Source organism: Bacillus sp. SH7-1 (assembly GCF_008042405.1).
In the GTDB taxonomy this organism is placed as follows: domain Bacteria; phylum Bacillota; class Bacilli; order Bacillales; family Bacillaceae_G; genus Bacillus_A; species Bacillus_A thuringiensis_N.
Genome location: NZ_QNUD01000035.1, coordinates 1 through 115343, shown reverse-complemented (window position 1 = coordinate 115343; position 115343 = coordinate 1). Strand labels below are relative to the sequence as shown.

The following is a 115343-nucleotide window of genomic DNA, read 5'->3' as shown; positions in this document are numbered from 1 at the left end:
AAACTGCAATATGGGTTCTTATGATTTTACTATATTAATATTATACATAGGAAAAAGTATGTTAATGGGAGGGGAATTTATATTGCTTTTAGAAGTTTACAGTAGGTATATTTATAAAAATTTGAAGGTGATATTTCATGAATCGGACAGATCGTTTATTAGCCATATTAATTGAATTACAAAGAAAACAAACTGTTACAGCAAAAAGCTTAGCCGAAAAATTTGAAACAAGTATAAGGACTATTTATCGAGATATGGATGCACTTAACGAATCGGGTGTTCCTATTTATTCAATGCCTGGTCACGGTTATTCACTAATGGATGGTTATTTCTTGCCCCCCATTCAGCTTACGCCTGAAGAGGCTGTTACTCTTTTACTAGGCGGTGATTATATCGAGAAAACTTTCACTTCTTCTTTTTCTGTACATGCACGATCAGCAAAAGAGAAACTTGAAATTATTCTCCCTGCTGATCAACAAAAGAAAGCCCAGGAATTACGAGAAACTTTTCGTTTCCTTTCTCCTATATTTTCACATCAGCAATCTGAACAAGAAAAACTAGAAAATCAACTTCTTCTATTGCAAGAATCTATTCAAAAAGAACAAGCTATCTCTTTTTCTTATCGGAAACCGAGAGAAACTACAAAAATAAAGCGGACCGTTCATCCTTATGGCTTAGTCAATATTTCAGGAATTTGGTACATCGTTGCCCACTGTTTACTTCGAAAACAAATACGCAATTTCCGCTTAGATCGTATGGATACGTTACAGCAAGAACAAGAATTCTTTACGAAACCGAAAGACTTTTCTTTACAAAACTACAAACCTGAAAGCAATCGCACTGTTATGATTCATTTATTGTTTCCATCTCATATTGCACATAAGATTATTGAATCCCGCTACTTTTTTATAGATTCATACGAACATAACGACAATGGCTTTCATGTCTTGTTGAAATCAAGAAACATAGACGAAGTGTTTCAATGGGTATTGAGCTGGGGAAGCCAAGTGCAAGTACTTGAGCCAAAAATTCTTTCTGAGAAAATCCGTGATGAAGCAAAAAAAATGTTAAAATTTTAATTTCACTACTGACATAATGCTGTCAGTAGCCCTCCTTTATAGTAGGTATTAACAAATACATTTTCATAAAAAGGAGTTAGCAATATGAAGAAATTTGAGGAATTAGCTACGTATTACATAGAGGAATTAGAAAGGTACTCTATAGAACAATTTAGGACGAAGCCGTCTAGTGAAGAATGGTCTCTTGGTCAAATGTATAATCATTTAATTGCCTCTACATATATGCAGTTAGATGCAATCGCGAAATGTAAAACTGAAACACCATCAGCAACTAACAAGAAAACGGATATGGGTGAAAAAGTATATAAACTTGGTGCTTTCCCGGATATACAAATCAAAGTACCAAATCATCCTGGATATACACCTGAAAATCCCTCTAATAAAGAAGAAATACAAAAGCGTATTCTGGAATTAATTACAGTTGTTAACGAAATCGAGCCAATACTTTCTTCTATTCCAAGTGATTGTAAAGTCGAACATCCTGGGCTCGGTTACTTACATGCAGCAGAATGGTTCCAACTTATTTCTATGCATTTTGCACATCATCTTCGTCAGAAAGAAAGATTGGAGCTTAAGGTTTGCTAAGTGTTAACAATTCCACTAAAAAGAGACTGCCAATATTGGCAGCCTCTTCACTAAAATGTTGACTGACTATCCCGTTATTTATAAAGTTCCGTATCTAGGCATGTTACTTGCTAGTAATGGAAGACTCTTTTTTAGTCAATATAAAACCCCATCAATACATCATCCCCATATGATCCATCTTCATATTTAATTTGCTTTCTTTGTCTTCCTTCTTCTACAAATCCCATACGTTTGTATACCTTAATCGCCCTATCATTAATAGAAACTACGCCTAAGCAAATTTTCTCTAAACCTTTCTGCTCTTTAGCCCAACGAATAAGAAATTCAATTAACTTCGTACCAATGCCTTGATTACAGTACGCCTCCTTAATTCCCATTCCCATTGTGCCTGCATGTCGTAAGCGTTCTAGTTCATATCGATTGAAAATTAAAAAGCCGACCACCTTATTATCTACTTCATAAACTATGTAAAGATTGCCTTTCTCATTACTTCTCCGTATCTTTTCTCTTTCTGCATTACTATCATTTGGTAATTTCTTTGGAGATACTATGAAAAACTTTGTAGTAGTTTCCGATAATATAATTTCTTTTCTAATATTCATAATTGCTTCCGCATCAATCTCTTTTGCTAGTCGTATCACTAAATCACCTCGTACCTTTTTCTAAAAACTACAAAGAAGAATAGATAAAGTGAAATTCATTACTATAACTCCTCCCACTTTGCCCACACTTCTCTCCCATTTATACGATACATATTATCCTCGCGATCCATAAACCCGTGTACAATAAATTCGCGTCTAATCGTACAAAAATCATCATGGTATTGTTTTATAAATGTATTCATTTCTTTTTCCGTATATTGATTTTCAACGTTTAATTTGCTAATTAAATGCTCTAACAATACTAGTTTTTTCTTCTTTTGACCTGGAATCGATTTTAAGCGGTCCTCTTTATCGAAAAAGTTACGAATGGTTGTATCCCTGAATTTCATTTCACTTTCGGTCAATTTGTTATCCTCCATCGGTTTTTATGTACTAAAACTTTTTATTTGTCTTTACCGTTTTTCTTCATTCTTTTGCTTATAACATCCATAAAGTAATACCCACCAATTAGCACATAGTAAACTACAAGTATTCCTAGTGCATCTTTCATATTTGTATATTTCTCTTTATGAAACAAGATAGATGAAAGGGCGTAAACAAGAAAGATGATTAGCGGATTTACGATAAAATAATAAGTAAGATTTCCTTTCATCATATCAGCTCCTCTATTCTAGTTTTCTCTGTAAATTGTTGTAATTCCTTTTCTTTCGTTTTTATAGTTTCTAGAAAGATTCATATCGGAACTACAGAAAAGATGCTCTACATTAAAATAAAAAAGCACCGAAAAGGTGCTTTTTTCTATGCTTCAATCGATTGATTTTCAGCAATATTTCTAAATTGTCGTTTGTGCATCCAAGTTAATGAAGCAATTGTTCCAAGTGATAACACAACGATAAAGATCATGAGTATTCCAATGTTTTGCCACATGAAATTAAAGTCTCCGCTTGATACAACTGCTTTCAATCCTGATACAGAATATGTCATCGGTAACCATGCATTAAATGGTTGTAAAAACTTCGGAATCAATTCTAATGGGAATGTTCCAGCACTTGTTGTAAGCTGAATAATTAATGTGATGATGGCAATGAAACGCCCTGCATCACCAAATGCTGTTACTAAACATTGAATTAATGCGATAAACGATAAGCTTGTAACGATGCTAAAGAGTATGAAATATGGAATACTTTGTACTTCTACACCTAATCCTAACAGTAATATAATATCGGCTACTATCGCTTGAATAATACCGACTGATAGTAAAACGCCGAACTTACTAATAAACCAACTAAATCCTGATTTTGGAACGCCGACTGTATCGCGTAATGGGTATACGATAGATAGTAGTAATGCCCCAACAAATAAACCAAGTGATAAGAAATACGGTGTAAATCCAGTTCCGTAGTTTGGAACTTCCGCCATTTTCTCTGTCTTCACTTTTACAGGGCTTGCAAACATATCATACGTTTTATCCGTTCCTTTTACTTCACCAGTTTTCTCTGCCCCTTCGCCAAGTTTCTCAGCAAGTTCACCTGAACCATCGTTTACTTTTACAAGACCATCTGTTACTTTTCCAGATCCGTCTGCTAGTTTATTTACGCCATCGATTAGCTGTGTTGAGCCAGTTGATAATGCACCTAAGCCTGTTGTTACTTGACCGGAGCCATTTGCTAATTGCGTTATTCCGCCTGACATTTGGCCCGCTCCTACAGATAATGTATCTAAACCACCTGTTACTTGGCTTGAGCCATCCGCTAATTGATTTACTCCACCTGCCATTTGGTTTGCTCCTGCAGATAATTGACCTAGGCCGCCTGTTACTTGGCTTGAGCCATCTGCTAATTGAGTTACACCACCTGCCATTTGATTTGCTCCTACAGATAATGTGCCTAAACCACCTGTTACCTGGCTTGAGCCATCTGCTAATTGAGTTACTACTACAGATAATGTGCCTAAACCACCTGTTACTTGATTTGAGCCATCTGCTAATTGGGTTACTACTACAGATAATGTGCCTAAACCACCTGTTACTTGACTTGAGCCATCTGCTAGTTGATTTACACCACCTGCCATTTGGTTTACTCCTACAGATAATGCACCTAAGCCTTCTGTTACCTTTTCAGATCCATCTACTAATTGTTTTTCTCCATCAATTAATTGACCTGATCCGTCTTTCACTCTATCAGCACCTGCTTTTGCATTACCTAAACCTTCACCAAATCCATGAAACTTACTAACAAATTCATTTTGTGCGTTCGTTAGTTTATCAATACCGATCGTTAAAGTTTTCAATCCTTCTGGATTCGGTTGTTTATTTTGCATTCCACTTGTCGTTTCATTGATTTCACCTTTTAATTGTTTTACTTCTTCATTTAATTTGTTTGTTCCACCTGCTACTCCGGCAGCCTTCTGCTGAACTATCGCCGTACTTTTTGCCGCATTTGTTATATATGGTTGTAACTGTTCTTGATATTCTTTTGGTAAACTCTCAATTTGCTTTTGCAAATTAGCTACATCTTGTGCTGCATTTTTTGCATCCCCTGCTGTTGATTGGGTAATTTCATTTAACTGATTTACGTTTTCTTCAGCTCCATTTATTTTTTGATTTACTTTATTTAATATAGAAGGACCTTTAGACTGTACTCCCTCTAAACCTACAATAGAATTTTTTACTTTATTATTTAAATCTTGCAAACCCTTTTGAATCTCTTGAGAACCTTTCTCTAATTGACTTTGCCCTCCCACAAGTTGTTCCATACCATTTGATAGTTCAGTTGTTCCTGTTTTTAATTCACCTGTTTTACTTACCAACGTGTTCAATCCGTTCGTTACTTTCTCAGATCCACTTCGCAATTCGCCAATTCCTTTTTGTATTTCACCCGTTTTGTCATTTAACGTATTTAAACCATCTGTTACTTTTTCGGAGCCACCTACTAATTTCCCTATACCTGTGCTATTTAATGCATGTAAACCATCTGTTACTTTTCCAGAGCCATCCGCTAATTTCCCTATACCTGTTTTGCTATTCAACGTATTTAAACCTACTGTCACTTTTCCTGACCCATCTACTAATTTCCCTATACCTGTCTGCATCTCACCTGTTTTGCTATTTAACGTATTTAAACCTACTGTCACTTTTCCTGACCCATCTACTAATTTCCCTATACCTGTTTGCATCTCACTTGTTTTACTATTTAACGTATTTAAACCGTTCGTTACTTTTCCTGACCCATCTACTAATTTTCCGATACCTATTTGCATCTCACCTGTTTTGCTATTTAACGTATTTAAACCATCCGTTACTTTCCCAGATCCATCAAATAATTTCCCAACTCCATCCTTCATCTCCCCAGATTTCCCTTGAAGTGTATGAAGGCCATCCGTCACTTTACTTGAACCATCATGCAGCTCACTTGATCCGTCGTGCAGTTTACTTGCACCTTCCGCCCCATCTGCTAATCCTTTTGAGACGTCTTGAATAGAATCAAACATTTTCTCTGCATATGTCTTCGTTAACGTACTTGATACTTCACCTTTAATTTTTTCAATCGCGGTTCCGCCAATTTGTGAAGATAAGAAGTTTAAGCTTTCGTTTGGAATATATTCTAAGTTTAATGGCTTTGGATCATCTTTTAATAACGTTGTAGCGTTACTTGAGAAGTCATCTGGAATGCGTACTAACATGTAATACTTTCTACCTTCCATTCCTTTTTTCGCTTCTTTCTCACTTACAAATTCCCATTTAAAACTTGTATTATCTTTTAAATTATCAACGAGCCCTTTTCCAACCTCAATTGGTTTCCCATCAAATACTGCACCTTTATCTAAATTAACTACCGCCACTGGTAAATCATCTAACTGTTTATACGGATCCCAAAAGGCCCATAAAAACATACCCGCATATAAAATCGGTACGAATAGAACCGCGATAATTGGAATTAATATTTTTTTACTTTTTATAATTTGTGTGAACTCTTTACGAAGTAACTGATTTCCTTTCATCATTTCTCCCCCTTTATTAAATGACCGAAATGTTCATTTGGTCATTTTTCCCCAAACAAAAAGGCTATACTTATTCATACATATGCCTTATCCCCGAATTTATACTATGCAGCTGTTCCTTACTATGAAGTGAATATTTCTATTATCCCTCCTTAAATTAAATGTATGACCGTTTCGTTCAATTGGTCACTTTTCATAATAATAAAAGGATTATCTTAGTTTGACAATCCTTTTAATAAATAAAGTTCAAATAATTCTGCGATTTTTTCTTTTTCTAGCGGTTCATGATTTTTTTCCCAATCAAAAATAAGCGATACGTATAAGCGAAGCATAATAAATGCTGTAATTTCTGGATCACATTTGCTAATTTCACCTTTATCAATCGCAATCTTTAAATACGATTGAATGACAGAAACAATTTCCACATCTACTTGTTGCATCACTTCTTGTACTTCTTTCGTTCCCATATCGCGCTCTTCTTGAATTAACTTAATCATGAGCTGATGTTCTTTTCTGAATTCTAATATGCTATATAATGCTCTATGTACATTTTCAAAAAATGAAACATCTGAACGAATTGCATTTTCTGCAACTTGCTTCATTTCTGTAATTAAATTAGAAATAATTTCACCAAATAGCTCTTCTTTATTTTTGAAAAAAGTATAAATCGTTCCTTTTCCTACATTCGCTAACTTCGCTACTTGATCCATCGTTGTTGCTTTATAACCGAATGCTGAAAAAGACTTTGTTGCAGCCTCAATAATAGAACGTTTTCGATCTATCGCCACATCGTCACCTCCAAAAATGACCAATTGGATAATATAGTCAATTAGTACATCTTTGATATTACCACACGCTTACATTGTATACAAGTTCTCTTTTTTATTATTTCCAGTATAAAAAATTCCAGTCAAGTTATATCATACTGTCCATAGTTTATCAGAAGAAAAGAGAAAAGGAAAAGGTGTTCTTAAGATATATATCTCTAGAACACCTTTTTATTATTTCAACATAGAAATCATAATCTTCTCTAACTCTTCCTTATTTACATTTTTATCAAATACTGCTTCTCCTTGATCCTCTAAACTATGATTAATAATGACAATTTGATACGCACTATCTTTCCCTTTTGCAGGAACAATCATCTTCATACCTTGTAAATTACTATCCGAGTTATGAGTCGCGTAGAATATTTGATTACCTTCTAATTCGTACTGTTCAATGTTTTCTTCTACACCAAATAAAGCATGAAACGGATCTTTACTTTCTCCAAATACTTGCGATTGATAAGTTGTATAGTTTCCTTTTCCGTTTGTATACTCTGATTCAATAATTAATTCAGGTCTTCTCTTAATAAAATAACCTACATTTTCATCCTTCAGATTGTATCCTTCAATTGTGTACGTTGGCTTCTTAATTTGAAAATCAACATGTTGTTGCGCTTCCTTTACCGTGTAATTTAAAGATTCGTATACTTTGTCATCAAATGGTTTTGCTTGATCATAAAGTGCATATAATTTGTCACGATCAGCTTTTGATAAACGCTCTTCTCTAAAAACTGTTGACTCGTAGTCAGAATCTCTCGGAGCACCTTTTTTCTGTATATTAATAATTTTTTTAGATAATTTTATGTACTGCTGGAATTCATCTTTTGTTAAAGCTTTTTCAGCTAAATATAAGTAATCTGTCTTTTCTTCATACACTCTTGCTGAATAATGATATTCTTTTTTCGCATTTTCTTCTGTACCATACAGCATATCTACAGCATTTTGGAAAGCATCCTTTGACTGCTCTACTTTATCCTCTTGCTTTTCTTTTCCTTCCGTTGCACGTGCGTTGAATAAAGAGAGGGATGCTATAGCAACTATGACAATAACTCCGAGTAAAGAAAGACGATACGATTTCTTCTGGAACTTTTTAATCATAACGATTCTCCTTTTTAGTGTTCGTTTATTTCTACTTAAATTTGCTAGGCTTGGTGCTTGATAGGAATAGTGTTCTAGAAGGGTAATAATTGTATGACCGTATGCAATTTGCTCCTCTTTATCTATAAAAGTAAGTGCATATGCGTCACAGGCTAATTCTTGATCTTCTCGCATACAAAAATAGGCGTACCAAAGAATCGGATTGAACCAATTAAATAGGAGCAAGCTGTACATAATCCAATTTACAGCTACATCGTTTCTCTTAATATGAGCTAACTCATGGTAAAAAACATATTGTAATTGTTGCTCATTTAATACTTTCATATGTTTTTTTGATAGTAATACTTTCGGGCGGAAGAAACTAAACACAGTTGGACTTACAATTTTTCCTGCTAAACGTAATGAAACTACCTTCTTTATTTTCATAGACTGCTTACAGCGATTAAATACTGTAACGATCTGTTCATCCGTAATATCCGGTTGTTTCTTTATGTACGAATATAACCGTCTATTTGTAATAAATGTGATGGCTGCTAATACAATTACCCCAGTTAGCCAAACATATAGAGCAATTTTATATAAAGATAATGTAGTCTGTTGTTCCGCACCCGCTTTTACTTCAGGTTCCCTATTTTTTGTCACAGTTTCAGAATTTGATTCCAATTCCACTTTACGGTCGCTTTCTATATTCACTATACTCTCCGTAGACGGCATATTTTTTGGAATAACTTCCGATACACTAGAGCGATAGGAAAGTAATGAATAAATGCTATACGAGCTATCTGGTGACCATGGTAAAAGAAGTCTTATCATTAATACGATCCACAGCATATATTGCCACCGGGGTGTTAACTTATTTCTAAGCAGAATTTTTATACATAAAATAAATCCAACTAATATGCTAGCCATCAGTGACGTTTCTATAAGCCAATCAAAAAAATGAGGAAGGTATACATTTATAAGCATGTCTATCATTTTTATCGATCCTTCCTCTTATTCTCCTCTGTCTTCTTATCTAAAATGCGTTTCAGTTCATTAATATCTTCTGAAGATAATTTCTCCTCTTTCAAGAAATTGACCAGTAACGGCTTAAACGCCGCACCGCAAAAACGCTTTAGTAACGATTTCGTTTCAACTTGTAAATAATTATCTTGTGATACTAACGGATAATAAGCGTACATACGCCCTTTATCTTGATGATAAGAAACGGCTTCCTTTTGTACTAATCGATTAATTAATGTACGGATTGTTTTCGGTTTCCAGTCCATTGCATCTTCCAGTTCTTCTATAATTTCATTCGCTGTTTGTGGAGAATTCGACCAAAGTACTTTCATAATTTCTAATTCTGCTTCAGATATTTTAGGTAATTGATTTGTCATAATATATTTCACTCCTCCGTATTACATTTGTAATCTACAACTAAGATTACAAATGTAATACTTAAATGTCAACCTTATTTTAGAAAAAATTAATTCTAGCTAAACCTTACTTCACAACAACAAATTTCCCTTTTTTCAAATAATCAAATAAAAAAACAAGAAAAACTTTACAATTAATAGTAATATATAAAATAGACAAGTTTATCAAAATAGTGGAGGCTTTTTCAGTCATGATGCGTGCGCTTCGTTTAAATATAAAGCAAGCTTTTTGTAATCGTGTTTCTTTAATTATTATGTTTAGTGGATTTGTTCTTATTTGTATTTATCACTATTATTATGTCATTCGTTATTTAGGAGACGCTGCGAGCGGACCTATATCAACAGATATAAAATGGATTGGATTTCGTGACAATGAAATGGATGTTTATTTATTATTAATGCCAGTTATTGCGAGTTTCCCCTTTAGTACAAGTTACAATTCCGATAAGTCAGATGGTTTTAAACCGTTCGTGAGTAAAGGAATTTCTTTATTTCCTTATTCAGTAACGAAATATATCGTTACGTTTTTTTGCGGAGGATTTCTTTATACATTTCCATTCATCTTATCGTTATTATTTTGCAAATTAACCATTCCAGACGGAGAACCTATAGCTGGTTCAGGCATCATAAATGATGATGGAATGTTCGCAAACCTATATTTAGATGCGCCCCTCACTTACATTACGGTATATATCGGAATTAATTTTTTATTTGCAGGTTTAATGGCCCTCTTAGGACTTGCTGCATCTGCATGGTCACAAAAGGACTATATGGCAATTCTATTTCCATTTGCAGTTAACTCCATTCCGTACGTCCTGCTAAATACAATATTCCCTACAATAGGCGGAGCACCTATTCATTTATATGACCCAAAGCAACCATTGAATGGAATGTCACCGTACATTTTAACGATGCAATGTACTTTCTTCCTTCTCATTAGCTTATTCATGTATATACAAGGCGTAAAGCGCGATAGAAAAAAATATAAAAGAAGGTTGCAAAGAAGAGATCGGTGTAGAAAAGCGTTTCAAGTAATTTCAGACTAAATCATTGAACGAATAAGAGCGTAATTCCCTAAGTTAGACGGGAATTACACTCTTATTATCATTTACATGTATCACTCGTATATTTTCGATACTCATATAATCATCCTCCCCTTTACGGCGTACCAGCCAATCCCCATAAAATAACGACCGCTACAAAATAAATCGCTTTAACACCTACCACTAAACATAATGTAATAATTGCATATTTACTCAACTCTCTACTTGCGCCGATTAAAGTAAAAATAACTGCCAAACTAAACGTTATATAAGATGCTGCTGTATGTATTAAGTTATATGTAATATCTAAATTTTGTGTAAGCCCTGTTATATCAGCTACAAATTGAAGCATGACGATTGTACTAAAAAAAATTGCAAGCTGATTCATTAATTTCCCATTTAACCATGCTTGCATCTTTAACCCCCTCATTAAAAACACTGAATTTTAAAATAATTCTAACATGATTTTTACAGAAAAAGAACGCTCAGTATATCTCTAAGCGTTCTTTTACAACTATTTAAGAAGCTTTCTTCAAATCAATTTGAGCAAGTACTGGGTCGTGGTCACTTACACGTCCATGTTCTTTCATAATGTTTGAGTTTAAGTGTACTGGGTCTACAATTGTGTGCGGTGCAATGTTGTTTGTTACTAAAATATGATCTAACACTTGCGCATTTCCTTCATGAATGTACGTGTAGCGATTTTCTTTCGGCACTGTGTTTAACATATTTTTTAAGTTTGTTCCTTCTAGTGTTTTTAATGGTTTAGCGAACTCGAAATCGTTCATATCCCCTAACACAACAACTGGTGCATTCGTATTCTTTTTCTGAATACCTTGTACAAAATTGTTTACTTCTTGTGCTAACTGAACTCGTTTTTCTTCACTCTTTAATACGAGTGGCTGTACTTTTCCAAATGGCGTTGCATCTCCTAGTTTTGAGTTTAAGTGATTGGCAACGACGATAACGTTTTGTCCTTGGAATGTAAATTCTGCCGCAAGTGGTTTACGTGTACTTTCAAATAATGGGTTTTCGTCTCCAATGCGAACGACATTTTTATCAAGTAACTTCGGTACTGCTGCTAATTTCACGCGTGATGGGTTGTAGAAGAAACCGACGCGAATATTCGCTCCTGGCGCTCCTCCGTCTAGATTATTATGTGGAGCAATTTCTACATACTCATACTTTGGCCCGCGAATTTCTAGAACTGCATCAATGATACGTTTTGCACTTAAAGAAGCATCTGTTGTACCGTCATTAATTGATCCATTGTTATCTTGCATTTCCTCTACACCGATAATATCTGGCATTTTTAAATTGTATTTAATAGAATACGCTAACGCTTTTACTTTTTCATCTGTTGTTTCTTTTTTATTCGCCGAGAAGTTTTCAATGTTATATGTAGCAACTGTTAACTTATCAAGACGCGGCTGAATATTTGCTCCTATTTGCTTAAATCCGCCGTCTACTACAGATGGTAATTCCGTTATTGGCGCAATGCGGAACGAACCGTAATCATATCCGACTACTCCTGTTATATCTCCTGTGAAAGTATCTCCTACTTTTGCTACATAATCACGAGGTACTTTTACAGAAAGACGCTCTGGGTTTAATTGATTTTCATCTAATACAGGTGTGCCATATTTCGTTACGACTTTATCTCCGCCATTTTTTACTGTTACATATAAATTCCCATTTTTCTGAGGGGCAATAATTTTTGGTGTTGGCATCGTAATGCGCATACCTTCTATACTTTCATAAAAGTCGATTGCATCTTCATTTGGATCAAATAAACCAAATGCATCATTATCGATAATTTGATCAGGAATTTTCACACCATTTTCTCCAAGTACAATCGGTGCTGGTAAAGCTTGATCTTTTGCGATTACAGCAACGCGGCTCGCTTTAATTTCCGTCGTCGTTAAGTCTGTTTCAAATCGCTCTGCATATCCAGGTCCAACATATTCTTCTACTACTCCATCAACTTGAATAAGATCTCCTACTGCTACATTCGCATCTTTTTTGTATACGTACATACCTTCTGAGGTAGCTGGATCATTATCTGGCTGATTGTCTTCTATATAAAAACCATTTTTATCAAGCGCTGTTACAACGCCTTCCACATTGTACACTTTCTTCCCGTTGTAAGGAGAAATATGTGATTTACCTTGAATATCATGAATACGAACCTGTTCATTGTTTACGATAACAAATGAAAAAGTTGAAATTGCTGAAGAAGTAAGGCCTTCTTTCTCTGCAATTGCTTTCATTACACTATTTTCATTCACTACGATTTGTCCGTTATAACGAACACTTTTATTTGTAGGGTTAGAGCCATCTAACGTATAGTAGATTGTTGCTCCTTCTGTGCTCGTTGTTAATGTTACTGCTGTTCCTTTCGCAATTTCCCCGCCACCAGGCGAAGCTACTACATCGCTAACACGGTTTTGTCCTTCTCCTTGAAACTTATGAGCTGTTACTGATTTTAAACCTGGGCTACTAAAATATAATTCAAGCGTCCCTGTTAAACTAACTTTCTTCCCAATATTTTCAGGATGATCTTTCACGTTTACTGCCGCTCTCACATCGCCTTTTGGCAACTGAACAGGCATGATTTTGTCTGGATTCGTTTCATTTGGCGAATCGGCAATTGCCACATTTGTGTCGTCAAACTTAGCCGGATCTTTCGTGTATTTAGAAGGACTTTGCGTATATCCAACGATATATCCTTCCACTGTCCCCTTCGTTTTCCCTTGCTGCTTAAATACTTGAATTGCTTTTTCTACTGACATAGAAGTAGTTTCTTCTGCTTGTGCTAAAGTTCCAGTAAATGAAAGCAATAGCAAGAATGATAAAAAGATACTTAACAATTTCTTCACAGCCATTTCCCTCTCCCTATTTCATATTTTCTCAGCATTTCTATCATATCAAATGATTCGTTATATAGAATGATATTTCGACAAGTTTTACAAAAAAATTATTTAATTTACAAGCTTTCAAACTATAATACAAAATAATAATTTTACACCTTCTACGAATGCGTTTTATAATATGAAAGAGAAAAAACAGAAATATCGAAATTTAATTGGCATGTAAAATGGATTCATTTGAATAGGAGTGATTGGATGGAAGTACAGACAGAAACATACCGCGCAGCTATGAATGGAACATTAGAACGTCATTTTTCAGATATGATTGCTGTTATACCAACTAGAATTACAATTGAGCAGTTAAAACAGCGGCTAGAAAATATCGCTACTAAAGTTGATGAGTTAAAAATTGTTTATAGTGATGAGACAAGCCTTATTGCTGAGTTACATATGGATGAAACAATCATACCGTATGAACTGCATATTGATGAGGCGAATGATCCAGAAGAATATAAAATGTACAATAGACAAGATTCTACAATCGTAGATCGTAATTTTGAAGATGCGGCTTTCGGTACTGAAATTTTCACTCGTACGCTATTTGTAGGCGATGTACTGGACTGCTTTTTCCAGCAAATACAATTTTTATGGAACCTCGCCCCAGATTTGTTATTTGTAATCGATTCAAGCGCAGCAATGAAGGTGATATCTAGAAGCTATATTGAATATCACGTTGAAAATGAATTATTACCTGACATTCCTGACTTATACGTTATTCATTCCGTTTATGAAGACGATAAAGAAGGCGAGCCTACGCAATATTGGTTTCATACACACGGCCTTTTAAGAGCAGGTGTAACAGAAATAGAATTAATTATTCCAAATCGCATTTCTTCCTACTACGGCATTGGTGACCTCTTTCAAACATTTGCGAATAATGCCGTTGAGAATGGACAAGTCCCTATGAATGAGCCTATCGTTATCGCACATAGTCAGCAAGGTTCTATACATACAGTAGCTGTTCCATGGGAGAAAGGATTATCTTATATTGGGCATAAAACGAGTATGGATCAATTATCTTCAATTGAGGATGAAGAAGTGAAGCTACAACCAATAGATGCACAAAACACATTCTTAGGCGGGATGGATGACCGAGATGAATACCATCAATCGCCATCTGTTCTCTTGTTCAAATTTGATACTTCAGAAGAATGTATCGAAAGCTTTTTTAAAGAACACGAGGAAGCTACAGGGCTCATGTTTTATAAAACAAATAGTGAAACGGCTCGTATGGCTTACAATGCGAAGAATACTTTCGGGTATTTCAGCAACATTTTTCAAATTGAACAATCAAATGAAGATTTTCGTTTCCTCGCTAAATTTGGTGTTTCCTATGAAGAGGGTAAAAGCGAACATATGTGGTTTGAAATGCAACATATTACAGAAGACCTTATTCAAGGGGTACTCATCAATGAACCATATTTTATAGAAGATATGAGTGAAGGAAATTCTTATCATTTAGATTTTGATGACTTAACAGAATGGGTTATTTATGCGGGAGATGCCGTGATAAAGCCAAATAACTTATATATGTTTATTGGTGAATAAGTGTTTTATATAACAAACAAAACGCCTTCAATGTGATTGAAGGCGTTTCACTTTATTGTGCGATTAATTCCGCATCCATTACTTTCTCCAAATGAGATAGCACACGCTTTGCAGCTCTCTCACCTTGATCAATACAGTCCGGAAGACCAGAACCAGCGTAAGAACTACCTGCCAAGTATATACCTGGCAACTCTTTCTCCATGAATGTTGTGAGTTTCTTCATTCGCTCGTTATGACCTACTGTATATTGGGGCATTGCTTCTTTCCAGCGGCTTACGACTGTAAACTCTGGATCCTCTGTAATATCCATCGTCTTTCGTAAGTCTTCTAGTACAAGCTGAATGAGTTCCTCTTCTGTTTGTTCTACAACTGCTTCATCACCAGGTCGTCCAACGTAACATCGAAGAAGCATTTTTCCTTCCGGCGTTGTATGTGGCCATTTTTTATGTGTCCACGTACATGCTGTAATTGTGTAATCACTATTTCGAGATACGACAAATCCTGTACCATCAATATCTCGCTGAATGGCTGATTTCGGGAAAGCCATTGCCACATTCGCAACTGATGTGGCTGGAATGTTACGGAAGAAACGAAACTGCTTATACTGCGCAAACATTGATGGCAATACTTTATGCGATGTTGCCACTACGACCGCGTCCGCTTCTATCTCTTTTCCATTACTTAGCGTAATCGTATAGCCATCACCCTGTTTTGCAACTTTTTCAATGCGGGTTCCCTTTATTATCGTACCTTCATGCATCTTCATTTCGAGAGATTCTACGATAGATTCTAAACCTGTTTTCACTGTTTGGAAGATTCCCTTTTTCGGTTCCGTTTTCTCTTCTTTCGGAGCGAGCGTACGCATACCGAGTGAAATACTGCGATGTTTCTGCTCAATTTGATACATTTGCGGGAATGTTGACATTAAGCTCATTTCATCAATATCCCCTGCATAAATACCCGATAGTAATGGTTCTATTAGATTTTCAACCACTTCGTTTCCGAGGCGATGTCTGAAAAACTGCCCGAGTGATTGGTCAGATACCGGCTTTGATCTCGGCATTAATAGATCAAAACCAGCTCTTAGTTTACCAATTGGGGAGAACAGCCCGGAAAATAGAAACGGTGTAATTTGCGTTGGAATTCCCATCATTGATCCGCTCGGCATTTTATGTAACCGATTGTTTACGAGGATAAATGATTGACCGGCCTTATTATTTACAAGTTCATCGCCAAGACCTAATTCTCGCGCTAATCTAGCTGCACTTTCTTTTCGTACTAAGAAAGAATCTGGTCCGCGTTCAATTGTAAATCCATCTTTTCGAACGGTTTGAATTTTCCCACCAATTTTACCCGATGCTTCTATCAGTAATGTATCGATCGGCAAGTTCTTGTCATGAACATCTTTTTGTAAGTTATACATTGTTGTTAATCCTGTGATGCCACCGCCGATGATTACAACTTTTTTCCTCAAGCAGGCTCCCCCTTTCTTCTTACATTACAGATTCTTTTTTCTTTACTACAACATCTGTTAAAGAGTCGATAAATGCGTCCGATGCATTTGGCATTTCTGGACGATAATATTTTGCGCCAATTTCATCTGTTACAACTTTACACTCAAAGTCGTTGTCATATAAAACTTCTAAATGTTCCGCAACAAACCCAACTGGTGCGTATACGAATGAAGTATAACCGTACTTTTCATTTAATTCTCTCGTTAAATCTTGTACATCTGGACCAATCCAAGGATCTGGTGTGTTTCCTGCACTTTGCCAACCTACTGCATAGTTTGCTACTTCAGCACCTCTTGCAATATAGTCAGCTGTTTCATTTAATTGATCTGGGTATGGATCGCCCATTGCAATAATTTTCTCTGGTAAGCTATGTGCAGATACGATTAATACTGCTTTTTCACGTTCTGCTTCTGACATACCGTTATATATACCTTTCACTGCATCAACCCAGTACTGGATGAATTTCGGTTCTTTATACCAGCTATCAATGCCGTGAATTGTTAAGTTTCCAAGTTTCTCAGCTTCTTCTTGTGCTCGTCCAACGTATGATTTCACGCTAAACGTAGAATAGTGCGGCGCAAGAACAAGTGCGATTGCATCTTGTATACCATCGTTATGCATATCTTTCACTGCATCTTCAATAAACGGTTCGATATGTTTTAAACCAAGATACATATGGTACTCTACTTCATCTTGCACTTCATTTAAACGCTTCTCTAACTTTTTAGCTTGCTCTAATGTAATAGTAGCTAAAGGAGAAATACCACCAATTGCACGGTAACGCTCTGTTAAATCTTCTAGCATTTCAGGACTTGGCTTTCTTCCTCTGCGAATATGTGTATAGTAACGTTCAATATCTTCTTCTTTATATGGCGTTCCGTATGCCATTACAAGCAAACCAATTTTCTTTTTCATACAGCAATTCTCCTTTACTTCGCTAACTGCCCTTTAGAGTATTCATGGATAAATGTAGTTAAACGTTTTAATGTATCTGGATTTACTTCTGGGAATACACCGTGACCTAAGTTAAAGATATAACCTGGCTGCTTCATCCCTTGATCTAAAATACCTTTTACATGTTCTTCAATAACAGACCATGGCGCAAGTAAGAATGAAGGGTCCATATTACCTTGTACCGCCTTATGTACGCCGCGAGCACGTGCCTCTTCAATTGGTAAACGCCAGTCTAAACCGACAACATCAAGCGGTAAGTCGTGCCACTCATTCACTAAGTGTGCAGCTCCTACGCCGTGCATAATCATCGGTACACCCATCGTGCGAACTTCTGCAAAAATACGCTCCATTGCTGGTTTAATAAATACGCGGTAATCTGCTACATTTACTGTTCCAACCCAAGAATCGAAAATTTGAACTGCTTTTGCTCCTGCATTAATTTGCGCTTTTAAATATGTAATAACCATATCTGCTAGTTTATCCATTAAAGCGAACCAAGCTTTCGGCTCTGCATACATGAACGCTTTCGTATTATGGTAGTTACGAGATGGACCGCCTTCAATCATATAGCTCGCTAGTGTAAATGGAGCTCCTGAAAAACCAATTAACGGTACGTCTAGCATTTCTGTCGTTAATAAACGAATTGTATCTAATATGTACGGTACGTCATCTTCTGGATTGATTTCCCCTAGTTTTTCTACGTCTTGTAAAGAACGGATTGGATTATCAATAACTGGGCCAATACCTGATTTAATTTCTACATCCACACCAATTGCAGGTAGTGGTGACATAATATCTTTATAAAGAATTGCTGCGTCTACGTTATATTGATCAACTGGTAATTTTGTAACGTAAGCACATAACTCTGGATTGTGTGTAATTTCAAATAAAGAATACTTTTCTTTTATCTTTCTATATTCCGGCTGCGAACGACCTGCTTGACGCATATACCATGCTGGTACATAATCAGTACGTTCCCCCCTACATGCTTTTAAAAATGTCTCATTTATAGTTCTTACCAAGACCCTTGCTCCCTTCCTTGCCAATGCTTTTGCTCTAAATACGTTCTATTCCGCTATTTATCTTTTTTTACTATACAGCTTGTAAAAACAAAATGCATAATATTATGTACGTTGTTCATTAAATTGACACAAACATTCGTAAAAACGCTTACCGTTTTCACAACATTCTTATTATAACACAGAGAAAAACTATGGTTTAGCTACTTTTGACTTTTCTCCTTCGCGATTCGTTTGTGTGTTATATGGCACAACGTAAAAGCTCGGTTTTGAAAAGATATTAACGAACTTTTCTTCATATTCTCCAGCACCGTTTACAGTGCCTACATGCGTATGAATTCCGTTTTCCACTCTATAAATACGATACATAATTCTTTCATCTGGAAGTGGTGTCCAGCTTAATTTCGCTTTAAATAAACCGAAAGGGCTAAACGCTAATTTCATTTTCACATCTTCAATCTTATGCAACCGAATCGGAGCACCGATTGTTTCCACACCTTCTGGTTTCATAAACTGCTCTTTCTGTTCTACATTTGCCTTCGTTAAAATTTTCTTAAATAATTTCGTTGCTGACGCACTTTCTCCTTGCAGCTGATGCTCTTTATCTGTACGATCATAACCAATCCAAACAGCGCCTACTAAATTTGGCGTATAGCCAACGAACCACATATCTCTAGCTCCATTATCTTCATTTGGTAAGGAAGTGGTACCTGTTTTCCCAGCTAACGCCCCGTTATATACACCGGCTTTCGCTGTCCCTTCCTTTACAACTCCTTCAAGCATTTTCGTCATATACCATGCCGTTTGTTTCGAGAAAATTTTCGTTTCTACTTTTGGCGATTCTCCAATGACTGCACCATGTCTATTTAACACTTTATCAATAACGTGCGGCTCAATAATATCACCATTTGCTAAAAACGCACGATACATTTTCACAAGATCAAATGGTGAAACACCATTTTTCAATCCGCCAAGCGCCGTACTTAGACCAGCATCTGCAATATGGACATTACCCTTTTCTAAATATTGCTTTCCTTCCTCTACCCCTAACTCATTTAATAAAGAAACTGCCGGTACGTTTGCCGATTCTAAAATCGCATCGTACATCGTCATTTCTTTTGAATACTCATGATTGTAATTTCGAGGTTCATAGCCCTCAAAAGAATTTCTTTCATTCGTTAATAAAGAATATGGATTATATTTTTTCGTTTCGAGTGCTGGTGCATAGACGATAAGCGGTTTTAACACAGACCCCGGCTGCCTTTTTGCAAAAACACGATTAAATCCTCTTGGCACATACTTCCTTCCGCCAATCGCCGCTTTAATCCCGCCCGTACGATTATCCATTAATAAAAATGCACCTTGCGCCACCTCTTCTTTCCCAGGGAAATTTCTTGCATCTTGAAATTGGTTATACGCTACCTTTTGAATCTTTTCATCCATCGGTACGACAAACGTATATCCTCCGCGAAGCACTTCTTGATGAGATAATCCGTATAAACGTGCTGCTTCATCTATAACCATATCAATATACGGCATATATGCGAGTTCATTCTCATCTAAGTTTTTATATAGAGCAATTGTCTTCCCTTGATAACGTACGCTTTCTTCTGCAGTCAAATAGCCTTGTTTATGCATAAGTGACAATACGAGATCACGGCGTTCTTTACTCTTCTCTGGAGAAAAATAAGGTGAATATCCGTTTGGCGACTTCGGAAGACCTGCAAGCATTGCCCCTTCTTCTACTGTTAAATCTTCTACATTTTTATTAAAATACAGCTTTGCTGCCGCTTGAATACCGTAAGCTCCATGACCAAAATAAATACGATTCATATACATTTCAAGAATTTGTTGCTTCGTATATTTTTGCTCGAGTTGAAGGGAAATTGCGACTTCTTTCAACTTGCGCGTAAATGTTTTTTCACGAGTTAAAAAGACGCTTTTAGCAAGTTGCTGCGTAATCGTACTACCGCCCTCTACTTTTTCTCCAGCTAACGTATCTTTATAAAGAGCACGGAATATAGAAGGATAATCAATCCCTTGATGCTCATAAAAACGAGAATCTTCCACTGCAATAAACGACTGCTGCACGTATTTTGGAATTTGCTCGATTGGTACGAGGTCTCTATTTTCTACATATAATTTCGTAATTTCTTTCCCTTTCTGGTCAACGATACGTGATGAAGAGTGGAAAACGAGTTGCTTTTCATCCATCATATAGCCACCAGCTAACACAATAAGTTTATAAAATACAATCGCTAATACTAGCGTTGCTACCCCACCTAATAAAGTCCATTTTACTTTCTTCATACATCGGCCTTCTTTCCAAATGATGGTACATTTATTATTTGAAAAAGAAGTATCTTTATGTATATAATCTTCGAAGTTTTTTAAGGGAGTTGATATAATAGAAACAAATAAGTAAGGGGGCATTAAAATGAAGGCTATTATTTCATACGAAACACCTCTAGAACAAGCACATTTCACTGCAAAAAATAATGAAAAAGATATGTTTTATAAAGAAAATACAGAAGAATCTGTAGAAGGATCTCTTAGGTATGATGTACTAGACGCTGTTGGGGAATTTAAAGGTCAACCTGGCTATATTGTTTGTAACAACATTTCTGTAACAGAAGAAGGTCGCCCAGTATTTGAAAACCGTTTTAAAAACCGCGCAGGCCTTATTGAAAACGAACCAGGATTTCAAGCGATCCGCGTTCTACGCCCATTAAGTAACGATACATACGTCATCTTAACGATGTGGGAAACAGAGCAAAACTTTAAAGACTGGACAGAATCACGTTCATTCGAAAATGCTCATAAAAAACGCCCCGCACAAGCAGAAGGACAAGCTCCGGCGCATCCACATCCACATGCAGAGCAACAGAAAAGTATTTTCTCTCGTCCATCATTTGTGACTACTTTTGATGTAGTAGTTTAAGTTTTTTGGTTCGGGGTGTGGAGACCACGGTATATGAAATTATATCGGCGATTCTTCGAATATATCGGCGCAACTTGAAATATATCAGCGATTCCCTGGATATATCAGCGCAACTCAAATTATATCAACGATTTTCCAAATATATCGACTTATCGACAATTCACGACACAAAAAGGAAACACCATTACACACTGGTGTTTCCTTTTTCTTTGTACCAATTATATATACGAAGCGCATCTTCTTTTTGCATATGCTTCACTTTGTAAGGATGCCCCGCTACCGATACGACAGCTGTACATAGCTCGTCTTTCTTTTGAAAATACGACTGACTATATCCTACTGCTTGAACATGCCTTCTTCGCATGATTCCTGTATATTTCGCGAGTCCTCGGTACACCATTACTAACTGATTGTCTCGTATCATATAACCACTACTTGTATACCGAGCGTATGCAAGTAACGTAAATATAATAAATAGTGGTATCAGAGTGAATAACGCGATATTTTGTTTAAAATATATACTCACACCGACGATTGGCAGTGCGAGCACGGCACTTGTAATCCATCCCATTATTACGTAACGGCGCAATGCTACTTTGGATAAATGGACGATTTCCTCTTCCATTTCATACGGCAACTGCAAATACGTAAGTAACTGCTGCACATCTTTTTTCTTCATAAAAGGATGTAACATCACTTCATTCCCAGCGGATTCTATACTTTGAATGACTTCTACTTCGACAGAGCAATAACCGAAAGGCTGACGGAGAATGCCTTCTTTCACTGTAATCGCTTGAATGCGGTATAATTTTAACACAAACTCTTTCTTATCAAATAATCCTTGCACGATGCGAACTTCATTTCTATTTCGCTCTATTTTAAAGTTCGCATATTTTAATGCATAGCCAGCTGTAGAAATGACCCACGAAACTATCATTAAAATCGCGGCCATAACGATTAATTCATATACACCGTTATCCATCACATACGCTTCCACTTTATTGATGAGCCATTCTGGTAAAAATTGATTAAATTCTGTGTAAAGGATGACTAACATAGAAAATACTAATCCAAATCTACCAGATGTAATAGATGCTACTAAAATTTCTTTCGTCGTTAACTGATATACCGTCTTACTTTCTTCTGCCGCTGGCGTCTCTTCAGTCACAACGCTTCTTTCTTTATGTAATAAGGCTATCAGTTCCTTCGCTTCCTCTTCTCTAATACCAGCTAACATCACTTCTGGCTCATTACCGCCGCCCGCTACTTCAATATTTAATTTCGTTAGTCCAAGTATTTGATAGATGATGTTAGAAGATGTACTAATATTTTGCACACGTTCTTTATTTAAATAACTTTCTTTCTTAACGAACACACCATGCTTTATATGTAAAATATTACTTTCAACCCAGTACACTTTAAAATACCATTTTATAGCTGAGAAAATAGCCATAATGAATAATACAAACAAAAGAACAAGATGTAAGAAATACCACGGTTCTACTTGACCATCTGATCGAAATAAAACAAGAAAAATAAAAGGCAACAAAGTCGCAATTCGAATACCTAATAAAATTGTGATCGGATGTTGCCTCTTATACATCCTCATCACTCACTTTCGCAAGTTCTCCAATTTGTCTTTTTAGCTGCTCTGCTTCTTCTTTCGTTAAACCTGGAATACTATGAGAAGTTGCTGCTGTTGAAATATGTAATTCTGCTAAATTATACTTTCTCATAATCGGGCCCTGTTCAATCGTTACGTGCTGCACGCGAATCATCGGAATGAGTACGCGTTTTACAACGAACATTCCCTTTTGAATCTCAATCTCTTCTTCATTTAATCTATAACTATAATAGCGCTGACGTAAATTTGGAAATACAAAATAATCAAGCGGGATAAACGTAATAGCGCCTGTTACTAACAACCCGAACAGCCAACCCCACCAATTAAAATTGATCATAAAAAAGAAATACGCAATTACGACTGCTAGTATAACTGCTGCCCCAATTAAAGCGTGAATTCGCCACACTTTCAGCATATTAGAATGAATCTCCCTTTCTAACGGCTGCATCTCACCACTCCAATTATATGAATTTATTACTTATATATTAGTTGGTATATACATATTTGTAAAATTATAGTTTTTTACATCGTATCAAGAACTTCTTTAAAATTCCCTTCATTAATGGAATACACTTGAAACTGAATATAATCTATCTCATTCGTATCTGGCTTAGCAAATGGCAAAATGTTAAATCTCGCCGCTGATCTTCCTAACATATCTACAATCATTAAAGAAACGTCAATATATTCGAAGTCTATACGAAATACTACTGCTTCTCCCGTACATTCATAATCTGTAATCGCATCATAGGACTTATTCGCACTAATGAGCATCACTTTTAATAGTTGGTTCAAATTTTCTGGTTTAAAATTAATCATATATACAGCTCCTTTTTCAACAAAACACTACCAAAACAGTGTAATCTTATACTTTCATAGCTTCACACATCAATTATATTAAAAATAAAGCTAGTTTTTTATAAATTTTTTGATATAATTACTTACGGGAAAAGGGAAGAATTTTATCTTCCCTTGTGTTTTTATTTGCATCTAGTACTTTTGCTAGATGCCTTTTTTTCTGCTAAAAAGGTATCCTCACATACTTTGAGGATACCTTTTCAACAATTGTACTTACATAACCGAGCCTCATCTCCTAGTTTATATTATTTCTGAGTATACTCTAAAGTGCGTTTTCACTCATTCTCGATAAGCAATTGCATTTGGCAACTGTAAGAATCCGTACTAAAAAACTCATCTAATAATTCCACTTCAATGCAATTTTTGATTGTTACATTATTTTTCTCTATATAATCTTTTAATTTCTCCATACTTTCTGCTTTATTATTCTTTTTATAGGCCAGCATCAAATAGTTACCTTCTGGTAATATATCTATATTTTGCTCTTTCTGTGTGTAATCATATTTACATAATACAGAAAAAGCATACTTTGGTTTAAATCTGTATTTTGAATGAATGGTATATGCTATACCAATTTCCATCGTTATTTCTAAATTTCTCTCCTGAATCATTTTATCTACATCTGAATAATATAGGAATCCTTTAAAATTACCCACTTCTTTGCATGGAGCAGTGACGATATAACGTTGCTCAAAATACTGTATTGTTATTTGATTATGTACTAATACCTTTTTAGCGACTTGTACACTATTATCTAGTTTATCAATCGTATGAATGACTGCTTGCATCTCTTTTATTTTTCGCATAGTTTCTTCTCTTTTTCATGCTAAACATTTTAATAATTCATCCATATTCTTTTCCGTAAAATTTTTTTGCAGTTCTTTCGTACTCGTTCTTAAAGCTTTTATTGTAATGCCTTTCATATTAGCAACTTCACCAATAGAAAATAAATTTCCAAATTTATTTTGCCCCCTTATTCTTGACTCTCCTCTAAAGGGAGACATTATTATTTTATCGTTAAAGTTAATGAAAGGATAATAGAAAATAGGTCATACAACAGTAGATGGCTATCATGTATCGTTGTTTTTTGAAATACTGCAACGTGAAATGAACCGTTAACTTTTTAGAGCATACATGACTATGTTTTATTGCTAAAGTTAATAAAAGCGTAGTATAAAAAGAGAGAGAATCTCTATACAGCTCTTTCTATAAGACATACCATTTTTTCTAGCTAACTAATTCAATGAAAGAAGGATATAATATGAAAATTGATAGACCAAAAATTTCGCCCGAGTTATCGTTAAAGAGTTTTCACGATATTTTTTATGATGAAGATTCAACATTAGAAATGTGTGAAATCGTCGATTCCACTTTTGAAAATGAATCTGTAGATAGAGTGCGTTTATATAGTGCAGTGATAAAGAATTCTAAGTTTACGAATACAGACTTTAGCAATATCGATATTACAGATGTTTGTTTTGAGAACTGTGATTTATCAAATGTTAATTTAAGCAATTCTTCTGTTCACAGAGTCGAATTTAAAAACAGTAAATTAATTGGAGTTAATTTTACAGAATCTAGCTTAGGGAATGTTGAATTTGAAAATTCAATTTTGAATTTAGCTTCATTTGGAAATTCTAAACTAGAAAAGATTATATTTAATGAAACTTCATTAAATAATGCAGACTTTTTTGACTGTAAGCTAAAGAAAGTTGAATTTGATTCATGCAGCCTTGACGAAGCAAATTTTGATCAAACATCACTGAAAGGAATAGATATTAGTTCTTCTACTTTTGATACACTTACGGTTTCAGTGAACAACCTAAGAGGATGTAAAGTATCACCACACCAAGCTATTCAGTTTGCATCTTTATTGGGATTGATTATTAAAGATTAGTCAAAAAGAACGATTTAAAACGTAAAGAGGTATCCTCGTACGGAGGATACCTCTTTATTATCTCTATTTTAGTGCATTTCAATAATTGTACCATCTTCGAATACTTTGAATACACCAGTAAACCCTGATCCAGCTGCACCTTCTATTTTATATGTCGTACGCACTCTAATTTGATAATATTTCTTTCCATTCTCTACTTGCGTATTCTCTAGCGTGTAATCATAATCTTCTTTATATTCATTTTTGATATATGCTGTAGCTTTCTCAAAAGTAAAATCATCTTGAGCTTTTCCTGTCTCTACCTTTTTATTGTTTTCTGTCGTTACTTTTTGAGTCTTGTCTGCTTCTACTTTTTTATTATTTTCCGTTGTTACTTTTTGAGTCTTGTCTGCTTCTACCTTTTTATTATTCTCTGTTGCTACCTTTTGACTCGTTACTGCATTTGTTTTTTGTGCCTTCGCTGCTGTTTCACTCTTTGCACTTTTTACTTCTTCACCAATTTTAGTGATTAATCCTACAGCCTTTTTATTATATTCTTCAAGATTCTTGTTATCTTTTGTTTCTGAAACTAGCTTATTTAATGTCTCTTTCGCTTCTGCATAATCTTTCTTATTTATTAACTCTTCACTTTTCGTCAGTTGCTCGCTATACTTCTTTTTTTGTTCTAAAATGGCTAATAATGCTGTTCGTTCTTCCTTGGCTTGCTTTATAAGCGTAGTATTTCCATTCTTCGTGTTCTCTACTTTTTCAAATGATTGAATTGATTCTTCTATCTTTATTTCTTCTTTTAACTTCACAGCTTCCATCATGATTTTCGTTTGTTCTACAAGCACTATTGCATCTGAATCGTCTTTTTTCTCATCTAGCGCTCGTTCAAATGATGATAAGGCATTTTTATATTCTTTATTCGTTAACGCGGTCTTCCCTGCATCCATTTCTTTTTCAAAATCTCCATTACTACATCCTGCTAACATTAAAAATGTAATTCCAATTACCGTTAATAACTTCCTCATTTTTTCTCCCCCTATGTATACCTAAAACAATAACGTCATATGTATAAAAGTCTGTGTAGTAATTAGACTGAAAGTAAATATGTACTACATTGTGTGTGGGAAAGGAAGTACATTTCATTTACTATCATTAGTTAAAACTCCTCAATAGTTGGTAGTTGGTTTTCTTCTTCTTTTAAGACAGAAAGGAATTTTAATAATGTGCGTAAAGCTCTCACCAGGCTCTTTACTACACACACTCTTATACACATAGAAAAACTATTTTTAGTTTGGTATTCTTTTAACTTTATATATTCTCGGTTGATTGGATACGCAGCTTAATTCGTAACATACCGAAAAACAACAGAAAACAAACCGTAACAAAAGTCACGTTTTGTAACCTCTTTGTAACACAAATGTAACACAATGTTTTTAAACATACAATAGTTTTTTTACATTATTTTCCCCACTTTCTATATTTTAAAGCGTTAATCCAGTTCCAATCCTTAATGTAATACGTATTTTCATAACAATCTCGCCATAAAAAGAGGGAATTTACATTTCTAAGTGAAAAGATACAAAGTTATTATTTTCGGATGTTATAAACTTCTTAAATTGAAAGATATCGGATCACAACTCTCCCCTTAAAATGAAAAAATACGCTATTCTTTCCTATGAGCTTACAGAAAGAATAGCGTATTTTTCAAAAATGAGTTCTTTTATTCAAACACTTTGGTTCTATATCACAATTAAAAGGGCAATCAACGCTAATATAGCTGGAAGTCCTTGTTTCACAATAATTGATTTATTAGATGTGAAACCGCCGAAAAGAGCTGCTACCACCACACACATTACAAAAAATAATTGAATCATATAGCCAATTGAATTGAAACCAAGTATAAGTCCCCAAATGAGACCAACGGCTAAAAATCCATTATATAAACCTTGGTTTGCAAACATAATGGCTACGTTTCGATCTCCTTCTAAATGCTCCGGTAGTTGAAAAGCACGTTTTGCCACTTTTGAATTCATAAAAAACATTTCGAGGATCATGATAAATAAATGTTCTAATGCTACGATCCCGACTAAAATAGCTGCGATTATTTCCACAGTATTGTGCCCCCTCTACGTCCTAATATCAAATTTATACTATCTTCGCTTTAACTTTATAAAATTCCGCCTTCTTTCTTATCAAAATATTAATTGACATATCAATATTTGATATGTCAATTAATATACAACTCCCTTTTTAGTTTTGCAAGTTTTTTTGCTAAATTCGTTTTATTTTGCTCCATCAACTTAAAATCAATTCAAAACCTCTGTTCACATCTCTAGAAACTATAATATTTTTTATAATTGGTCTCCTATTCCCTTATTCACTACATAAAAAAATGTTATTACTCCTGTTACATCGAGTAATAACATTTTTATTTTAATCTATTTAACAAATTTGCTTCCAACTAGCATCCTTCACATCTTCACTAGTCGGCTTTCTAACTGATTTCACAAAACATTCCTCACAAGCACCGAACGTAATGAAATTTTTCTGTGCTTGTCTTAACGAAACTTCATTTGCTCCGCCTTCAAAGTCAGGATCATTAAACTGAACCTCATCATCTTCCCAATAACATATATTACAAATTTCATATGTACCTGGTGGTTCTTCTTCCATTGTTTGATATCCGCAGCATGGACAGGTGTATTTCATATAATCACCTTATTTCCCTTCATATGTAGTCCTACTTACTAAAAATGTAATAGAGCAAATTATAGTTAATCCCATAAAGTACATCATTTTAATAATACGAGTATTTTCATATGTTGTAGGAACCCCGTCAGATATAACTTCATAGCAAAAAACAATACTTATAGCTAAAAGAATATATAAAATTAAGGATGGGATAAAATGTAGCTTTATAGGTAAAATAACGCACCTAAACAATAGCTCCCCAAGAAGACATCCAACTAAAACAACAGGGACTCCAACTATCAAAGTAGCAGCCAACATTTGGGCCATAGCAATAAAAAGATTCGTAAAAATAGAAAATAGCTCTCCTTCAAAAATCCCCTTCTCATCGTATATTTGAATTATCGTTATTGAAATAAATAAGCTTAATAAAGAATGGGAATACGGAATTAAAAATTTTCCCAATCCTGCTCACCTCACTTTTTTGCGTTACATATATTATTAATTATTTCCTATCATTTTTACATAGAAAAATAACTCGCCTTCCGCAAAAGACGAGCCCTTCCACTTAATTCTCACTTATTCTCTTCTTATACCAATCCTGCATTCTCTCCGCATCTTCTACTCTCGTATGCTCTAATTTATAACTCGATGATGCGCTCGAAAATTTATACGTACATAAATCCGCGCGGCGCTGGAAATAGGATTGCGTCTTTTCCAGCGATTGGACGTGTCTTCTTCTAATAAGTCCTGTATATTTTCCGATGCTGCGATATACAAGTGTAATTTGCTCTTCATCTACACTGTAACCATTTGTTTTAAATGTTGCGTAACCAAGTGTAAAGATGAGAATCACGAGCGGAATTAATGCCCACATGATGAAGTGCTTTTCAAAGTATATACTTATACCAATAAGCGGGATAGCTAGCATAGCGAAGAAGATGAAACTATCAATGAGATAGCGGCGTAATGCTGCTTTTGGTAATGAAATAATGTTTGTATTCAGTTCGTACGGTAGTTGTAAATGCGCGAGTAACTGTTGTACTCGATCTTTTCGAATGATTGGATGCAGTGTAACTTTTTCTTTTTCATCATCCGTTCCCTTACTTTGAATCACTTCTACTTGCACAGCACAATAACCGAATGGCTGACGTAAAATACTTTCTTTTATCGTAATCCCTTGAATACGATGTAACTTTAGGACGAGTTCTTTTTTCTCAAGTAATCCTTGTGAAATGCGTACTTCGTCATTTCTTCGATTTACTGTGAAATCTCCATGTTTTAGCGCATAACCGATTGTAGATATAATCCACGAAAGGACGAGCAAAATAGCTACCATGAAAATCCAGCCGTATATATCATATTCCATTACATACGACTTTACGTCATTCTCTATCCATTTCGGAATGTACTCATCTACTTGGTGATACACGAAAAAGATTAACCAGAATAATAGCCCAAACTGACCCGATGTAACAGAGGCTAGTAAAATTTCTTTCCAAGTCAATTTATATTCTGTCGTTTGTTTTTCTACTGCATGTTCTGTTGCTTCATCTAACGTTTCTTCTGCTTTCACTTCTGGAGTTGGCTCATTTAGTAAGGAAATAAGCTCCTTCGCCTCATCTTCCTTAATTCCAGCTAAGCTTACTTCTGCATCATTGCCCCCGCCAGCTGTTTCGATTTGGATTTTCTTTAAGCCAAGCATTTGATATAACACGTTAGAGCTTGTATTAATTGTTTGAACACGTTCTTTATTTAAGTAGCTCTCCTTCTTCACAAAGAGACCTTGTTTCACATGTAATACGTTATTTTCAACCCAGTATACTTTGTAATACCAGCCTACGATAGCTGAAACAATCGTGATTATTGCAAAACCGATAGGAACTAAATACCAAAATGGGAACTTTCCTTTTAAACTAAAGAGAAAAATAATAAATGGTATAAAGTCTGTTATTTTTAATTCTAATAACATCGTGATTGGATGCTGCCTCTTATACATCCTCATCACTCACTTTCGCTAATTCTGCGATTTTCGTTTTCAACATTTCTGCCTCATACATCGTTAAACCTGGGATGCTGTGAGAAGTTGCTGCTGTTGAAATGTGTAATTCTGCTAAGCCATATTTTCTCATAATCGGCCCTTGTTCAATCGTAACGTGCTGCACACGAATCATCGGTACTAATACGCGCTTTACGACGAAAAGACCGTGCTGAATTTCAAGTTCTTCTTCATTTAGTTGGTAGCTGTAATAACGTTGACGTAGTTTTGGGAATAAGAAGTACGAAAATGGCGCGAACACAACTGTTAGCCCAATCATCACATACAAAATCCACGCCCACCAATCAAACTTTATCATGAGGAAAAGGTACGCTAAAATGACAAGAATACCGATCCCTTCTTCTATTACAGCCCGAACTTTCCACACCTTGACCATGTCAGGATGAATTTCATTTTTCAATGGATCCATGTAACCACTCCAAATCTAGTAATCTAATATATGAATAGTCTCAATCTATATTTTACATAACTTTACATAAAATTGAAATTTAATCTTCTTTCTTCTCTGGAATAAAATATCCGAACCAAAGTAGCCAAATGAAACCGATTAACTTCATCCAATTTCCATCCGCTTGAAAAGCTTCTATCATGCCTGGAATTTTATAAATCCCAATAAACCCAAGAAAACCGAGCCACCAGTTTTTTTGCATTTTCATCTTTACTCCTCCTTCATAACGTTTTTCACATTTCGAATCCAAATTTCTTTATACTTTAACTGAAATCCCATGAGCATGTAATTGCTCATATTATCAATTACAAGTGCTAGCGTATGAGCATTTTCTTCCGTTGCACCTTGTGACACAACGCCCAGTCCCACACCTTTCTTCAATAGATCGTGGAAACCATTTAAAAACTCTTCTTGTATTTCAAATAAGCGTTTCTGATACTTTTCATTTCGCGCCGCAGTTACGATAAATTCATTTATAACGCGCAGTATTCCTTCTTGTCCTTCATACTCAGAGAGCATATGTAAACCATCTGCGATTAACTTTTCTGCAAAATTTTCTCTCGTATATTGCTCTTTATCAAAATAACTCACGAAATGATATCCAGAAAAAATTTCTTCAAATAAAAAATCAACTAACGCTTCTTTAGAAGAAAAATGATAATAAATAGCTGGTTTTGAAATACCTACCTCTTTCGCAATCATGGAAAGACTCATCTTCTCAATACCGTGCTCTGCCATGAGTTTAAATGAAGCCTCTACAATATTTTGCGATGTTTGTAAATTCTTTGTCATACTGTACCTCACTTATTTTTACTTACCGGTCGGTAAGTGAATTGTAAAATAAAAGATTATTGTTTGCAAGTTTGATTCAAAACTACATATTACTTTCTCCATTTACTTTATGAATCGGAATCATATTCCTCCATAATTACTACAGTAATCTTTCATCCAGTTAAACTACAAAAAGCACCTTTGTGAGTGCTTCTTGTAATCTAATATTTAGGCCCCATGTAATCATAACTTTGATCTAACGCTTTTAATAAATCAATCGCACCCTTTAACTCTCTTTTATCAGACTCTAATTCTTCCATTCTTCTTTCGATATCTTTTTTAAAAGATTCTAAATCGCTAATGGCCTTCTTCCCCACTCCAAGTTGCGACCAGCTTGATAAGAGTAAATTATGTACATTACTTACAACTCTTTTATTATGATTTAAGTCTTGAATCATATGGTCAAATTGCTGTAAGGCTTGGTTCAATGCTTCTTCATTTAAGTAAATTCTCGGCATCCTAATCTTCTCCCTTAATATTGTTGATCTGTCTTCTTATAATCATCGGCTTTCTTCTCAATAAAATCTGAAATTTCCGTGGCTGTTCGTATGTACCAAAAACTTAAATGCTCTACATGTGCGCGTATATTATTTACTTTAGCTTCTACCCGTCTACTTTCAGCCGTTTCTAATAATGTCATCATATTAGAAATTAACCTCGGTACTCTATCTTGAAATTCTTGCGCGTTTCGCTTCATATCTCTTACAGCTTGTTCTAGATTCTCTACAACTACACGAATTTCTCCCCCGCCTAATAACTTACCAGGTGAATCATATACTCTTTCCCCTGTATCTAAATTCAAAAGATATGAACTTGACAAATTTCCATCTTTACCCATCTTAAAATACTTATTATTTTGATAATGAAATCCAGGTTTATCTTTTACGGAGTCCAAAAAGCGATTAGCTTCAAACAATAGTCTTTGTTCCAATGGTAATTTAGAAAGGGCTTCTTTCGTAACAGGTGGTGTAACAGCATAAGTTGAACCTATATGACCATCATATGGACCAAAAGGACCATAACCGATTGAATCTGATCCGTGAACAATCGAAACAATTCTACCTTTAAATTCTCCATTATTAGCTCTTTCTTGTAAATCAGGCGGTAACAAATGTTTTGCACTCGGTGCATTCCATGACATACATCTTACATTGTCATTAGATGCCGCTGCATATTCAGCTAAGGCGCCGCCTAATGAATGACCCGTCGTATATATCTCCACATCATCCCTGCCCTTATATGTATCCGTTACTTGTTTCATGACCCTTTCAGCTTGTTCGAATTGATTATGTGTTTCCCAGCGCTCATTCTCTTCATTCCAATATTTCTTTGAATCTGCATTCTCAGTTCCTGCTACAGGAGGTGCTGCTGGTTCATGAACACCTTCTCGTAATACAAAATGATTAGTATCCGTTTTTAAATCCTTCATGCCTTCCCCTGGCTTCATCGGAATGCCTAAAGAGTTTTTCTCTATAATTTTGTCCCCTTCTGTACCTCGGAAAGCTACCATAACTTGCTTTTTCCCATCGACATCTCGTTCAAAGACTACTGCGTCCATTCCGGTTTGTTTGTCGTGGAATGTTTCACTTGTTCCCCACTTTTGTATAGTATTCCCATCCCTGTCTAAGACAGCAAATCCTTTTGCTAAATCCTTATCAGATTGATAAGCGCCCCTTGACAGCTGATAATAGCTTGAATCTAAAACTTTATTATTTTCACTCAAAACATTTCCCCTCCTAGAAAATTTAATATATTCTAAATATAGGATAACATTAATGGAGGAATGATAATTGAAAAAATATTATTTAGGACTAATCATAATTTTTACAATCATATTTTCAGGGGGATGTAGTATGAATACTGATAAAAAAAATGAAGAACAAAAAATAGTAGAAAAAGCAAATGAAACAGCCATTAAATATTTTAAGGAAAAAGAAAATCTAGATGTAGTAATTACTGGATATGAATTTGCTCCGAGTGATTTTCAAACTGTTTTTATAAAAGGACATGTTAAAGACGATAAAACTCAAGCATTTACAGTGCATGTCGAATATGGAGATAGTGATTATAGAGTCACTTCTAGAACATATTCTGAAAGTCTAGAATGAAAAAACTAGGTCATTAAATACTCACTAGAGTTTCTTTTTTATGGACTAGTTAAAAAAGAGCCTCCTTAGAGGCTCTTTTTAGTTACTATCATACAGCAATGTCATTTCATTATTTAACTTCAGTCCATTTAAAATTAAATTCTCCCCCAAAATCATTCGTCACAAGCCCTTTAATAGCCGATCGTTATAAGTATGAGCGTCCCGTTTGATAGAAAGAAGCTACTGCACCATCTTCTAACAAGATTTTTTCCGCTTGTATCATCGCTTCCCAACATGCTTTTTCATCACTAGATAAATCAGTTTTTCCCTTATGAATTAGTTTATCAATTACCTTTCTTTTCAGTGACCTCAATACTGTTTCTTAACTTCTCATCACCACGATAAGCAAACCTTGACAGCTAATAATAACAAGAATCTAAAACTTTATCATTTTCCTTCAAAATATCCCCACTACCAGATATTTTAATATATTCTAAATATAGAATAACATTAATGGAGGGATTTTGATTGAAAAAAAATGGTATAAGATTATTCATTATCCTTACACTTATCCTTTTAGGAGGATGCAGTATGAATAATAAAACAAATGAGGAAAAAGAAATAGTAGCAAAGGCAGAAGAGGTAACCATTAAATATTTTAAAGAAACAGAGGGCTTAGATGTAACAATCACTGATCATAAATTTGGACAAAAAGATTTTCAAACTATCCTTATCTCAGGTTATGTAACAAATGACAAAAGTAAAAAGTTTACCGCTTCAGTCCAATACGCTAATGATTATCATATTGGTTCTATTTCAGCGTCTAATAATTTGAATTTTAAACACTAAATCTAATAGTTTCACGTCAACATAATTATTTAAGTTTTTTCTTTAATTCAAGAATGTTCTTTATAAGAAATAAAAAGCACCCGCTATCAGAAAAAGTGAGTGCTTTTTTCACTAAAAACATTCCTTCTATCACGATATTTTATATAATCAAGATGCCATTATTGGAGGGTAAATATGGATATTACAATCAAAAAAATTAGTTTTTTTCTATTCTTTATATTTATTTCAAGTATTTTAGGGGGATGTACGATAAATCAAAAAAATGATGAACAACAAATAATTAATAAAGCAACAGAAACTACAATTCAATATTTTAAAGAAAAAGAAAATCTAGACGTAGTGATTACTAAACATCAATTTGCCCCGAAGGACTTTCAAAGTGTTTGGATTTCAGGGCATGTGAAAGATGATAAAAATAAAACATTCTCGGCAGATGTTGAATACGCTAATGATTATCACATCGGTTCCATTTCCACATCTGAAGGTTTTGATTTAAACTACTAAATCTAATAGTTTCACTTCAACATAACTATTTAAGTTTGCTTCTTTCATTCAGGAGTGTCCCTTATAAGAAAGAAAAACTAAAAAACACCCGCTACCAGAAAAAGTGAGTGCTTTTTTCACTAAAAACCTTCCTTCTATCACGATATTTTATATAATCAAGATGTCATTATTGGAGGATAAATATGAATATTACAATCAAAAAAACTAGTTTTTTTCTATTCTTTATATTTTTTTTAAGTATTTTAGGGGGATGTACGATGGATAAAAAGAATGAGGAACAACAAATAGTTAATAAAGCAACAGAAACTACAGTTCAATATTTTAAAGAAAAAGAGAATTTAGAAGTGACTATTACGAATCATAGATTTCCTTCTAATGATATCGAAACTATTTTTATAACTGGTCATATCAAAGATGATACAAATAAGAAATTTACTACTTCAATTGATTATAAAGATGATTATAATATCGGTTCTATCTCTACCACTAATTTCAGCCTAAAACACTGAATAGACAATCTGAAATTTTCCTTTTAAACATTAATCATTAGAACAAAAAGACATCCTAAATGTGTGATTAGGATGTCTTTTTTATAAAACAAATCAATTCCTATTTGGATAAACGAAAAAAGGTTTCATCTGTATTTTTATTATTTTCTTTCAAAACAATCCCTCCTTGTAAAAAATGATATATCCTAATAACTGGGACAATATCATTGGAGGGAGAAAATGGTTATCAAATTCAAAAAAATTAGTTTTTATTTCCTTTTAATCTTAGTATTTGCTACTTTAGGAGGGTGTACAATAAATCCAAAGAATGATGAACAACAAATCATTAATAAAGCTAAAGAAGAAACCATTAAATACTTCAAGGAGGAGGAAAACGTAGATGTAACTATTACTAAACATAAATTCACTCCAAATGATCTGCAAACAATTTTTATATCTGGTTATGTAACGGATGACAAAAACAAAGAATTTAGTGTTGCAGTTGAATACGCTAATAACTATCATATCAGTACCATTTCAACCACGAAAAATTTTGAACTAGAACACGATTAGTTCACGATTCGTTTTATATTATTTCTTTATAAAAAATAATATAAAGAAATTTCAGGAGATACATATGGATCAATCAAAAAAGAAAAGAGTTATAATTTCAATCATTTTAGCAATTATATTTTTAGCCATAGGCTGTACTACATCCTTTATTCACAATAGAAATACAACAAAAGAAAAAGCTGCTGAAGCTGCAATACAACATATAAAAACAAGAGAAAATATAGATGTTATAGTAACTAAAATCGATACAAAACCAGCTTTTCAAGGAGGCTTTATTGAGGTTAGAGGATATGCGGAAAATGATAAAAAAAGAAAGTTTTATGTCACAGTAAGTAAAAAACAAAATTACTCTATCATGGGGTGGAATTTAGATGATCCTCAATAAGAAACAAAATATTTTCATATTATTATCCGTAATAATTATGATTTTAATTATAGGTTATGTAGCAAAGTTTATTCATGACCAAAATGCTGCAAAAGAAAAGGCTGCTGAAGTTGCAATAGAAACTATGAAGAAAGAAAAAAATGTAGACTTTGTGGTAACCGATGTAAAAATTCAACAATTAGAACTTGCGGGCTTTATTAGAGTTAGAGGATATGACAAAAACAATAAAAAAAAAAAACATTACGTTGTAATAAATAAATCCCAAAACTATAAAGTCGAATATTGGGGCGACGAATAAAGTGAAACTTTATTCGGTGGAGGTTTTGTTCATCCCCATTGATTATTAGCAAAAGAAGTAATTTTATAAGCGCTTCTTTTAATTTAATATTTAGGACCCATCATCATAAATTGATTTGAGAAGGGGAAATATGGGTAATTTAAAAAAGAAAAATATTATCATTTTAATCATTGTAACAATTATCGCTTTAACTATAGGATGTACAGCAAAAAGTATTCATGACAGAAATATAACAAAAGAAAAAGCTGCTGAAGTTGCTATACAACACATGAAAAAAAGGGAAAATATAGATTTCGTAGTAACTGAAGTTGAAATTTACCAATTAGAACTCGCAGGTTCTATTAGAGTTAGCGGCTATGATAAAAATAATAAACAAAAGAAACATTACGTTGTAATAAATAAAATCCAAAATTATAAAGTCTCATATTGGGGATAAATTTAATGAGAAAAATAAGCTAATTGTAACTTATAATAAAATCCTAACAATTAAATACATAAAATAACATAATTATAGCAAGGGAATGCTTGTATGCTGATCTGCACTGCATTCCCTTATTCTATGAGGGGAAATATGGATAAATTAAAAAAGAATAACATTATATTTTCAATCATTTTAGCAATTATAGTTTTAACAATAAGCTATATCATATCATCTATTCATGATAAAAATATTACAAAAGAAAAAGCTGCTACAGCTGCCATAGAACATATTAAGAAAAAAGAAAATATTGATGTTATAGTGACTAAAGTTGATATCAGGCCTGCCGTTAGTGGTGGTATGATTCGAGTTTCTGGTCATGTAAAAGACCAGAAAAACAGAAAATTCTTTGTTTCAATTAGTAAACGGCAAAATTATTCAGTTGTTGGATGGGGATTAGATCATCTAGAGTCATAATTACCTTATTACATGTCAACTACCTCCACCACTAATTTCAGCCTAAAACGCTAAAAAGACAATCCGAATTATACCTTCTTCTTTTGAAGCATTAATCATTTAAACAAAAAAGCATCCTAAATCACAATTTTAGGATGCTTTCTTTTTAATCCTTATTCAACAATCGCATACGATAACAATTCATCGTCACTTCCCCAAGTCTTTGCAGTAATTGATAGTTCGCATACGCGCCGACCGGGGCACCGATTATTGGTACGAGCTGAAGCATTTTTGCTAAATCGATATAGTCTCGGTACTCTGTTTGGAACTTTTCCCAGTCCATATGGTTTTCTTCTTCTGTATCCCACGTTTCGATGGCTTTCCATATTTCTTTTCGGTGGTCGTCACTTGAAAAGGCAAGTTGGAAAACGTGAAGGATAAAAAGGCGCTCTTCTTTGTTACTCGTATCAAATCCGTACAATGTTGCTGCATCGAATAAAAATTTAATTTTAATGCCGAGTAAAAGCGGAAAGTCAGCAAGGCCAAGGAGAATACCACCTGCTCCCGTCCCTGCTCCTTCTGCCGCTGCTATTTTTTTGTACTCATCCATTTTTTTACGTACTTCATCATCTCGTCTTTGCAATGACCAGTTCGTCTCTTTTAATTTCGGCTTTATAAAGTTTGATCCGGCACTAATCGTTTGTACCATCATCCGAATCGTTTCTGTTAATACTTTTTGCACTTTCGCCGGAATAAGCTGTTGTACTTTCGTCTGCACTTTCTTTGAGAACCGTGTCATCATAGAAGAATCTTTCATGAATGTAGCTTTCCACTGCTCCAGTTCTTTTATAACCTTTTCTTCATATGTAATCATAGGTTCATTCCCTTCAATTTAAACGCTCAATACGTTTTGCCCCGTATTGATAAACGAAACCGATACTAAATACTATGCTTACGACTAGTAAAATTCCCGTCATCATGAAATCTTTCGTAGCAAGTGCAAATATAATTGTAAATATAACGCTACCTGTAATAAGAATTGCATTTAATAAAGTAAGAAAATCTTTCTTCTTCTCTTCTCCGCCTACTGGGTACAAATCAAGCCAAATCTTCATGCGGTGATGCTTCCATAAAGTTAATAGCTGATAACCAATTAAATATAGGAAGATAAGACTTACGATAAATCGTCCATATAAAAACGGAATGAAGTAAAGAATAACTCCGCCAAGAGCGAGCAGGCGCACATATAAGCCGAAATAGTTACCAGATCTTAAAAACGTTCTCGTATATAAGTATAAATATGTACGCTTTTCGCCTATCATCGACAGAATGAAATCAAGCCATTTTCTACGTGCTACTCTCTCTTTTAATGCTGGTACATCAACGAACATATTCGCGATGCGGTACAGCAGCATCATCTTCTTACCTTCTTCAGAAATTAAATACTCCCAGTTTAGTGGTTTCCCCTTCACCATCTGATGCAGAATAGCGAGGTATAACACCATGAGAAGGACGATTCCGGCAATAAACATAACGGAAGTACGCTCTACAAGGAAATACACAAATAAGGCGTTTAAAATAAAACGAATGAACCAATCGGCTCTTTGTATATTTTGATCTGTTAAAAATGATTTTTCCCATGCCACGAATAAATTCCACGCTTTTACAATGACAAACACAAGTACGAGCCATATGTAGCCAGCACCTGTTTGTTTCATTTGCTGGAAATATAACGGAGCAAGCGCTGCTGCTACGATAGCGATTATGTATAACTGAATCATAAACGTAAAGAAAAATGCCTTTGTGAAGTAAGGCTTTAACTTTTCTTCAACTGGCAATAAATACACGAGGTCTGCTTCTTTCAATAACGTTTGAATCGATCCAGCCGTTAAAACGAGTCCAATTAATATAGCCATCACGAGCGCTGTCGGGAACGAAGGTGTTAACGTTTGTAACCATTGCTGGTAATAATACGCTCCTGCGCCGATGATGAAAACAAAAATAAATTTCAAATGATCATTAAATACGTATTTACTATATGTACGAACTTCTTGTAGAAAGTGACGAAATCGTTCTTTCCATAACGCTGTGCTATTCATAGTCTTCTTCCTTCGTTAATGCAATATAAATATCATCTAACGTTGCACCTGGCATATTAAACTGTGATTGTAGTTCAGCTAATGTTCCCTTCGCTCTTACTTCACCTTGATGCAGAATAATGAACGAATCACAATAACGCTCTGCTGTCGCTAAAATGTGTGTACTCATTAAGATTCCTGCACCGCTTTTTTTCATTTGATCCATCATTTGAAGAAGTGATTGAATCGCTAACGGATCAAGCCCTACGAAAGGTTCGTCCACAATGTAAAGTGATGGTTCCACTAAAAATGCACTCATAATCATTACTTTTTGTTTCATCCCTTTTGAGAAATGAGACGGAAACCATTTCAAACGATTTTTCATGCGAAATTCTTGTAATAGTTGTCCTACACGTTCTTCATATTGTTTTTCATCGACACCGTACGCCATCGCTGTTAGCTTCAAATGTTCTTCTAGCGTTAGCTCATCATATAATACAGGTGTTTCTGGGATGAACGAAAAACTAGAACGGTACGCTGTCATATCATCACGAATTGTTTTCCCATTAATTGTGACAGTTCCTTTTTTCGGTTCCATTAAACCGATAATATGTTTAATCGTCGTACTTTTACCAGCTCCATTTAAACCGATTAAGCCGACAAGTTCGCCTTTATTAACAGAGAACGAAACATCTTTTAGTACAGGTCGCTTCGTATATCCTCCTGTAACATTTTCTACACGCAATAACTCGCTCATACGACACCACTTTCTTCATTAGTATTCATTCTATATTCATCTTACCAAAAATGGCGCTGTACTACATAGTATCGATGTCTTAAAAAAAATTTAAATTTGTTCGCATATATTTTTACGAAAGCGGACATCATAATTAATGAAGAAGGAACACATTGAAAAAGCGACCACCAATTGATGAGTACAACAACATAGTTAAGTCATCATGAAATGGGGTGTCCATGTTGGACAAAGAAATTTACACATAACCAGATCATTTGTTTCATTTTAGAAACGGGGTGTCTCCGAAAGAGCATATACTGTTTTAAAAAATAAACAAATTCCTTTTATGAAAGATTGCAATTCATTTCACTTGAAAATGGGGTGTCTACGGCAGAAACTTTAGCCGATTTACCGTGCATTTCTTAAATAAATGAGGTGTCTGCGAAACGTAAATTACGATAATGCTTTTTCAATCCCTCTTCAGAAAACAGGAAGCTGAGTCAGCTTCCTGTTTTTCGTGTTTGTTCTCTTATGTAATTATGGTAAAATACGGCTAAGGATATTTGAAAGGATGAGATCGATGAATCATACAGCAGATAATTGTATTTTTTGCAAAATCATTGACGGGCAAATCCCTTGCTCAAAAGTATATGAAGATGAACATGTGCTTGCATTTTTAGATATTAGTCAAGTAACAAAAGGACATACTCTTGTTATTCCGAAAGTTCACAAACAAGACATATTTGCATTAACGCCAGAAATCGCATCACACATTTTTGCTGTCGTTCCCAAAATCGCAAATGCAATTAAAGCAGAGTTTAATCCAGTTGGCTTTAACCTACTTAACAATAACGGTGAAAAAGCTGGACAAACTGTGTTCCACTTCCACCTTCATTTAATTCCACGCTACGGTGAAAACGATGGTTTCGGTGCTGTTTGGAAATCACATCAAAATGAATACACAATGGAAAATTTACAAAACATCGCAAGTACAATTGCAAATAGTGTGAAATAGTGACACTATAATAAGAAGTAATACATAACAAGCCACTTTCCTAAAGTGATTAAATATTGCAAGGCTTGTTTCTCCATTCAAGATGCCGGGGAATGTGTACAGTACACTTTTCTTTCCCTTGTCTTAAAGATATGCATATTTTTTCACATCATGAATACGAACAAAAAATAAGGAGGTCTCCTTTTATGTCAAAAGCTAAATCCTTTATTACAGGTGTCATTTGCGGCGGAGCAGTTGCTGGATTAGCTGTTCTTTTCTCTACTCCTTCTTCTGGCAAAGACATGCGCGGCAAGTTAAAAGAAAAAGGAAATGATATTAAAAAGACATTAGCTGATATTACAGCTGATACAAAATTATTAAAACGTCAAATCGTTGAAACTGCTTCAGAAGGTAAAGAAGTGTTTCAAGAATTAAAAGACGATATGCACGATACGCTTTCTAACTGGAAGCAAGATATTTCTCAAAACAAACGACATATTGAGCAAGAGATTTTGGACATTCAAAAATCAATTGAGAAACTACAAGAAGCTGTTCCGGAAAAAGCGTAAACAAATTCCTGCTTAGTTTTTTGCATATAACAAATAATTTTTATATAAATTGACCTTAACACGGCATATCACATAGATATGCCGTGTTTTTATGCATTTACAATATATGTTATCACTTAACATGTATGGACAACACATGTATTCACGACTCATAAACCGCTTCCATAGTTATGCATGATTTGTATAGAATGTCATTTTTCCAAAAAATTTTCACAATTCTCACAAAAAGACTTTATTAATTTTTATTTTACTGGCATAATAGATAGTAATGAAAAAGAATGTTAAAGTGGGTGAGTATATGAAAAGTGGAGAAAAAGATTACTCGGTAAAAGAAGCGATGATTTTCAGCCAACGCATTGCTCAATTATCGAAAGCGTTATGGAAATGTGTAGAGAAAGATTGGCAAATGTGGATTAAGCCTTACGATTTAAACATCAATGAGCATCATATTTTAACAATCGCTTATCATTTAAAAGGGGCTTCTATTTCTGAGATTGCTAAGTTTGGAGTTATGCACGTATCAACAGCGTTCAACTTCTCGAAAAAGCTTGAGGAACGCGGCTATCTTGTATTCTCGAAAAAAGAAGATGATAAACGAAATACGTACATTGAAATTACAGACAAAGGGGAAGAATTACTACTTCGCTTAATGGAGGAGTATGATCCTGAAAATAATTCAGTGTTTAATGGGGCTCTTGCACTTCGTAATTTTTATGGGAAGTTCCCAGAAAATATCGAACTGATTGCTATCTTGCGTAATATTTACGGACAAGACTTCATCGATATTTTTGAGAAATCATTAGAAGATATTGAAGAGAACTTTACAGAATCCGATCAGAAGTTAGTTAAGAAGTAATCTATTTATTTTTTCGCAATCATGCTTAAGAATTCATTCATAAGCGGCTTAAATAAACCTTGTTTTGCTAGCGCTTCCGCAGTTTCGTGTACTTCGAGCTGATGTGGAAGCGCTTTTTCAAATTGATCTAACAGCGCATCGAACAAAAGAAGCCCCTCTGCTTTCTCCACTACATATTGCTCGTTCAGTATTTCACAAAGATTTAGTATACGTTCAATATCTTTTTTACGAGCTTTTTTCTTTATGATTAAAGAATAAAATGGACACTTTTCTTCATCAATCATTTTAAATAGTAGGTCTACGTAGTATTCAGCTTGTTCTAATCTTCTAACAACGTCCATTTTCTCCCCACTTTCTAACACAAAGTCTTCTATTTCTGAATTTTATAACACGAACAAAATATCGTATGATACAATATATAAAGTATATGTATTTTAGCCAAAAGGAGGTCTCGCCTCATGACACTTATAACAGTTGTTTTTGTCGCATTCGCACTTCTTGTTATATTTTACACGAATTTCATGACACATACACTGTGTGAACGAAAACAAATAGCTGCGAGCCGCCAACCCGGTGTCTTTCGGGTTATTAATGTATGTATAACAATTTTATTAATTTCTAGTTATATAGAAATTATATTTCATGGAAAGTGAGGAAGGAAAGCCCCTTCCTCACTTTTTTCCTCTATAAGCAAATTATACCTACTATAACCAATAAAATAAACAGTACAAGTAATAAAATAAGTTGAGAATTCATCCCCATCCCCTCCTCTATTCTGTATATGCGGCATACGCCCAATATGGCACACCTTCAAAATCTGACACGATATGGTTAATTTTTCTTTATCAATATGAAATCGAGTCGAAATATGATATATTAAATTCTGTACATATTGCTTATACTATGAAACAAATGACACGCATCTTAACTTTATCCTAAAGCCTCGGTAAGCCCTGTTAAGCGCGCTTTACCAATATAAAAAGCAAAAGTATCAGTGAGACTTAATCGGGCTCTGATGAACTAAAATTCATTGGTATAGGATAAATTAAAAATACATAATAGTAGGAGTGTTTATCGAATGAAGAAAGCTATGCTTGCCTTAGCCGCAACAAGTGTAATCGCACTATCAGCTTGTGGAACATCATCATCAGACAAAATCGTTACATCTAAAGCTGGTGACATTACAAAAGACGAGTTCTACAATCAAATGAAAACACAAGCTGGTAAACAAGTACTAAACAACATGGTTATGGAAAAAGTACTTATTAAAAACTACAAAGTTGAAGACAAAGAAGTAGACAAAAAGTACGATGAAATGAAAAAACAATACGGTGATCAATTCGATACACTATTAAAACAACAAGGTATTAAAGAAGAAACGTTAAAAACTGGTGTGCGTGCTCAATTAGCTCAAGAAAAAGCTATCGAGAAAACAATCACTGATAAAGAATTAAAAGAAAACTACAAGCCTGAAATTAAAGCAAGCCACATTCTTGTAAAAGATGAAGCAACTGCGAAAAAGGTGAAAGAAGAACTTGGACAAGGTAAATCTTTCGAAGAGTTAGCGAAACAATACTCTGAAGATACTGGTTCAAAAGAAAAAGGCGGAGACCTTGGCTACTTTACTTCTGGTAAAATGGTTAAAGAATTCGAGGATGCTGCTTATAAACTGAAAAAAGATGAAGTAAGCGAGCCTGTAAAATCACAATTCGGTTACCACATCATTAAAGTAACAGACATTAAAGAACAAAAACCATTTGATGAAGTTAAAGGCGACATCAAAAAAGATCTAGTTCAAAAGAAAGCACAAGATGCACAATTTATGAACGATCTTATGATGAAAGAAATCAAAGCTGCTGACGTAAAAGTTGACGATAAAGATTTAAAAGATCTTTTCGAAGAGAAAAAAACTGACGCTAAAAAAGAAGAAAAGAAATAATGAAATAAAAAGCTCGGGCTTAGGCCCGAGCTTTTTTATGTATCCTCTTCGTTAACGAAAGTTTATTTTTTCATTCGTTTAACTAAAACCATCTTTTATGCATTTTACTTAAAAACATTTCTGTAATTTTAAATCCAGAACTTTCTCCTATAATAGAGTCAATCCCGCAATACGGACAAACTGCTGTGTTATCATCATCCCACCACTCTGTAATTTTTTCTGGATGGAAAATTTCTAAACAATAGAAACAACCACATATAACATCCTTTTCTAAGTGCTTTCTATTACGAGAACAAAAACGATGTGCTTCCTCAAAATATTTTTGCATCAGTGTCCCCTTCTTTGCTTTACTTACATTTTCCTCAATAAAATTGCAATTCTTCCTTAAAGAAAAACACAAAAAAACCTTGGTCCACGCCACACGGAACCAAGGTTTATCTTATTATCATTGATTAAATTCAAAAACTATGTTAAATTAGTACAGAAACACGTTTTATAAATTACAAGGAACGTATTTATCCGTATCTTAATTGTACACCAAAACACATCTTCAGTCAACCTCTATTTTTCACTTTTAAAGGAGTGCTTACCGTATGAACAAAAAACTTGATCTAGAGCAAAAAAGATTGGATACCGTAATCGAAACGATTACGCAGCAAATTGATAAACTGGAAAACGAAACTGGCAGACGCCGAGCAGAAGTAATCAATATTCGTAAACATTTCTGGGATGACGTGAAAGTGAATACTGATACTTTTGATGATTATCTTGAAACAGTTATCAACTTAAGACAACAAGCTCAGTCACTAGCTGTCACACAAATTACTCATAAGCACACCTTTAATCGACTTGCCGCATTAAGACGCATGCATAAAGCACCTTATTTTGGACGAATTGATTTCAAAGAAGAAGGAGAATCTGCTGCAGAGCAAATTTATATCGGCGTTGCTACACTTACTGATGCAAGCGGAGAAAACTTTCTTATATATGACTGGCGCGCACCCATTTCGAGTGTCTACTACGATTATCCACCAGGACCAGCTGAATACAGTACACCAGGAGGCGTAATTCACGGTAATGTGGAGAAAAAATTACAATACATTATTCAAAATGGCGAGATTGATTCTATGTTCGATACGAGTCTTACAATTGGCGATGAAATTCTGCAACAAGCGCTCGGAAAAGGCACAAACAAACATATGCAAAGTATCGTTGCTACGATTCAGCGCGAGCAAAATGAAATTATTCGTCACGATGAAGGCCGACTCCTTATCGTGCAAGGAGCTGCTGGTAGTGGTAAAACGTCAGCTGCCTTGCAACGAATCGCCTACTTACTATATAAATATCGCGAATGGTTAAAAGCGGATCAAATCATTCTCTTCTCCCCTAACTCTATGTTCAATAGCTACGTTTCTAACGTACTACCTGAACTCGGTGAAGAAAATATGCAGCAAGTGACATTCCAAGAATATTTAAATCATAGACTAAGTAAGTCATTTGACGTTGAAGATCCTTATGAGCAATTAGAATACATGCTAACTGAAACGAATAATCCTATCTATAAAACGAGAAATGCGAGCATCCGATTTAAAGCATCCACTCAATTTTTCGAGATGATTAGAGCGTACAGACAATCTCTTGAATCATCAGGCATGCTATTTAGGGGAATGAAATTTAGAGGAAAGCTAATTGTCTCCGCGAAAGAAATTACAGAGCAATTTTATAATACTGACTCCTCCCTCCGCTTCCATAGCCGAATTGAGAAGTTAACGGATTGGCTAAATAAGCAAATAGATGCACTTGAAAAAGCAGAACTGAAAAAGCCTTGGGTAGAAGAAGAAATTGAACTACTTAGTAAAGATGAATATCAAAAGGCTTATAAATACTTGCAGAAAAAGGGCGAGTTTGACGACAACTCCTTTCATGATTTTGAGAAAGAAACGAAAGTACTTGGACGTATGATTGTCCGTAAAAAATTGAAGCCACTTCGTAAAGGTGTTCAAACATTGCGCTTTATCAATTTCACAGGCATATATAAACAACTCTTCACAGATGCATCATGGGTTACTGGAGAAAAACCGAAGGAATGGGATGACATTTGCTCATTAACAATAAACATGTTAGATGAAGGAAAACTATATTACGAAGATGCGACTCCATTTTTACTTTTAAAAGAATTAATTGAAGGTTTCCAAACGAATAGATCGATTAAACACGTACTCGTAGACGAAGCGCAAGATTATTCTCCGTTTCAATTCGAGTTTTTAAAACGTCTCTTCCCTGCCGCAAAAATGACGGTACTCGGAGACTTTAACCAAGCGATATTTGCACATGCGAGTGAAACAGTGAATTTCAATACACTTACTAGCTTATACGGACCAGATGAAACAAGCGGCATCAATTTAACTCGTAGTTATCGCTCAACAAAACCAATTATTGAATTTACACGTGCTCTCGTACCGGAAGGAAAGAACATTCACGCCTTCGAACGTGACGGCGAGAAACCTACAGTGACGAAAGTATCAAATGACAGCGAACTGCACGAACATATTACTGCCAAAGTTGCTGAACTACAAACAGAGCAGCACAATACGATCGCAATAATATGTAAATCTGCAGCTGAAAGTGCCGCCGCTTACGAAGCACTTAATCATATCGAGAATATTAAACTCGTGAAGAGTAACTCAGCCGAGTATGAGCAAGGCATCGTCGTGATTCCTGCTTACTTAGCAAAAGGTATCGAATTTGATGCCGTTATTATTTACGATGCTTCTAAAGATGTGTACAGTGATGAGAGCGTTCGTAGATTGTTCTATACTGCTTGTACACGCGCAATGCATGAATTACAACTTTATAGCGTTGGCGAAGTTAGTCCTTTTGTACTTGGGGCTGATTCGGAGAGTTTTGAGCTTATTACACCTTGATAACAATCAAGGTGTTTCTTTTTTTTGCAGGATTTATACCTTTAAAGTAGAATATATCATTTTAGAAAAAAACAAGGAGTGGAAACATGAATCATTATTTCATTGCTATTTATGACGGTGAATTTCCTGCCGAAAAATTACATACCATTTTACAATCTAATCAAACTTTTACTAACCTAAACGTCCGCGCTATTTCAATCTCCTCACCAAGACCTTTCACATTATTAGCTGGCGAAGAACACGATACACTCACAACTGGAATTACAGACAAATACTACTTATTAACGAAGGAGTTGCAAACACTTGAGCAGCAAGAAAAGTACTATTACGTATACGATTATAGAATTAGAAAGACCATCGATAACCCGACTGAAGAATGTTTTCCATTAGCTAAAATTAACATAAGCGTTACGAAATTCCATAAGATGATTCAAAAAGTAAAAGACTTAAAACGCCCAGTATTTGCAGGTTATAACATCGTCTCTCATGATGCAGACATACTTACGATTGATGTACTTCTTTCTTCACTTTTATTGGATCCTAACACTTCTGAAAAAGATGTGGAAGAATATGCTTATTTACAGCAGCTAGCTGAATCCATTTCTCGTTCTGAATTATGTACTTCTATTAAAGCGAGTTCACTTATTTAAACATTAAAAGAGGGCTATTTATCATAACCCTCTTCCTACTATCTATTTACGTTTTTGAAACAACACAATTAAGACTGGTAATATGGTTAAAGCGCAGAATAAAGAAAGTGTCGTATCAATAACAGTTGTAATACCAAATTCACGTAAGACTGGGAAGTTAACAAAAATTAACGTTGAAAACCCAACAATTACAGTTAATCCGGAAGCGGTAATGGCTTGCCCCACTTTTGAAAGAGAGACGCGAATTGCTTCTTTGGGAGACAGTCCCTTCGCCTCTTCTTCACGATATCTTTCCATAATGAGAATCGTAAACTCTGTTCCAATTCCAAGGACAAGGCAGCTTAGCGCTGTTGTTAGCGGATTATATGAAATATCGAGTAGTTTTAAAGCACCTGGCGAGAATCCTAATACTAAAACAATTGGTATTAATGGATATAATGCATGTTTTACACGGCGATACACAAGGAATAAAGATAGGAAAATAATAAGTAGCCCCGCACCAATCATGAGTTCACTATTTGCACCGATGTTATCAATACCATAAAGCATCATAACTTGCGCACCCGCTGGCTTTATTTTCACACCATCGATCGGCTTCATGCCCTTTGATATGTTATGCATCAATTTCAATTGCTCAGCAGAAGAAAGATCTGGATTCACTTGGAACTGAACTGTTGCGTATTTTTTGTTTTTACTTATAACGGTTTCTTTCAGAGAATTTGGCACGTTTTCAAGCTCATTTGCTACTTGTGCAGTAGATTCTGGCAACGCGCTTTTCCCGTTGATTTGCAAAATAGCTTTAGGCAGTGATATAACATCACCCACATCTTTATATTTGTTTTCAATCTTTTCACTTTCATTATGCATCCAAGACATTACTTTCGGTTCCGTGACGTCCTCTGCTTCTACTAAATACGTAATATATGTTGTAGAGCCAACTATCTTTTGTAATTGTTTCGTATTTTTTAATGTCTCCATATTTTGCGGAATCATTTTTGTTAAGTCCGTTTCAGTTGGTATAGACTTTTCTGCTATAAATCCAAGACCAGATAAAATAACTGAAACGATTAAAATAGGAATTGCGAGTTTCATAGCTAGATTCGCATATTGATTTAAGAAACGTGATAACATTGTGTTTTTATCTGCATCACTTTTTAATGTAGGTACTTCTTTTTTGCGATCTAATAAGTAGAATGTTGAGAACATCAATAATAGTTCAACAACGTAACAGAATATAACACCTATCGCTAAAGTTAATCCAAATTGTTGCATCATCGGCGCTTTCGATACATACATCGTCAGAAAGCTTAAACTCATAATGACAACTGCAATCCCTACGCCAGGTCCAATATGACGAACGGCATGTAATGTTGCAAGTTTCGCATTACATCCACTCGTTTTATATTCCTCTTCATATCTATTATGGAATTGAACACCAAAATCGGTGCCGATCCCTATAATGATTGGTAATGTTGCCATAGTTGCGAGTGTAATCGGAATTCCGGCCCACCCCATGAAACCAAATGTCCATATTAACCCGATTAACACAAAGGCTAATGAAATAACGCGACGCCTTACAGGGAACACGAAGAATAGTACAACAATCATTAATAGAACCGCTAAACCTAGCATGATCCCTAAAGTTGTTATAACCTCTTCTTGAATATCTCCTAAAATAGCAGGCATTCCAGCTACCTTTACTGTTACACCTTGACTGAAGTTCGTATTTTTAATAAGCTCGTTTAACTCTTTATTAATACGTACATAAGTCGTCATTTCTGTATTATTCGATGTATGAAGCTGAATCACGACATGTTTTCCATTCCCAGGAATGAGTTGTTTCAATTGGTCTGGTACTTTCCCTTTATTAGAAAATACGATTTCATGAAGTAAATCATTGTTCATATGTTGAACATTCGGCAGAGCTTTCAAAATAGCTCGTTGCATATTATCTTTTTGTTGCTCTGTTAAAATGCTTTGCATATACTTTGCAACTTCATCATTTTGCTTTTCCGTTAAAACAGATTGTGTTATTTTCTCTTGTTCATCAACTGTAGGAGTATGGCCAAGTGCAATCAATTGCTTTTGTATTTCTTGCATTTGTTCAGGTGCAAGTTGTTGCTGCATAAATACTCCCATTTTTTCACGTTGCTCATTCGTTAAGCTACTTTTTACGTTATTATTAATTCCGTTCATTTTTTCACTCGGAATGGAGTTTTTCAAAGCTGTTTCTAATTTCGGATTTGTTTCCCCTGTATCAAATGCTGAAAAAGAAGGAGCAGGAGCGGATAACATTTCATTTAACAAGCCAACATAATGTGTTGATCCGGTAATATCTTTAATACCTTCTGCTTTTTTAGTGAATTCTACAATTGCTTTATTTGTTTCTTGTGAAAGCAATGTATCACTCTCTCCACTAAGCAATACGTATATACCATCCCCACCAAAATGTTTTTGATACGTTTCTGTATCCTTATAAACATCAGATGTATTACTTAGAAATACATCATTCCCCATCCTCATCTCAATTTTCGTTATACCAAATACGAAAAATATTGTTAAACATAATATAAGTGCAATATTCATCTTTGCGTACTTGATGATAAAATGTCCAATTGTATCAAAAACCTTATTCATATTTTTCTTTCCTCCTTTGCTATGCTCAATAATTTATCATAGGCTTTAGAGGAAAACGATGAATAAAAATGAATAGACGTCTCAAAATGAGACATATGTCTTATTTTGGTTCATTTATGAGAAAATTATTAACGATATGGATGAGTTCTTCTTTTGAATACGGATATTCATTATTAATCCATTTCTTTATAATCTCAAAAAATCCACTACAGTAAAAATCACATAACACATTTGGATAATCTGAATTTTGGATTTGTCTTGAAAGAGGGTCGTTATATTGCGTTGCATTTTCATATAAGGCCTCCCCGCCAAGTTGAATCAACTTATCATATAATTCACGGCTATTATTTTTACTCGTAACGTTAAAAAACAAAGCACGATTCGCATCTATGTAGTCAATTACTTCTTCAAAAAATGTACGTTCCAAATTCAACCCTTGCTTCGTTTGTTCAAATAGTTCTATGGCGACAGCATTTATCGTGGCACTAAAGAGCTCATATTTATCAACGTAATAACGATAAAATGTACTTCTATGTATCATTGCTTTTTCGCAAATATGATTAATTGTAATGGCTGAGAATGGTTTTTCTTTTAATAGTTCCATGAACGTGTTCGTTATTAAAATTTGTGTACGTAAACGAGTGAGGTTACTCAATTTATTTGTCCTCCCTGTAACTTTTGTTGTTCTTTTAGTATGCCGTAGTTGGTTATAATAGTGAATTCTTTTTGTATATTACAAAAAACACCTTGATAATTATCAAGGTGTTTCTTCCCTTCTAGACGACATATCTTTACGTCGATATACGCTCAGCACAATTCCCATTATAAATGCATGAAACAGAGTTGGTATCAATCCATAGCTAATAAAAGGTAATGATATAGAAACACGTGGTAATATCCCGAGGATCATACCAACGTTACAAATGAAATGGATTGTAAAAAGAGTCACTCCACCAACGAGAAGCAATTTACCATAACCATCATTTATTTTATAAGCTATGTTCATTATTCTTACTGCAAAAAGAGAAAGAATCAAGACAAGAACTAGCGCAAGCACATATCCATAATAGTAAGTCAAACTAGCGAATACAAAATCAGTATGGGCAGCAGGAATAGACTTTATATTTCCATATGTACCAAACCAACCTGCTGATGACATCGCCTCTTTTAAACGTAAATACCATTGATCATGCTCTGGGTTTAACATTCCTAAAATTCTGGCCATACGGTATTCTTTTACAGCAGACCAAGAAAATAAATCCCTAATAATAAAGGGGAGAATCGGTAATATTGTAATGAGCCATGCCGTTTTCTTTCCTAACTTACTCCACCAAAGCATAACGAATACCATCGTAATATAAATAAAAATTGGCACCAGGCTTGATGTATTTGAAAATAGATATAAAGAAAATACGTATAACATGAGAAGATGCATAAACTTTAACCTACTATTATTGAAAAAAGAAGCCCAAGCTAGAAAGAAGAATGGTATCGTCATTAGACAGTCAATTGTGATGAAACCAATTTTTATTAATGGCTCTCCAATCAAAAAAGCAGTAGGAACATACTTTATCATTAACAAGATAAGTATACCAATTGTATAAAACAGCCACCCTAATCTCTCTAATTTCCGGTAATCAAGTAGCATCATCCCAATAGCTGTTACAACACCGAGAATAACAAATATCACCTTGTTCATTAATAAGTCAGCATGTCCAAAAGTTATAACCGGCAAAAATCCTAATCCCATCGCAGCCACTAATAAACCAATTAAAAACCAATCAACCTTTGGCTTATGTAGTTTGTTAAGTTCTTGTCCCAATTTAATCGGACTTCCCATTTGCTCAACAGCCTTATCTTCAGCAACTTCCTCACTTAACCCTTTTTCTATCCACATATTCTTCGCCTGTTTTAAGTGAAAATTCAGTTCAGTTGCTACTAAGTCCTTCGCTTCTTTTGATTTAATATGGTTCGTAACTTCCTTTAAAAAACGCTCCCCTTTTTTGTTCAATTTTTTCACTCCTGTACTAATCCTTTTAATATAAATCGTGCCTTCGTAGCATTCTTCTCGGCCTTTCGCAGCATCTTGTTTCCTTTATCATTTAATTGATAATATTTCGCTCCAGAATGATCCCAACTTGATTGGATAAAACGATTCTGCTCTAGACGATGTAATAAAGTGTATAAAGAACCTTCATCACCTTCGAATTTTTGAATCCCTCTCCCACGCAGTAACTGCATCAATTCATAACCTGTTTTTTCATTCATAAGAAGTTGCAACACTGCTAAAAGGATATCTTCTTCCTTTTCGGACGATTGATTGATTTTTTCCCGTACCCGCTTCCGGTGCTGATCAGAAAAACTCAAATGTTTAAACGTTGTGTTCTCCATTGATTTTCGCAAGCCTTTTAATCGATCTTCCATTTGATTATTCCTCCAATCCTTCCTTCAAAAGTTCCTTCGCTTTTTTCAGTCTCGTTTTTATCGTATTTTCCTTTACGTCTATTACCATAGCAATCTCTTTAATTGATAATTCTTCATAATAAAATAGATAAATGACTTCTCGATATTTTATCGGTAAATTCATTACTGCAGAAGCCAACCTACTATCCTCAGCATTTTGAATAACTGTTTGTTCCACACTTTCTTTTTGACTCTCCATATACGTAAAGTCATCCTCTGTAACGATAACTTTTTTGTTATACCAACTTTTTATATAGTCCTTACATTGATTGATCGCAATTCTCCATAATCACGTTTTCACATTCGATTTCCCATTATATGTATGAAGAGATTTATAACATTTCACAAATATATCTTGCGTTACATCCTCCGCAACCTCTTTATTATTCACATATGAATACACAAGCTGCAGGACTTCTTGTCCATACTTGTTCATTATTTCGTCGATAAGGTCCTCCTTATCTTCTATTTCAAACGCTTCTATCGTTAATTCATCCACATCATTTCCTCCTTCCCATATATTAGACGACGCACTGTATGGAAAAGTTTTATAAATACATAAAAAAATACGGATGGTGATGTCCATACCGTTTTTTACGAATATTTATTTGCTTCTTGACCTCTGACACTAATGCTCTGCTTAAAGATAGGAATTTTCATCCATATGCCTTGTTCCCTATTTTAAAACATAATACAATTAATACGTGACTTAATAAGCTATAACTAGTAGGTGTGGTAATCATCTCTTCCATTTTGAAAAAAGGGGGGAGGTGATAATATGATCGCGATGTTTGTAATTATATTAGTGTATGGTATCCTAACCGGAGCTGGCGTTGTCATCGGTAGAAGATACGTCGGTCCATGGCTAATTTCTGTATACAAAAAAGCGAGAACCACCCTGCTTCGTGGAAAAGGCAAGGGCGGTTCTCGGCTAAAACGTTAATGTAATTGTCTTATAACCGCACCTACTACCACCACAATAGCAAGTTAGGTTACAGAGGCAGAAGTTTCTCAGGCTTCTGTCTTCTTTATTTTATGCAAAATTCATACTACATACTCTATCATTATTGTAACACATTCTAATTATTTTTAGTCAAGATAAAAAACCACCTAAAGGCTCCCCTTCAGGTGGTTTTCTATTTTACGCTAACGCAGCTGCCTGTTCTTGTTGATCTATAGGAATGACAGCATCTGTTAATGCTTTTTCTAATTCAGCTGTGTATTTCATTTGCTCTTCTTTACTCCAGCCTAGTTTCGCAGCCATGTAGTTGATTACTGCTTCTTTCCACTCGTATACCCAGTGGATATTGAAGAATACAGCGCCTCTACGGCGTACGAAGAAGTCAACTGGTTTTGCTGTCATTTCGTAATCCATTGCGTATACAAGTGGGATTAGAACGTCAAGCGGCATGTTGTATTCTTTCGCTTCGTCTTTGTGTTTTTTCGCTAAGTCGAACAGTACGTCAACGTTAGAGCCGTAGAATTTCGCGAACTCTTCTGCTTGTGCTTTCGTTAAACCAGATTTCGTACCTTCGTCTGCTTTTTTCGCAACGAATGCTGGGAATCCGTGTGAACCACTTACATGTCCACCAGAGATTGGCATATGTTTCGTGTCACTCTTCGGATATGCACTATGGCCTTCTTTTTGTAATAAGTTCGTTACGTAGTCTACTACCATTTCAGCCATTTTGCGGTATCCTGTTAATTTACCACCAGCGATTGTAATTAAACCAGATTCAGAAGTCCAAATTTCATCTTTACGAGAAATTTCAGATGCGTTTTTACCTTCTTCGTAAATTAACGGACGCACACCAGCCCAGCTTGATTCAATATCTTTTTCTGTAATTTTCACACTTGGGAACATGTAGTTAATCGCATTAATGATGTATGTGCGATCTTCTGTTGTCATGTGTGGTACAGCTGCATCTTTATCATAGAACGTATCTGTTGTACCTACGTAAGTTTTTCCGCCGCGAGGAATCGCAAACACCATACGTTTATCTGGTGTATCGAAGTAAATTGCTTGACCTAATGGGAAACGTTTTTGGTCAATTACTAAGTGAACACCTTTTGATAACTGAAGTACTTTTCCTTTTTTCGAGTTATCTTTCTCACGAAGTGTATCTACCCAAGGACCAGCTGCGTTTACAATTTTCTTACCGTAAACTTCGTACACTTCTCCGTCTAGTAAATCGATTACACGTACACCGCATACTTTTCCATCTTTATATAAGAAACTGTCTACTTTTGCGTAGTTAACAGCTTTCGCACCATGCTCAATTGCTTCTTTCATTACTTCAATTGTAAGACGCGCATCGTCTGTACGATATTCTACGTAGTAACCGCCGCCTTTTAATCCTTCTTTTTTCACAAGAGGCTCTTTGTTTAATGTTTCTTCACGGTTAAACATCTTTCTGCGCTCGCTTCGTTTTACACCTGCTAAGAAGTCGTATACACGAAGACCAATTGATGTACTAAATGATCCGAACGTACCGCCTGTATGGAACGGAAGTAACATCCACTCTGGTGTTGTTACATGGGGACCGTTCTCATATACAATCGCACGCTCTTTCCCCACCTCTGCTACCATTTTCACTTCAAGTTGTTTTAAATAACGTAGACCACCGTGTACAAGCTTCGTTGAACGACTTGATGTACCTGCTGCAAAGTCCTGCATTTCAAACACAATTGTTGATAACCCGCGTGTTGCTCCATCTAATGCAATACCAGAACCAGTAATACCTCCACCAATTACGATCACATCTAACTCTTGTTTATTTACTCCGTTTAATACGTCTTTACGTTGTTTACTTGAAAATTTCATGGTAATTCCTCCCTTTGATAACGAAAAAAGAGACCACAAACTCCGCTATAGATTTCGCCTCTATAGCGCGTTGTGGTCTCTCCAAATCTCCTACCGAATTATTAACTTGTCACCATTATAACACTGTTTATGATTATTTGAAAGCTTTTGTTGCTTCAATTGCTTTTTTCCATCCAGCATATAGCTCTTCGCTTGTTTCCGCTTCCATCGTTGGTTCAAAGCGTTTGTCCATATGCCACTGTGATTTAATTTCATCTTGGTTTTTCCAATATCCAACCGCAAGACCAGCTAAGTATGCTGCACCTAAAGCTGTCGTTTCGTTGATCACTGGACGCTCTACAGGAACATCTAAAATATCACTTTGGAACTTCATCAAGAAGTTGTTTTTAACCGCTCCGCCATCAACGCGTAATGTTTTTAGTTCAATACCTGAATCTGCTTCCATTGCGCATAATACATCTTTCGTTTGATAAGCTAAAGATTCTAGCGTTGCACGAATGAAATGCTCTTTCGTCGTACCGCGCGTTACACCAAACATAGCGCCGCGTACTTCACTATCCCAGTAAGGTGTTCCTAGTCCAACGAATGCTGGTACAACGTATACACCTTCAGTTGATTCAACGCGAGAAGCATATACTTCACTCTCACTTGCATCTTTAAACATGCGCATTCCGTCACGTAACCACTGAATTGCAGAACCTGCTACGAAAATACTTCCTTCTAATGCGTAGTTTACTTTACCATCTATTCCCCATGCAATTGTTGTTAATAGGCCATGTTCAGAAGCTACTGCTTTTTCACCAGTGTTCATTAACATGAAGCAGCCAGTTCCGTAAGTATTTTTCGCCATACCTTCACCGAAACAAGCTTGTCCAAATAATGCTGCTTGTTGATCACCAGCTACACCTGCAATCGGTACATTTTGACCGAAGAAGTGATAGTCAATTGTTTCTCCATAAACTTCAGATGATGGACGTACTTCTGGAAGCATGCTCTTTGGTACTGTTAACATATCTAGAAGCTCATCATCCCACTGTAAGTCGTGGATGTTAAACATTAACGTACGTGCTGCATTTGAGTAATCTGTTACGTGTGCTTTACCACCAGATAGTTTCCATACAAGCCACGAATCAATTGTTCCGAATAATAGATCGCCATTTTCTGCTTTCTCTCTTGCACCTTCAACGTTATCTAAAATCCATTTTACTTTCGTACCAGAGAAGTATGCGTCAATTAAAAGACCTGTTTTTTCGCGAACCATTTCGCCATAACCTTTTTCTTTTAACTCATCACAAATTTCAGCTGTTTGGCGAGATTGCCATACGATTGCGTTATAAATTGGTTTACTAGTTGTTTTATCCCATACAACCGTTGTTTCACGTTGGTTCGTAATACCGATACCAGCGATTTGTTCTGGTTTTACATCTGCTTCGCTTAAGCAAGTTGCGATAACTGCTAAAATAGATCCCCAAATTTCTTGCGCGTTATGCTCTACCCAGCCCGGCTTTGGAAAATGTTGCGTAAACTCTTTTTGAGCTGAATGAACAATTTCACCTTTTTTATTGAACAGAATTGCGCGTGAGCTAGTTGTTCCTTGGTCTAATGAAAGAATATATTTTTTCATATCGGTTTCCCCCTTATGCTACTTTTCTACTATTTGTATTGCTTCCACTTTTTTTGCTTGTCATATAAGAGATTGCTAGTACAATCACAGTTGCAATAATCACATAAATAAGTGCTGCGTTTTGTTTTCCTTCAAATACAACTTGATGGAATAAACCTGCAAGTGATCCACCTAAAATCGGACCTACTACTGGAATCCATGCATACTTCCAGTTTGAACCGCCTTTTCCTGCAATCGGAAGGAAGAAGTGTGCAATACGCGGACCTAAATCACGTGCTGGGTTGATTGCGTATCCTGTCGTTCCACCTAATGATAAACCAATACTTACAATTAAGAAACCTACGATAAATGGATTTAATCCATCTGCAAATTTATTTGCACCAATTGCTAATATACCAAATACTAAAACGAATGTTCCAATCATTTCACTTAAAAGGTTTGCAAATGTGTTCGGAATTGCTGGACCTGTTGCAAATACACCTAATTTTGTTCCTGGATCTTCTGTTTCTTTCCAGTGTGGTAAGTAATGTAAATATACTAAAACTGCCCCGATAATTGCCCCAATCATTTGTGCTGCGATATAACCAGGTACGTCACTCCATGGGAACGCTCCCTTAAATGCTAATCCTATCGTTAAAGCCGGATTCAAATGCGCCCCACTAATTGATCCAACTGCATACGCTGCAACCGCTACCGCTAAGCCCCAGCCCATCGTAATAACAATCCAACCAGAATCTTTCGCAAACGACTTCTTTAAACTTACACCAGCACAAACACCGCCACCAAGTAAGATTAACAATGCAGTCCCTACTAACTCTCCTAAAAATGCTGACATAGTATCCCTCCACAATCAATTTAAACGCTTCCAAATGTGATAGAGGTAAAATGAATGGCCATTCGTTTTTGTCAAAAGAAAAAGACCCACAGCTTTGCACGCTTCTATATAAGTTTATATAGAAACAATGAAATGTGGATCTCTACTTTTCTCCGTCACGTTTATTAACTTGTCTATAATGTTAACCTCTCATGAAAGCGGTGTCAACAGAATTTTTTCACATTTTCGTCACTTTTTTTGGTAATGTTTCCATAGTTCGCGTTTTGATGTTGTAATTGCTGTCGCACCAGCATTTAACGCTTTCTCCACATCATCAACTGTACGAATAAAACCACCCGCCAAAATTGGTACACCAGTACGCTCTTTCACTTCAGCGATAATGTCCGTCATTGCCCCTGGAAGCACCTCTATATAATCTGGCTTCGTCTTTTCTAAAAGATTGCAACTCTTCTCCATTGCGCTAGAATCGATTAAAAAGATACGCTGAATTGCCACAACACCTTTTTGCTTCGCCTTCATAATCACGCTCGCCTTTGTCGAAAGTAATCCGTACGGTCTAAACTCTTGGCATAAATACTCCGTCGCATGCCCATCACTCTGTAAGCCATGAATTAAATCCACATGTAAAAATACCTTTTTACAATATTGCTTCGCAAGTGATATAACACTTTTCAATTGACCAACATGAATATCTAAAATAACGATATATTCATACGAACTATGTAGTAACTTCTCCAAATCTTTAATTTGCCTCACTGCCGGCAAAATCTTTTGCTCATGAAATTCCATTCTATATGTCCCCTTCTCTATGTCATCCTATCCTTTATAGTACACAATTTAAGTGAAAAGAACAGCTAGTGTCGGGGATTTCTTTCAAAACTTTCTCTTACCTATATATTTTCTTCAACTTATCAGATCCCATACCACCTATAACCATTAATAAGAGCGGTAAAAAATTCATTACATACGGTGCATCCGCTATAATTGTAATGCTCGCTCCGGCAAACTTATTTAACATCCATACAACGATTTTTGTAACAAACACAAATACTCCCATCATAAAGAGACTATCAAAAAACACCTTCCATTTTGGATGCGCCAATTGCTTACTATCTTCAATAACTTTCTGCGTCAACTCTTCATCACTCCTTAGTAATTCATCAATCGTAATACCGAACAGATCACTTAAATGAATAATAATTTCAATGCTCGGATAGTTCTTTCCCGTCTCCCATTTCGAAACAGATTGCCTACTTACATGAATTTTTTCAGCCAAATCACTTTGCGACCAATTTCGTTTCTCTCGTTCTTGTTTTAAGCGTTCACTAAAAATCATACTGTGTTTATCACCTCTCTACGCCTAGTATGGACAAATACATGATGAAGAGTAAAGCGAGTTGTCATTGCATAGCCTGTGCAACTTGTGCGTTACAGGTTGTAATTGCGCTATGTATTGTGTCAATTCCATATATTTTTCTTCTATAATAATTTCCCGAACAATAATCGTGCTTCTTAACATTGTCGTTTCTTGTCGGTAAGTCGATATCTCATGTCGAATCGTCGATAAATTGAAAAAATCGTTGATATATTTCAAGTTGTGTTCGATATATTTGAAAAATCGTTGATATATTTCAGAAAATAAAAAAGTGGATAACGACATGTTATCCACGCTCCCATAATTATAATAAAACCGAATCCTTATCACTATCCTGATTTCCCTTCTTATCATTCTCCAGAAAGAAAATCATTTTATTCATTTCTCAACTTATACTAGTATGGATAGCGCCAAGGAAGATGATGAAGAAATGAAATTAGAACGAACAAAAAAACCTGTAAAATTTATTACAGAGTTTTTTGCCGATTATTTATTGTTTTGCATACCGAATACGAACGTTATCGTCCATATGATAAATTTGTAATGTGTTTCCATCATCCTAATCACAGCGTCTTAATATATCCTGTTCAATATCTAATAAATATTTATTTTGTATAATCTTCATCCAAAACTCGAACCTTTTGAACATCTTTACTTGCCGAATCTTTTACTATAACACAACCACTTAATAATAAAGCAACTGGAACTGCCGCAGCTATCAGTTTCTTCACTTTCATACCTCATATCCCTTTAAATCATTTATCCTTAGTTGGTTTTACTACCGATACTCTTCGCTGCTTCTTCAAACAGTTTTGAACCTTCTTGTGCTTTACTTAATGATTGATGCATTTTACTCTCATCTTCTTGGTCTAATGCATCAAAGAGAAGTTGGAAACAATCCGCATACAGTTCCATCGATTGCTTTATCTTCGCTTGTTCTCCCTGTAATTCAGGAGGCGCTTGTAGATTCTTCAGTTTCGTTGCAGTTGCCTTTGCTCCACCTAAACTCAGTTGTACTTCACTTTTCTTTTGTTTGTATGATTTTACGTCTGAATCTGCTATTCCTTCAATTAATTTCATTGTATCTTCAATTTGAGTAGCACTGTTTATGATATCTGCCTTGTACCTTTCAACATCTGAACCAGTTACCTTACCAGTTGAAGAACTAGAAGAAGTTGAATTATTTGAAGCAGAACTTTGTTGACTACTTGATGAACTACTGTTTGTACCTTCACCTTTCGCTACAGATAAGCTATCCTCTTTCTTGCTATCAGTTGACTTACTCTCTTTTTCAGAAGCCTTATTCTCTTTCTCTACTTTTTGCGTTTCTTCTTTCTTTGGTTCATCAGCTTTCTTACCATCAGTTTCAATTGTAATACAACCGCTCAATAACATAACTGGTAATGCTAAACTTACTAATTTCTTTGCCTTCATGATTACTACTACCCCTTTATTTGTAAAATTTAGTGCAAACAAATTAACATACTTAACTAAGAAATTTCCCAAGAATAATTTATTAGAATCTACTCCCCTAGATATTTCCTGTATATTCATAATCTTTCCATATATCATTTTACAAAGAATTATATATTTGGTCAAAGGGATTTATTTTTAAAGGAAAATTTACTAAACGGAAAGAAAATTTTAATCACAAAGAAAAGAAGCTAACAATAAATTGTTAACTTCTCAACTTAAGCAAAATAGTATCTTTCCTTATCTTCTAATATCTAGGTTGTGATTGAATATTTGTAAGATGAACATCATACATATCAATGATTTCAAGAAATCTATCAGCTTCACGGAAAACGTGGTCTGCCAATAATGGGTGAATGATGCTCTTTATTTTGCATTGCTCAATTAAATCACGTGCTGTTTTCTTAAAATCCCGAAGAGATGCAACCGACACACGATTTTGATCTAAAAATTGATCTAAAAGAGGGACTGTTTGGGATTGTGGTTTCATTGATTCTAAATCAATTGCTTGATACATTAATGCATCAAAATCATTGCTAAAATTCCGAGCTGTATCTACAAGCTTTCTTTCCGATGGATCAAGAAGATGACCAATAAATTTAGCATGGTCTGCCATAATCCTTAGAAAGAAAACATTTTCTTTAATAATAGCATCAGGAAGAGCATCTAATTTCCCTTCATTTAATTCCATTAAACGTTTTCTAAAATAATCAGCTTCCCTACTTGTATGGTCAACTAACAGTGGAAAGTTATTTTGTCCTGGCAATTTACATGTGAGAATCAATCCTAAAATTTTTCGTTTAAATCCCCAAATATTAGTTGCGGCTTGTTGTACTTCTGCATTAAATCTTTTGATTTGCTCAGGATCTGTTTCATTTGTATAGGAATGCGCTATTTGTTCGATATGTTCAAACAATCGATAAAATTGATTCGCCTCTTCGATTAGTTGCGTATCCTCGCATCTAAATCCCAAGCGAAGAAAAAGAGAATGCTCCTTCATGATTCTAGACCAAAAACGAATTTCATTTAATGAACGCTCAACAAACATTACAGATGTAACACCTGTATCCGGATGTAATGAAGTTTCATCCCTATGCATTGTTAATCCCCCCAGTAATTACTACGCTAGTTTCATTCTTATGAGGAAACATATATATAAATACCATCAATAAAAGTTCATGATGAATTCCGTATACATGCTTCCAAAAAAGAAAAAATGCTACCACCTATATGTAAAGTTCTACTAGGTGGTAGCATTTCAAAATTTCTATTAAAGCAATACAGAATCTTTATCACTATCCTGATTACGTTTCTCTCGCTCTTCTTCTAAGCGCTTCATATAAACTTCGCCTTCTTTTTCAATAAACTCATTATCCATCTCTTGCTCTTTTTTTGAAGTATATAAAACCATGTAGCCACTTAATACGATCCCAACGATTACAAGATACACCCACCATGGTAAAGTTTCCACTCTACTTCATTCCTTTCCTTAGACAAGCCTTATTAGTTTCACTGTATGAGGAAAGAAGTAGATTTATGCTTAAAATTTTATCATTGTGGATTTTTCGCAAAGAACGCTTGTACATATTCCATAAACTCAATTGGTTCCTGGCGAAATGGTGCGTGGTATCCTTTTTCAATGATATGGAACGTGCTATTCGCAAATAGCCCATGATACAGTTCACCATTTTTCCAAGAAACACTCTTATCGTGTCGTCCCCATATAATTAAAGTCGGTACCTTAATTTTATCGGCTTCCATCGCAATGCGGCGCTCTCTCATTTTCGTCAGCTGATCATAATGCTCTTTATCGTCGCGACTATTTTTCACTGCATTTTTATTATAATCCGTAATCTCAGTTACTGTTTGAAGATCAGTTGATAGCGGCGGCACTTCATAACTTTCTTTTTGCTGGAAAGACTCAATTCCTGTAGAATCCGCTAAAACGAGATGCGTTACTGCATCCGGATATAAATACGCTAAATTTAGAGACATCTCTCCGCCCATCGAATGACCGAGCACCGCAAACTGATCGTATCCGAGCTTCTTCATTAACTTATAATATAAATTCACTTGCGCAGGAAACGAATACTCAAAATCAACTGGCTTAGAAGAACGCCCAAACCCTAAAATATCAACCGCAATAATCGTATGGTCCCGCGCTAGTTCCGGATAAATATCACTAAATCCATCTGAAGAACCACCAAACCCGTGCAGCATAAGTAAAGGTGGTTTCCCCTCACCAATTTGCTTAAAATAAATTGTCTGTCCGTCAATCTGTGCCATACTCTCTTTCGTATTCAGCTTCATCATAACAGTATCTTTCACTTCTCCAACCTTCGCAATCGGCTTATCAACGAAGTTACAAACAATTAACAAAACGAGCACAATACCGCTAATCATATAAAACTTAAACCGTTTCAAAATTCCCGTCTCCTTTCTCAAGTTGTTATTTAAAGTTTTTACATTTTTTGGTTGTTTTATGTTCTCTTTTTAATTGTAACTAATACGGTTACAATTATACCAAAAAAATATAACTCATTTCTATTACTAATGGTTATTTTGTAACTATTATAGTTACATATTTAAAGTAAGTCAATTCTTTTCTCTACATGGCCTAATAACAAAGAAAGAGACCTCGTTGTGAGGTCCCTTTCTTTGTTATTATAGTTGGCTTACTCCGCCGCCGTCTCCTCTATTATCTGCTGGTGCTCCGCCATCTCCTTTATTGAAGTTGGCTGGCGCTCCTCCTGTTTCACCAATGTTAAAGTAGTCTGGGTTTGCTGATGCTCCACCAGTATCCCCCTTATTAAAGCTAACATAATCTGGTCTTGCTGGTGCTCCTCCTGTGTCTCCTCTATTTAAATATTGATTTTGGGATCCAGCAAAGGAATTCAATCCAATTGAAAATGTCAATACTACACCCGTAATAAACAAACTAGTCTTTTTCATTTATTTTAACGCTCCCTTTTTTAAAATTCTCTTTTGGGCTTGACTACTAATAAAAAAGTACTTACTAGCTTTTTCATAATTTTCTTCCTGATAAAACTTATAAGCTAATATTTCCATATATTCTTTAACACATTCTAAAAGAGAATGTTCTTCAAAATATAAAATCCCTTCTAAAGTTACTTTCTCTAATTGACTTGCACTGGATTTAATATTCAACTCTTTTAAAATTATAAATCGATATTGGAATTCTTTATTTTGTAATTCGTTGCAAATTCTTAAGCCTAATTCTATTAACTCATTAGCAGTTTCTACCCTACCTAATTTATAATTTTCTTCCGCTTCAGTAAAAATTGCTTTAAAATTTTTAGGCATTTTTTGAGTAACTTCACTTAAATGTCTAATCGCTAAATCAGATAAATCTTGACTGCCATATAGCCATCCTAAATTATTTCTAACCATTAAAATATACTTCTCATGCTTAGCTTGTTGGAAAACATTTAATGCATCATTAAAATTTTCCTCCGCTAATTCAAATTGTCTTAAGTCTATACAACATAACCCCAATATATTCTCACATAAAGCCAAATTAATCTCATATCCTGGTTGCTTCGTAAAATCTTCTTTTGCCTTTTTCAAATAATCAATCGCATTGATTTGTTGATAAGAATGATAATAGAAATTCCCCATCCGATAATTAAACTCCGCATGTTCTATCGGATCGGCAATATATTTCAATAACTTCTCAGCTTGCTCATACTGTTCTTTCGCTTCGTTATAATTTGAAATTAATGTGCAATGAAACCCTTTAAAAAAGTGATAGTAATAAGCTAGAAAACCTTCTGTCGGGATTTCAAAAGATTCCACTTTATCAAAACTATCTTCTCTCACCCCAATCCAATCAACTAATGCATCATACCTAAAATTCAACAACGCATGATAAAGCAATACATCCTGATCCACATCCAGCCCACTAATCTTACTATCAAGCTCTTCTTTCATTTCTGTGGCCTTCTCTATATTTTGCTGCAACATTACACGATACCAATCATCTAAAGAATGTTTCATTTGCTCCCGCGTTACTACATCTGCTCCCATACACCCGCATCTCCTTTTTTCCAAAATTACAAAATTAGGATTTTTATACAATTATCAAAATTTTATATTAACACTCCTTTTCTATGTATTGAAAAATAATTATCAGAAAATTAAATATTTTAATTGATTATACCAAAGTTTTCCTTTTCAATAACTTGAGAAACATTTTTCAGAAAATTTATAGGCGAAATAAAAAAGCAAGCAGTTTCAGCATTCCGCTAAAACTACTTGCTCTCCTACTTATTATCTCTACTTTTACTCTTTAATAAATTCCTTCGTACTTCTCACTGTATCAATTGGACGAACTAATTTTTCGATTTCTTCACGTTTTGGCTCTAGGAATGGAGGTAAAGATAATTTTTCGCCAAGTGTTTCGTATGGCTCATCTCCCATAAATCCTGGGCCGTCTGTTGCAAATTCAAATAAGATTTGTGGTGCAACTCTTGCGTATAATGATTCGAAGAAGTGACGGTCTACATAGCCAGATGAAGGAAGCCCTACGCTACTTATTCTCTCGATCCATTCTTCTAATACAGCGCGATCTTCTACGCGGAATGCAGCATGGTGCACTGTACCAAAACCTTGTCGTGCTTCTGGAAGAACCGTATTATGTTCTACAATGACAGAGGCACCGTTTCCGCCTTTGTTCACTTCAAATAAATAGAATTCTCCTTCTTGCGCAACCTCTTTAAATAATAAAACTTTTTCTAACACTTCTTTGAAGAAACTAAAGTTTGCAATACGGATGAATACAGGTCCTAAACCAGTAATTGCATATTCTAATGGAACTGGACCGTTTTGCCACGGTGTACCTGATTCGATCCCTTTATCTAATTCATCAGAAATTAATTGATAGTGTTGATCATCGAAATCAACGAAAGAAAGAGTTTTCTTACCAAATTGCTCTTTAATTCCTGTATGTTCGACTTCAAGACGGTCAAAACGTTTTACCCAATATGCTAACGCTGCATCAGTTGGCACTCGGAATGACGTTTTTGAAATTTCATTTGTACCGTGTACTCCTTTTTGAATACCTGGGAAGTCAAAGAATGTCATATCTGTTCCTGCACTACCTTTATCATCTGCAAAGAATAAATGATACGTTTGAATATCATCTTGGTTTACTGTTTTTTTAACTAAACGCATTCCTAAAACGTGAGTGAAAAATTCATAGTTCTTTTCTGCACTACTTGTAATCGCTGTAACGTGGTGAATTCCTTTTAATTGGTTCATTTTCTATTCCTCCAGTGGTTTTAAATTTTATATTTTCTCTTCTATTACTTCTCTTCAATAGGTGCTAAATTCGCTTCAATCTCTGCACGCTGATCTTCTAAGAACGGTGGTAAATCAAGTTTTTCTCCTAAATGTTCCACATCGCCATCAACTGTAAATCCTGGTCCATCTGTCGCAATTTCAAATAAGATTCCGTTTGATTCGCGGAAATATAAGCTTTTAAAATAGAAACGGTCGATGATCCCTGAAGACTGGAAGCCTCTTTTTATCACCTGTTCTTCCCAATAAGCAAGCTCTGCATCGTTTTTCACACGAATTGCTAAATGGTGAATGCTACCGCGGCCTGGCTTTTCAGTAGGACCATCTAAATATTTCACAACGATTTCTCCAAAAGCTTCTCCTTTAATGGACTGAAAAATCGCTTCTTCGTCATTTCGGCTAACCTCTGTATAACCAAACATCTCTGTAAGTGTACTCGCCATTTTATCAAGTCTACGAACTGTCATTTCCACAGAACCCATTCCTTGAATTTGATGCTTTGCAGGAACTTCTGATTTCTCCCAAGTTTCCCAGTGCTCTACTTTTTCTCCGTTTGAAACGAGTAGTACTAAGCGAAGACCTTCAGCATCCTCAAATTGCAAAGCAGGACGATTTGCATATGTTGTCATTTCACTATGTTTTACATCAAATTCTTCAAATCGTTCTTTCCAGTAATGCAAGCTATCCTCTGAAGGAACAAGTAATCCAATTCGAGTAATGGCATTCGTACCGCGGTACGTTTTTCCTACTAAAGGAATTTCAAAAAATGATAATTCTGTACCTGGACTTCCTATTTTATCTCCGTAAAATAAGTGATACATTGATGGATCATCTTGGTTTACTGTCATTTTCACGCGACGTAAACCAAGTACATTTTTATAAAAGTGATTATTTTCATTTGCATTTTTCGTAACCATTGAAATGTGATGATGCCCTTTAATTTCATACATTGTTTATTCCTCCGTTTCGTTTTACTAGTCAAGTGATAACTAAAAAAATAACATTTCCCACAACTAATATGGTTTTTAGCGTTTTAATTTATTCTCATTATGTTTTTGTAAATTCATCTTAGTTTTTACTGCATAAGTTACTTTGTTTTGTAAGTCGAAAGCAAGTGAGTGTATGTTTTTCATATGACTCAATCGCTTTCGTTACTATCACTTTACACCTCAAGTGATTAAAAAGCAAGTGGTTTATCTCAAATTCGAGATATTTTTTTGTATCGTATTATTTACTTCCTATAAAAATAGCCTCACTAAGCTTTTAAAACTTAATGAGGCCACTTGATTCACACTATTAATTATGGAACGTCGGTTTATAGAACGAACGATTATCAAGTGCAAAGACACGCTCAGTGTATTCACCTGGTTTTGTGCGTCCTAATGCACGGTCCATCATGTTCATTTTTGCATCTAAGTTATCGATGTAATGCAGAATTTCTGCTTCTTTTACTAATGGTGGTTTTGGGCTACCCCATTCTGCTTTTCCGTGGTGAGAAAGGACAATGTGTTGAAGAATTAATACTTCTTCTGCATCGATTTGCAATTCGTCTGCTGCTTTACCAATTTCGTTCACCATGATAGAGATGTGGCCTAGTAAATTTCCTTCTAACGTATACGTTGTAGAAATTGGGCCAGATAATTCGATTACTTTACCAAGGTCATGTAAAATCACGCCTGCATATAGTAAGTCTTTATCTAATGATGGGTATAGATTTGAAATAGCTTTCGCTAAATCCAGCATCGATACGACATGATAAGCTAGTCCAGATACGAACTCGTGATGGTTCTTTGTCGCTGCTGGATACTCTAAAAATTCGTTTTGATGCTTATTTAATAAATGTCTTGTTAGACGCTGAATGTTCGGGTTTCTCATTTCAAATATGTATTGCGTAATCTTTTCAACCATATCTTCTTTTTTCACTGGTGCTTTTTCTACGAAGTCCGAGATGTCTGTTACTTCATTTTCATTTGCAACACGGATTTGTTTCACACGTAATTGAATACGTCCTTTGTAGTTTAGAATATCTCCAGCTACTTTAACGATTGTTTCTGCTACATATTGTTTCTCAACTTCTGGTGATACATCCCATAGCTTCGCTTCAATATCTCCACTTGGATCTTGTAAGATTACTGTTAAAAACGGCTTTCCATTGCTTGCTAGACCTTTTGTCGCTGTTTTAATTAACAAGAAAACATCGACTTGTTCACCAACTTCATATTCTGCAATTTTCTTTTTCATTCGAATTCCTCCACCAAATCAGTTACTTTTAGTATAGCACACTACAACTCATTTTCTTTACGCTTATGCGTTAATTTTATAATCTGCTTTTCTGTAAAGAACGATAATAAATGAGCGTGACATGTAAAGAAGATGACTTGTCTATCTTTTGCGATTTCCTTTATTAGTTCAATTGTGCGATTCGTCCTTACCGCATCGAAATGTACGAAACTATCATCAATAATAAATGGATAATCATGCTCGAATGTTTTCGCTAATGCAAATCTCAGCGATAAATATAACTGTTCCGCTGTCGCTTGGCTTAGTTCATGACTGTAAAAACGCATACCGTCGTTACGTTCCACAATAAACGGCTCCGCCTCTGACGGTGAAAAGATTTTACTATATCGCCCGCCTGTTAAATAGACGAAATACTCTTCTGATTTTTGTAAAATACGAGGAAGATGTACTTCATGATAATATTGTTTCGTTTTCGTTAACACTGTCTTTGCGGCCGCATAAGCAGCCCATTTCTTCACTTGTTCACGCACTTGCGCTTTTTTCATTTCCCATTCATGCATTAAATCACCGTACGTACTACCTTCTTCTAAATTCGCAATTTCCATACGATGTTTCGCAATGCGCTCTGTCAGTTCTTTCTCTCTCGTAAGATAGTTTTGTGCGGCTGTTATTTCTTGCTTTAATTTTTCATCATAACCGTCAGCCTCATAATGTTCAGCTAATGATAAACTCGTTAAGCGTTGTTCTAACAGATCAATTTGCGGTAATAAACGCCCTACTTGTTTCTCAGCATCTTCACGTTTTTCTGCCAGTTTACCTGCTTCTAAAAACATCTCTTCATCTGTAGAATCTGCGATATGCCATAATCCATCTCGTTCTACTAACAGTTGTTTCAATTGCTCTTGCATGAACTCATATTCTTCTTGCCATTCAGCTAGCTTCTCTTTTAACTGCTTACAAGTTTGGCGTTTCTCTTTCTCATGTTGCATACGACTTTGCGCCTCGTGCAGCTTCCTATACTCCGCGCTACCGATAACAGTTTTTAGTTTATGTTCAAATTGCGAAATCATTTCATATAATGAAGATTTCCGCGCGCCTTGCTTCTCTAATTCTCGATATAATTGTTGTATTTTTTCCATACGCTCAAACGCCGGCAATATGTGTGCATACGTATAAAATTCAGGGAACATATAGCGTACTTTATATGCATTAACTTGTTCACTAATGCGGAACGTTTCTCTCTCCCATTCCTCATACGATGAAACGACTTTATCATACGCTCGCTCCATTTGCTGCAATTTATAAGACTCTCGCTCAAATAGCTTACGAATCTCTTCGTCTTTTTCTAACTCATAGCGAACAGACATCGCTTCTTCACTTTGTCTCCCGCCAGCACTTTGCTGAAGAGTTAGAAGCTCTTCTTGTAATCCATTTGACGGATCTTTATATAAAACAAGAGCAAGAACAATCCCTACAAAAACAATGACGCTAATAAATAAGAGCGGGCGGTTGTCCATAAATAAGCTCGTAAATAAAATGCCTGTGTTAATAAGAAGTAACAGAAGACAAATTCTTTGCCACTGTTTTTTCTTTTGCACCGCTGCTCCTGCTTTTTCCTCATATTTGCGCTTCATTCTCTCAGCGCCCATACCAATAAACGCCGCATCTTGAAACGACTTCTCTTTCTCACTTAACGCATTTCGCTCTTCATCCGCTAACATTTGTTTCTGAACCTGTCTTATATTTTCTTCTTGTTCTTCTAATTGCTCCTGCGCTACTTTAAAGCGATCATCAAGCTGTACTTTTTGCGTTTCTAATTCGCGCGCCTTTTGCACTGTTTGCGTAATCAGCTCTTTCGTTGCCAAACTCATATCAAACGAAAGGACTGTTTCTTTTTCAAAAGTAGCACCGATTTGTTGCTCTAGCTCTGCGATTTCTTCTTTTATATTCGCAATACTTCCTGTCATATCACGCATTTCTTGGCGTGCATTTTCATAAGACATATGCTGCATACGAAGTTCTTCCACGTAACTTTCTTTATGTAAAAACTCTTCATCTATTTGAATCGATTCAATTTCCGATTGTACATTCTCTATTTTTTTATAGAGCGAATCAACTTGCAACTGGAGCGGCTCCATCTTCGCCTTAATTGCTTCATAACGCGCCATTCCGTTTACCGGAAACTGCCCATTCTCTTTTTCTAGCACTTTCTCATGCGCACGCTTTTCAATAACGAGCGGTTCAAGCGCCACTAATATTTCATAATCTTGCTTTCGTTTTTCCGCACTCTCTTTCTCCGCACGAACAGACGCGAGCTTCTCTTCACTTTCTTTTAACTGCTCGACCTGTTTTTCATACGTGCCAATTTTCCCTTGCCACTCTTTCATCTTCTCTTCCAGCTTCTTCATTTCTTGCAGTGACACGTTAATTTCTGGCTTACGGCCACTCGGCTTAAAACGCTGATCCATTTCTTTTTCTAGCTTTTTATCGAGCTGCAATAACGCATCGCTTCCGACTGCACTTGCCGAAAATAAATAATTGCCGATATCCGCTTCGCCGAGCTGATGAATATTTTGAAGGCCGTGCATATCAAATGAAAAGACTGATTCAAATAAACTTTCATTCATCCCGCTTAATATATCGTGTAAAATTTCCTCGTTGCCCGTTTTCCCGTCTTCAAAATAAACGGTCACCTCGCCAGCTGCCGTCTTTGGCAATCGTTCAATTTTCAAACGACCGTATTTCTCTGTTTGTACAGTCATCGCACCGCCATACTTACCGCCTTCTTTCGGTTCATACCGGCGCTGTCCTCTCGTCGGAAAACCGAATAAAATACTTTTCATAAATGAGCGAATTGTCGATTTCCCCGCTTCATTTTCACCGTACAACACCGTCAGCAATGAAAGATCCATTTCTACATTTTCTAATTTTCCGTATCCATAAATATGGAGTTTTTCAATTCTCATTTCTTATCCCTCTCTTGCTGGAATAATTGCTCTAAAATAATATTTTCCGCTTCCTTTTGAATCTCTTTCTTCTCTTCTTCTGTAAAAGATTCAATACTATTACGCGCTACAGGAGATGTCCAAATCGTGCGTAACACGCCGTCCATATTGTTGAAAGCTTCTAACTCCTTCAGCACACTACCGACGAAATGATTTTCTTCTTTCAAACGTTCGATTTCCGCAAACGAAACCGTCTCATTTTTCCACTTCATCGCATATACAAAATCTTTTCGCTCTTCTCCAGATGCTAAAATATGAAAAATCTCTTCCACACGCTTTTCATCACGCAAATAAGGAGAAAGTGGGCCTTGTCCTGTAAATACGACAGTTAGTAGCGTCCCTTCCTCTTCTCTTCGGCACTCATTCATCGCACTTGATGCTGCCGTCATAAGGTCATCGACAGTTTCAAGCCCATCAATACTCACTTCTATCTCATCCCATACAACATCCGCCGTATGGAAAAATGAGCAATGCGTTCCTTGTTTCGTAAGTTCAATAAGGTACGCACCCTTCTCACCTGTTTCCTTACGATGACGCCCTTGTATGTTCCCCGAATAAATAATATATGGCTCTTCTGATAAAATTTCACGTTTATGTATATGGCCAAGAGCCCAATAATCAAACTGCTTTTCCTTCAGCTCACGAATTTGAAACGGTGCATAGCGATTATGCTCTGCATCTCCTTCCACACTTCCGTGAATCATACCAATATGAAAAGGCGCATCACTCATTTTCGTATACTGCGCTGTCATATTATCCGTTACCGCTTGCTGCAAATAACTAAACCCGTAAACAGAGGCTAACAGCTTACCATTTTTATAAAATGATTTCTCTTCTACATAAGGCTCCGTAAACACATGAACATTTTCCGGAAACTCAATTGCAGCCCAGCTTCCCCCTAAATGATCATGGTTACCGTGAATAATAAAAACAGGGATATCGTACTGCGAAAGTCTCTTCATTTGCTCACGCACAAACACTTGCGCTCTCAAACTTCTCGTCTCTGCATCATATAAATCCCCGGCTAGTAATACGAAATCAACGCGCTCTTGAATCGCTTTATCAACAATACGTTCGAACGATTCAAACGTACTCTGCTTCATTCTTTCCCAAACAGACTGCGGTACATTCATCTCCATCCCTTTAAACGGACTATCCAAATGCAAATCAGCCGCATGTATAAACTTCACTTGTTTCACAAATAACGATCCTTTCTTTTCCGTACTTTACTACGAATAGTAAATCTAGTGTCCAAAAAACTTCCCCTTTATTTTACCACGCAATGTCATATATTTCTTTGCATATTCTATTGATTTATGCCAAAATAGTTATAAGATTCTGATTTTTATTATTGGAGGGAATTTTCATGGGAGTATACGTTCTAACAGTCTTTGAAAAAGATGGTTCAAAAGCATTAGACGAATCATTCGAGGCGGCAAATGAAAAAGAAGCGAAAGCAAAAGGTGAATCTATTTTAAAAGAAAAAGGATTGTATGAAAAAACACATCGCTGCACATCTACTGCAGGTAAGCTCGTTTTATTCCAGCGCTAAAAAAAGAAGCGTCATCCGCTTCTTTTTCACTCTACTATATCTTCGTCACACCACGTAAATACCACATCTAGAATGCGATTACCGATACGTACGCGCTTATTCCATTTTCCTGCTTGGATCTGATGTTGCAATTCTGCTTTCATCTTTTCCGTCCAGTCGTGAATCGTTTCACTACCGTCGTACGGATATACGCTTGGAAACTCTTCCTGCAGTAGATGTAAGCTCTCTGCATCAAAATGAAAATGGAAGAAGTAGTTTGCTGTAAGCGATGGTTCTTGCAATCGTAAAAAATGATCATCAATTTGCTTTCTATTTCTATAGAAAGTAAAGATATTCACTTTACCGCTCGTAATTTGGTCAATTTGAATTTCGTGCTTCTCTATAATCACGTCTTGCCCACCTCGTTATATACTACCTTTAGTATATATGTCTTTTGCAACAAAGTTAACCATTTTCGCGCGAAATTCATTTCCTTCATTATATTACCTGTACCTCCAAGTACAATCAGAACAAATAAAAACAAAGTTGAAGGGGAGCGATCACATGTATTTCGGAAGCAAAGGTTGGTATGTAAAAGAACTTAAAAAATTAGGTATTCGTACTTATGAAGGTAAAAAACTAGAATCGTATCGTACGCATGTGTTATCTAGTTTACTTGAGAGAATGAAGAAAGCTTCGGCTTAATAAAAAATAGAAGAAGCTACTTTTAAAGTAGCTTCTTGCTTTTGAAAAATTTACTATCCTTCGTACCAATCATAGCCTAAATGAATAACATTCGCCTTCATATAAGACAATGAATTCTCCTCAAGAAACGTCTCATAGTCCACTAAATTATCCATTCCAAACCTATCATTCCGAAACCACGTTGCGTCACATTCATCACAAACATATACAACTTTATTTATATCTTTAATTTCTGCTTTATAAACGAGACCATTTCCATCACATCTTGGACAAACAACTTTCCCTTTAAATAGCTCCATTTAGACTTCCTCCACCACAAACTTTTAATGCCTTAACTATATAACAGAATGAATAATTGTTTTTTAAGCCATATATTTTATTTTGTAATTATTTTTTATTTTTTTCTTTTATCTTCTCTACTTCATTTTTTATATCCTCAGATACAGCCACATCTATATTCCCTTTATATTTCTTGTATTCTTGGAGTAACATATTTGTATTTTGGTTAAATGCCACCAGAGTCCCACTAGGTGATTCTGTTTGTTCCTTTAAAGATGTAATGGTTCCGTACATCTTTTTGTATTCATCATAAAGTTCTTTGTACTTATTTGGATTTTCTTTTGCAGCTTCAGACATTGTTTTTAATTGACCTTCCATATCGCTATATATTACAGAAGATTGAGCCACCATTGAATTTAGAGATTTTCTCTTAGCATGAATAGCTACGTTAAAGTCTCGGCGATCATCAATAGCTTTAGACCAAACCTCGGAATATTGCGGTAAAACAAAAGTAGCAACAAACCCCATTAGTTCAATATTATAATAAAATTCCGCTGCCGCTTGAACATATCTAGCTTCACGTTCCTTCTTTTCTTTTGCTTCTTTAGCATTTTCTTGTAATACGTTCATACTCACAAGGGCTATGATAATTACAATAACCCCTAAAATTCCCCAGATTATCTTTTTATTCATGCTGACTCCCCCATTTATGTATAATCTTTAAATTATATTTATAAAAACAAAATAAAAGCACTCTTTCGGGTGCCTTCAACTTTAGTTTTTATTGGGCTAGTTCTTCATGTTTACTCCCTTTTTTTAATTTCTATTCCTTATATATTTAACAAAGTAAGCATCCAAGCTGAAAATGCTATAATAAATCCAACTACACTAAGGGGGAACATTACTTTGCACGGAAAACACATTCAATTTCACAAGTTTGGCAACCCAAAAGATGTATTACAAGTTGAATATAAAAATATAGAACCATTAAAAGAGAATGAAGTTCTCGTTCGTATGTTAGTTAGACCGATTAATCCATCTGACTTAATCCCCGTAACCGGAGCGTATGCACATAGAATTCCTTTACCTAACATACCTGGTTATGAAGGTATTGGTATTGTAGAGGACGTTGGCTCTTTCGTTTCTAAAGACCTTATCGGTAAACGTGTTTTACCGTTACGCGGAGAAGGTACTTGGCAAGAATATGTGAAGACGTCAGCTGATTTTGTAGTTCCTATTCCTGATTCCATCGATGATTTCACAGCAGCACAAATGTATATTAATCCTCTTACGGCGTGGGTTACATGTACAGAAACGCTAAACTTACAACAGAATGATGTTTTATTAGTGAATGCTTGTGGATCCGCAATTGGTCATCTTTTTGCACAGTTATCACAAATTTTAAACTTCCGACTTATTGCCGTGACAAGAAATAATAAGCATACAGAAGAGTTACTGCGCCTGGGTGCTGCATATGTAATCGATACTTCCACTGCCCCGCTTTATGAAACCGTTATGGAGTTAACAAATGGGATTGGTGCGGATGCTGCAATTGATTCTATCGGGGGACCGGATGGAAATGAATTAGCTTTCTCCTTGCGTCCAAACGGGCACTTTTTAACGATCGGTCTTCTATCAGGTGTACAAGTTAACTGGGCAGAGATTGTCACGAAAGCAAAATTGCACGCAAACATATTTCATTTACGACATTGGAATAAAGAAGTGTCACCATATAAATGGCAAGAGACGTTTCGTCATTTAATTCACTTAGTAGAAAATAAGCAATTACGTTTTATGAAAGTACATTCTACGTATGACTTAGCGGATGTGAAAACGGCGGTTGATGTTGTGCAGTCTGCTGAGAAAACGAAAGGGAAAGTGTTTTTGACGAGTTATTAACTACAATCGAAGAAGTCTTTTTGATTGGCCTTTTAAATAGACTAGATAGTACGTTCAGGAATACCCAATTGTAAGTATCTGGTATAATTATATTAAAAGGTGAAAGGAGATCCTAACATGTGGTTACTTACGGCAATTGCGCCTGTTGTAATAGTCGGGGGAATTGTAGTCTATGTGATTGGAAGGCTTAAACATAAATATAACAACGGCACATTAGGTAAGAAAAAGTCAAAAAACGCTCAAATTTTATTAGATAGCTTCATACCAATGGGAATGCTCGTTGGCTGTATAATCGGTTTGATTTTCGGTATGTTTTTCCCAGATTTCTCACTGCTTTCCATTAGTTTAGGATCCGGAATCGGCTATTTATTGGGGTTTTTCGCCTATGAATTTTATAGCAAGACAGGAAACAACTTCTCATAATCCAAAAAGAATAAGCGGAACAGTACATAGTAGTCATATACAATATGTACTGTCCTTTATTTTTGTATCAACACTATCACCTTACCTTTCACCTACTATACACCTTCTTTATTCATTTTCCTCTCCTCCCCTTTTTGCATATCCGCTTTTTTATTTTCATTGGATCTATATCCAAAGTAAAGTAGCGCACATGTAATAACAGAACCTGCAATATATCCTAAAAAACATCCTAACCAAAACATATTGTAACCGCCTCCATTCATAATAAATTTTATGTAATATAACTCTTTACATGCTTCATCGTTTATTTCTATCAACTATACACTCTCTAAACTTATTCATACCACTAATTCTCTCATTATCTCAAATAACAATTTTATTATTTGTCATAAAGTTAACACCTTCGTTAAATACATATACATTTTCCATATTATTACTTTTATCTTCAGAAATAATATACTCCATTTGATATAAGCGAGCTAGTACGTCGGCCCTTCTCTATTTTAACTTTAGTCATGAACAAAAGAAAAATAAAAAAATCCCCTCAAAGCATAAACTTCAAGGGGTGAGCCTGTTTTTTATTTACTTATATACGTACAGCTGTACCACTTACAGCAACCATTAACATTCCATCACGAACAACTTCGTAATCTACGTCAATACCAACAATAGCGTTTGCACCTTTTTGTTTTGCAAGTTCTTTCATTTCATCCATTGCGATATCACGAGCTTCTTTTAGCTTGCTTTCATAAGAACCAGCACGACCACCGACAACATCACGAACAGAAGCGAATAAATCGCGGACAATATTTGCACCCATAATAGCTTCACCATTTACAATATCAATATACTCAATAATTTCTTTACCTTGAATTCCAGAAGTTGTTGTTACAATCATGACTGACACTCTCCTAATAAGTTGTAGTTTTAATTAGCTTTCTTATGTCTTTATTATGACATGGAAAAAGTAACGAATCTATTGAATTACCTTACAGGAATGTGACAGTTTTGTAAGAATAAAACGCGCATTATGTTTAATTTTAATAAAGCGCTTTAATATTGGGATACATAAAAGATTCTCTATTTTCTTTCCAGTCCTTTTCTACTTCTTTAAAAGTTGGTCGCCCTAATTCTTCATTGTTTTTCTGTTTACGAAACCATTTCTTCACATACTGATCTCCATTTTTATTTTGAACTGTACAAAGGAAGCTATTACTACTATCCTTTAATATTTTTACAATCACGAAAAGACACCTCTTTCCTTTTAAATAACAGAATAGAACTTGATCTTTTACTATAAGCCCTTCCTCTCTTATAGTCATACGACTCCTCGGCCGCGCCAAAGTTGTAAGATCAAAAAATGATATTCACTATGTTTAATATGTGACGTACCTATTATTTAAAGAAATCAGAGTTATAAGCATTATGCTTATCAAATATTTTATAGATTTCTAACTTATCATCTAATTTTGCATCTACTAAAATTAATATATTCCCATCGTAAATATACTCTTCATATTTCTTAGCATGTTCTTCTGGGATTCCTAATCCTATAAATGCTCCTATTAAACTTCCAGCTCCTCCGCCAATACCGGCTCCTCCAATAGCTGCTGCGATAGGTCCTGCTGCTACAATTGGACCCATTCCAGAAACGGCAAGTATACCAAGACCTGTTAATAAACCACCGAGTCCGCCTGCTACTCCTCCTGCCACAAGCCCTGTCGCTGAAAAGATATCCGCTTTATGTGCAGTTTCATGATTCACTTTTTCACCCGATTTTTCTTCCAGATGTTCAATTTCCTTTTGATCCTTTGCAATAGCTGAAATGTTATCAACTGAATATCCTTTATCTTTTAATTCATTAATAACGAGTGCCGCATCATCGACCGTTCTAAAAACACCTACTATTTTTCTATCTACATTCATAACTATTAACCTCCTAAAGTTTTATATAATGTATCTTTATCTTTCTTCATTTCTGTATACACTAATCTTCTTATTAACATAACCATTTACGAAAAAAGCAAATAGTAAAAGCATTACAAGCGAACTACTTAACAAGTAAATTAAATCAAATGTAATATCAATCATCATTTCATTCATGTATACCAGACTCCTTTTTATTTAAAGTAAAAGTATATTTTTATAGACTAGAAATCTTATAATTCATCTTCAGCCAATCTCTTTGTAGTATATGTATACCCTTCGTAATCCTTTCTAAACATAAAAAACTATAATTATATTTTTTCTTATTTATATGTTTAACATTTTTTAAAACGGGTATGTTTATATTGTTATGCTTACTATATGGAAAGGAATATTACGATGAACGCCATTCACTCTACTACTATTTCTTATAATGAAACACCTACAATAACTCAGATTCATCATTTTTATGCTTTAATGACAACATTTCAAGCTAATTTGTTTATAAGTAAACATGGAACAATGACATCAATTAAAAATTTAAGCACTCTAGTATCCTTTTTCCTTACTGTAAAAAAGAGAGATCTTATATTATTTATTTTTGAAGGAATAGATGCAAAAAGAGCTTTAAGAACACTCTTCCCTTCTTAGAATGTTTGTTATCCTCTATTCCCTCGTTTACTACCTTTCATATATGTTTTTATATTTCAAAATGATTTCCTCTATTAAAAAAGAACCCCCTAATACAATAGGGGGATTTCTAGTTTGGCCTTATGAAAACTGATATAATATATATTACGTTTTTCATTCTTTAAAATAGAAAAGTTTTAATAACCTTGAAGGTAGGAATTTTTAATGAACTCGAAAGCAAAATTTAGTATTCGCTACAAAATTATGGCTGGTTATTTAGTTATCATTTTGTTCTTACTTATTTCTTTCATTATGCTAAACAATCAGATTTCCAATTTACAAAAATCTCGTAATTTTATTATTGATCACGATTTTAAAGTTCTTAATTTAACGAATCAAGTGGAGAAAGAATTGCTAACAATTGAAAATAAAGCGAAAGGATTTATCACTTCTAATGATGCAAATTACGTTCAATCCCTTAACGCCGCAGAAAAGGATTATGAAAAACATTATCAAGATCTTTTTGCTCTATTAGAGGATAACCCTTCTCAGCAAGAAAAATTAAAGCAGATTAATGAAAACATTACTAATTGGATTAATAAAGAGATTCATCCACTCATTACGAATAACAATAGTAATAACGTACAAGCAATCGATACGACTCAAATTCAATCATTACAATCGCAGGTAACTAACTTCCGTAGTGTAGAGGAACAACTAACGAAAAAAAGAGCTGCACAACTAGATACTAAAAATAATAAATTAGAGATTTGGTTATACAGTTTATTGTTCTTACTTTCTTGTTTTGCCATTATCGTTTCACTCTATATTTCGAATTCCATTACAAAAACGATTAAAAATGTAATTCAAGCTATTAAATCCATTTCTTCGAAAGAAAAAATTACGGAAAGAATTCATGTAAACAGCCATGATGAAATAAAAGATCTTGCTCATACAACAAATCACCTACTAGACGAAATATCGAAAAGAGAATGGTTACAAACTGAGCTTGCAGAATTAATTTTAATGTATCAAGGTGTATCTTCTATTGAGATGTTAGGTAACAAAATTTTGAGTGGAATTATACAAAAAACGCAAACTTCTTGCGGTGCATTTTATGTACGTGAAGAAGTTGAAGAAACTGTCTACTATGTGAAAAAAGCTTCTTTCGCCGATCAAGGTGCTGATATTGGAAAACAATCCATTAAAATGGGTGAAGGTTTCATTGGACAGACTGCTTTAGAAAAGAAAAGTTTTATTCTCAGTGACATACCCGAAGAGTTTCGTTATGTCACTAGTGGAGTATTAGAAATACGTCCTAAAAATCTACTAGTCATCCCTATCTTATTTGAGGATGAAGTGATCGCAGTAATGGAGTTAGTAAGTGTAACTGAGATTTCAGACTTACATCAAGATTTAATTCAACAAACTGTTGATAATCTAGGTTTAACAATCCATAGTATTATGGGACGTATGCGAATTCAAACTCTTTTACATGAATCACAAGCAATGACAGAAGAGTTACAAGTTCAATCAGAAGAATTACAAACGCAAGCGGAAGAACTACAAATGCAAGCTGAGGAATTAAGAACAACGAATGAACAGTTAGAGTCTAGAACTGAAGAGGCTGAGCAAAAGACAGCTGACTTACAAATTACTAAATTAGAATTAGAAGAAAAAGCAAGCGAGTTGTTACGTAGCTCAAAATACAAATCAGAGTTCCTAGCAAATATGTCACATGAATTACGTACACCATTAAATAGTATTTTACTATTATCTGAAATGTTAAGAGAAAATCATGATAATCATTTATCCGATGATGAAATTGAATTAGCAACCGTCATTCATTCATCAGGGAAAGATTTACTTACTTTAATTAATGACATACTAGATTTATCTAAAGTAGAAGCCGGAAAACTAGACGTCATTTTCGAAGCAACGAACATAAGTGATATGGCGGCAAGTATGCACCAAAACTTCTTACATATCGCTGCACAAAAAAATGTTGAATTTACTGTTGAAGACAGTGATACGATTCCTGATTTGTTTTACACAGATGCAAAACGGATTGAACAAATTATTAAAAACTTATTATCCAATGCATTTAAATTCACGGAAAAAGGATCTGTCTCTTTACATTTCGATTCAATAGAAACAAGTAATGTAAGTCATGATATGCAGTCTGTAAGTAAAGACTGGATTACAATTTCAGTAAAAGATACTGGTATCGGTATTGCTAAAGAACAGCATCAACTTATTTTCGAAGCCTTTCAACAGGCAGATGGCGCAACGATTCGGAAATATGGTGGTACAGGCTTAGGGTTATCTATTTGTAAAGAGTTTGCTAGATTGTTAGGTGGTTGGATTACGTTGGAGAGTCATGTAGGAGAAGGCAGTACTTTCACCGTGTATATCCCTAACCTTCCAAATGGATTACATGATATACAAGTATCCAATTTAGAAGTCGCAGCAACAGTAGATGAAGTTATTCCTGCTGAAGTTGTTGAGGAAACTATAGTGATTCCAGAAACAAGTAACGTCTTCCAAGAGAAAACCATTTTAATTGTCGATGATGATCATCGAAATATATTTGCGTTACAAAATGCATTAAAAAAACAACATGCCAACATTATTACTGCCCAAAACGGTATAGAGTGTTTAGAAGTGCTAAAAAGCAATACAAATATCGACCTTATTTTAATGGATATTATGATGCCAAATATGGACGGTTATGAAACGATGGAACATATCCGAATGAATTTAGGGTTACATGAAATACCTATTATCGCATTAACTGCTAAAGCAATGCCAAATGATAAGGAAAAATGTTTATCTGCTGGCGCTTCAGATTATATAAGTAAACCATTAAATTTACATCAACTCTATTCGGTAATGAGTGTATGGTTAATAAAATAAGTGAGGTTTAGTTTCAGTGGAAAATAAGTATTATAATTTTGATCCATCAGTAGATATGGATAAGCGTACGAACTTAGAAATTGACTTACTATTAGAAGCGGTATTTAAACTATCCGGATTTGATTTTCGCCAATATGCTCGCACATCTATTTATAGGCGGATTTGCAATAGAATGCAGCTCTCTAATATCCCTACCATTTCAAAATTAATTGAAAAGGTAATTCATGAGGAAGGGTTTTTAGAACAGTTATTAAACGATTTCTCGATTAATGTAACTGAGATGTTCCGTAACCCTATCTTTTTTAAGGCGCTAAGAGAGCATGTTATTCCTGAATTAAGAAAGCATCCTGAAATTAGAATTTGGCATGCTGGATGTGCAACTGGTGAAGAAGTATTATCAATGTCCATCTTACTTCACGAAGAAGGATTAAGTGAAAAAGCTGTTATTTACGCAACAGATATGAATACAGATGTGTTAGAAAAAGCAAAACAAGGTATTCTTCCGTTAAATAAAATGCAAACTTATACGAAAAACTATTTACAAGCTGGCGGTACACAAGCATTTTCTAACTATTATTCAACAGATAATCGTTTTGCTTATTTTAATCCATCACTTTTACAAAACATTATTTTTGCACAACATAATTTAGTAACCGATCAATCTTTTAACGAATTTCATATTATACTTTGCCGTAACGTTTTAATTTACTTTACAAGTAAACTTCAAAACCAAGTACAACAACTATTTTATGAAAGTTTAAGTCACAATGGATTCCTATGTTTAGGGAATAAAGAAACTCTTCGTTTCTCGGATATCATGCCGCATTATACCCAATTTAATCCTAGTGAACAAATTTATCAAAAAATACAATAAAAAGCGTATGAAATCCTCTGTTTGGATTTCATACGCTTTTTATTTCGCATTCGTTTGTATCATAATGAGACACATATCATCTGATTGCGCTCATTATACCCAATTTAATCCTAGTGAACAAATTTATCAAAAAATACAATAAAAAGCGTATGAAATCCTGATTTCATACGCTTTTTATTTCGCATTCGTTTGTATCATAATGAGACACATATCATCTGATTGCGCTTTCTTTTGTTCTTCCTTATAAAACCCTTCTATCTCGCCTTCTAAATCTCCCCATTTTCTTTCTGTAAAAGTACGTAATTTCTCTTCAGACTCAAATTCATCATTTGCAATTGCTTCAAGAACACCATCTGTAAACAATAATATTTGAGCGTTCTTCTCAAAAGGTATAACTGTCTTTTTAACTTTTATTTCATCAAAAAATCCTACCGCACAACTCCCGCGATCTAGTTCAACTACATTTGTTTCATCAACTAAAACATATCCAGAAGGATGCCCTGCATTTACATATTCAACTGTTCTATCTTCTGTATTAACAACTAAGTATATGGCCGTAAAATAATAGGGAATATTATCATTTTCATTATGTAAAAGGGTCATATATTTATTTAATTCTTTAATAACGAGTTCTGGATCAATTAAACATTTAATTGTTTCACGTAATACAGACGAAATAAACATACAAACTAATGAAGCAGATACACCATGTCCCATCACATCTAGTAATATAATACCGTAGCGATTTTCATCGATTTTATACCAATAATACATATCTCCAGCTAGTTTAAATGAAGGTAAGTAACTTGCTTCAATTTTTATATGATCTTCTCTTAATGGGCTACTTAATAAGTTTCTTTGTACTTGCGTAGCTAAATCTAGTTCATTCCGCAGATTTTCTTCTTGTTCTTTATGCCAATTTAATTCCGATTTCAAGCGTAATGCTACACGCATACGTGCTAATAGTTCAACTTTATTTATAGGTTTCGTAATATAATCCATTGCCCCCATATCAAGAGCTTCGGCCAATTTATTTGCATCCTCTAAAGCTGTAACAAAAATAATAGGAATATCTTTAAACTTCTCCTCTTTTTGTAATCGCCTACAAACTTCAAGTCCATCAATTTCAGGCATCATAATATCTAATAGTATTAAATCTATTTCTTTATGCCTGGAAGAATCTTCTCCAAAATGGATGTATTCGAAAAGCTCTTGTGCAGAATTCAGCGATACAAGATCCTGATATCCGGCTTGTTTCAAAATTTTTTCAATTACAAAGATGTTAACCGGATTATCATCGACAATTAAAATGGACACAAGTTATTTCCCCTTTTCTTATTTAAAATGTAAATCTATTATCATTTTCTATTTTTCTAGTATTACATACTCAGTTACAAAATGAAAATTTCCTACTCAAACATATTTTTTATATAGCAAAAGAACAAACCCCCAGAAATGAGAGTTTGTTCTTTCATTCTATAAATTATTTCCACTATTAATTTAACACCATTGCTTTATCATTTAAAAGACGATCTAATTCTTCCATATGATTTGTTTCATCTGCGATCATATCTTCTAACTTTACAACTAACTCTGTCATATTTAATTTCGCTGCCTGTTCTTTTCGCTTTTCATAACGCTTAATTGTTTCATATTCTGATTGTCTAGCGTATTCTAACATTTCTCTAACATCTTCTACTTGTTTCACTGGTAAAGGGATTGTAGTAGGTGTACCACCTAACGTCTTAATTTTCTCTGCTAAATATAGGGCATGTCCTTGTTCATCACTAATTTCAGATTCAAAGAAAGGCTTTAATACTTGTCTATATATACCAGAAACTGTAGCTGCATTATGGTTATACATAATAATTGCCGAGTATTCTCCTGCTAAATCTTCATTCAATCCTTCGATTAGTTCTTTCACATCGTGTGACATTTAATATCTCCTCCTATACTTAATAACTACCCCTTTTCTCATGTTTTAAACGTAATTCTTTTAAATTTTTATGTATCTAAAAATGCTGCTTGCTTCAATTTACTTATCGCTTGTCTTTTAATACGAGAAACGTGCATTTGTGAAATACCTAACCGTTCCCCTGTATCTTTTTGATTTAAATTTTCTTCAAATATATAATGAATAACACTCTTTTCCGTTTCATTTAATACGTTAAAAATATCCTTTAAAACGAGACGCCTTTCTGTCTCTTCATATCCTTGCTCTACTTCACCTACAGATTCAATTCTCGCTACCGAACTTCCATCAGATGCATTTTCGACTACATCATCTAAGGAAGATACTCGATAATTATTTTTCGCATCCATAATTTCTAGCACTTCCTCTTCGGATAGTCCTAAATGATCCGCAATCTCTATAATCTTCGGTGAACGTTGCAGGTGATCTGTTAGCTCCTCTATCGCAAGTTTAATCTTCCCGCCTAAATCTTTAATTCGCCTTGGAACGTGAATGCCCCATGTTTTATCACGTAAATACTTCTTTATTTCACCTACTATCGTAGGTATTGCAAACGGCTCAAAAGCATTCCCTATCGAATAATCATACCTTCTTATTGCGCCTAAGAGCCCTAACATTCCTACTTGTATAATATCCTCATGCATAGGCCCACCTTTTGAATAACGATATGCAATGGAATATACGAGATTTTTATAGTGATTAACTAATCTTTCTTGCGCTTCATCACATTGGTTTTGTTGGAAGTCTGCAATTAGTTTAATAACGTCTTCTTTAGTAAGAGTTGTAGGTTGAGATTGGATTTCCATCATTCTCCACCTGCTCTCTTTGTATATATTTTGTCATTAAAACTGTCATGCCCTCATCATGCATGATTTGTATATCATCCATTAACGTATTGATTAAATATAAACCTAAACCATTTTCCGGCAAATGTTCTACTGGTTTACTAATATCATACGGACCAACTTTCCTTTTTAAGCTGCTAAAATCAAAGCTAACCCCATTATCCGCAACCATAATTTCTAATCGATCTTCATATAGCCCAAAGACAATTGCAATTTCTCCAACGTCTTCTTTATATGCATGTTGTACAATGTTTGTACATGCTTCACTAATAGCAATTTTCATATCTTCTATATCGTCATAAGCAAAGCCCATTCGATTCGCAACGCCAGCCATCGTTAAACGAATAATAGCCACATATTCTGCCTTTGCAGGAATTTTCATTTCTATCTTTTCAAATCTCTCCATCATCCCTAGTCACCTTCTTTCTACTTTTTCAAAATCGGAATTCAAATTTAATATTTCTGTTAACCCTGTAATATCAAATAATCTTTTTAACCTTTTAGATACACCAATAAACTCTAGTTTCCCATCATTTTTCTTAACTGCTTTTAATAGCGCTATAAAAACACCTAAACCGGTACTATCCATATAATCTACCTTAGTAAAATCTACGACAATATGAACCTCTTTTTCGCTTGCTATAGGCATAATCTTACTTTTCAAATCTGATGCCGTATATGCATCGATTTCACCATTAAGTTGTACTGTATAACCTACATCATTTTGCAAAATATTTATTGACAAATTCATCATTTCCGCCCCCTTATCTCAAACTACTACTATGTTAATTACCCATAAAAATTAGTTTTAAACATATTTTTTATTTTTCATTATAAATAAATTTTCCACAGCTTTCTTGGCTTAACACTTAAAAAATACTACCAAATGTTTAAACCTTATAAATTTGTGTATATATAATGTATAAACATTATTTTTAGGGGGATCTATCTATGGAAGAGCACAACTTTAAAAAGGGAGATTTCGTTCAATTTTCTTATCGACACGATCATGCTACAAAATTAGTTGGTTCCATTATTAACATACTAACGAATACAATTGTAGTTGATATAGGCAATAACGAGGACTTATCTCATATAGAACCGAGGCAGGTCGTGAGAATAAATAATTGTGAAAAAGTAACGATGGTTTAATACATAATAGAAAGTGTAATTTCAATGAGTGGGGAATTCTTTATTCCCCACTCATTCGTATGCCAAATACAAAAAAAGCATCCAAATTATTTTAATTGGATGCTTTTTTTATGTATACTTATCACTCTATTAACCTTATAGCTACATATAAAAAACTTAAGATTACTATTCATTATCATACTTACGCTTTCCGCAGCATTCTAGAGAAGAATGTAACGATTAAAATAAAGACGATTGCACCTAATAACGCTGGAAGAATAAAAATGCCTCCCCATTCAGGACCCCAGTGACCAAATAATGCACTACCAACCCAAGATCCAATTAAACCAGCAATCACATTACCAACTATACCTAAAGGAAAGTCTTTTCCCGTAATCATTCCAGCTAACGCACCAATAAGTCCACCTACAATACACGTAATAATAAGTCCCACAATTAGACCTCCTATATATTTTTATAATGGATTTATCAAGCTTTGGTGTTTAACCAAAGCTTGATAAACATGTATTATTCTTTATTATCCAATCCATCATTTATCTTTTGTTTCACTTTTCCGACTTTTTCTTTTATAGTTCCCTTCGTCTTCTCCCACTTCCCTTCATTTTTCAACTCTCTATCTTCTGTAACTTCACCAATCCCTTCTTTTACTTGTCCTTTTTTCTTTTCAACTTTACCCGTAATTTGTTCTTTTAGCCCGCTCTCACTCATATTTCCCATCTCCTTTTCGTAATAGATTTATAGATGTAAAGGGTACAAAATTAAATAGAATACATGCATCTTCTTTCGTGTAACCATTCACCGACTCTTTCTAAATCTTTAACGAATAACAAGATTTTCCCTTCATCTAGCTTTTCTTCGTAGAAGTTTGCTTCTTCCTCATTAAGCCCTAACTCCTGCATCTTATTTCTTAACTGATCTCCCGTTTTTTGAAAGACATTAATAATGCTTGTCCCAAGTCCTTCCTCTTTTATTCCAATCGTGTTCACGTCTGCATTATCTGCGATTCTATCTGTCCTCTCTTTCTCATGTGTTAACACGTAAATATCTTTTTGTTCTATTCCTTTCTTCACTAGATCATTCGCCGCATTCATGACCTCTTTCTCCGTAATAAATTCATATACAAAAGGTTTACTATACTTCGTTTCCATCTTTAACTTCCTCCTTTAAAATGAATTATTTGTTATATTATATGTAGTACACCTATTTTCCCAATGTTAAACATAAAATATGAAAAAAGTTATGTGAATTTTGATTTTAATAGAGAATGAACAACATAATTTACCACTTTAAAACATCTTCTCCTTACAATAACTACCTAAATTAACAGAAAATTGTTATAATTAAATATGAGGAGGGGATAAAATGAAAAAAATCACTTATCTATGTGCTCTAACCGCTCTATCTTTCACTTTAATTGGTTGTACAAGCACCTCGGCTACAGATAAAGCTTCACAAGTTAAGCAAGAACATACACAAAATACCTTTCAATTAAATTCCGCTAATATTACAGACATTGAAATACTCAAAACAACAAATAATACTACTTCCAAATCCCAAACAGATAACGAAGAAATGATAAAATCTATCGTTTCAGCAGTTCAAAATGGAACACCTAAAACAATCACTTTAGATCAAAAAAAGAGAGAATCTGCACATTCTACTATTACCATTACATATAAAGATGACTCAAAAGACGAATTTCTTGTGTGGGTTGATAATAAGGAACAAATTACGATTGCTAAAGATGAGAAGAAAGATAAGGTAGAAGGTGTGATAGTAAATATTAAAGATGCTAAAATGATGAAGGATTTCTTTTAAAATTTTAATTAACGCTAAAAAAGAGTAGGATTACATCCTACTCTTTTTTTAATCATGCTCAATAAATAGACTTTTACAAAATCTATTTAAGGTCTAATTTTGCTAAATCATGTTGTAAAACATTATTTCCTTCTTGTGGGTTAAATACGATTGCACTAAGACCAAAAACATTCGTAACAACATCTCTATCTCTCGGACGAATGATTCTTACTTCATAAGCAAAAAGTGCTGGAGGAAGAGCTGCTGAACGAAAAGTAACATATCGATTAGGTGGCAATATTTGTGTTGAAGGGTCTATTAATGGTAACAATACCGGAGAACCAGATGACCAATCAAACATTTCAACAGTTACTCTACGAGTATCATCGGGATCAACATTCATAGCATCCACAGTAAGAAATAACGTAGCGGAATGTCTACGTAATATACCCGTTGATAAAGTTTCATTATGATGTTCACAACATCTGTTAGGAGGATGACCATAGCCATAACTCATATCAATTCCCCCCTTTCATTTACAATTAAGGACAAGTATTCCTTATAATATATAATGCTAGTATTCTTTTATTGAAAGGTATAAAAGCGGATTTCTATCTATATTATTAGATATTTTATTTTTCATTTATTCGCTCTTAAAGAATAATATAGATTCTCCTATTTTTCCCTTGAACCCCTTCTAAGAATAAATAAATCTATTTTGAAAAGGACCTGCTCCATTCATTCACAAATACATAAAGTAAATGGAATCCGTTAAAACACATGAGTGATCCTTTGTTTTCCCCCTCCTATTTAAAGGAGGAACTGTTATGGGATTTGGTGGTAGTTGTGGCGGCTGTGGCTTCGCTGGAGGATTTGCTTTATTAGTTGTATTGTTTATTCTATTAATCATCGTTGGAGCGGCTTGCTTCTGCTAAAAAACTATCAGATATCAGAAAAGACACTTTTATATGAGTGTCTTTTCTTCATAAAAAAACACGCAATGTGCAGAGATTCAAGTGTAACTAATACTTTAATGATGTAGTATTACATTCGTCCCAAAATAAACTTTAATGCTATAAAAACATAAAATGTTCATTTAAGTATGATCTTAAAATTTTAGCTTAATGGCAAGATCATGAGATCCTATTGCAAAAAAGTACAACAAGCTGGACAACCTAGATTTCAAACTGTAAGATTAGATGTTGTTAAAATTAAATACAGCAAAGCATATATAGAAAATAGGTGTTAATTTTGAAAATCAATAAAAAATTTGAACCAATAATTTTTAATATCTTTATGATTTTAGGTATATCTAGTATTATCTCTTTCGTCATGGTTTCAATGAATGTTGGGTATACAGCTTTATTTCTCAAATCATGGATGAAAACATGGGGAATTGCTTTCGTTCTTGCATTTTTAGCTTCTAAATTACTACCCTTTGTAGTGAAAAAGATAATGAAAATATTCATATTTGTTGAGAATGATGCTTAAAAATAAAGTGATGCACTACTCTAGTTCCTTTAAATGAAAAGAGATACTCATCACAATACTTAACCTAGTAAAATGTTTCAACTCGAAGAAAGGCACCCTAAAGTTGTCTTTTCTTTATATGTAAAAAAAGCTCGCCTATTTCCGTAGGCGGGCTTTATCTTTATTACACAATAAGAAAGTATACTCTCTTTTCCTCTGAAATTTTATGTAATTGTACATATTCATAAAAATAGAAGAAGTAAAATTGTCATTACAACTTATTTTTCACTTTCAACTTAGTTATCATTAGCATGTTTTTCTACAAAATTAAGGATTCTAGCATTAACCTCGTTAGAGAACTCACCATTGATTGCGTGAGATGCATTTTTCCAATTCACTATATCGATATCTTTCACATATTTTTCCCCAGTTTCAACTGCTTTTGCCGAATTGTGCATTGTACTTTTTTCAGCCATTAAGGCAAGCACTGGAACATTAATATTTTTCAAGTCTTCTTTACTAAATAGATTAGGTGCTGGCGTTTTCAATTTATAATTACGCATACCCGACTCAATTAACTTAGCGATCGGCTCATCGTCATTTATTTCTGCTCCCCCAGAAACGTAGCTTAACATCTTTTCTCGTATAAACTTAGGTACAATAGGAACGGAAGCTGGAATAGATGCTAGAATCATCTTTATGGATATTTGCGCAAAGACAAAAACTGGATCCAATAAACTAACCGTAGCAATATGCTCAGGCTTATATCTAGCCAAGTTCATTGTTGTCCACCCTCCAATGGAGACACCGACGATATGCACTTTTTCTAAACCTAATCCTTCAATTACTTCATTTAACCATTCTGCTTGTTGTTTTTGGTTCTCAATCACCTTCGTTTGCACACTCATTCCAGGCTCACCGAGTAAATCTATCGTATAAACAGGCCTTTTCTCCCTTAGCCCTTCTAAATTCGGGACCCACATTGGAGTAGATGCACCGCGTCCAGGGAGTAAGAGTATTGGTTCCTTATGTTTGTTTTCCTCTTTAGTAAAGTAATAAGCACGAATTGTGCCATATTTCGTTTTTATATCTTTCGTTTCGTTAGGTTTTGGAAGGAGTGCCATTGATTCATCGTAAGCAATTTGAAAATCTTCCTTCCCTTTTTCCGATATAAAATGACTAATCTTATTATCATCTCTCTTCATTTGAATTCCTCCTTTCTACAAATATATGGATGGAGTTTATCAATATATTCATGGTGGGGAATAGCTAATGATTTAAATAAAATAGACATACTAGATAAATATGCTACTTTAATCGCTGGTTTTATTGAAATCTATTATTTATTTTTTTAAATCCTTCACTTTCGAAGTCTAGTAGTTCTGGATCGCTAACTCTAAAAAACATATCAATTAATCCACTTGTAATAGAAAATAATATAATTCCTCTTAAAGGAATATAAATACTTACCATGTATTTTCTTTAACATTAAATTATTTGTTAAATTGAACATTTTTACTGCAACTAAATAACTTCCGATAAACTATTCGAGTTTAAAGTTTGAATATCATTACTTATCCCATATAAAAGAAACAAAAAATCCATTCTAATTAGTCTTTTATCAAGATCATAATCAAAATGAATTTTTAACTTTATAGAGACTGTTTTTTAGCTATACATCTTTTGGAGTTTCACTAAGTTTTTTTTATGATTTGATAATCCAATTGTAAAACTATTGGGATTCATAACGATATCTCCCTTGTTACCTTTTAATGTAACAATAACTTTAGACTTTATTAGCCCTCTTTTTACTTTTATGCCCTCTACATCTTCAATATTAATTATTATTTTATTACCATTAAACTTACCAGTTAAAGGATTCAACTCAAGCATCATTATCCTCTTATTAGTAAAACAAATCACTTGATGTTGATTTTCTAAAAATGCACCAGGTCCAAATTTAAGATATTCTGATGTTGCTGCCATTTTCATAGTGTAAAAATAATAAAAATACAATTCATCTTCATATGCTACCTCATTAAATAGTGTATCTAATACATTATTGTTTAACATTTTTATTCCCCCGGTATGCAAATAATCTCTTACCATTTATCCTTTTTCTTCCTATCCGCCATTTAATTTTACCATAAATTAGAATTAGATTAGAGTTTATACAAGATTAATAACAAATCTAAAAAGATTCACATATTTATTTCAAAAACTGATTTAATCAATGGGGTGAAGATAAATGATAAGTTATAAAAATTAGAATGAGGTTCCATTAGAACTTGCAAGTAAAACTAAAACTCAGTAAAGAAGGTTTAAATCCTTCAGAAGCCCTGTAGCTAATGAGTAAATAATAGGTATATACAGCTATATAAACGCTCAAAATCAGAAAAAAACAACTATCTGATAAGCAAAAACTTGCACTACCAAATGGTAGAAAAGTAGGTTTGGAGCAACGGACTTGTAAACAGTGTGGTTATATCGTTCAAAGCAAAACTAAACTACGTCTAAGTCTCTGCCCTAGCTGTTACGAACTTCAGGTAAGTATGAATCAATAATAGGAATAAATTATTAAAATCAAAATAAGCACATCTCGTTAAAAAACAGATGTACTTATTTTTATATAAGAATTTCTTTATCACGTTTAACAATACTCTAAAATCTATTAAATCAAATTATTGTTTTATAAATTTAAATACTATTCCTTTGTCCATCTAATTAATATAATACTTTTTGCTTTATTTTATAAAATGAAGTATTTGACGCAAATAATTTCTTCTAATAATAAGGTAGTAAATTATTTGTACACTAATAAAGCTTGTGAATATGAGAATAGAATTCCCTGCAACAGGTAAGTCTACGCCCACCCTACTCTGCGCTAAAGCCCTTATTGCCAAAAAGGCTACGCTACTGTGAAGTACAGAAATCACAATAGGCACAAAAAATAATATGCTAATTTGTTGGGTTACAATTTTTTTCAACTCTCTTTTAGTTAACCCTAATTTAGAAAGCGTTTGAAATTGACTTTTATCTCGATCTAAATCTGTGAATAAACGGAAATACAAGAAGCTAATTGCAAATATAAAAAATACAACCCCCACTAGTACGCTAAGAATAGATAGCATTGCATTCATTTGTTTACGTTCTAACCATTGTAAGACCGAGCAATCAAACATAAAAGGTGGTTGTCCACTTTGATAATCATATAAAATTACCTTCTCAAGTTGTTTAGCAACATCTGCTGTTTCATGCATATTTTTAATTAAAAAACGATAGACTTTATGTTGATCAGCCTTTCCTTCTGCTAATTGCTTTGTATTTAGTATTGTTTCGTACATTGAATCTGAAACAACAACAGAAAAATGATAAGATGGGCTAATAATATTATCCCTTAATATCTTATTCCTCGAAAGATTAAAATGCATATTATCCTGTTCTATTTCAAGAGATGAAGACACTTTCTTTAATTCCTCTTGAGAAGCTGTTCTTAAATATTTTTTTGATGGTAGAATTAGACTATCCGTTTCCCTTTTTAATGTTTCTACTGGGTACCCTAGTGTTTTGGCAGTTGCGTTGTAATCAGTCAGGCTCATAATTGTTGCACCTCCTCCTGTATTAAAACCAGTAGAAGTTACTAACTTATATGAGAATCCAGCATCATGTAATTGTTTCTCGATTTGAGAAATATGAGAGGACTCCTGCTTGTTTCGTTTCAATGATGTATACTCAAACGCATAAGGGCTGTCAACTTCCGCTAATGCTCCATTTCCAATAGCAAGACAAGCACCAATAGAGGTAAAGGCGACTGCCGAAAGTATACTTACTAGAAATAGTGTTCTTGCGTTATCTGTCATTCGATATGCTAACTCCGAAATCGTTAACATATTTGTTTTTTTAAAGAAAGTGTATTGACGATTTTTCAATATTGTAATGACATAAAAGCTGAGCTGAGTAAATAAAAAGTATGTTCCTAATACACATAAGAAAACACATATTAACATAACATATATATAATCGGTTCCTTTTTCCAATGCTGTATCTAAATAAAATGCTGAGGCATATCCAATGATAATACAAAGAATTGAAAAGAAAGCTAGCCATTTAGATGACTTTGGTTCCGTCTTTGGTTTTTCTTCAGATTTCATGAGTTCAATTAGCTGGGATACTTTCATTACTCGTAAAGTGAAAAAAGAGACAAGTATAAATAAAATAAAAAACATAATCGATGTCATTAAAATTGCCTTAGTAGGAAAATAAAATGGAAGCCCACCTTTTAATAGGAAAAGTGAACTACATATCAGTAAGATTAATTTTCCAAAGACTAATCCAGTTCCAATCCCAACAATAATTGCAGAACATCCAATTAACATATTTTCCATGAAGATTAACTTTTTTAATTGTGTGTCAGACATGCCATGGAGTATTAAGATACCAAATTCCTTTTTCCTTGTTTTTAAAAACATAGTAATAGAATATAGAATGAAAAAGAAGGAGAAAAATATAATTAGATATTGAGTAATTTTAAATCCTTGTGTACTTAAGGCACTTATGACCGCACTTGTCGATACAAGATTACCAGTGAAATTAGGATGAAATGCAAGTAATTCATAAATGAATAGAATCATCACGGCAAATGTACTACTTAAAAAATGACCTAAATATAATCGCTTATTACGAATGACGTTATTAAGCGCGAACTGACGCAAATTCATGTTGATTGCCTCCTAATAAAGATATTACATCCATAATGTTTTTGTGAAACATTGAACGATTGTCACCGCAATAAATTTCATTATAAAAAGATCCATCTTTAATGAAAACTACTCGGTCACAGTAACTCGCTGCTACAGGGTCATGTGTCACTAGCATCATAGTTACTTGCCCTTCTTGATTTAATTTCTTTAAAAGTTCCATCACATCATTTGCCGCTTTTGAATCTAAATTTCCTGTTGGCTCATCTGCTAAAATTAATTGAGGAGAATGAATGAGTGCACGAGCAATGGCAGTTCGTTGGGCTTGACCTCCTGAAATTTCATAGGTTCTTTTATTTAAAATCTGTTCAATCCCCAGTTGTTTAGAAATAACTTCTACTTTTTCGTTCATATCATTCAAACTTACATTATCTAATGTAAGTGGTAAAACAATATTCTCTTTTACAGTTAGAGTATTCATGAGGTTAAAAGATTGAAAGACAAATCCTAGTTCACGACGTCTAAATAGAGCTAAATCATTAGAAGATAAACAATAGGGATTTTTTTCGTTAATAAATACTTCCCCAGATGTTGGTGCATCAATAGTAGAAATCATATTCAGTAAAGTTGATTTTCCACTCCCTGATGCTCCCATAATCCCTACAAATTCTCCTTTTTTTATTGTCAAATCAATATTGGAAAGAGCTTTATAAGATACTTCTCCTGTATTATAAATTTTACTTAAGTTATGGACTGTTAATATACTCATTATTGCTATCCCCTGTTCGTTTATTGGATATCTACAATTTAATCTAAAGTGTTATAGTCTTCATATTGAATTGTCTTACATTTACCTTACAAGAATGTAAGATTACAATAAGAAAGTGCAATTAATATTAAAGTAAATAGTAGTATTGTCAAGAAGCATTAAATGTGAAATCTAATGTGATAGAACCATTTTTTTCGTTTTGTGGGACAATCAATTTCTTAGGTTGAAAGCGATGGGGGCACCATATGAAAAAAGAAAATTGTACGTTTAGATACAATTTGGCAACAAACTAACTGTCTTCTTATACATGAATAGACAACTACTGCAAGAGTTATAGTTTTTATGTTTTCATTTCCTTTTTGCATTTATCTTTTAATCAGATGAATGCTTTTTTTAGTACATAATAAAAAATAACTAGTAAAACTGTCACAAAATCCGTTTTTCTGGTTTCTCTATAATACAGGTATCAAATTGAAAGTGAGGTTTAAACTAACATGTTAACGATAGAAAATGAAGAAAGTCATACTTCTAATATGACCTTTGAAGATTTATTTAAGCAGTACTATGCTTATGCTGTGAAACAGATTATATGGATTGTTAAAGATCAATCTATCGCTGAAGAGTTAGCACAAGAAGTATTTTTACAATTATATCGTAGCGATTGGAAAGGAATTGAAAACATACCTGGATGGTTGATTAAATCTTCTACTTATGTAGCCTATAACCATTTCCGATCTGAAAAAAGGCAGCAAGCGAAAATTGATAAAGAAATCCAATACCATGACGTACAAAATGTTTCATCATTAGACGATGATTGGATAAGAAAAGAAGAAATTACAAAGGTCCAAACGATACTAAATAAAATGAATGATCGAGAACGAACCCTTTTACTAATGAAATTCTCTGGTTTTCAATATAAAGAAATTGCAGAAATACTTCAAATTGAAATATCTTCTATTGGAACATTATTGGTCCGAGCCAAAATGAAATTTCGCAAGATTTATAAACAAATGGAGGAGGCATAACAAATGAAATGTTATGATATTGGATTTATTCAAACATATATTGATGGCGAACTTTCTCATGATATAAGAAAGGAATTCACAAAGCACCTAGATACATGTGAAGCATGCCAAGATTTATTAGTGGAAATCAGTAAATTAAATCAATGGGAAAACGTAATGCTAGATGAAGAATCTGCAAATTCACCACGAGAAATCAAAATTGATATAGAACAAGCATGGAAAACATTTGAAAGTCGTTCCAAGTTAGAGAATGTTGCTAATATAAATCACAAAAAACAACAGAAGAAGGGACTCTTTACAAACATGAGTAAAAAATCAAAACGTTTCATTTATATAGGAATAGCTGCAGCAGCACTTTTCACAACAGCAATGATTCCACAAGTACAAGTGGCGGCTACAAATGTTGCTTCATATTTTTCTGATGCAATTACAAATGATAAAGTTGTAAATGAAGGAATAGCAGATGAAAATGGCGTCATACAAGATATGATGAAGAATGGTAAATATATTCCTATTGATGAAAAAATTACAGATCAAGGTATTACTGTGCATCTCAAAGAATTATTTATCGCAGATTTACGTATATCCGTTCATTATAGAATGGAAAAAGCTGACGGAAGTTTAGTACCATTTGAATTTGATACATCCGGATTAGATCTCGAAAGTGATGGTAAAATTAATGGGCAACAAGAGGAAAACCCTGAGATTAAAAATGATGGGAGGTTATCATTTATCCATGATGCAGATGATCGTCTTCCTTTTGAACTTGTGGCAGCAGGTAAAAAATTAGATAAAATAGGCATCCGTGATAATGATAAACCCGAAGGTGTTTCTACATTTGTTATAACTAATGTAGAAAAAGACGTTTTTAAACAGCCTCTTACTTTAGACGTAAATATAACTAGAATTGGAAAAGTAAATGGATCTTGGAAAGCTCAAATTCCAATTGATACTTCACATTTGAAAAATAATACGAATTAACATGAAAAAAAGAATAGAACAATATGTATCTAATTCTCAGTTTATATATTTTCTTGTTTTCGTTACATTTATTTCTTATATAATTTTTTACTCTATCTTTTATTTATGATTTAAGACCCTTATAAGAAAAATCCCTCTAAAAAAGTAGAGAAATAAATAACCGGTTTCTTACCGTATAAGAAATCGGTTATTTTGTATCTAAAATGCGTTTAAATGTAAAAAAGAAAAGACACCCTAAGGTGCCTTCCTCCGACTTGAACCATCTTAATTTTAATAATATGTATTGGACTCCCATCCAACTATTATTTTACCATGTTAAGTTGTTTTTGTTTATTGAGAAATACAATAATTTATTTATGCTGGTCATCTGTATTCGATTTTTTTTGTAGTCCATGCACAATTGCAGTGATGACACTTTTGATTCCTTCAGGATTCATTTGATCTACGGGTTTATAATTCCTGTTAGCATCATAGGTGGAATAGCGGGATAAAAGTAGAAATAGCATAATTAAAAGAGGAGTGAAACTTCACTCCTCTTTTTTACTTTTGGATTTTAACACTCATTAGATCGCTACTAGAATTTTGCTTCTCTAAGCTTATCTCTATTTTAAGATTGTTTTTATTTATTTCAAAATTACCTGTGCGTGTATTAGAAGCCACTATATTATCAATCTCTTTACTCAAATCTAAGTTTGGATTTATCATAGTGATCCACTTTTCCCCTAACTCTACTAACACCTTATTACCTTCGCCTCTATCAATTACAAAATTAACGCTAAAGTTATTTTCATCATCACCCCTGACAGTGAAATTCCCAAAAAATTCTGGAATCCCCTCTAATACCGGAGAAAATAAAACGACCTCTGAACCTGGACCACCTATTGCTGCATACTTTAATTCGGCATTATATTTTGTGTTGATTTGAGTAACAAGATTTTGTGCTTCCTTCGATACAGATCTTTTCAGTACAGATGAGCTCTCCATCCAACCTTCATAATAATAAATATCATCATCTGCTAAATCTTGCGGTATAACAGTAGGCTTTAAGTCAGGCTCTTTTTCTGATTTATTAATTGCATTGTATAAGAATAGTGCATACTGCTCACGAGTCACGAGACTTTGCGGTTCAAATTTATTATCACCCGTGCCCGTCGTGATTTTATTTTCTTGTAATGCGCTGATAGCACTTGTTGCCCAGTAATTTTTATCAACATCTTTGAAAGTGGTAGTAGATGTTGCTTGGAAGTTAAAAGCCTTTGTTAATACAACAGCTAATTGTTCACGTGTTAAAACATTATCTGGACCAAACTTCCCATTACCAAATCCGTTCATAATACCAGCTTTATTAAGAGCTAAAATTTCTTTTTCAAACATATGCCCTTCTATATCTGTGAAAGGATTTTGTGTAGTAAGTTCATCTACTGGCTTCAAGTAAGCATATATTAGTCTAGCTACTTGTCCTCGTGTAATGTTATCACCAAAACCAAACATTCCGTTTCCATAACCAGCTACAATATTTTTCTCTTTTAAATCCATAATTGCTTTATAAGACCAGTGATTTTCAGGAACATCTTTAAATCCTATTGTATTTTCTGCTTGCACATTTGTTAGAGGAGTTAGTGTTGTTGATGCAATAACTGTCCCTGCTAAAATTAATTGTTTAAAATTCATAATTGAATCCCCTTATTCTTAAAATAATATGTTGAAAAGAATACCGTACATACCCTTTTATATTAACATATAAAGATGCTACATGTAGGTTAATTATGGAAGATTTAAAGAAGATTATTCCAGAAGATAATGATTCCACAACTACATTAAAATCATAATAAGTTACTTCCAATGCGCATTCTTTTCCTTTATCCATTTTAAAAAGATACCATTTACAAATGCAAAAAACCCCCTCAAAACATCAGCTTTAAGGGGATCCCTCCTATCATCTTCTCTCTTCATACAACCGATTTGCTTTATACGAGCAAACGAAAAACATACATGTAGAAATGGGGATAAATGTTAAAAAAAGTCCTCTCATTAATGCAAATGGCGTTTCAAATAAGAATGACCATAGAAACGATACGCCTTGCTTATCCCATAATCCTGGAGTCAAGTATAGTTCTTTCGGATTTACAAATGCTCCTAAATTCATCGTATTACTACTATACATAAATAAAAATAATATCGGCAAATAACAGATCGCTAATTCTAAAAATGTTTTAGATAGACGTTTATACTTCCCTGCTCGTGACATTTGATCTGAAAAAATGTCATCTTCACTTTCCTCATTTACCTTTTTAAAATAGTGCGTACCTGACCACCGATTACCAGCTATATGCTCCCAGCCACTATCTTCAAATAGTGTGCAGTAATTAATAAAATCACTTTTTCTACTAAATACCCTATGGTCTATTTTAATCGTCGCATCTTCGGGTTCTGTATATCTAAATGTATAACCAAATGTAGTGCTTTCTAGTTGATAGCCTTTCCAAGCCATCTCTTCTAACCATTTTTCCTCTTTCTCAAAGTCTAAAAAGAATTTCAATCTCCACATCATCGTTTCCCCCTAACTATACGTGTAATAAACTTTTTGTAACCTCAATAATGTGCTGCATTCTCATAAAGTCTAAATGCAATACTTCTTTCCCACGTTCCGTAATGACATACACTTTTCTTCGTTTATCTTCACTTTTTACCGATTCTATTAACCCTTGTTTTAATAAATTTTCAACCGCCCCATACAATGTACCCGCTGCAATTTTCACTTGATGATTACTCAGTTCCTCCACCTTTTGCATAATTAAATATCCATGTGCTGGCTCTAATAAAGCTAAAAGTACGTAATACGTTGTTTCCGTTAATGGTAAATTTTTATCTCTATTCATAAAGACCTCCAATGTAACGATAAATATATAGCTAAACTATATAGTTAAACTGTATAGTTTGATTTTATACAGTTAGACTGTATATGTCAAATGCAAAAATAACTTTATAAGCCATAAGAAAAACGCTACCTTTTTAAAAGATAGCGTTTTTCTTATTATCCTTGCTTATTCTTAGCCTTTGAATGTAACCACTTTTCTTATTCACATAAAACTTAAACTCTTAAAGAACCACGAAAACCTCTGGCAGCATAGTAAGAATCTGCTCCATTATGGTATACAAAAACATGTCCGAAGCGATAATCACAGAAGAGTGCGCCACCAAGCTCTCTAATATCTGAAGGTGTTTGTACCCAACTTGATGATTTTATATCAAAATTCCCAAGTTGTTGCAACTCTCGATATTGCTCTTCAGTTAATAGTTCAATACCCATAGCATTTGCTACATCAATAACCGTATTTTCTGGTTGATGTTTTTTTCTTGATTCTAGCGCTTCACGATCATAACAAAGACTTCTGCGGCCTTTAGGACTCTCCTTTGAACAATCACAGAAAGTATACTCGTCCTTCTCTTTATCATAAGCAATAACATCTGGCTCACCACCAGTTACTTCCATTTCATTAAGTGACCACAATTTTTCAGGATTAGCAGCCAACTTCGCTTCAACTTTAGCCCATTCAAGATCTTCATGGCGGTTCGTATTCTTCTCAAAACGAGCCTTTAATACTGTTAATAATTCTTCTTGTTGTTCTACTGATAACTCATTTTTATTCTTTGTCATATTAGTCCTCCATATTATGTGTCCTTATAATCATTTAAGTATATGTTTTATAACAAATCTTCTCAATCATTGTTTGCATGCAGTTTACAATAAATTATATAATTTGTTAAATCTGTTTTTCAACAATTTAAAAAAGCATCTGAAACAGATGCTTTCTCTCATTCTCAATATGTAAACGTAATCGTCACTAAAGAATATCCTTCTTTCGCATTATACGGCTCGGCTCTATAAGAAACACGGTTCGCTCCTTGCGGATAACCGATTTCTCCAATTACTTTTTTCACATCTTGCAATGCGCCATCCATTGATTGCTTATAAAGGATTTCAATCTTTGCTGACTTTGTGCTATAACGCTGCTGCATTTTATTTTTGAATTCATTATAGTTATTTGCGATATATTCATTTCCTAAATAATTTAACTTTGTATCTTTTAATATTTGCTGATATGCAGGGGTTTTCGTACCACCTGCCGCAATTTTATTTGTTAATGTACTATAATAATTTGTTGTAGCTTGCGGATAATCACTTCTGTTCCACACGTGATTTCTTGCGATTTGCTCATCTGATAAGTTGAAGTATGAATATGTTACGCGTCCTTGCTCATCTGGCACCGGATCATCGAATGTTGTATCAAGGTGATACCATTTGTTTTCGATTTTCACCAAGTTCCATGCATGAGGCTGACCGTCTCCAGTTCCTACTACAAAATGATTCTCAATTCCCGCTTCTTTTAATAATTGATAGGTTAATAGTGCGTAGCCTTGGCAAACTGCAGAACGATTTACAAGTGCTTCATATGCTGTGTAAGCTTTATAAGACGTATCGTAAGAAATATGTTTTACGACATAATCATGAATCGCTTTCACTTTTTCGTGATCATCCATTCCAACTTGCGTAATAGAAGAAACAATTGCCTTTGCTTGCTTCATTACATATTCCGTTTGTTCTTTCGTTTCACGGTATGTAATCTTCAGCGTAAACGTATAATTTCCAGGTGATCCAGAAATTTTATATGAAACATTCGATCTATTATAATTTGTATACTCATTTTTACTTGCGACTTCTTGATATGCGTTAAACAGTGTATTCATTACTTCTTCCTGATTATCATTTTTCGTTTTATATGGAAGTGTAATATTCGTTTCATACGCATTAATACGCTTTTGCACTTCATCTTTAAATGCTGCTAATAATGCCGCATCTCCTGTATCTTGCACCGCAACCGCAGGCTTTTTATATTGCAAAGCATTATATAAAAACTGTGCGTACTGTTCACGCGTTACCGTTTTAGCAGGTTCAAATTTCCCGTCGCCTGTACCAGATGCAATTCCGTTTGACTGCACCGCACTAATTGCACCTTCTGCCCAAAAACCATTCGGAACATCATTAAATGTATGCTTTTTCTTAGCTGAAACTTGAAAAGCATTTTTAATAATTTGCGCCATTTCTGCACGGCTAACAGAATCTTTCGGTCTAAACCCTCCGTTTCCATCCCCGTTAAAAATCCCTAACTTCGTTAACGTTAAAACCTCTTCTGGAAACAATGTGGATCCTGCGCGAATATCTCGATACGGATTGTTTAAAGTAGATCCATCTTTCAATACATAACGAGCACCTTCATTACTGAACGCACCACCTTGCTTATTCGGTAACAGCGCACGATAAATTAAAGCTGCAACTTGCTCTCTCGTCGCAACATCACCGAAACCAAACTTCCCATTTCCATAACCGGAAATAATATTTTTACTCGATAAATCTTTAATCGCTGGATACGACCAATGCGATGTAGGCACATCAGAAAAAATCCCCGCCTCAGCAGCTCTCACATCACTGCCATTTGTATATAGTAAAGCACCACCTATAAGTGATAATGATGTAATTGATTTTAATAGTTTTGTGTACATAATTCCTTCTCCCAATACGTTCTCTATTTATAATATTTTTTGTCGAAAAATCTAAAATAATATGACAAAACATATTATACTATTAAAATTTTTTGAAGGATATAATAAGTTTCGAAATATGCAAAAACTCATATTGTTATAGGAATTCATAGTGATATTATGTTGTTTTACTTGTGAATATATAAAGGGCTATAGTGTCTTATGTCGAAAACATCATTTATAACCAAGTTGCTTTACTTCTATTATAAAAATACATCAAAATAAATACGAATCAAAAGAGGTGTTAGTAATATGAAAAATAAAAGATGTGATAATTGTGGTTCTACTAATTTTAAAGAGGGGCGAGTTGGAAGTGCTTATCATGCATATGTTTATGAGGATGCACCTAATAGATTCTTTTCAGGTGGGAAAAGTTCGAAACTATTAACAACATTTTGTTTAGAGTGTGGTGAAGTGAAATCATTTAGAGTTGAAAAACCGGATACATTCAAAGAATAAAGTAAACTCAAGAAGATGTTGTTACTAACATGAAAATAGCATTATTTATATTTGAGCTAATAGAAAAAGAATATGATCTAAAAATGATTCAGATGAACTTATTGGAATACAAAATTAAAAAACACTCATAATTTCGTAAAAACTATATTATTAAAATTAAGATGGTTCGAGTCGGAGGAAAGCATCTTTGGGTGTCTTTTTTTATGGAGAATCAGTTTAAAAACTAAAAATAAAAGAACCTCAATACATGAGGTTCAAAAAACTACTATTTTAAATTACCTTCGTAAAAAGCAACTCCATTTTGAACATGTTTTAAATACCACGTAATCGTCCCGCCACAAACATTTTCATTAAAACTATTAGCATATACTCCATTTGAGTAATAAAGAGTTCTTTTGAATTTACCATTAGAATATTCATAAGGAATTGAGCATGCTGCTTGCTTCGGAGAACTCACAGCTTTTTGCGTATCAGCCGAAGCTGCCCCAATTCCTCCTGTTAATGCAATACCAGTTGCTAATACTCCCACTACTAATTTCTTGAACATAATAAATCCCCCTTTAATAGTTTTTATAGCTTACAACTTAAATGTATCATCTTTGTAATTTATGTAAATATCTTGAATATGTAGAAATATTTATTTAATTTTTGGTAATATTGGGATTTTATTTTATCAAATGAAAAATAGAGGGATTTAGAGAAGTATGTAACAATGCATAATAAATCAATTAGATATTATGATATACTCACAAAGAACTGATACAAAATTTCTTTAGATTGGAAAACTAAAGTCTTATCTACCTAAAAGGAAGGCGCCTAATGGCGTCTTTTCTTTATTTTCAAAAGGACCTGCTCAATTCATTCTTTAAAACATAAGGTAAAGTGAACCCATTAAAATCCATGGAATGAATCCTAGTTTTCCCCTCTTATCTAAAGGAGGCACTATTGTTATGGGATATGGTGGTAGTTGCGGCGAAGGCTGCGGTTTCGCTGGAGGATTTGCTTTATTAGTTGTATTATTTATTCTATTAATCATTATTGGATGCAGTTGTTTCTGCTAGAAAACTATTAGAAAAGGTACCTATATATAGGTACCTTTTCTTTATATGCCTTATTCCATGTCTGATGCCAAACTTTCATCATGATTGGATCCGGATTTATTATTTTTCGCATTCATCATACCTCAAATATGAATCGATTTCAGACATGAGCTTTTAACGAAAAGAATTGGGGACCATTTTTTCCCATAAAGGAAATACCTTTTTGAAAACTTCTACTATAGAAGGATCAAATTGTGTACCAGATCCTTCTATAATACGTCTATAAGCTTCTTCAGGAGATAGAGCCGAACGATATGCTCTCGAAGAAGTCATTGCATCGAATGCATCTGCTATTGCAACAATTCTTGCGCATAATGGTATTTGATTTCCTTTTAGTTTTTGAGGATAGCCCTTTCCATCCCATCTTTCATGATGAGAAAGAATTATATCTTCGCTACCTTTTATTAAAGATATATTTTTAAAAACTTCTAATCCTAATTGCGGGTGTGTCTTAATAATAGTATATTCTTCTTCTGTAAGAGAAGATGCTTTCTTTAAAACTTCATCCGGAATACCTATTTTCCCTATATCATGTAATAAACAAATAAAATGAAATTGTTTTAAAGAATTATCATCATATTCATTTGTTTCTTTAGCAAGAATAGTAGCATAATTGGCTACACGTTCACTATGTCCTTTCGTATATTGATCCTTTAATTCCATTATCCTCATTATCGATAAAGCTGTTTCTTTCATTTGTTTTTCATAGGATGCTTTAATTTTTTGTACTAAAAATTTTAATGAAAGAAATACAAAAAATGACGTAACAAAAATTGTTAGAAACAATAATATTAATGATATTGGATAATTAATTTCAAAATAATAAATAGCAATTAAAAATCTACATATCATACAAATAGATACCGTTAGAAGATAATGAATACTTAAAAATAAAGGTGCAGAAATTACTAAGAAGCACTCTAAATAAGGAATATGTAAAGAAGAACCTGGATTACGTATAAACATAAGATCATATGCCAAAAGATAAATAATACTAACACCAAGAAAAATATATTTTGTAAACATTTGTTTATTCATTTTTTTTAAACACTTATTACATAAAAAAAATGAAATGAAAATAAATAAAAATACGAGTTCAAATAAAAGCTTCTGTAGTGTAAAATCCTTTCTAAGAATAAAATGTTGATAAATACTATCAAACAAAAGAGTACTACAGGGAATAAATAGAAACATATTTATCGGTTCTTTCGTTTCAATATTTTTAATCCCTTTCATCATTTTACACACCGCCAAACCTTTTTAATAAAAAAATAAGTTCATATAGATATTATTAATAATATCCAAGAATAGATAATAGTGCAAAAAATACCCTTTCTCATAACCTATAAATGGGATACCGCCATGATGGGAATGTATAAAGAGACGAATAGGGTTATAGAAAAAGAAAAAGGCGAATTCCTTTTGAAAGTAGGAATGCGCCTTTTTCTTGCTACCGATGATAGGACGTTATATTAATCAAGCATGAATAAGTATTCATCACAAAAAATCCAGATCTTTGATTATCATTTTAAATAACCCCGTTGGTTTTTTACCCTTTGCTAAGCTCTTTTTTATTACACGGTTCACTTCACTACAATCTCCCTCTATCTCATCAAACTCAAGTGACTTTCTCCGCATAAACACATGGACTCAACAAATCACTTCTAAAATTTATAAAAAGAAAAGACCTTTTATATACTTATTAAGATTTATATTTTTTCACTGTACAAGGAATAGTTACAATGTATAAATCTATAGCATAGATTGTAACCCAAATACCTTTACCTTCAGCCGCTAGCTTTTCATTCAATTGTGATAAATGCTCTGAAACTTTTCTTTTACCCCATTTTCTAGGAAACCATTGAAAAACCTTAGGAACATTATGTTTTTTGTTATACCATACATTCAATCTCCAAAAAATCAAGAAAAACGAGACAATCACTACAATACAAAAAATATCAAAATATGAAATCCCTAAAATCATATAATATATTCTCCATTTCCATTAAAGCTCAAATAATTTTTTCTTAACTCTAATTCATCCTCTGTCTCAAAACCCTTAAATAATAAATGAACAATGTGATTATAGTTAAAAAATACATTATATTCTTTTGATAAATTACCATGAGAATATGGACAAGCAACATAATCCCATAATTTATTATCAGATTGTTATTGCTTTCTTCTATAAATCATAAGAGATTGATTCATTTCTTCTACAAAACTCCAGAACCAATAAGTAATAATTCATTTCCAATCGGTAATTTAGGTATATATATTTTCTATACAAAGTTCCACCTAAATAAAAATAATTATGTCCCAAGATACTATAAACTTTTCTTTACTAATTAACAACTAGCATTAAAACTATCAATCCAATAGATTCTTGAAAAAACTAGTTATCTATACACTACTTTTGCTAAATATGGATATTTTTCAAAGAGGTAAAGTTAATATAGATCAACTAAATAACGCAAAGAAAATGTTTTATTTCATAAAAAAAAGGCCCCATTGCTGGAGCACTCAAAAATAAGTAAATGAATTAAAACAAATAACAGACAATTTAACTATATAGATTAAACATGAATAAATCTATATATATGTAATATTGCATATCTAAACTTATTTATTGATGCTATAATAGGCTTACTCGATGATTGTTATATTTTTTTATGGTTTTTAAGCAATATGATACCTTCTTAACACCAAGTGTACAAGTAAAAGAAGACATCTTAATCGATGTCTTCTTTTCTTATACAATAACAACACAATAAAATTAAGTTGATTCAAGCTGCAGGATGCTACCTTGATATGATAGTAAAGAATACATCATCACGTTGTCAGCAAGCAAAAGTGTATTCTGCATTTCTGAAAACAGTAGATGGCAGATTGTGCCCTACTGAATCTGCTAAGAAAGAATATACAAGCACATCCTTAACATCATCTTTATTTCCACTAATTGTGACATCAAGAAAATCTTCTATTTGGAATTCTGGCGTAAACAACACAATCTTAGTTGTTCTGTTTGGTTCTAAAGAAACAAAAGTACGAGAGATTTCAACTAATTCATTTTGAGTTGGGAAAAAAGTGTTTCGACTTCTCTTAACAGTTACCGTTACATTACTAGTATGACAGCGTGAATCATTGTTTAACATAATGTTGAGAGCAGTTGGAATAATCCCATTTTCAGAAACGGGAACTCGAAACACTCCAGTAGATTTATGAGCCATATCATCACATCCTTTCGAAATAAAATATATTTACAATATATTAGATGCAAAAAACGTTCATTTTGATAGGGACAAATTATGTAATTAATATATTTATAATAACCCCCGGTATTACTAAGCCAATGATGAAAAAGATTAATAAGTACCGTAAAAAATAAGGACTCATATTACTTCTTTTAAAATTCTTATCTCAGTATTTATAAAATACATATCTTTGTGGAGAGAACATCTAATGAAATTATATATATCAACTAAAAAAATCCCCTCCACAGTAAACAACTTACCATGAAGGGGATTTTATCAAACTTACATAACTCTTATCTCAAACTACCCGCAATCTCCGTAAAGATAACCCCAAGTGCATGTGCACCTGCATCTGGATATCCTAAACTTCTTTCACCTACTGTACCGGCGCGGCCCATGCGAGCTACGATTTCTTTCGTATACTCTGCGCCTTTAACTGCTGCTTCTGCACCTTTTTCAAAGGCAGTTTTCATATCTTCTTCGTTTGAAGCGCTAGCTAACCAAGAGTCTACACATGGAGCAAGTGCGTCAACAAGTGTTTTATCACCAACTACCGCTCCTCTGCCGAATGATCTTTCACCGATCGATTGTATGCCTTGCAGTGCTGCTTGTAACATTTCAGCGAATTCTTTCACTGTTAACTCACGCTTCTCGCCTGCTGCTTTACTAGCTGCGCGGAATGCACCGCCCCAAATTGGACCAGATGCGCCGCCGCAATGTTCCATAATAATCATGGAACAACCGTCAAGGAATGATCCGATCGTTACGTTTTCTTGTTCTACGATAGAATGCCACTCACGTTTTAATTGCTTAAATCCTTTTGCCACACTCATCCCAAAGTCGCCGTCACCTGCATGTGTGTCTAACTCACAGAACGGTACTTCGTTTTTAATAATCACGTCGCTCATTTTATCAACGAGATAAATCATGTTGTTTAATGTAATGACATTATTTTTAATCACAGTGTGCTCTTCCGCTGTTTCTATTTCAAAGGAAACTTCCTTCTCTTCTGTTTCTTCAAGTACATTCACGTACTCGACACTTTCAACTGGTCCATCTACTTTAAACGCTGGTGTATTACACTCTTTTGATAGTAATGTTTTTAGCTCATCATCTAATTTCATTACTGTTAAAGACATACCAGCCATATCGATACTCGTCATATAGTTGCCAACAAATACTCTATTAATTTTAATGTTTCTAGCGGCTAGTTCTCGTGTAACTGCGTTGTTAAATAAGTAAAGTTCTTGCAGTGGTGTTCCGCCAAAACCGTTAACTAGAAGTGCAATTTCCTCGCCTTCTTTTACGCCTAAATCTTTTATTAAATCATTTGTCATACGGTTCGCTAATTCATCTGCTGACAACATTTTTTCACGCTTAATTCCTGGTTCACCGTGAATACCTACGCCGTATTCCATTTCATCTTCCGCAAGTGTGAAAGTAGGTGATCCGCTCGCTGGAACTGTACAAGACGTTAACGCTAAACCGATTGTGCGCACGTTAGCAGCTGCTTTTTCCGCTACAGCTTTCACCGCTCCTAAATCCATACCTGCTTCCGCTGCTGCACCGGCAATTTTATGGACTAAAATAACGCCCGCAACACCGCGGCGTCCTACTGTGTATAGACTATCTTCTACCGCAATATCATCGTCCACTTTTACATAGTCGACTTCAATTCCATCTTCCGTCGCTAAATGCGCACCGTTTTTGAAATTCATAATATCGCCGCTGTAATTTTTAATAATTAATAACGTACCTTTTTTACTAGCTGTCTCTTTAATCGCTTGATATACCTGAATTTGTGAAGGCGAAGCAAACACATCTCCGCACACTGCCGCATCTAACATTCCTTTTCCGACTAATCCTGCATGTGCCGGCTCATGACCACTACCGCCGCCACTAATTAATGTTACTTTATTTTCATTCATTTCTTTCTTCTTAATGACTTTATATTTTTTCAAAAGCTCAAGCTCTGGATGAGCCATAACCATTCCGTTACACATTTCCATTACTAATGTTTCTGGTTTGTTTATAATCTTTTTCATTGTAGTTCTCCCTCAATTCCTTTAATATATTGTGATATATTTGAAATCTTCTTCTTACTATCCATGTTAAAATGAAAGCGTTTTATAGTAAACGGACAAAATGGACAATCTGTCTAAAGACACCGCTCTCATTTATGGGTAGGATTTTCATATTACTAACATTCTAGGGATGATTGAGATGACCTCTTCTATAATTTCTAAAAAGATAATCGCGAACTCATTGAAGTATTTAATGGAAACAGAGTCATTTCATAAAATATCAGTGAGCGATATTATGTTACACTGTCAAATGCGTAGACAAACTTTTTACTATCATTTTAAAGATAAATTTGAACTATTAAGCTGGATCTATAGAGAAGAAACGAAAGAGAACATTATCGACTTTCTCGACTATGAAACGTGGGAAAACATTTTTGATTTATTATTTGATTACTTTTACGAAAATCAAAAATTTTATCGAAACGCTTTTAAAGTTATTGAACAAAACTCGTTTAATCACTATTTATTTGAGCATACGAAAAACTTATATATGAAAATTATTGATGAACTATCTGTGAGCTGTGGATTCAGCCTTTCTGATGAGACAAAAAATACGATTGCCTCCTTTTATAGTCACGGCTTCGTTGGAACGATAAAAGATTGGATTGAAAGTAAATGCGAAGTAGATCCTTCCATTATGTCTTCTCTCATGAAAAATATGATAAACAATCAATTACTACTATTACTGGAGCAATCAGCAAAGTAATTAAAGGGTGGCAAAAGCAATGAAAAAGATTATGAATGATGTACAACATATCGTTCAAGATATGATGCATGGCTTTTATTTTGAACATAACGACAAAGTAAATTACGACGAAACAAATAACATCATTTATGTAAAAGATATTGAGAAAATGAAGCAAAACGTCGCGATTATAAGCGGCGGTGGTAGCGGACATGAACCTGCTGATATTGGTTATGTAGGAAAAGGAATGCTTACGGCTGCAGTAAACGGCAGCATCTTCACTCCGCCTACAGTGGAACAAATTGTGGCGGCAACTCGCCTCATACCGAAGGAGAAAAGCATTTTATTCATCATTAAAAACTTTAAAGATGATGTTCAGAACTTTTTAGCGGCAAAGCAAATCGCTAAAGAAGAAGGAAGAAAAATTGAACACATCATCGTAAATGACGACGTTTCAATTGAAGATGATGCTTCTTTTAATAAAAGAAGACGTGGTGTTGCTGGTACTGTTTTCGTTCAAAAGATACTTGGTGCGGCTGCTCTTGAAGGTCACTCTTTAGAAGAACTAACAGCACTTGGCCGTTCTATCACTGAAAACTTACACACATTGGGAGTCGCCCTTTCACCTGCCAACGATCCGGTGAAAGGACAAGCTTCATTCACATTAAACGACGATGAAGTCTTTTACGGCGTTGGTATCCACGGTGAAAAAGGTTACCGTAAAGAAGCACTATCCTCTTCTGAAATATTAGCAATCGAACTAATGAACAAACTAAAAAGCATTTACCGCTGGAGAAAAGGTGACAACTTCGCCATCCTCATTAACGGGCTCGGTGCAACACCATTAATGGAACAATACATTTTCGCAAACGACATTCGCCGTTTGTGTGAGCTGGAAGGATTACAGATTACATTCGTAAAGGTCGGTACACTGTTAACTTCTTTAGATATGAAAGGTGTTTCACTCAGTTTGCTTAAGATAGAGGAATGGGATTGGGTGAAGTGGTTAAAGGCGGATGCTCGAGTGGGTAATTGGTAAGTAAAAATTATGATGATAAAAGCCTTTAGCTATAGCAAGTTAAAGGCTTTTTGCAAATTGAAATATCGCATGAGCGTTCAAAAGAAATTCATAATCACCTCACTGAAGGATGACAGGTCTTCCAAATAAAGCTGGATGATAAATTAACATCGCCCCTACAAATGAACACACTAAACAAAAAACAGCCTCGTATTTTATGACTAGAGAAGAGTTCGTATTAGGCTTTTTTTCCTCTCTTTTACATATCATTTTAAAAGCTTTATATAATAAATACCCAATAATTGCCCCGAGGGTGTTCGTAAATAAATCATCAATATCTGTAATTCTATTATTAAGTAATTGATTTAACTCAATTGCCAGCGAAAAAAAGAATCCTGCACATACGGTATTTTTCATTTTTCTAAACTGAGGCCAAATAGTCGGTAGTAAGAAACCGAACGGCATAAACAATACAATGTTCAAAAGATACGTAGTACTACCTGCCGTATCAAATAGAGTCAAGTTGATTTGATTTACACGAATCCACGTTTCATATCTACTTATATCCCATACAGTCGCGATTTGCGTCACCTTATACACTAGCGAAAGGTAGAATAGAAAAACATATACCCATAGAAAATGTCGAATAGATATATTTCTTTTCGCTTTAAAATAAAATCCAATTTGAAACACAATACAAAAAATTATAGTGAAAAAATACGTATACAAATAACTAATCAAAACTCCTGTATGCATGTGGAATCCCCTAACTTTACATTTTCATCTATTATTTTAGAACATAGTTTAAGAACCAATACTTTGTTCATATATTTAATCTTCTACTCTGTCTTCGAATATAGGGAATATATTAAAAATATAAAATCCCCACTTCTTTATTTTCAATCTCCTCCTTGCTATAACTTGTTTATAGGATAGGAAAAACTTTTAAAATAAAAAGTGGGGTAAATATAAAATTTTTCTTAAATTTTATGTTGGGTTTTATTATTAATCTTGTTAAGAATCCGCTATTCGTTGTTAGATAACAATATGCTTACACCTATAAAAACATTGAACTACTGAGGAATTCTGCCCTCAATATGACAGCAGATTCACATCAAAAATGTAAATCCTCATTTTCCTCGTATTTTCCTTTATTCAGTCTTTGTCTTATAAATAATTCTGCGATAATTAAATTTGGTACCCACGCTAACCAAGCAATAACCGCGTAACTAAGTTCAAACTGCTCTATTCCAAATAGAACGATAAACAACGGTAGCCAAATTCTTAATGTAACTGCCGCAAAGGTTAAAGAATAATTTCTAATCATCCACTTTCGATGTTCTTTAATTTTTTTATTCTTAACTCTATGTAATGCTTGATATGCTGATGTTAGCCAAAATACGGATAACAAACCAAAACCTAGCTTCGCTACTAATCCTCCCGTAGCATAAAAGGATAGGTATAGTCCAGAAACACCTCCTAATAATATACCAACCATATAGATTCTCCCAGCTATTCGATGACGGTTGATATTCCTTTCTCTAAATTTAGTGGATAATGTAAAAGGACCAATTACTAATGCTACTATACTAGTTGTAATATGTATAAATAACATGCTATACCAGAACTCACTTAATTTAGATCCAAACATAAGCTTCGCTTTTACAAGCCCTGTTTGAAATCCATCCATAATAACATATTGGACAACGATATAACCAGATACTAAAAGAGCAAAAAAAGTAAATACATACCAAATTTTCCTGTTCAAATTTTACTGCCTCCCTATTACATTCATGGAAATTAGATTATACATTACTGTTTATTATTGGTAAAGACAGAAAATCTTTCTAGATAAATGAAGTCCTCCCGAAAAAGGGACATGTAATAGATTAAGATTTCCAAAAATAATGAATATATATGTTATATTATTAAAGGTACTGAAATGGGGGGGGTCTAATGGATATGTTGCAACAAGTAATAGATACATTTAAGTTGAATGTGTTAGCAGTTGAGAACGTTCCTGAATCCATTCGTCCACTTATTAATTTACAAGAAGTTTTACCGTTTTATCGCTTTACTGATGCTTTTAATGCAATCGGTTGGTGTAAAAGAAGAGGTATTGAAGAGCATCAAGCTTTTTTACAGGAGAGTGTAGCATATTTAAACGTTTTGTTTATGAAGGAAGGCTAGTTGAAAGAGAATTATTAAACGTCAATAACTGATGTTTCATTTATAAAGATTTTTTTATATTTCATTATTCAACAATCAGGCGAAATTGAGGAAGATACGCAAGTATATCATTCTATACTTGCGAGTTTACTCATCTATTTCTTCTCATCCCTCATAATAATCGTTGAAATTAAATTGGAGCTGATTTTTATTCATGAATAGACAAAATTCTTCTAATAACAAAGATGATTCCTCAAATAAAATTGCTGCTTTTATTGCAACGCTAGGAGCTCTATTAGTAAGTGTAGAAGTTTTATCTAATTTTTTTATAATTTTTTGGTTAATGATAATAGCAGTAACAAATTTAATAGTTATATTTTATCTTCAAATTAGTGTTTTTAGTTTAGTAACAACGATCCTTTTTGTAATCTTTTACTTTATATACAAAAAGTTATTTGCACATTCTAAATTTGTAGAAACCTTTTCAAAATATAATATGATTATTACAATAGTTTCTTTATTAATTTTAAAA

Annotated in this window: 124 protein-coding genes and 7 pseudogenes; 42 read left to right on the top strand and 89 right to left on the bottom strand. The window is 34.3% G+C overall.

The genetic code is table 11. The features are described from left to right. Positions 1-137: 137 nt before the first annotated feature. Both DN390_RS24280 and DN390_RS24275 read left to right on the top strand, forming a co-directional pair. Positions 138-1079, top strand: a complete 942-nt coding sequence (locus DN390_RS24280) for a helix-turn-helix transcriptional regulator (protein ID WP_147808705.1) — start codon at positions 138-140, stop codon at positions 1077-1079. A gap of 84 nt (positions 1080-1163) precedes the next feature. Then, positions 1164-1664 carry a DinB family protein gene (locus DN390_RS24275; protein WP_097949510.1) on the top strand — a complete coding sequence of 167 codons (501 nt, stop codon included), beginning with the start codon at positions 1164-1166 and terminating at the stop codon, positions 1662-1664. Between the two features lie 131 nt (positions 1665-1795). On the opposite strand, the gene DN390_RS24265 is transcribed toward DN390_RS24275, so the two are convergent. From DN390_RS24265 to DN390_RS24235, 7 genes are all read right to left on the bottom strand, one after another. Beyond that, positions 1796-2305 carry a GNAT family N-acetyltransferase gene (locus DN390_RS24265; protein WP_098265386.1) on the bottom strand — a complete coding sequence of 170 codons (510 nt, stop codon included), beginning with the start codon at positions 2303-2305 and terminating at the stop codon, positions 1796-1798. 62 nt (positions 2306-2367) lie between these two features. Further along, positions 2368-2670, bottom strand: a complete 303-nt coding sequence (locus tag DN390_RS24260) for a DUF2087 domain-containing protein (RefSeq protein WP_147808704.1) — start codon at positions 2668-2670, stop codon at positions 2368-2370. Between the two features lie 38 nt (positions 2671-2708). Further along, positions 2709-2921 carry a hypothetical protein gene (locus DN390_RS24255; protein WP_098951685.1) on the bottom strand — a complete coding sequence of 71 codons (213 nt, stop codon included), beginning with the start codon at positions 2919-2921 and terminating at the stop codon, positions 2709-2711. Positions 2922-3064: 143 nt separating this feature from the next. Continuing rightward, a complete protein-coding gene (locus DN390_RS24250; protein ID WP_147808703.1) occupies positions 3065-6265 on the bottom strand; it encodes a YhgE/Pip domain-containing protein in 3201 nt (1066 codons plus the stop codon). A gap of 215 nt (positions 6266-6480) precedes the next feature. After that, a complete protein-coding gene (locus DN390_RS24245) occupies positions 6481-7053 on the bottom strand; it encodes a TetR/AcrR family transcriptional regulator (protein WP_000963375.1) in 573 nt (190 codons plus the stop codon). Between the two features lie 213 nt (positions 7054-7266). Beyond that, positions 7267-9165, bottom strand: coding sequence for a M56 family metallopeptidase (locus DN390_RS24240; RefSeq protein ID WP_147808702.1), 1899 nt, complete (start codon positions 9163-9165; stop codon positions 7267-7269). A 2-nt stretch (positions 9166-9167) separates the two neighbouring features. Beyond that, positions 9168-9569: a BlaI/MecI/CopY family transcriptional regulator gene (locus DN390_RS24235; protein ID WP_147808701.1), complete on the bottom strand. Its 402-nt coding sequence runs from the start codon at positions 9567-9569 to the stop codon at positions 9168-9170. Positions 9570-9799: 230 nt separating this feature from the next. On the opposite strand from DN390_RS24235, the gene DN390_RS24230 reads away from it, so the two are divergent. Continuing rightward, entirely contained in the window at positions 9800-10654 is an 855-nt protein-coding gene (locus DN390_RS24230) for a hypothetical protein (protein ID WP_097949505.1), read from the top strand. A 112-nt stretch (positions 10655-10766) separates the two neighbouring features. On the opposite strand, the gene DN390_RS24225 is transcribed toward DN390_RS24230, so the two are convergent. Next, a complete protein-coding gene (locus DN390_RS24225; protein WP_141439108.1) occupies positions 10767-11066 on the bottom strand; it encodes a hypothetical protein in 300 nt (99 codons plus the stop codon). Positions 11067-11169: 103 nt separating this feature from the next. Further along, a complete protein-coding gene (locus DN390_RS24220) occupies positions 11170-13536 on the bottom strand; it encodes a DUF6359 domain-containing protein (RefSeq protein ID WP_147808700.1) in 2367 nt (788 codons plus the stop codon). Between the two features lie 240 nt (positions 13537-13776). On the opposite strand from DN390_RS24220, the gene DN390_RS24215 reads away from it, so the two are divergent. Further along, entirely contained in the window at positions 13777-15129 is a 1353-nt protein-coding gene (locus tag DN390_RS24215) for a DUF4026 domain-containing protein (protein ID WP_147808699.1), read from the top strand. Positions 15130-15181: 52 nt separating this feature from the next. On the opposite strand, the gene hemY is transcribed toward DN390_RS24215, so the two are convergent. From hemY to DN390_RS24195, 4 genes are all read right to left on the bottom strand, one after another. Further along, positions 15182-16603, bottom strand: coding sequence for a protoporphyrinogen oxidase (hemY, locus tag DN390_RS24210; protein WP_097949501.1), 1422 nt, complete (start codon positions 16601-16603; stop codon positions 15182-15184). 19 nt (positions 16604-16622) lie between these two features. Then, entirely contained in the window at positions 16623-17558 is a 936-nt protein-coding gene (hemH, locus tag DN390_RS24205) for a ferrochelatase (RefSeq protein ID WP_060629861.1), read from the bottom strand. A gap of 14 nt (positions 17559-17572) precedes the next feature. Beyond that, on the bottom strand, positions 17573-18619 hold the full coding sequence (hemE, locus tag DN390_RS24200) for a uroporphyrinogen decarboxylase (protein WP_000252614.1): 1047 nt from the start codon (positions 18617-18619) through the stop codon (positions 17573-17575). Positions 18620-18808: 189 nt separating this feature from the next. Beyond that, complete coding sequence (locus DN390_RS24195; protein WP_147808698.1) at positions 18809-20926, bottom strand: transglycosylase domain-containing protein; 2118 nt, start codon at positions 20924-20926, stop codon at positions 18809-18811. Between the two features lie 127 nt (positions 20927-21053). Here DN390_RS24195 and hmoB point away from each other — a divergent pair, with 127 nt between their 5' ends. Beyond that, positions 21054-21557 carry a heme-degrading monooxygenase HmoB gene (gene hmoB, locus DN390_RS24190; protein ID WP_147808697.1) on the top strand — a complete coding sequence of 168 codons (504 nt, stop codon included), beginning with the start codon at positions 21054-21056 and terminating at the stop codon, positions 21555-21557. Between the two features lie 184 nt (positions 21558-21741). Here the strand turns inward: hmoB and DN390_RS24185 are convergent, their stop codons facing one another. From DN390_RS24185 to DN390_RS24170, 4 genes and pseudogenes are all read right to left on the bottom strand, one after another. Further along, complete coding sequence (locus DN390_RS24185; RefSeq protein ID WP_147808696.1) at positions 21742-23160, bottom strand: PH domain-containing protein; 1419 nt, start codon at positions 23158-23160, stop codon at positions 21742-21744. Beyond that, entirely contained in the window at positions 23153-23629 is a 477-nt protein-coding gene (locus DN390_RS24180) for a PH domain-containing protein (RefSeq protein WP_001182711.1), read from the bottom strand. The genes DN390_RS24185 and DN390_RS24180 overlap by 8 nt, the downstream gene beginning before the upstream one ends. A 74-nt stretch (positions 23630-23703) precedes the next feature. Beyond that, positions 23704-24000: a hypothetical protein gene (locus tag DN390_RS24175; RefSeq protein WP_060629857.1), complete on the bottom strand. Its 297-nt coding sequence runs from the start codon at positions 23998-24000 to the stop codon at positions 23704-23706. Positions 24001-24314: 314 nt separating this feature from the next. Then, positions 24315-25043: pseudogene (locus tag DN390_RS24170) on the bottom strand (MerR family transcriptional regulator). A 257-nt stretch (positions 25044-25300) separates the two neighbouring features. On the opposite strand from DN390_RS24170, the gene DN390_RS24160 reads away from it, so the two are divergent. Then, a complete protein-coding gene (locus DN390_RS24160) occupies positions 25301-25936 on the top strand; it encodes a pentapeptide repeat-containing protein (RefSeq protein ID WP_097949495.1) in 636 nt (211 codons plus the stop codon). A gap of 68 nt (positions 25937-26004) precedes the next feature. On the opposite strand, the gene DN390_RS24155 is transcribed toward DN390_RS24160, so the two are convergent. From DN390_RS24155 to DN390_RS24115, 10 genes are all read right to left on the bottom strand, one after another. Beyond that, a complete protein-coding gene (locus tag DN390_RS24155) occupies positions 26005-26949 on the bottom strand; it encodes a hypothetical protein (protein ID WP_147808695.1) in 945 nt (314 codons plus the stop codon). Between the two features lie 714 nt (positions 26950-27663). Continuing rightward, complete coding sequence (locus DN390_RS24150) at positions 27664-28035, bottom strand: DUF1304 domain-containing protein (RefSeq protein ID WP_060629854.1); 372 nt, start codon at positions 28033-28035, stop codon at positions 27664-27666. A 331-nt stretch (positions 28036-28366) separates the two neighbouring features. Continuing rightward, on the bottom strand, positions 28367-28633 hold the full coding sequence (locus DN390_RS24145; RefSeq protein WP_048554093.1) for a CPCC family cysteine-rich protein: 267 nt from the start codon (positions 28631-28633) through the stop codon (positions 28367-28369). A 9-nt stretch (positions 28634-28642) separates the two neighbouring features. Next, the gene (locus DN390_RS24140) at positions 28643-29077 is read right to left on the bottom strand and encodes a hypothetical protein (RefSeq protein WP_147808694.1); all 435 of its coding nucleotides are present in this window, start codon (positions 29075-29077) and stop codon (positions 28643-28645) included. Between the two features lie 103 nt (positions 29078-29180). After that, entirely contained in the window at positions 29181-30611 is a 1431-nt protein-coding gene (locus DN390_RS24135; protein ID WP_147808693.1) for a PH domain-containing protein, read from the bottom strand. After that, positions 30604-31080 carry a PH domain-containing protein gene (locus DN390_RS24130; protein WP_000371358.1) on the bottom strand — a complete coding sequence of 159 codons (477 nt, stop codon included), beginning with the start codon at positions 31078-31080 and terminating at the stop codon, positions 30604-30606. The genes DN390_RS24135 and DN390_RS24130 overlap by 8 nt, the downstream gene beginning before the upstream one ends. 79 nt (positions 31081-31159) lie before the next feature. After that, positions 31160-31327, bottom strand: a complete 168-nt coding sequence (locus tag DN390_RS30815; protein WP_016716715.1) for a hypothetical protein — start codon at positions 31325-31327, stop codon at positions 31160-31162. A 2-nt stretch (positions 31328-31329) separates the two neighbouring features. Then, positions 31330-31911 carry a TetR/AcrR family transcriptional regulator gene (locus tag DN390_RS24125; RefSeq protein ID WP_097949489.1) on the bottom strand — a complete coding sequence of 194 codons (582 nt, stop codon included), beginning with the start codon at positions 31909-31911 and terminating at the stop codon, positions 31330-31332. Between the two features lie 200 nt (positions 31912-32111). Next, positions 32112-32408: a hypothetical protein gene (locus DN390_RS24120; protein WP_001137435.1), complete on the bottom strand. Its 297-nt coding sequence runs from the start codon at positions 32406-32408 to the stop codon at positions 32112-32114. Positions 32409-32422: 14 nt separating this feature from the next. Continuing rightward, positions 32423-33673: a lipase family protein gene (locus tag DN390_RS24115; protein WP_147808692.1), complete on the bottom strand. Its 1251-nt coding sequence runs from the start codon at positions 33671-33673 to the stop codon at positions 32423-32425. Positions 33674-33803: 130 nt separating this feature from the next. Between DN390_RS24115 and DN390_RS24110 the strand changes: the two genes are divergently transcribed. Continuing rightward, positions 33804-34058: a hypothetical protein gene (locus tag DN390_RS24110; RefSeq protein ID WP_001090712.1), complete on the top strand. Its 255-nt coding sequence runs from the start codon at positions 33804-33806 to the stop codon at positions 34056-34058. A 109-nt stretch (positions 34059-34167) separates the two neighbouring features. On the opposite strand, the pseudogene DN390_RS30810 reads toward DN390_RS24110, so the two are convergent. Further along, positions 34168-34392: pseudogene (locus tag DN390_RS30810) on the bottom strand (peptide ABC transporter substrate-binding protein); the annotation flags it as partial. A gap of 173 nt (positions 34393-34565) precedes the next feature. On the opposite strand from DN390_RS30810, the gene DN390_RS24105 reads away from it, so the two are divergent. From DN390_RS24105 to DN390_RS24070, 8 genes are all read left to right on the top strand, one after another. Continuing rightward, a complete protein-coding gene (locus DN390_RS24105) occupies positions 34566-34886 on the top strand; it encodes a hypothetical protein (protein ID WP_060629847.1) in 321 nt (106 codons plus the stop codon). A 174-nt stretch (positions 34887-35060) separates the two neighbouring features. Continuing rightward, entirely contained in the window at positions 35061-35390 is a 330-nt protein-coding gene (locus DN390_RS24100) for a hypothetical protein (protein ID WP_060629846.1), read from the top strand. A gap of 182 nt (positions 35391-35572) precedes the next feature. Then, positions 35573-35899, top strand: a complete 327-nt coding sequence (locus DN390_RS24095; RefSeq protein ID WP_147808691.1) for a DUF1433 domain-containing protein — start codon at positions 35573-35575, stop codon at positions 35897-35899. Positions 35900-36118: 219 nt separating this feature from the next. Continuing rightward, positions 36119-36451: a DUF1433 domain-containing protein gene (locus tag DN390_RS24090; RefSeq protein WP_147808690.1), complete on the top strand. Its 333-nt coding sequence runs from the start codon at positions 36119-36121 to the stop codon at positions 36449-36451. A 64-nt stretch (positions 36452-36515) separates the two neighbouring features. Further along, on the top strand, positions 36516-36836 hold the full coding sequence (locus DN390_RS24085) for a hypothetical protein (RefSeq protein WP_147808689.1): 321 nt from the start codon (positions 36516-36518) through the stop codon (positions 36834-36836). Then, a complete protein-coding gene (locus tag DN390_RS24080; protein ID WP_147808688.1) occupies positions 36823-37134 on the top strand; it encodes a hypothetical protein in 312 nt (103 codons plus the stop codon). Before DN390_RS24085 ends, DN390_RS24080 begins: the two co-directional genes overlap by 14 nt. A 130-nt stretch (positions 37135-37264) precedes the next feature. Beyond that, on the top strand, positions 37265-37570 hold the full coding sequence (locus tag DN390_RS24075) for a hypothetical protein (RefSeq protein ID WP_078417610.1): 306 nt from the start codon (positions 37265-37267) through the stop codon (positions 37568-37570). A gap of 135 nt (positions 37571-37705) precedes the next feature. Then, entirely contained in the window at positions 37706-38029 is a 324-nt protein-coding gene (locus tag DN390_RS24070; RefSeq protein WP_086421035.1) for a hypothetical protein, read from the top strand. 145 nt (positions 38030-38174) lie between these two features. Here DN390_RS24070 and ecsC read toward each other — a convergent pair whose 3' ends face one another. Genes ecsC through ecsA form a run of 3 tightly spaced genes read right to left on the bottom strand, consistent with a single transcriptional unit; the run spans position 38175 to position 40843 of the window. After that, positions 38175-38882, bottom strand: a complete 708-nt coding sequence (gene ecsC, locus DN390_RS24065; protein WP_044792652.1) for an ecs operon protein EcsC — start codon at positions 38880-38882, stop codon at positions 38175-38177. A gap of 13 nt (positions 38883-38895) precedes the next feature. Continuing rightward, positions 38896-40107, bottom strand: coding sequence for an ABC transporter permease EcsB (gene ecsB / locus DN390_RS24060; RefSeq protein WP_147808687.1), 1212 nt, complete (start codon positions 40105-40107; stop codon positions 38896-38898). Next, complete coding sequence (gene ecsA, locus DN390_RS24055) at positions 40100-40843, bottom strand: ABC transporter ATP-binding protein EcsA (protein WP_053565078.1); 744 nt, start codon at positions 40841-40843, stop codon at positions 40100-40102. The genes ecsB and ecsA overlap by 8 nt, the downstream gene beginning before the upstream one ends. A gap of 559 nt (positions 40844-41402) precedes the next feature. Between ecsA and DN390_RS24050 the strand changes: the two genes are divergently transcribed. The 3 genes from DN390_RS24050 (at position 41403) to DN390_RS24040 (ending at position 43241) form a co-directional block, all read left to right on the top strand. Continuing rightward, positions 41403-41837 carry an HIT family protein gene (locus DN390_RS24050; protein ID WP_001016829.1) on the top strand — a complete coding sequence of 145 codons (435 nt, stop codon included), beginning with the start codon at positions 41403-41405 and terminating at the stop codon, positions 41835-41837. Positions 41838-42022: 185 nt separating this feature from the next. Continuing rightward, on the top strand, positions 42023-42385 hold the full coding sequence (locus DN390_RS24045; RefSeq protein WP_000030301.1) for a YtxH domain-containing protein: 363 nt from the start codon (positions 42023-42025) through the stop codon (positions 42383-42385). A 298-nt stretch (positions 42386-42683) separates the two neighbouring features. Further along, a complete protein-coding gene (locus DN390_RS24040) occupies positions 42684-43241 on the top strand; it encodes an HTH-type transcriptional regulator Hpr (protein ID WP_000834918.1) in 558 nt (185 codons plus the stop codon). Positions 43242-43246: 5 nt separating this feature from the next. Here the strand turns inward: DN390_RS24040 and DN390_RS24035 are convergent, their stop codons facing one another. Continuing rightward, a complete protein-coding gene (locus DN390_RS24035; protein ID WP_000383651.1) occupies positions 43247-43582 on the bottom strand; it encodes a DUF1878 family protein in 336 nt (111 codons plus the stop codon). A gap of 117 nt (positions 43583-43699) precedes the next feature. On the opposite strand from DN390_RS24035, the gene DN390_RS24030 reads away from it, so the two are divergent. Further along, the gene (locus DN390_RS24030) at positions 43700-43894 is read left to right on the top strand and encodes a hypothetical protein (RefSeq protein ID WP_000172690.1); all 195 of its coding nucleotides are present in this window, start codon (positions 43700-43702) and stop codon (positions 43892-43894) included. A 425-nt stretch (positions 43895-44319) separates the two neighbouring features. Beyond that, entirely contained in the window at positions 44320-45180 is an 861-nt protein-coding gene (prsA, locus tag DN390_RS24025) for a peptidylprolyl isomerase PrsA (RefSeq protein ID WP_060629839.1), read from the top strand. A gap of 82 nt (positions 45181-45262) precedes the next feature. Here prsA and DN390_RS24020 read toward each other — a convergent pair whose 3' ends face one another. Further along, positions 45263-45508 carry a cytoplasmic protein gene (locus DN390_RS24020; protein WP_098198424.1) on the bottom strand — a complete coding sequence of 82 codons (246 nt, stop codon included), beginning with the start codon at positions 45506-45508 and terminating at the stop codon, positions 45263-45265. Between the two features lie 265 nt (positions 45509-45773). On the opposite strand from DN390_RS24020, the gene helD reads away from it, so the two are divergent. Together helD and DN390_RS24010 are read left to right on the top strand one after the other, a co-directional pair. Next, positions 45774-48104: an RNA polymerase recycling motor HelD gene (helD, locus tag DN390_RS24015; RefSeq protein WP_147808686.1), complete on the top strand. Its 2331-nt coding sequence runs from the start codon at positions 45774-45776 to the stop codon at positions 48102-48104. An 86-nt stretch (positions 48105-48190) separates the two neighbouring features. Beyond that, entirely contained in the window at positions 48191-48754 is a 564-nt protein-coding gene (locus DN390_RS24010) for a hypothetical protein (RefSeq protein ID WP_147808685.1), read from the top strand. Positions 48755-48796: 42 nt separating this feature from the next. Here the strand turns inward: DN390_RS24010 and DN390_RS24005 are convergent, their stop codons facing one another. From DN390_RS24005 to DN390_RS23900, 22 genes and pseudogenes are all read right to left on the bottom strand, one after another. Beyond that, positions 48797-51391, bottom strand: coding sequence for an efflux RND transporter permease subunit (locus DN390_RS24005; protein ID WP_147808684.1), 2595 nt, complete (start codon positions 51389-51391; stop codon positions 48797-48799). A gap of 100 nt (positions 51392-51491) precedes the next feature. Further along, a complete protein-coding gene (locus tag DN390_RS24000; RefSeq protein WP_147808683.1) occupies positions 51492-52046 on the bottom strand; it encodes a TetR/AcrR family transcriptional regulator in 555 nt (184 codons plus the stop codon). A 102-nt stretch (positions 52047-52148) separates the two neighbouring features. Beyond that, entirely contained in the window at positions 52149-53402 is a 1254-nt protein-coding gene (locus tag DN390_RS23995; RefSeq protein ID WP_147808682.1) for an FtsW/RodA/SpoVE family cell cycle protein, read from the bottom strand. Between the two features lie 5 nt (positions 53403-53407). Beyond that, positions 53408-53815, bottom strand: a complete 408-nt coding sequence (locus DN390_RS23990) for a PadR family transcriptional regulator (RefSeq protein WP_147808681.1) — start codon at positions 53813-53815, stop codon at positions 53408-53410. 4 nt (positions 53816-53819) lie between these two features. Next, positions 53820-54353: pseudogene (locus DN390_RS23985) on the bottom strand (sigma-70 family RNA polymerase sigma factor). Positions 54354-54995: 642 nt separating this feature from the next. Beyond that, on the bottom strand, positions 54996-56678 hold the full coding sequence (glpD, locus tag DN390_RS23980) for an aerobic glycerol-3-phosphate dehydrogenase (RefSeq protein WP_060629828.1): 1683 nt from the start codon (positions 56676-56678) through the stop codon (positions 54996-54998). Between the two features lie 133 nt (positions 56679-56811). Next, a complete protein-coding gene (glpK, locus tag DN390_RS23975) occupies positions 56812-58302 on the bottom strand; it encodes a glycerol kinase GlpK (RefSeq protein ID WP_097949917.1) in 1491 nt (496 codons plus the stop codon). Between the two features lie 13 nt (positions 58303-58315). Then, a complete protein-coding gene (gene glpF / locus DN390_RS23970; protein ID WP_088314711.1) occupies positions 58316-59137 on the bottom strand; it encodes a glycerol uptake facilitator protein GlpF in 822 nt (273 codons plus the stop codon). Positions 59138-59365: 228 nt separating this feature from the next. Further along, positions 59366-59926 carry a glycerol uptake operon antiterminator GlpP gene (glpP, locus tag DN390_RS23965; RefSeq protein WP_060629825.1) on the bottom strand — a complete coding sequence of 187 codons (561 nt, stop codon included), beginning with the start codon at positions 59924-59926 and terminating at the stop codon, positions 59366-59368. Between the two features lie 97 nt (positions 59927-60023). Next, entirely contained in the window at positions 60024-60473 is a 450-nt protein-coding gene (locus DN390_RS23960; RefSeq protein ID WP_097845261.1) for a helix-turn-helix domain-containing protein, read from the bottom strand. A 601-nt stretch (positions 60474-61074) separates the two neighbouring features. Further along, a pseudogene (locus DN390_RS31385) lies at positions 61075-61249 on the bottom strand (DUF3994 domain-containing protein); the annotation flags it as partial. A gap of 28 nt (positions 61250-61277) precedes the next feature. Further along, the gene (locus tag DN390_RS23955; RefSeq protein ID WP_147808680.1) at positions 61278-61946 is read right to left on the bottom strand and encodes a DUF7018 domain-containing (lipo)protein; all 669 of its coding nucleotides are present in this window, start codon (positions 61944-61946) and stop codon (positions 61278-61280) included. Between the two features lie 286 nt (positions 61947-62232). Continuing rightward, the gene (locus tag DN390_RS23945; protein WP_000554487.1) at positions 62233-63084 is read right to left on the bottom strand and encodes a DUF2935 domain-containing protein; all 852 of its coding nucleotides are present in this window, start codon (positions 63082-63084) and stop codon (positions 62233-62235) included. 171 nt (positions 63085-63255) lie between these two features. Next, positions 63256-63456, bottom strand: coding sequence for a sporulation YhaL family protein (locus DN390_RS23940; RefSeq protein WP_000449229.1), 201 nt, complete (start codon positions 63454-63456; stop codon positions 63256-63258). An 80-nt stretch (positions 63457-63536) separates the two neighbouring features. Next, on the bottom strand, positions 63537-64409 hold the full coding sequence (locus DN390_RS23935; RefSeq protein ID WP_147808678.1) for an alpha/beta fold hydrolase: 873 nt from the start codon (positions 64407-64409) through the stop codon (positions 63537-63539). Between the two features lie 240 nt (positions 64410-64649). Continuing rightward, complete coding sequence (locus DN390_RS23930; protein ID WP_147808677.1) at positions 64650-64937, bottom strand: hypothetical protein; 288 nt, start codon at positions 64935-64937, stop codon at positions 64650-64652. Further along, positions 64938-66032 carry a response regulator aspartate phosphatase gene (locus tag DN390_RS23925; protein WP_147808676.1) on the bottom strand — a complete coding sequence of 365 codons (1095 nt, stop codon included), beginning with the start codon at positions 66030-66032 and terminating at the stop codon, positions 64938-64940. It lies immediately after the preceding gene. Positions 66033-66287: 255 nt separating this feature from the next. Next, positions 66288-67265 (bottom strand): ring-cleaving dioxygenase, encoded by a 978-nt coding sequence (locus DN390_RS23920; protein ID WP_147808675.1) that lies wholly within the window; start codon positions 67263-67265, stop codon positions 66288-66290. A 44-nt stretch (positions 67266-67309) separates the two neighbouring features. After that, entirely contained in the window at positions 67310-68254 is a 945-nt protein-coding gene (locus tag DN390_RS23915; protein ID WP_147808674.1) for a ring-cleaving dioxygenase, read from the bottom strand. A 346-nt stretch (positions 68255-68600) separates the two neighbouring features. Continuing rightward, on the bottom strand, positions 68601-69545 hold the full coding sequence (gene yhaM, locus DN390_RS23910) for a 3'-5' exoribonuclease YhaM (protein ID WP_000726652.1): 945 nt from the start codon (positions 69543-69545) through the stop codon (positions 68601-68603). Between the two features lie 41 nt (positions 69546-69586). Continuing rightward, positions 69587-72511, bottom strand: a complete 2925-nt coding sequence (locus DN390_RS23905) for an ATP-binding protein (RefSeq protein ID WP_147808673.1) — start codon at positions 72509-72511, stop codon at positions 69587-69589. Continuing rightward, complete coding sequence (locus DN390_RS23900; protein WP_147808672.1) at positions 72508-73749, bottom strand: metallophosphoesterase family protein; 1242 nt, start codon at positions 73747-73749, stop codon at positions 72508-72510. The genes DN390_RS23905 and DN390_RS23900 overlap by 4 nt, the downstream gene beginning before the upstream one ends. Positions 73750-73916: 167 nt before the next feature. On the opposite strand from DN390_RS23900, the gene DN390_RS23895 reads away from it, so the two are divergent. Then, positions 73917-74102, top strand: coding sequence for a YhzD family protein (locus DN390_RS23895; RefSeq protein WP_147808671.1), 186 nt, complete (start codon positions 73917-73919; stop codon positions 74100-74102). A gap of 26 nt (positions 74103-74128) precedes the next feature. Here DN390_RS23895 and DN390_RS23890 read toward each other — a convergent pair whose 3' ends face one another. Continuing rightward, positions 74129-74491 carry a hypothetical protein gene (locus tag DN390_RS23890; RefSeq protein WP_147808670.1) on the bottom strand — a complete coding sequence of 121 codons (363 nt, stop codon included), beginning with the start codon at positions 74489-74491 and terminating at the stop codon, positions 74129-74131. A gap of 154 nt (positions 74492-74645) precedes the next feature. Here DN390_RS23890 and DN390_RS23885 point away from each other — a divergent pair, with 154 nt between their 5' ends. Further along, positions 74646-74786 (top strand): YflJ family protein, encoded by a 141-nt coding sequence (locus tag DN390_RS23885; protein ID WP_000273536.1) that lies wholly within the window; start codon positions 74646-74648, stop codon positions 74784-74786. A gap of 53 nt (positions 74787-74839) precedes the next feature. Here DN390_RS23885 and DN390_RS23880 read toward each other — a convergent pair whose 3' ends face one another. Together DN390_RS23880 and DN390_RS23875 are read right to left on the bottom strand one after the other, a co-directional pair. Then, positions 74840-75085 (bottom strand): hypothetical protein, encoded by a 246-nt coding sequence (locus DN390_RS23880; protein WP_060629817.1) that lies wholly within the window; start codon positions 75083-75085, stop codon positions 74840-74842. 88 nt (positions 75086-75173) lie between these two features. Further along, positions 75174-75758 carry a hypothetical protein gene (locus tag DN390_RS23875; RefSeq protein ID WP_147808669.1) on the bottom strand — a complete coding sequence of 195 codons (585 nt, stop codon included), beginning with the start codon at positions 75756-75758 and terminating at the stop codon, positions 75174-75176. Between the two features lie 213 nt (positions 75759-75971). On the opposite strand from DN390_RS23875, the gene DN390_RS23870 reads away from it, so the two are divergent. Together DN390_RS23870 and DN390_RS23865 are read left to right on the top strand one after the other, a co-directional pair. After that, positions 75972-76964, top strand: a complete 993-nt coding sequence (locus DN390_RS23870) for a zinc-dependent alcohol dehydrogenase family protein (protein ID WP_147808668.1) — start codon at positions 75972-75974, stop codon at positions 76962-76964. Positions 76965-77081: 117 nt separating this feature from the next. After that, positions 77082-77387 carry a hypothetical protein gene (locus tag DN390_RS23865; protein ID WP_147808667.1) on the top strand — a complete coding sequence of 102 codons (306 nt, stop codon included), beginning with the start codon at positions 77082-77084 and terminating at the stop codon, positions 77385-77387. Between the two features lie 95 nt (positions 77388-77482). Here the strand turns inward: DN390_RS23865 and DN390_RS30805 are convergent, their stop codons facing one another. From DN390_RS30805 to DN390_RS30800, 5 genes are all read right to left on the bottom strand, one after another. Continuing rightward, positions 77483-77629 (bottom strand): hypothetical protein, encoded by a 147-nt coding sequence (locus DN390_RS30805; protein ID WP_179955778.1) that lies wholly within the window; start codon positions 77627-77629, stop codon positions 77483-77485. Between the two features lie 344 nt (positions 77630-77973). Next, positions 77974-78285, bottom strand: coding sequence for a YbjQ family protein (locus DN390_RS23860; RefSeq protein WP_000637510.1), 312 nt, complete (start codon positions 78283-78285; stop codon positions 77974-77976). Positions 78286-78427: 142 nt separating this feature from the next. After that, entirely contained in the window at positions 78428-78631 is a 204-nt protein-coding gene (locus DN390_RS23855) for a DUF4028 family protein (RefSeq protein ID WP_063222075.1), read from the bottom strand. A 151-nt stretch (positions 78632-78782) separates the two neighbouring features. Next, positions 78783-79313 carry a general stress protein gene (locus DN390_RS23850; RefSeq protein WP_147808666.1) on the bottom strand — a complete coding sequence of 177 codons (531 nt, stop codon included), beginning with the start codon at positions 79311-79313 and terminating at the stop codon, positions 78783-78785. Between the two features lie 36 nt (positions 79314-79349). After that, positions 79350-79490 carry a hypothetical protein gene (locus tag DN390_RS30800; protein WP_016089038.1) on the bottom strand — a complete coding sequence of 47 codons (141 nt, stop codon included), beginning with the start codon at positions 79488-79490 and terminating at the stop codon, positions 79350-79352. A 222-nt stretch (positions 79491-79712) separates the two neighbouring features. Here DN390_RS30800 and DN390_RS23845 point away from each other — a divergent pair, with 222 nt between their 5' ends. The 3 genes from DN390_RS23845 to DN390_RS23835 all read left to right on the top strand — a co-directional run bounded on the left by DN390_RS23845 (position 79713) and on the right by DN390_RS23835 (position 83733). Next, a complete protein-coding gene (locus tag DN390_RS23845) occupies positions 79713-79964 on the top strand; it encodes a hypothetical protein (RefSeq protein ID WP_147808665.1) in 252 nt (83 codons plus the stop codon). A 204-nt stretch (positions 79965-80168) separates the two neighbouring features. Beyond that, positions 80169-82859 (top strand): ATP-binding protein, encoded by a 2691-nt coding sequence (locus tag DN390_RS23840; protein ID WP_147808664.1) that lies wholly within the window; start codon positions 80169-80171, stop codon positions 82857-82859. Between the two features lie 16 nt (positions 82860-82875). Continuing rightward, entirely contained in the window at positions 82876-83733 is an 858-nt protein-coding gene (locus DN390_RS23835) for a CheR family methyltransferase (RefSeq protein WP_147808663.1), read from the top strand. 174 nt (positions 83734-83907) lie between these two features. On the opposite strand, the gene DN390_RS23830 is transcribed toward DN390_RS23835, so the two are convergent. The 5 genes from DN390_RS23830 to rsbV form a co-directional block, all read right to left on the bottom strand. Further along, complete coding sequence (locus DN390_RS23830) at positions 83908-85050, bottom strand: fused response regulator/phosphatase (RefSeq protein ID WP_147808662.1); 1143 nt, start codon at positions 85048-85050, stop codon at positions 83908-83910. Positions 85051-85228: 178 nt separating this feature from the next. After that, positions 85229-85669, bottom strand: a complete 441-nt coding sequence (locus DN390_RS23825; RefSeq protein WP_016133819.1) for a ferritin-like domain-containing protein — start codon at positions 85667-85669, stop codon at positions 85229-85231. A gap of 68 nt (positions 85670-85737) precedes the next feature. Continuing rightward, a complete protein-coding gene (sigB, locus tag DN390_RS23820) occupies positions 85738-86514 on the bottom strand; it encodes an RNA polymerase sigma factor SigB (RefSeq protein ID WP_097949937.1) in 777 nt (258 codons plus the stop codon). Next, entirely contained in the window at positions 86477-86959 is a 483-nt protein-coding gene (gene rsbW / locus DN390_RS23815; RefSeq protein WP_147808661.1) for an anti-sigma B factor RsbW, read from the bottom strand. The genes sigB and rsbW overlap by 38 nt, the downstream gene beginning before the upstream one ends. Before the next feature lie 6 nt (positions 86960-86965). Next, positions 86966-87304 carry an anti sigma b factor antagonist RsbV gene (gene rsbV / locus DN390_RS23810; protein WP_147808660.1) on the bottom strand — a complete coding sequence of 113 codons (339 nt, stop codon included), beginning with the start codon at positions 87302-87304 and terminating at the stop codon, positions 86966-86968. A gap of 197 nt (positions 87305-87501) precedes the next feature. Between rsbV and DN390_RS23805 the strand changes: the two genes are divergently transcribed. Next, entirely contained in the window at positions 87502-87702 is a 201-nt protein-coding gene (locus DN390_RS23805; protein WP_000390994.1) for a hypothetical protein, read from the top strand. A 181-nt stretch (positions 87703-87883) separates the two neighbouring features. On the opposite strand, the gene DN390_RS23800 is transcribed toward DN390_RS23805, so the two are convergent. From DN390_RS23800 to DN390_RS23790, 3 genes are all read right to left on the bottom strand, one after another. After that, the gene (locus DN390_RS23800) at positions 87884-88135 is read right to left on the bottom strand and encodes a GlsB/YeaQ/YmgE family stress response membrane protein (RefSeq protein WP_000522902.1); all 252 of its coding nucleotides are present in this window, start codon (positions 88133-88135) and stop codon (positions 87884-87886) included. A 74-nt stretch (positions 88136-88209) separates the two neighbouring features. Continuing rightward, the gene (locus tag DN390_RS23795; protein WP_147808659.1) at positions 88210-88410 is read right to left on the bottom strand and encodes a CsbD family protein; all 201 of its coding nucleotides are present in this window, start codon (positions 88408-88410) and stop codon (positions 88210-88212) included. A 50-nt stretch (positions 88411-88460) separates the two neighbouring features. Then, positions 88461-88850 carry a YflT domain-containing protein gene (locus DN390_RS23790; protein ID WP_016125605.1) on the bottom strand — a complete coding sequence of 130 codons (390 nt, stop codon included), beginning with the start codon at positions 88848-88850 and terminating at the stop codon, positions 88461-88463. Between the two features lie 214 nt (positions 88851-89064). On the opposite strand from DN390_RS23790, the gene DN390_RS23785 reads away from it, so the two are divergent. Beyond that, the gene (locus DN390_RS23785) at positions 89065-89520 is read left to right on the top strand and encodes a hypothetical protein (protein ID WP_098558961.1); all 456 of its coding nucleotides are present in this window, start codon (positions 89065-89067) and stop codon (positions 89518-89520) included. Between the two features lie 82 nt (positions 89521-89602). Here DN390_RS23785 and DN390_RS23780 read toward each other — a convergent pair whose 3' ends face one another. Next, entirely contained in the window at positions 89603-90016 is a 414-nt protein-coding gene (locus tag DN390_RS23780) for a hypothetical protein (protein WP_098558962.1), read from the bottom strand. A gap of 310 nt (positions 90017-90326) precedes the next feature. On the opposite strand from DN390_RS23780, the gene DN390_RS23775 reads away from it, so the two are divergent. Then, the gene (locus tag DN390_RS23775; protein WP_000505670.1) at positions 90327-90434 is read left to right on the top strand and encodes a YjcZ family sporulation protein; all 108 of its coding nucleotides are present in this window, start codon (positions 90327-90329) and stop codon (positions 90432-90434) included. 316 nt (positions 90435-90750) lie between these two features. Beyond that, positions 90751-90990, top strand: a complete 240-nt coding sequence (locus tag DN390_RS23770) for a DUF2798 domain-containing protein (protein ID WP_147808658.1) — start codon at positions 90751-90753, stop codon at positions 90988-90990. Positions 90991-91265: 275 nt separating this feature from the next. Here the strand turns inward: DN390_RS23770 and DN390_RS23765 are convergent, their stop codons facing one another. Together DN390_RS23765 and DN390_RS23760 are read right to left on the bottom strand one after the other, a co-directional pair. Next, the gene (locus DN390_RS23765) at positions 91266-92174 is read right to left on the bottom strand and encodes an alpha/beta fold hydrolase (protein ID WP_147808657.1); all 909 of its coding nucleotides are present in this window, start codon (positions 92172-92174) and stop codon (positions 91266-91268) included. Positions 92175-92637: 463 nt separating this feature from the next. Next, positions 92638-93042: a PH domain-containing protein gene (locus DN390_RS23760; protein WP_147808656.1), complete on the bottom strand. Its 405-nt coding sequence runs from the start codon at positions 93040-93042 to the stop codon at positions 92638-92640. Positions 93043-93217: 175 nt separating this feature from the next. On the opposite strand from DN390_RS23760, the pseudogene DN390_RS31380 reads away from it, so the two are divergent. Then, a pseudogene (locus DN390_RS31380) lies at positions 93218-93530 on the top strand (3'-5' exonuclease); the annotation flags it as partial. A gap of 183 nt (positions 93531-93713) precedes the next feature. Here DN390_RS31380 and DN390_RS23750 read toward each other — a convergent pair. Together DN390_RS23750 and DN390_RS23745 are read right to left on the bottom strand one after the other, a co-directional pair. Then, positions 93714-95687 (bottom strand): FtsX-like permease family protein, encoded by a 1974-nt coding sequence (locus DN390_RS23750; protein ID WP_147808655.1) that lies wholly within the window; start codon positions 95685-95687, stop codon positions 93714-93716. Continuing rightward, a complete protein-coding gene (locus DN390_RS23745; protein ID WP_147808654.1) occupies positions 95662-96435 on the bottom strand; it encodes an ABC transporter ATP-binding protein in 774 nt (257 codons plus the stop codon). The genes DN390_RS23750 and DN390_RS23745 overlap by 26 nt, the downstream gene beginning before the upstream one ends. Positions 96436-96929: 494 nt before the next feature. Here DN390_RS23745 and DN390_RS23740 point away from each other — a divergent pair, with 494 nt between their 5' ends. Both DN390_RS23740 and DN390_RS23735 read left to right on the top strand, forming a co-directional pair. Then, positions 96930-97460 (top strand): RNA polymerase sigma factor SigX, encoded by a 531-nt coding sequence (locus DN390_RS23740; protein WP_147808653.1) that lies wholly within the window; start codon positions 96930-96932, stop codon positions 97458-97460. Between the two features lie 3 nt (positions 97461-97463). Then, positions 97464-98441: a DUF4179 domain-containing protein gene (locus DN390_RS23735; RefSeq protein WP_147808652.1), complete on the top strand. Its 978-nt coding sequence runs from the start codon at positions 97464-97466 to the stop codon at positions 98439-98441. Between the two features lie 540 nt (positions 98442-98981). On the opposite strand, the gene DN390_RS23725 is transcribed toward DN390_RS23735, so the two are convergent. The 5 genes from DN390_RS23725 to DN390_RS23705 form a co-directional block, all read right to left on the bottom strand. Beyond that, the gene (locus tag DN390_RS23725; protein WP_147808650.1) at positions 98982-100112 is read right to left on the bottom strand and encodes an S-layer homology domain-containing protein; all 1131 of its coding nucleotides are present in this window, start codon (positions 100110-100112) and stop codon (positions 98982-98984) included. Between the two features lie 265 nt (positions 100113-100377). Next, the gene (locus DN390_RS23720) at positions 100378-100992 is read right to left on the bottom strand and encodes a DUF2812 domain-containing protein (RefSeq protein WP_147808649.1); all 615 of its coding nucleotides are present in this window, start codon (positions 100990-100992) and stop codon (positions 100378-100380) included. 13 nt (positions 100993-101005) lie between these two features. After that, a complete protein-coding gene (locus tag DN390_RS23715) occupies positions 101006-101320 on the bottom strand; it encodes a PadR family transcriptional regulator (RefSeq protein ID WP_001078066.1) in 315 nt (104 codons plus the stop codon). Between the two features lie 212 nt (positions 101321-101532). Continuing rightward, entirely contained in the window at positions 101533-102099 is a 567-nt protein-coding gene (locus DN390_RS23710) for a DUF4256 domain-containing protein (protein WP_097949947.1), read from the bottom strand. Positions 102100-102263: 164 nt separating this feature from the next. Further along, on the bottom strand, positions 102264-104003 hold the full coding sequence (locus tag DN390_RS23705; RefSeq protein WP_147808648.1) for an S-layer homology domain-containing protein: 1740 nt from the start codon (positions 104001-104003) through the stop codon (positions 102264-102266). Positions 104004-104294: 291 nt separating this feature from the next. Between DN390_RS23705 and DN390_RS23700 the strand changes: the two genes are divergently transcribed. Further along, a complete protein-coding gene (locus tag DN390_RS23700) occupies positions 104295-104501 on the top strand; it encodes a hypothetical protein (protein ID WP_147808647.1) in 207 nt (68 codons plus the stop codon). 265 nt (positions 104502-104766) lie between these two features. On the opposite strand, the gene DN390_RS23690 is transcribed toward DN390_RS23700, so the two are convergent. Continuing rightward, positions 104767-105048, bottom strand: coding sequence for an LCI fold-containing protein (locus DN390_RS23690; RefSeq protein ID WP_147808646.1), 282 nt, complete (start codon positions 105046-105048; stop codon positions 104767-104769). Between the two features lie 403 nt (positions 105049-105451). On the opposite strand from DN390_RS23690, the gene DN390_RS23685 reads away from it, so the two are divergent. Further along, complete coding sequence (locus DN390_RS23685; protein ID WP_000540371.1) at positions 105452-105562, top strand: YjcZ family sporulation protein; 111 nt, start codon at positions 105452-105454, stop codon at positions 105560-105562. 153 nt (positions 105563-105715) lie between these two features. Here the strand turns inward: DN390_RS23685 and DN390_RS23680 are convergent, their stop codons facing one another. The 5 genes and pseudogenes from DN390_RS23680 to dhaK form a co-directional block, all read right to left on the bottom strand. Further along, positions 105716-106840, bottom strand: a complete 1125-nt coding sequence (locus tag DN390_RS23680; RefSeq protein WP_147808645.1) for an HD-GYP domain-containing protein — start codon at positions 106838-106840, stop codon at positions 105716-105718. Between the two features lie 463 nt (positions 106841-107303). Further along, positions 107304-107585, bottom strand: a complete 282-nt coding sequence (locus tag DN390_RS23675; RefSeq protein WP_048551443.1) for a hypothetical protein — start codon at positions 107583-107585, stop codon at positions 107304-107306. Next, positions 107582-107880 (bottom strand): annotated as a pseudogene (locus DN390_RS30795) (DUF4176 domain-containing protein). The gene DN390_RS23675 and the pseudogene DN390_RS30795 overlap by 4 nt, the downstream one beginning before the upstream one ends. A 561-nt stretch (positions 107881-108441) precedes the next feature. Continuing rightward, a complete protein-coding gene (locus DN390_RS23665) occupies positions 108442-108831 on the bottom strand; it encodes a hypothetical protein (protein WP_097949951.1) in 390 nt (129 codons plus the stop codon). A 317-nt stretch (positions 108832-109148) separates the two neighbouring features. Next, positions 109149-110900, bottom strand: coding sequence for a dihydroxyacetone kinase subunit DhaK (dhaK, locus tag DN390_RS23660; protein WP_147808644.1), 1752 nt, complete (start codon positions 110898-110900; stop codon positions 109149-109151). 178 nt (positions 110901-111078) lie between these two features. On the opposite strand from dhaK, the gene dhaS reads away from it, so the two are divergent. Both dhaS and dhaQ read left to right on the top strand, forming a co-directional pair. Then, on the top strand, positions 111079-111645 hold the full coding sequence (gene dhaS, locus DN390_RS23650) for a dihydroxyacetone kinase transcriptional activator DhaS (RefSeq protein WP_000204220.1): 567 nt from the start codon (positions 111079-111081) through the stop codon (positions 111643-111645). A 19-nt stretch (positions 111646-111664) separates the two neighbouring features. Beyond that, positions 111665-112663: a DhaKLM operon coactivator DhaQ gene (gene dhaQ / locus DN390_RS23645; protein WP_147808643.1), complete on the top strand. Its 999-nt coding sequence runs from the start codon at positions 111665-111667 to the stop codon at positions 112661-112663. A 99-nt stretch (positions 112664-112762) separates the two neighbouring features. On the opposite strand, the gene DN390_RS23640 is transcribed toward dhaQ, so the two are convergent. Both DN390_RS23640 and DN390_RS23635 read right to left on the bottom strand, forming a co-directional pair. Then, positions 112763-113398, bottom strand: coding sequence for a VanZ family protein (locus DN390_RS23640; protein ID WP_147808642.1), 636 nt, complete (start codon positions 113396-113398; stop codon positions 112763-112765). 358 nt (positions 113399-113756) lie between these two features. Then, entirely contained in the window at positions 113757-114410 is a 654-nt protein-coding gene (locus tag DN390_RS23635) for a DUF2306 domain-containing protein (protein ID WP_097949955.1), read from the bottom strand. A gap of 254 nt (positions 114411-114664) precedes the next feature. On the opposite strand from DN390_RS23635, the pseudogene DN390_RS31375 reads away from it, so the two are divergent. Beyond that, a pseudogene (locus DN390_RS31375) lies at positions 114665-114832 on the top strand (aminoglycoside phosphotransferase family protein); the annotation flags it as partial. A gap of 193 nt (positions 114833-115025) precedes the next feature. Next, the coding region (locus tag DN390_RS30995; protein WP_147808641.1) for a hypothetical protein at positions 115026-115343 on the top strand (318 nt) is incomplete at its 3' end.

Excerpts from the sequence above, each read along its gene's own strand:
- DN390_RS24230 (WP_097949505.1), top strand. The coding sequence starts at position 9,800 with ATGATGCGTGCGCTTCGTTTAAATATAAAGCAAGCTTTTTGTAATCGT.
- DN390_RS30815 (WP_016716715.1), bottom strand. The coding sequence starts at position 31,327 with ATGAAAATGCAAAAAAACTGGTGGCTCGGTTTTCTTGGGTTTATTGGG.
- DN390_RS24125 (WP_097949489.1), bottom strand. The coding sequence starts at position 31,911 with ATGACAAAGAATTTACAAACATCGCAAAATATTGTAGAGGCTTCATTT.
- glpP (WP_060629825.1), bottom strand. The coding sequence starts at position 59,926 with ATGGAATTTCATGAGCAAAAGATTTTGCCGGCAGTGAGGCAAATTAAA.
- DN390_RS23955 (WP_147808680.1), bottom strand. The coding sequence starts at position 61,946 with ATGAAGGCAAAGAAATTAGTAAGTTTAGCATTACCAGTTATGTTATTG.
- rsbW (WP_147808661.1), bottom strand. The coding sequence starts at position 86,959 with ATGATGGAGAGATTTGAAAAGATAGAAATGAAAATTCCTGCAAAGGCA.
- DN390_RS23720 (WP_147808649.1), bottom strand. The coding sequence starts at position 100,992 with ATGATGTGGAGATTGAAATTCTTTTTAGACTTTGAGAAAGAGGAAAAA.
- DN390_RS23745 (WP_147808654.1), bottom strand. The coding sequence starts at position 96,435 with ATGAGTATATTAACAGTCCATAACTTAAGTAAAATTTATAATACAGGA.
- glpK (WP_097949917.1), bottom strand. The coding sequence starts at position 58,302 with ATGAAAAAATATATTCTTTCATTAGACCAAGGAACAACTAGCTCACGC.
- DN390_RS23845 (WP_147808665.1), top strand. The coding sequence starts at position 79,713 with ATGAACGCCATTCACTCTACTACTATTTCTTATAATGAAACACCTACA.
- DN390_RS23925 (WP_147808676.1), bottom strand. The coding sequence starts at position 66,032 with ATGGGAGCAGATGTAGTAACGCGGGAGCAAATGAAACATTCTTTAGAT.
- DN390_RS24035 (WP_000383651.1), bottom strand. The coding sequence starts at position 43,582 with ATGGACGTTGTTAGAAGATTAGAACAAGCTGAATACTACGTAGACCTA.
- hemH (WP_060629861.1), bottom strand. The coding sequence starts at position 17,558 with ATGAAAAAGAAAATTGGTTTGCTTGTAATGGCATACGGAACGCCATAT.
- DN390_RS24225 (WP_141439108.1), bottom strand. The coding sequence starts at position 11,066 with ATGCAAGCATGGTTAAATGGGAAATTAATGAATCAGCTTGCAATTTTT.
- DN390_RS23675 (WP_048551443.1), bottom strand. The coding sequence starts at position 107,585 with ATGATTTTAGGGATTTCATATTTTGATATTTTTTGTATTGTAGTGATT.
- DN390_RS24120 (WP_001137435.1), bottom strand. The coding sequence starts at position 32,408 with ATGCCGAGAATTTACTTAAATGAAGAAGCATTGAACCAAGCCTTACAG.
- DN390_RS24040 (WP_000834918.1), top strand. The coding sequence starts at position 42,684 with ATGAAAAGTGGAGAAAAAGATTACTCGGTAAAAGAAGCGATGATTTTC.
- DN390_RS30805 (WP_179955778.1), bottom strand. The coding sequence starts at position 77,629 with ATGTTTTGGTTAGGATGTTTTTTAGGATATATTGCAGGTTCTGTTATT.
- DN390_RS24135 (WP_147808693.1), bottom strand. The coding sequence starts at position 30,611 with ATGTATAAGAGGCAGCATCCAATCACGATGTTATTAGAATTAAAAATA.
- DN390_RS24110 (WP_001090712.1), top strand. The coding sequence starts at position 33,804 with ATGAATACTGATAAAAAAAATGAAGAACAAAAAATAGTAGAAAAAGCA.
- DN390_RS23960 (WP_097845261.1), bottom strand. The coding sequence starts at position 60,473 with ATGATTTTTAGTGAACGCTTAAAACAAGAACGAGAGAAACGAAATTGG.
- helD (WP_147808686.1), top strand. The coding sequence starts at position 45,774 with ATGAACAAAAAACTTGATCTAGAGCAAAAAAGATTGGATACCGTAATC.
- dhaK (WP_147808644.1), bottom strand. The coding sequence starts at position 110,900 with ATGAAAAAGATTATAAACAAACCAGAAACATTAGTAATGGAAATGTGT.
- DN390_RS23710 (WP_097949947.1), bottom strand. The coding sequence starts at position 102,099 with ATGACAAAGAATAAAAATGAGTTATCAGTAGAACAACAAGAAGAATTA.
- dhaQ (WP_147808643.1), top strand. The coding sequence starts at position 111,665 with ATGAAAAAGATTATGAATGATGTACAACATATCGTTCAAGATATGATG.
- DN390_RS23805 (WP_000390994.1), top strand. The coding sequence starts at position 87,502 with ATGGAAGAGCACAACTTTAAAAAGGGAGATTTCGTTCAATTTTCTTAT.
- DN390_RS24020 (WP_098198424.1), bottom strand. The coding sequence starts at position 45,508 with ATGCAAAAATATTTTGAGGAAGCACATCGTTTTTGTTCTCGTAATAGA.
- DN390_RS23850 (WP_147808666.1), bottom strand. The coding sequence starts at position 79,313 with ATGAATGTAGATAGAAAAATAGTAGGTGTTTTTAGAACGGTCGATGAT.
- DN390_RS23885 (WP_000273536.1), top strand. The coding sequence starts at position 74,646 with ATGTATTTCGGAAGCAAAGGTTGGTATGTAAAAGAACTTAAAAAATTA.
- DN390_RS24085 (WP_147808689.1), top strand. The coding sequence starts at position 36,516 with ATGGATCAATCAAAAAAGAAAAGAGTTATAATTTCAATCATTTTAGCA.
- DN390_RS24050 (WP_001016829.1), top strand. The coding sequence starts at position 41,403 with ATGAATCATACAGCAGATAATTGTATTTTTTGCAAAATCATTGACGGG.
- DN390_RS24195 (WP_147808698.1), bottom strand. The coding sequence starts at position 20,926 with ATGAAGAAAGTAAAATGGACTTTATTAGGTGGGGTAGCAACGCTAGTA.
- DN390_RS23990 (WP_147808681.1), bottom strand. The coding sequence starts at position 53,815 with ATGGAAGATCGATTAAAAGGCTTGCGAAAATCAATGGAGAACACAACG.
- DN390_RS23640 (WP_147808642.1), bottom strand. The coding sequence starts at position 113,398 with ATGCATACAGGAGTTTTGATTAGTTATTTGTATACGTATTTTTTCACT.
- DN390_RS23790 (WP_016125605.1), bottom strand. The coding sequence starts at position 88,850 with ATGGAAACGAAGTATAGTAAACCTTTTGTATATGAATTTATTACGGAG.
- DN390_RS24095 (WP_147808691.1), top strand. The coding sequence starts at position 35,573 with ATGAATATTACAATCAAAAAAACTAGTTTTTTTCTATTCTTTATATTT.
- DN390_RS23795 (WP_147808659.1), bottom strand. The coding sequence starts at position 88,410 with ATGAGTGAGAGCGGGCTAAAAGAACAAATTACGGGTAAAGTTGAAAAG.
- DN390_RS23705 (WP_147808648.1), bottom strand. The coding sequence starts at position 104,003 with ATGTACACAAAACTATTAAAATCAATTACATCATTATCACTTATAGGT.
- DN390_RS24130 (WP_000371358.1), bottom strand. The coding sequence starts at position 31,080 with ATGGATCCATTGAAAAATGAAATTCATCCTGACATGGTCAAGGTGTGG.
- DN390_RS23760 (WP_147808656.1), bottom strand. The coding sequence starts at position 93,042 with ATGTTAAACAATAATGTATTAGATACACTATTTAATGAGGTAGCATAT.
- rsbV (WP_147808660.1), bottom strand. The coding sequence starts at position 87,304 with ATGATGAATTTGTCAATAAATATTTTGCAAAATGATGTAGGTTATACA.
- DN390_RS23905 (WP_147808673.1), bottom strand. The coding sequence starts at position 72,511 with ATGAGAATTGAAAAACTCCATATTTATGGATACGGAAAATTAGAAAAT.
- glpD (WP_060629828.1), bottom strand. The coding sequence starts at position 56,678 with ATGAAATTTTCAAGTAAACAACGTAAAGACGTATTAAACGGAGTAAAT.
- DN390_RS24030 (WP_000172690.1), top strand. The coding sequence starts at position 43,700 with ATGACACTTATAACAGTTGTTTTTGTCGCATTCGCACTTCTTGTTATA.
- DN390_RS23765 (WP_147808657.1), bottom strand. The coding sequence starts at position 92,174 with ATGAAGAGAGATGATAATAAGATTAGTCATTTTATATCGGAAAAAGGG.
- DN390_RS24255 (WP_098951685.1), bottom strand. The coding sequence starts at position 2,921 with ATGATGAAAGGAAATCTTACTTATTATTTTATCGTAAATCCGCTAATC.
- DN390_RS23775 (WP_000505670.1), top strand. The coding sequence starts at position 90,327 with ATGGGATTTGGTGGTAGTTGTGGCGGCTGTGGCTTCGCTGGAGGATTT.
- DN390_RS23750 (WP_147808655.1), bottom strand. The coding sequence starts at position 95,687 with ATGAATTTGCGTCAGTTCGCGCTTAATAACGTCATTCGTAATAAGCGA.
- DN390_RS23895 (WP_147808671.1), top strand. The coding sequence starts at position 73,917 with ATGGGAGTATACGTTCTAACAGTCTTTGAAAAAGATGGTTCAAAAGCA.
- DN390_RS24075 (WP_078417610.1), top strand. The coding sequence starts at position 37,265 with ATGGGTAATTTAAAAAAGAAAAATATTATCATTTTAATCATTGTAACA.
- DN390_RS23915 (WP_147808674.1), bottom strand. The coding sequence starts at position 68,254 with ATGTATGAAATTAAAGGGCATCATCACATTTCAATGGTTACGAAAAAT.
- DN390_RS24215 (WP_147808699.1), top strand. The coding sequence starts at position 13,777 with ATGGAAGTACAGACAGAAACATACCGCGCAGCTATGAATGGAACATTA.
- DN390_RS23930 (WP_147808677.1), bottom strand. The coding sequence starts at position 64,937 with ATGAAAAAGACTAGTTTGTTTATTACGGGTGTAGTATTGACATTTTCA.
- DN390_RS23740 (WP_147808653.1), top strand. The coding sequence starts at position 96,930 with ATGTTAACGATAGAAAATGAAGAAAGTCATACTTCTAATATGACCTTT.
- DN390_RS24275 (WP_097949510.1), top strand. The coding sequence starts at position 1,164 with ATGAAGAAATTTGAGGAATTAGCTACGTATTACATAGAGGAATTAGAA.
- DN390_RS24090 (WP_147808690.1), top strand. The coding sequence starts at position 36,119 with ATGGTTATCAAATTCAAAAAAATTAGTTTTTATTTCCTTTTAATCTTA.
- DN390_RS24280 (WP_147808705.1), top strand. The coding sequence starts at position 138 with ATGAATCGGACAGATCGTTTATTAGCCATATTAATTGAATTACAAAGA.
- glpF (WP_088314711.1), bottom strand. The coding sequence starts at position 59,137 with ATGTCAGCATTTTTAGGAGAGTTAGTAGGGACTGCATTGTTAATCTTA.
- DN390_RS24100 (WP_060629846.1), top strand. The coding sequence starts at position 35,061 with ATGGATATTACAATCAAAAAAATTAGTTTTTTTCTATTCTTTATATTT.
- prsA (WP_060629839.1), top strand. The coding sequence starts at position 44,320 with ATGAAGAAAGCTATGCTTGCCTTAGCCGCAACAAGTGTAATCGCACTA.
- DN390_RS23700 (WP_147808647.1), top strand. The coding sequence starts at position 104,295 with ATGAAAAATAAAAGATGTGATAATTGTGGTTCTACTAATTTTAAAGAG.
- DN390_RS24235 (WP_147808701.1), bottom strand. The coding sequence starts at position 9,569 with ATGACAAATCAATTACCTAAAATATCTGAAGCAGAATTAGAAATTATG.
- DN390_RS24240 (WP_147808702.1), bottom strand. The coding sequence starts at position 9,165 with ATGATAGACATGCTTATAAATGTATACCTTCCTCATTTTTTTGATTGG.
- DN390_RS23690 (WP_147808646.1), bottom strand. The coding sequence starts at position 105,048 with ATGTTCAAGAAATTAGTAGTGGGAGTATTAGCAACTGGTATTGCATTA.
- dhaS (WP_000204220.1), top strand. The coding sequence starts at position 111,079 with ATGACCTCTTCTATAATTTCTAAAAAGATAATCGCGAACTCATTGAAG.
- hmoB (WP_147808697.1), top strand. The coding sequence starts at position 21,054 with ATGAAGGCTATTATTTCATACGAAACACCTCTAGAACAAGCACATTTC.
- yhaM (WP_000726652.1), bottom strand. The coding sequence starts at position 69,545 with ATGAAAAAGAAAATTGCAGAATATGAAGTTGGTGAACAAGTCGATGTT.
- DN390_RS23880 (WP_060629817.1), bottom strand. The coding sequence starts at position 75,085 with ATGGAGCTATTTAAAGGGAAAGTTGTTTGTCCAAGATGTGATGGAAAT.
- DN390_RS23865 (WP_147808667.1), top strand. The coding sequence starts at position 77,082 with ATGTGGTTACTTACGGCAATTGCGCCTGTTGTAATAGTCGGGGGAATT.
- DN390_RS24005 (WP_147808684.1), bottom strand. The coding sequence starts at position 51,391 with ATGAATAAGGTTTTTGATACAATTGGACATTTTATCATCAAGTACGCA.
- DN390_RS23685 (WP_000540371.1), top strand. The coding sequence starts at position 105,452 with ATGGGATATGGTGGTAGTTGCGGCGAAGGCTGCGGTTTCGCTGGAGGA.
- DN390_RS23825 (WP_016133819.1), bottom strand. The coding sequence starts at position 85,669 with ATGTCACACGATGTGAAAGAACTAATCGAAGGATTGAATGAAGATTTA.
- DN390_RS24250 (WP_147808703.1), bottom strand. The coding sequence starts at position 6,265 with ATGAAAGGAAATCAGTTACTTCGTAAAGAGTTCACACAAATTATAAAA.
- DN390_RS23780 (WP_098558962.1), bottom strand. The coding sequence starts at position 90,016 with ATGAGTTATGGCTATGGTCATCCTCCTAACAGATGTTGTGAACATCAT.
- DN390_RS24175 (WP_060629857.1), bottom strand. The coding sequence starts at position 24,000 with ATGATTAATTTTAAACCAGAAAATTTGAACCAACTATTAAAAGTGATG.
- DN390_RS23860 (WP_000637510.1), bottom strand. The coding sequence starts at position 78,285 with ATGATTGTAACAACAACTTCTGGAATTCAAGGTAAAGAAATTATTGAG.
- DN390_RS24145 (WP_048554093.1), bottom strand. The coding sequence starts at position 28,633 with ATGAAATACACCTGTCCATGCTGCGGATATCAAACAATGGAAGAAGAA.
- ecsC (WP_044792652.1), bottom strand. The coding sequence starts at position 38,882 with ATGATTACATATGAAGAAAAGGTTATAAAAGAACTGGAGCAGTGGAAA.
- DN390_RS23665 (WP_097949951.1), bottom strand. The coding sequence starts at position 108,831 with ATGGCTCATAAATCTACTGGAGTGTTTCGAGTTCCCGTTTCTGAAAAT.
- DN390_RS23735 (WP_147808652.1), top strand. The coding sequence starts at position 97,464 with ATGAAATGTTATGATATTGGATTTATTCAAACATATATTGATGGCGAA.
- ecsA (WP_053565078.1), bottom strand. The coding sequence starts at position 40,843 with ATGAGCGAGTTATTGCGTGTAGAAAATGTTACAGGAGGATATACGAAG.
- DN390_RS23875 (WP_147808669.1), bottom strand. The coding sequence starts at position 75,758 with ATGAATAAAAAGATAATCTGGGGAATTTTAGGGGTTATTGTAATTATC.
- DN390_RS24045 (WP_000030301.1), top strand. The coding sequence starts at position 42,023 with ATGTCAAAAGCTAAATCCTTTATTACAGGTGTCATTTGCGGCGGAGCA.
- DN390_RS23840 (WP_147808664.1), top strand. The coding sequence starts at position 80,169 with ATGAACTCGAAAGCAAAATTTAGTATTCGCTACAAAATTATGGCTGGT.
- DN390_RS30800 (WP_016089038.1), bottom strand. The coding sequence starts at position 79,490 with ATGAATGAAATGATGATTGATATTACATTTGATTTAATTTACTTGTTA.
- sigB (WP_097949937.1), bottom strand. The coding sequence starts at position 86,514 with ATGATGGAAATCCAATCTCAACCTACAACTCTTACTAAAGAAGACGTT.
- ecsB (WP_147808687.1), bottom strand. The coding sequence starts at position 40,107 with ATGAATAGCACAGCGTTATGGAAAGAACGATTTCGTCACTTTCTACAA.
- DN390_RS24160 (WP_097949495.1), top strand. The coding sequence starts at position 25,301 with ATGAAAATTGATAGACCAAAAATTTCGCCCGAGTTATCGTTAAAGAGT.
- DN390_RS23725 (WP_147808650.1), bottom strand. The coding sequence starts at position 100,112 with ATGAATTTTAAACAATTAATTTTAGCAGGGACAGTTATTGCATCAACA.
- DN390_RS23715 (WP_001078066.1), bottom strand. The coding sequence starts at position 101,320 with ATGAATAGAGATAAAAATTTACCATTAACGGAAACAACGTATTACGTA.
- DN390_RS24180 (WP_001182711.1), bottom strand. The coding sequence starts at position 23,629 with ATGCAGCCGTTAGAAAGGGAGATTCATTCTAATATGCTGAAAGTGTGG.
- DN390_RS23680 (WP_147808645.1), bottom strand. The coding sequence starts at position 106,840 with ATGATGAAAGGGATTAAAAATATTGAAACGAAAGAACCGATAAATATG.
- DN390_RS24070 (WP_086421035.1), top strand. The coding sequence starts at position 37,706 with ATGGATAAATTAAAAAAGAATAACATTATATTTTCAATCATTTTAGCA.
- DN390_RS24185 (WP_147808696.1), bottom strand. The coding sequence starts at position 23,160 with ATGTATAAGAGGCAACATCCGATCACAATTTTATTAGGTATTCGAATT.
- DN390_RS24220 (WP_147808700.1), bottom strand. The coding sequence starts at position 13,536 with ATGGCTGTGAAGAAATTGTTAAGTATCTTTTTATCATTCTTGCTATTG.
- DN390_RS23945 (WP_000554487.1), bottom strand. The coding sequence starts at position 63,084 with ATGCATAGGGATGAAACTTCATTACATCCGGATACAGGTGTTACATCT.
- DN390_RS24080 (WP_147808688.1), top strand. The coding sequence starts at position 36,823 with ATGATCCTCAATAAGAAACAAAATATTTTCATATTATTATCCGTAATA.
- DN390_RS23785 (WP_098558961.1), top strand. The coding sequence starts at position 89,065 with ATGAAAAAAATCACTTATCTATGTGCTCTAACCGCTCTATCTTTCACT.
- DN390_RS24010 (WP_147808685.1), top strand. The coding sequence starts at position 48,191 with ATGAATCATTATTTCATTGCTATTTATGACGGTGAATTTCCTGCCGAA.
- DN390_RS23920 (WP_147808675.1), bottom strand. The coding sequence starts at position 67,265 with ATGAACCAATTAAAAGGAATTCACCACGTTACAGCGATTACAAGTAGT.
- DN390_RS24155 (WP_147808695.1), bottom strand. The coding sequence starts at position 26,949 with ATGAGGAAGTTATTAACGGTAATTGGAATTACATTTTTAATGTTAGCA.